Consider the following 115,343-nt stretch of genomic DNA (forward strand, 5'->3'; position numbering starts at 1 on the left):
ATAAGTTTTAAAAGGTCTAAAGTAAGTTCCAATACGAATAAATTTAAACCTCAAAACTAAAACTATCCTAATTCACACACAACTTTTGTGATTGAGCCATTTAAGTATTGTAAACTAAAAAGCCTCATTAAGTATATACTTAATGAGGCTTTTTTATAGATTATAACGTTTTTCTTATTTTAAGAAAGCAGCTAATTTTTCTCTTTCTTCTTCTGCTAAAGCAGCATCTACTAAAATACGACCAGAATATTCATCAATAGTAATTTTCTTACGACTAGCAATTTCAATTTGAACCTGTGGTGGAATGGTAAAGTAAGAACCTCCAGAAGCACCTCTTTCAATAGCAACAACAGCTAAACCGTTTTTAACGCTATTTCTAATTCTTCTGTATGCTACTAATAAGTGATTGTCGATTTTCTCAGCCATCTTATCAGATAATTCCTTTAACTCATTTTGCTCATTTTCAGTTTCCTTTAAAATAGCATCTAATTCAGATTTTTTATGATCTAAATGGCTTTGTTGAGAGTTTAATTTTTCAGTAGTTTTAGCAACTATTTCCTTTTTTTGCTCAATTCTAGCGTACGCTTCTTTAATTCTTTTTTCAGAAAGTTCAATTTCTAATTCTTGAAATTCAGCTTCTTTAGTTAAAGAATCAAATTCACGGTTGTTACGAACAGATTTTTGTTGTTCTGTATATTTTTTAACTAACTCTTTAGATTCGTCAATACTAATTTTTCTATTAGCAACTTCAGTTTGAAAGTTAGTAACATCTTGGTTTAACTTTTCAATACGAGCTGTTAACCCACTAATTTCACTTTCTAAATCTTCTATTTCTAAAGGTAACTCTCCTTGAACGCTTTTGATTTCGTCAATTCTAGAGTCAATTAATTGTAAATTATATAAAGCTCTTAACTTGTCTTCTACAGATACTTCTTGTTTAACTGCCATAATAACTATGAGTAATATATTGGGTTTGTACTTTTATTCGATAAAATGATTGCAAAATTACGAAATTTTTCCTTAAGATAATCAACTAATAAGTTTTTTGTAAATTGTTCACTTTCATAATGTCCAATATCCGTAATTAATAGTTTACCCTCTGCTTTGTAAAACTCATGATACTTAAAATCTGCCGTAATATAAGCATCTGCTCCCTTAGCTATGGCTGCATTAATACCAAAACTACCAGAACCTCCTAACACAGCTACCTTTTGTATATTTTTCTGTAACGGTTTTGAATGTCTAATACATTCTGTATTCATATTTAGTTTTACGTAACTTAAAAAATCGAAGGTATTCAGGGGAGTTTCTAATTCTCCAATCATTCCAATTCCTATATGTTGATTCACATTTTCTAAAGTTGTTATTTCGTATGCAACTTCTTCGTACGGATGTGTTTTGATCAATGCGGAAAGAATTTCACTTTCTAAGTGTTTAGAAAATGTAATCCCTATCTGCGTTTCTTGTTCTTCTTGTAAAACTCCTTTTGTTCCAACAACAGGATTAGAATCATCATTTCCTTTAAAAGTTCCAATACCTTCTGTATTAAAACTACAGTTGCTATAGTTTCCTATACTTCCTGCTCCAGCATTATAAAGTGCTTCTCTAATTTTAGAAGCCTTATCAGTAGGAACAAAAGTAATCAGTTTTTTAATAGTTCCTTTTTGCGGAATTAAGACCTCTTTATTTTTTAGATGTAATACTTCACACATTTTAGCACTAACTCCGTTAAAAGAGTTGTCAAGAGCTGTGTGGGTTGCATAAATAGCAATATCGTTCTTAATGGCTTTCATTACCACTCGTTCTACATAATTAGAACCGTTAAATTTTTTTAATCCAGCAAAAACAATAGGATGAAAACTAACAATTAAATTGCAATTTTCTTTAATAGCTTGGTCTACGGTTTCTTCTAATGTATCTAGGGTTACTAAAACTCCAGTAACCTCTGTAGCATAGTTTCCTACCAAAAGCCCAACGTTGTCAAAATCCTCTGCATAAGCCAAAGGAGCTAATTTTTCTATATAGCTAGTAATATCTTTAATTTTCATACTCAAAAATACAGATTTTGTTCTATTTGTTGTTTGTAGAACGGAATTGTTTTAGTTTTGAATGCACTATTCATTCCTAAATAAGACCATGCGTTTCATTACAATACTAAGAGTTCTTTTATTTCCTTTTTCGGTGCTCTATGGAGTTATTGTATCTGTTAGGAATTTACTGTATGATTTTGGATGGTTGACTGCTACCAAATTTGATCTTCCTTTAATTACAGTAGGTAACCTAAGTGTGGGGGGGACAGGTAAAACTCCTCAAATAGAATATTTAATTCGTTTATTACAAAATAATTATTCGGTAGCCGTTTTAAGTAGAGGTTATAAAAGAAAAAGTAAAGGTTTTGTATTAGGAAATTCTGAATCTACAGTGTTAGATTTAGGTGATGAACCTTTTCAATACCATCAAAAATTTCATAAAATACATGTAGCAGTTGATGGAAATAGGGTGGAAGGAGTTAAACAACTAAAAGTGTTACAACCCAATACCGATGTGGTTTTGTTGGATGATGCTTACCAACACAGAAAAATTAAAGCAGGCTATCAAATTTTATTAAGTTCTTACGATAGCTTATTTTACAATGATTTTATGATGCCTACAGGGAATTTACGTGAATTATGGTGGGGTAAAAATAGAGCAAACAGCATTGTAATAACTAAGTGTCCTGAGCATTTATCAGAAAAAGAGCAAACCAAAATTATAAAAAGGGTTCGTCCGGCTAAGCATCAGCAAGTTTATTTTACCAAAATTGGTTATGGAGCTAATGTTTTAGGTTTTAAAGAAATAGCTTTGAATCAATTTATTGAAAATAAGCTAGTTTTAATTACAGGAATAGCAAAGCCCAAACCTTTAGTAGCTTATTTAGAAAGTTTGGGAGCTACATTTGAGCATTTAGATTTTCCAGATCATCATCATTTTACAGAAGAAGAGTTAACTACTATTAAAGAAAAAGCAAAGCACAGTAAAATAATAACAACAGAAAAGGACTATGTCCGTTTAGAAAACGAAATTTCTGAATTGTATTACTTGCCTATTGAAACTTGTTTTCTAAATCATAAATCAAGTTTTGATCAGCAGATTTTAAATTTTGTGAAAGGGTTATGATCTTTCTTTTGCTGTTAAATTGATAAAACAAGGAGTGATTGTTTTTTTGTCTTCATCTACTTGTAAAAAAGCGGTTCCTAAATCTCCACTTTCCCATTTAACATATTCACTAGAAGTACCAGTTATGTAACATTTTAAATAATGATTTTCTAATTCATCTTGAATGTTCTTAATACTAAGATTTTTAGTCTTTTTTATGAATTTAGAAACTTTAAAAGAGCTTTCTTCTGTAATTGCATTTAGTATCGCTAGTGCATAATTATCTCCATTTTGATGGGTAAAAATAGAACCGTTTTCGTAATGTGTTCTGTATTCTAAAATTTCAACTTGCTCAAAAGCAACATTAGGTTCATCTAATATGGCAATTTTACTAAGGGTATTGTTGATGTAGTTTTCTATTTCTGGTTTCATAATAAAGTAATTTCATAAAAAAAGCTATCTATAAATTTATAGATAGCTTTTTAAGATTGTATAAGTTTTTTAGTAGTTAAAAACTCCAAATTCACTAGAAATCTCTAAAGATTTAGTTCCTTCTGTTTTAGGAGCTTCTACACGACCAATAATTTTAGCATCTACATTAAAAGATTTTGAAATGGCAATAATGTCTTCTGCAATTTCAGCAGGAACGTATACTTCCATTCTGTGCCCCATGTTAAATACTTGATACATTTCTTTCCAGTCTGTACCAGAATTTTCTTGAATCAATTTAAACAATGGTGGTACATCAAACATATTGTCTTTTACAATGTGTAGGTTTTCTACAAAATGTAAAATTTTTGTTTGAGCCCCTCCAGAACAGTGTACCATACCGTGTACTTCTTGTGGTGTATATTTAGCTAAAATAGCTTTAATAATAGGAGCGTAAGTTCTTGTTGGCGATAATACTAATTGACCTGCATCAATAGGAGAACCTTCTACAGGATCTGTTAATTTAGTATTTCCAGAATAGACCAATTCTTCTGGTACAGCTGCATCATAACTTTCAGGATATTTTTCAGCTAAATATTTATGAAACACATCATGTCTAGCAGAAGTTAATCCGTTAGATCCCATTCCTCCATTATAACCTTTTTCGTAAGTAGCTTGACCAAAAGATTCTAGTCCAACAATTACATCACCAGGTTTAATATTGGCATTGTTTACTACATCACTACGTTTCATTCTAGCTGTAACGGTAGAATCTACAATAATAGTTCTTACCAAGTCTCCAACATCGGCAGTTTCACCACCTGTAGAATGAATAGTAACACCAAACTCTTTTAATTCGGTTAGTAACTCTTCTGTTCCATTAATAATTTGAGAAAGAACTTCTCCTGGAATTAAATTCTTATTACGTCCAATAGTTGATGATAACATAATATTATCTGTAGCACCTACACATAATAAATCATCAATATTCATAATTAACGCATCTTGAGCAATTCCTTTCCAAACAGAAATATCTCCTGTTTCTTTCCAATACATATAAGCTAAAGCAGATTTAGTTCCAGCTCCATCGGCATGCATAATCAAACAATAATCATCATCATTTGTTAAGTAATCAGGAACAATTTTACAGAATGCCTTAGGAAATAAACCTTTATCAACATTTTTAATTGCGTTGTGTACATCTTCTTTAGAAGCGGATACTCCACGTTGGCTATATCTTTTACTTACTTCAGAACTCATATATATAGATTAAATATTTTTAATAGATTTTGCAAATTTAGGTATTTGATTTTAGTTAGAAGTGTAAAAACTAAATAACATTAAAACTGCGAAAAATCATAAAGAAAACTGTGTTAAATCTTTGGTGTTGAAAAATTGTTGTTACTACGTAAAAATACGTAGAATTATAATTGTTCAATAGAATAAATATTATATATTTGTGTCCTTTAAGAGATAAAATAAAATTTATTAACATCATATTTAAATTATGGCTAAAATTAAATTAGAGTATATCTGGTTAGACGGATATTTTCCAACTCAAAACTTAAGAAGTAAGACAAAAGTTGAAGAACACGATAACTTTCAAGGAACATTAGAAGAATTAGGAAACTGGTCTTTCGATGGTTCATCTACAAAACAAGCTTCTGGTGGAGCTTCTGATTGTATTTTAAAACCAGTTGCAATTTATCCAGATCCAGCACGTATCAACGGTTATTTAGTTATGACTGAAGTATTAAATGCTGATGGTACTCCACATGAATCTAACGGACGTGCTACAATTGAAGATGATGATAATGATTTCTGGTTCGGATTTGAGCAAGAATACTTTATTATGGATAGCGATACTGATTTACCATTAGGATTCCCAAGAGGTGGTTACCCAGCTCCACAAGGAATGTATTACTGTTCAGTAGGTGGTAGATATACTCACGGTCGTGATTTAGTTGAAGAGCATGCTGATTTATGTATTGAAGCTGGATTAAACTTTGAAGGAATCAACCAAGAGGTTGCATCTGGACAATGGGAATTCCAATTGTTTGCAAAAGGAGCTAAGAAAGCAGGAGATGAAATCTGGATTGCTAGATATTTATTAGATCGTTTAACTGAAGGTCGTGGAATGTACATTGAGTACCACCCAAAACCATTAGGAGATACTGATTGGAATGGATCTGGAATGCACGCTAACTTCTCTAACTCTATTTTAAGAACTTGTGGTTCTAAAGAAAAGTATGCTGAAATTTGTGAAGCTTTCCGTCCAGTAGTAAAAGAGCACATCGATGTTTATGGTGAGCACAACGAACAACGTTTAACTGGTAAGCACGAAACTGCTGCAATCACTGACTTCTCTTGGGGAGTTTCTGATAGAGGAGCATCTATCCGTATTCCAATTATCGCTGTAGAAAAAGGATACAAAGGATGGTTAGAAGACCGTCGTCCATCTTCAAACGGAGATCCATACAAAATTGCTGCACGTATTATTAAAACGGTAAAACCGATTAAATAATTAGAAGCATTCTAATATTTTAAAAGCCCTGCAATTTTTTGCAGGGCTTTTTTTATCGAAATTAATGATTAGTTTTAGCGCATGATTTTATTTTTAGTAGTTGCATTTATTTTGGTATTGGGTATGTATAGCTATAGAAGTTCTACTTCTAAGAAAAGCAAAAGAATTCCTAAAGACTTGCATAATTTGTTGTTAGCAAATGTCTTATTTTATGAAAAGTTAAAAACAGAATCGCAAAGAAAGTTGTTTAGAGAAAGAGTTTACACCTTTTTAAAAGAGACTTATATAGAAGCTGTAGGTTTTAACTTAGAGGATATAGACATTGTTTTAGTAGCTGCAAGTGCTGTAATTCCTGTGTTTTATTTTAAAGATTGGACATATTCAAACTTAGCTACGGTTCTTTTGTATCCAGATTATTTTAACAAAGAGTTAAATTATACAGAAGGAGCTAGAAATATTGGAGGTTTAGTGGGTACAGGAAGATTTAATGATCAAGTGATATTATCTAGAAAAGCCTTACACCACGGTTTTAGTAATAAAACAGATAAGAGTAACACGGGTATTCACGAATTTGTTCATTTGATAGATATGCTTGATGGTGATACAGATGGAATCCCAAGTGTATTATTGTCAAATACCTATCTAATTCCTTGGTTAGATTTAATTCACAAAGGGATGGAAGCTATTAATAATGATCAATCGGATATTAGAGCCTATGGAGGAACAAATCAACAGGAGTTTTTTGCAGTAGCTGCTGAATATTTTTTTGAACGACCAGAACTTTTAAAAGTAAAACATCCTGATTTGTATAAAATGATGGAATTGTGTTTTTTAGGAAAGAAATAAAACGGAATTTTTTTTTTAGTTGTTAACTATAAGGTAATATAATGTTGAATATATCTTTAATCAATTAGTATTTAATTTGTTGGTATGCATAATACCTTAAAAAATATTGATAAAATTGATTTGATAAAAAGAGTCAAAACTTCTGATCAACGGGCTTTTCAAATCTTATACAATTACTATTTTTCAAAAATTTATGCTTTTTTAAATTCGTTAAACTTATCCACATATGCTGATGATGTGGTTCAAGAAACTTTTGTCATTCTTTGGAACAAAAGAGAAGATTTAGATGTAGAAAAATCGTTTGAATCTTATTTGTTTACCATTGCTAAAAACCTAGCATTAAAGTCTTTAAGAAAACAAATTGTTTATCAGTTAGAAGAAAGTACAGAGGCTTTAGAATACAAAAGTTCTTTGGTTGAAAATGATGCTTTTTCAGAGGATTTAGAAAAAACGTACACAACAATATTATCTAAATTACCAGAAAGAGTTAAGAATGTTTTTGAATTAAAACGCATGTATGGTTGGTCTACAGATCAAATAGCAGAACATTTACATATAGCTCCTAAAACTGTAGAAAACCACATGAATCGTGCTTTAACCATTCTAAAGAAAGAAATGAACAGCATGTCTTTGCTAACAATATTGCTTTTTTTTAAACAATTCTAATAACATAGATTTTCTCTTTACTTAACTATTTGTTAACCATTCTCTATTGGGTGTTTTTGTCCATTTCAAGCTATTACTAGTGTAACATAACAGCAGATAGTTTAGATGAAATTGATAGAAGATTATAAAAAGAAAATTGAAAATGGAACTGCTTCTGAAAAAGAATTACAAGCTTTTTGGGAGTTGTTAAATGATTCAAAAAATGAGGAATTAAAAGAATGGTTTCAACAAAAGTGGAGCACCGCAATGGAATCAAATATTATGGAATTGCCTAAACAACAATTGGTTTGGGATAAAATTACCAAAGAATTAGGCTTTGCTTCTGAAAAGAAAAAATTGAAATCCAAAACAAGAAAATTAATTCCGTACAAATATATTGCTGTTGCTTCTATTTTATTGGTTTTGGGAATTACTTACTTATTTCAAAACAATGCTTCAGCATTTGTAACCTTAACAGTTGCTAAAGGAGAGGTTGCTAAAATGTTTGTATTACCAGATAGTACTAAAATTTGGTTGAATAGTGCTTCTACGTTGTCTTATCAAAAAAACTTTACCAATCATAGAAATCTAATATTACAAGGAGAGGCTTATTTTGAAGTTTATAAAAATAAAACAGCTCCTTTTAAGGTGAATTTCTGTGACAATTTATTAAAAGTTACAGGAACTAAATTCAACATCTCTTCTTATAATAATAATGATTTTACGAGTGTACATGTAAAAGAAGGAAGTGTAGAGGTCTACAACAAAAGAGTAGATACTACTTTTTTGACACAAAATAACTTGTTGTTGATTGATAAGTTAAAGAATACTCAAATAAAAAATTCAGTTGATTTTAATGATAGTTTATTATGGAATCAAGAAAAGCTGGTGTTTAAAAAATCAAAATTAGCACAAGTTTTAAAAGTTTTAGAACGTAGATACAATGTAGTTTTTGAGTACAATTCTAAAAAGATTAACACAAGTAGTTTGCTAACCGTTCAGTATAATAATACGATGACCTTAGAAGAAATATTAAAAGGATTACAAATTTTAACCCCAATACGATATGACAAAATAGACGAAAAAACAATCAAGATTTATCAAAACTAAAAAAGAGGAGAGTAATCAGCTTGCCGGCATAGATTTAAACACTCCTCTAAACTTTAATTCAAACACAAATTTATGAAAAATTTTATTTGCCGTAACCAACTATGTTTCTTTATCTCATTTTTATTGAGTTGGACATTTTCGGCACAACAAACGAATCAAAATGATTCAAATACTATTAATGTTAACACAGGAACTTTAGTCTCTATTTTTAAAGACATAGAAAAACAAACTTCTTTTTCTTTTGCCTATAACAATCAAGAAATAGATGAGAATCAGAAAATTCAAATAACTACATCTAAGCAAAAAATAAGTTCATTTTTTAATTTTTTGCAAACTAGTTATCAAATTTCTACCAATATTATTGGAAATGTGGTTTATGTTACAAAACATAAAATCAATCAAAAATCAGTTCCAAATAAAATTACAGGAGTTGTTAAAAACACGGCTGGAGAGCTTTTGTTTGGGGTTACTGTTTTAAACAAAAACACAAATAATGGAGTGATAACAGATTTAGATGGGACTTTTTCTATGATAGGTGTTGATGAAAAATCAGTCTTAGGTTTTTCTCTTATAGGCTATAAATCAGAAGAAATAAATACAGTTTTAGGTAATTTTTATACGGTTGTTTTAGAAGAGGAAAGCAACATATTAAACGAAGTGGTTATTACTGCTTTGGGAATAAAAAGAGAAGAAAAAGCTTTAGGATATGCTGTTCAAAAAGTAGAAGGAACTACTCTAGAAACGGTAAAAGGAGTAGATGTAGCGACTTCGCTTACAGGAAAAGTTTCGGGATTATTGGTGAAAAACAGCACCGAATTTTCAGCAGAACCAGAAATTTCACTTAGGGGAGAAACTCCGTTGTTGGTGATTGATGGAATCCCTTTTGGTAATATGAGTTTAAGAGATGTATCGTCTGATGATATTGAAGAAATTAGCGTGTTAAAAGGGTCTACAGCCGCTGCTTTGTATGGATACAGAGGAGAAAATGGTGCCATTATGGTTACCACCAAAAAAGGAAGTAAAAATCAAGGGATTTCAGTATCGTTAAATTCAGGAGCTATGTTGAGCAGTGGTTTTTTAGCCATTCCAAAAATGCAATCTACCTTTGGACGATTGGTGAACAGTGGTACTAATATATATAATCCTAAGGGACAAGGTTCTTGGGGACCAGAAATGGCTGGACAAAATGTGATTCAGTGGGATCCATTGACAAAATCTTATCAAGAAAAACCTTATTTACCTACAGGAAAAAATAATTTCCAGAATTTTTTAGAACAAGGCTATGTTACTAACAATAGTTTAAGTGTTATCAATCAAGGAGAATTAGGAAGTTTAAGATCATCTGTTACCTGGGTTCAAAACAAAGGACAATATCCAAATTCTATGTTTGATAAAATTACATATAGTTTAGGAGGAGAAATGGAGTTGAATAAATTTAAATTATCAACAAATATGTCTTACAATCATCAAAACTCACCAAACGTTGGTTTTAGTGGGTATACAGGGTACGATCCTATGTACAATTTATTGGTGTGGTCTTCTCCAGATTATGATATTAGGGACTACAAAGATTATTGGTTGGTAGAAAATGAATCTCAAAATAATAGTTATACTTCTACCAACAACAACCCTTATTTTGATAGATATGAAAGAACACATAGCATTAATAGAAATATTTTTAATGCTTCGTTGTTTTTAGAATATGAATTAGCACCTTGGTTAAAAGCATCGCTTAGAACAGGTTTAGATACATACAACAATCAAGAAGAAATTCAGATATCTGTAGGTTCATTACAAGGAGCTGGAGTTTCTACCGTTGTAAAAGGAGGAAGCCAAGTTTGGGGAGAATCTAAAAAAGGTTCTTACAATGTTGGATTGAGCAAAGGAAGCAGTGTTACTAGTGACTTTATTTTATCAGCAAACAAAAAAATAAAAGAGGTGGTTCTTGATGGATTTGTAGGAGGATCTATTTTTTACATGCAAGATGAAGGTATTGAGGCTATGACCAAAGGAGGTTTAAGCATTCCAGGATATTATTCTTTAAACGCATCCGTAAATCCTGCAAGTGTTAAATCTATTTTAAACAAAAGGCAAGTAAATAGTGTGTATGGACGTTTGGCTGCTTCTTGGAGAAATACGTTGTTTGTAGAAGGAACTATAAGAAACGATTGGAGTTCTACTTTACCCTCTTCAAGTCGTTCTTACATGTACCCGTCGGTTTCTACAAGTTTGGTCTTGTCGGAATTGTTACCAAAAACAGATTGGTTGTCTTTTTGGAAAGTTCGTGGTTCTTGGTCAACATCAAAAACACCTCCTGGAATTTATAGTATCAACTCAGTATATAGTGTAACCAATAGTGCATGGGGTGGTTTAAACTCAGCATCATACCCAGCTATTATTCGTGGAACGGATGTGAAACCACAAGGCTCTACAACACATGAAATAGGAACTGTTATAAATTTTTACAAGAGTAGATTTGAGATTGATGCAACTTATTATGAAAAAAGAAGCTACGACTTTTTAAAACAAGCAAATATTAGTTCAGCTTCTGGATTTACGTCTAACTATGTAAATACAGATGAAGAAATTACAAGAAAAGGAGTAGAATTAACTGCTAGTGTAATTCCTGTAAGAACTAAAAATTGGAGATGGGAAATGGCTTTAAACTGGTCTAAATATGCTAGATATTACACCAAGTTAGATGCCGTTTATTCAGTAGATCAACCTTGGGTAAAAAAGGGAGAAAGAGTGGATCATTTTGTGTTGAATGATTTTGAAAAGGATGCTCAAGGAAATGTAGTTTATAGTAACGGATTGCCGGTGTATTCTAAATACAAGTCACTGTATGGATATTCAGACCCGGATGCTATTTGGGGAATGAATACTTCTTTAAAATACAAAAACTTTAGATTAAGTGTTTCTGTTGATGGTCGTATGGGTGGAATTATAGCTTCTACTACCGAGGCTTATATGTGGAGATCTGGGAATCATCCAGAATCTGTGGTGTCAGAGAGGTTTTTAGATGCTAACAATCCAGGAACAAGTAATTACGTTGGAGATGGAGTGATGGTTACTTCAGGAAATGCGACTTATGATAACTACGGAAATATTGTCACAGATGATAGAGTTTTTGCTCCTAATGATGTGGCAGTAACCTACAAAGAATATATCAACAGAGTACATAAAAATTCAGCTTGGGGTGGAAGTCCTTCTACTTTAGATGCCAAAGATGCTACGTTTTTTAAAATTCGAGAATTGTCTCTTACCTATGATTTACCTACAAAAACATCGTCCGTTATTGGAGCTAAAAAAGCATCGGTGTCTTTTATAGGACAGAATTTATTATTGTGGTCAAAAGAATTTAAGTTCTCGGATCCTGATGGAGGAGTTGAAAACTTTTCAGATCCTTCAGTTCGTTATGTAGGACTAAACGTAAAAGCAACATTTTAATTTATTAATGACTAAAAATGTTAAAAATGAACATTCAAAATAAAATATATAGTAGTGTAGTAGCAGTTTTTGTATTGTTACTTACAAGTTGTACAAAGTTTGAAGATATTAACACAAATCCTAATACAACCACAGTGGTAAGTGCTTCTATGTTATGTACAGATGTGGTTTTGCAAGTAGCAGAATTTAACGGAAAAGATGCAAAATCTTACATTTCGGACAATGCCTTGGCAAAATATGTAGGATATGCCAATGAAGGGCAAATGGGAACTCAATACAATAATTTAAGCAATGGGAGTTTTGGTTTAATGACGGTGTTACCAACTGTAGAAAAACTATTAGAATATGCAGAAGGTAGTCCTATGGAAAGTTCTTACAAAGGTGTAGCAAAGTTTGCTAGAGCTTACTTATTTTTCAAATTAACTATGGAAATGGGAGATATTCCTTATAGTGAAACGGGAAATGGAGAGTCTGGAGTTTATAAACCTGCTTATGATGAACAAGAGTTTGTGTTTGAACAAATTTTAGAAGAATTAAAAGAAGCCGATCAGTATTTTGAAAATGGTGTAACTTTTAATGGAGATCCAACTCCATACAACGGAAATCCTGAAAAATGGAGAAAAGCAACCAACGCTTTTGCTTTAAAAGTATTGATGACTTTAAGTAAAAAAGTAGGGAATAGTGTTGTTGATGTAAAAGATAGATTTGCCTCAATTGTATCCGAAGGAAATTTATTAACTGTTACAACAGGTTATTTTGGGTTGGAATATTCAACCTTAAACCCTCATCCTTTATCGGGAACAAAAGATTTATTTACAAGCAAAACCATTTTAAGTGCTTTGTTAGTTGATGAATTAAAGAAATTAAAAGACAGACGTTTGTTTTATTTTGGAGAACCTGCAGGTGCAGAAATAACAGCAGAAATAACAGCAGGAAAAACAGCAGATGATTTTGATGCTTACGTAGGAGTAGATACTTCTGTAGAATATGCGGTAATGAATGCCAATCACAATGCCAATGTGTATTCTTTATTAAATGAAAGATATTTAAAAGAAAATGCTTCGGAACCAAGAATGTTAATCACCTATGCAGAGCAACAATTTATTTTAGCAGAAGGAATTATTAAAGGATGGATTGCTACAGGAGCTGCCCAAGCGTATTATCAACAAGGGGTAAAAAGTATTTTAGAATCATTTATAGGACGTAGTGTGGGAGCAAGCCATGGTGTGGTGATAGATCAAACCTATGTTGATGGGTATTTTACAGGTGATGCTGCTTTTAAAAGTGATGTAGATTCGCAATTAAAACAAATTTGGATGCAACGCTATTTGTTAAATTTTATGCAAGATTCAGAGTCTAGTTATTTTGAATATAGAAGAAATCAATATCCAATATTTCCAATCAATGTCAATACAAGTTTAAATGATAATAATAAGTCTGCTGTTCCTGTAAGATGGTTGTATCCTACTACAGAAACAAGTTACAATCAAGAAAACTTAATAAAAGCCTTAGATCGTCAGTTTGGTGGTTTTGATGAAATTAACCAAGTAATGTGGTTGTTAAAATAAAATTAAATTCAAGTCTGTTTGCCTTACCGCAAACAGACTTGCTCTAAAATTATAATCATGGAGAATAGAAGAAAATTCATTAAAAAATTAGGAATTATCACAGGTTCTTTGCCTTTTGTTGGAGGAATTTCTACGGCTTATGGAGCTGAACTACTTCCTGAAAAAGAAGTATATGTTTCTTTAAGTATTAAAGGAAAGGTAGTAAGCAAAGGGAAAGGGATTAAAAACGTTGTGGTAACCGATGGTCGTACTTTGGTGAAGACAGACAAGCAAGGAAGCTTTACTATTGAAAGTGGGAATGATGTTGAATTTGTTTACATCAGCTTACCTGCGGGCTATGAAATTACTCAATTAGATAATGGATCTGCAAATTATTTTAAAAGAATTGACAAAGTTAAAAAAGAGCAATTTTTTACGTTTGATTTACAGCCTCTTAAAGAATCAGATAAAGAACACCATTTTTTACTGTTGGCAGACCCTCAAATTCAGGATGAATATGAAGCTGAGCAATTGGTTAATACAGCCACTCCAGATTTTATAGCAACTATACAAGAATTGAAACAAAAAAACAGCAATGTATTTGGTATTGGTTGTGGAGATTTGGTTTTTGATCATTTAGAACTGTTTGAGAGTTACAATACATCTGTAAAAAAAATGGAAATTCCATTTTTTCAAGTGATAGGAAATCACGATATGGATTTAGGCAACAGAAGTGATGCTACGACTGCTTTTACGTTTAAAAATCAGTATGGGCCAACATATTATTCTTTTAATAGAGGAGAAGTGCATTATGTGGTTTTAGACGATGTGTTTTTTATTGGAGTAGATAAGCAATATATAGGATATGTAAATGAACAACAATTGGCTTGGTTAGAAAAAGATTTAAGTTTTGTGACACCAGGAACTACTGTAATTGTTTCGTTGCATATTCCAACTTATACAGGAGATGTAGCTCGTTATCCTAAAAACAATCACATGGGTGGAACGGTAAATAACAGGGTACATTTGTATCAATTATTAGCTCCTTATAAAGCTCATATAATGTCGGGTCATACTCATTTTAATGACAATATGATGTTAAACGAAAACTTATACGAACATTGTCATGGTACTGTTTGTGGTGCGTGGTGGAGTGGTCCTATTTGTTTTGATGGTACACCTAGCGGGTATGGAGTGTATTCGGTAAAAGGATCAGAAGTGTCTTGGTATTACAAATCATTAGGGCAAGACAAAACACATCAATTTAGAGTGTATACTGAAGGAGAAAATAAAGAATATTCAGATGCTTGGTCTGTAAATGTTTGGAACTGGGATGTAAATTGGCAAGTAAGATGGTATGAAGATGGAGAGTTAAAAGGAGATATGATTCGTGTTACTACTTTAGATCCTTTAAGTATTCAATTGCATAAAGGTGCAAAATTACCGGAAAGGAGAACTTGGGTAGAACCACATTTAACCGATCACATGTTTGTTTTTAGACCAAACAAACAAACTCAAAATATTTTGGTAGAAGTAGTGGATAGATTTGGTAATAAATACACACAAAAGTTTAAAAAATAAGAAAGAAATATTTAAAACTTAGCTTAAGAACCTCCCTGTAAATTTTTTTTCAATTTTTATCTAGGGAGGTTTGTTTTTATAAAATACCATTTAGTCTTTTTATGTTACTTTTGTTACTGTATACTTTTCTTTAGGTGATTAGATTTGCTATAAGAAAATTATAGAAAATGAAATTAGATATTATTGTAATAGGAGGATTGTCTGCAGGACCATCTGCAGCAGCAAAAGCAAGAAGACAAAACGAGAATGCCAACATAAAAATGTTTGAAAAGTGTAGAAACATTAGCTATGCTACTTGTGGGATTCCTTATGCATTGTCTGGAGTTATTAAAACCAGAGAAAAATTATTAGTGGTAGAGGCTGACTTGCTTAGAGATAGATTTAATATTGATGTACATTTAGAAGAGGAAGTGATTGATATTTTACCTGATGAGCATAAAATAGTGACTACAAAAGCTACTTATAGCTACGATAAGTTAATTTTTACTACCGGAGCTAAAACCATAGTTCCTAAAATTACCAATTTAGAAAGAACTCTCAATTGGTCTCCTTGTAGAACTTTAGAAGATTTTGATAAAATCATGAAAAAAGGAGCAATTGATGAAGCTGAACATATAACCATTATGGGGGCAGGATTGATAGGTGTTGAAGTAGTAGAAAATTTGATTGAGCTAGGTAAAAAAGTAACTTTGATAGAAGGTGGTGATGGTGTGTTGCCTATGTGGAGTTCTAAATATAGAAAGTTTGCTCAAAAAACTTTAGAAGCACATGGAGTAGAGGTAATTACCAATACGTTTGTTAAGGAAGTAGTGGTGGAAGAGGGAAAAATAATAGAAGTGGTAATTCCATCAAAAAATGTTGTAACAGACTTCTTAATTATGAGTGTGGGGATCAAGCCCAATACAGATTTATTGATTGATAAAGGAGCAGATCATATTAGAAATGGGGCTTTAAAGGTAAATGAGAAAATGGAAACTTCTTTACCAGATATTTATGCAGCTGGAGATTGTGCAAGTATTAAAAATACATTAACCAATGAGCATGACTATTTGCCTTTGGGAACACATTCTAACAAAGGAGGAAGAGCTGCAGGAGCCAATGCTGCTGGAGGAAATCAAACTTTTAAAGGAGGATACAAGACAGCTATTATTCAGGTTTTTGAAAACGTATTAGGAAGAACAGGTTTGTCGTCAGAATATTTAGTACAACAGAATATAGATTTTAAGACGAATTTAATTATTACAGGAGCTACACCAGGATATTTTCCAAATCAAAAAGATTTAATAATAGAAACTTATTACGATTCAAATACAGGAAAAATATTTGGATGTGAAGCCTATGGTGAACATGGGGTAGATAAAAGAATAGATGTGATGAGTACGGCTATTTACGGAGGATTAACCATAGATGATTTGACCAATTTAGATTTGGCTTACGCACCACCATTCTCTCCTGCAAAAGATCCAATAGTTGTTGCAGGTTTTGTAAGTTCTAACGCTTTAAATGATGATTATGAAGAAATTTCAGTAGAAGAATTACAGCAAAAAATAAAACAAGAACCTAAAGAAAATTATCAATTAATAGATGTAAGAGCATTGTTAGAAGTTTCTAAAAATGGCAAAATAGACAATAGTACAAATATTCCTTTGGATGAAATTAGAGCTCTTTATTCTACCAACTTAGATAAGTACAAAGAAACAATAGTGTATTGTGCAAAAGGAATGAGAGGTTACTTAGCTTTTTTACAATTAAAATCTAAAGGCTTTAAAAATATTAAAAACCTATCTGGAGGGTATATGGTTTGGGATTTGTTAAATAACAAATCAGTAGTATAAAAAATGAATGATTTATAAAACAAAAAAACCACAACAATTAAGTTGTGGTTTTTGTTGTGGTGCCTCCAGGAATCGAACCAGGGACACAAGGATTTTCAGTCCTTTGCTCTACCAACTGAGCTAAGGCACCATGCTTAACTTAGCGGTTGCAAATCTAAGCTTTTTTATAGATAAACAATGCTTTTTTATATGGAAAATTTCACCTTTTTTTAACTGTTTGTTTATCTTTTTCATAATGAGGTTCTTAGCTGTAAATTATTTTTAATAAGAATAATATTTTTGTCTAAGCCGTAAGTTAACGGTACTTTTGCGTACATATATAGAAACTATTTAATATGCGTATAGGAGTTGTTTGTTATCCTACTTTTGGAGGAAGCGGAGTGGTAGCTACAGAAATAGGTATGGCTTTGGCTAATAAAGGGTATGAAGTTCATTTTATTACCTATAATCTTCCTGTAAGGCTAGATTTAATTTCTAGTGGAATTCATTTTCATCAGGTACAAATAGAGGAATATTCTTTATTTCATTACCAACCTTATGAATTGGCTTTGTCTAGTAAAATGGTACAAGTTGCAGAAAAATACAACTTAGAGTTGTTGCATGTACATTATGCAATTCCTCATGCCTATGCAGCCTATATGGCAAAGCAAATGTTACGAGAAAAAGGAATTGATATTAGAGTTGTGACTACTTTGCATGGTACAGATATTACTTTGGTAGGAAGTCATCCTAATTATAAAACAGCTGTAGAATTTAGTATCAATCATTCTGATGTGGTAACAACCGTTTCTAAAAGTTTAAGAGATGATACTTATCGTTTGTTTGATATTAATAGAGAAATAGAAGTGGTGTATAATTTTATCGAAATAGATAAATATGCAAAACACCCTATGGGAGGTGAAGAATGCCAAAGAGGAAGTATTGCAACGGAGGATGAATTTATTTTAACTCATATAAGTAATTACAGACCTGTTAAGCGTGCTAAAGATGTAGTAAAGATATTTGCTAAGGTTTTAGAAAAAAAGCCTGCTAAATTAATGCTAGTAGGACAAGGACCAGAAATGGTAGAAGTAAAGCGTTTGGCTAGAGAGTTAGGAGTTTTTGATAAAATATTATTTTTAGGAAATAGTTTAGAAGTTAATAAAATTCTTTGTTATTCTGATGTATTTATTTTGCCATCAAAATCCGAAAGTTTTGGATTGGCTGCTTTAGAAGCAATGGCGGCTAAAACACCGGTTATATCTACCAATACAGGAGGTTTACCAGAAGTTAACATCCACGGAATTACTGGTTTTTTAAGTGATGTAAAAGATGTTGATGATATGGCTAAGAATACCTTAAAATTAATAGAAAGCAAAGAAATTCTAGAAGGTTATAAGCAAAATGCCTTTGAAAGAGCAAAAACGTTTAGTATAGATCAAGTATTGCCACAATATGAGGCTATTTATAAAAGCTTGGTAGTTACAACGGCTTAAGCGTTTTGTAAGTAAAAAAAATAAGCATAAAAAAAGGTCTTCATAAAAATTATGAAGACCTTTTTAAGTTGTAATAAGAATACTTAAATCTTTTTTAATTGATCTTTCATCAATTTAATTTGATCTGCTAGCATTCCGTGTTTGTCTAATTTTTTAGCTTCGTTTAAAAGAGTTGTAGCTTCTCTTTTTCTACGTCTGCTCATTGCAATTCCAGCCAAGTTTAATTTAGCCATTGCAACATCGTGTCCCATGCGCAAACCTAAACTTAAAGCTTTCTTTAATAATTTTTCACCTTGGCTCATGTTCTTTTGAACTACCATTAAACCTTGTAGGTAATAATAATAGGCTTGCTGAGAACCAATTAAAGCCATTTCTGGTTTTTTAATTTTATTTAACCATTTTTCAGTTCCTTCTAAGTTTTGTTTTCTCATTTGTAAAAATGCCAATAATAAAATTTCATTTTTAAAATAAAAGAATACAAAGATTCCTGCTAATAATAGTAATAGAATACCGTTACCGATATTTTCATCAATAAATTGTAATACAGCTAATATTGTTACTCCAGCTGCTAAAACTAATTTTAAATACTTGTGAAACATGTTGATTGTTTGTAGTTATAAGAATTGCAAATTTACATTTTTAATAACGGATTTAACAATCCTTATTATTTTTTGTAGTATTTTTTAAATTTTAAGTAAGCAAATATTGCAATAACAGCTACAATAGCTATAGAATAGTATACAAAACTAGGAGTTACTACTTGGTCTCCACTAGCATAAGAGTGCAACCCAGATAAGTAAAAGTTTACTCCAAAATAAGTCATCATAATACTGGCAAAAGCGTAAACAGATACAATGTTAAAGGCAAATTTACTTCTTAAACCTGGAACCAAGCGCATGTGTAATACAAAAGCATATACCATAATACTAATTAAAGCCCAGGTTTCCTTAGGATCCCATCCCCAGTAACGACCCCAACTTTCGTTAGCCCACATACCTCCTAAAAAGTTACCAATCGTTAACATAATAACTCCAACAGTCATACTCATTTCGTTAATGATGGTTAACTCATCAATTTTATGTTTTAAAGATTTTTTATTTTTCTCAGTTGTTAAGATCATTAAGATTAAAGCGACTAAGCCTAAAATCATACTTAAAGTAAAAGGTCCATAACTAGCTACAATAATAGCTACGTGAATCATTAACCAATAAGAGTTTAATACAGGCTGTAGGTTTGCAATTTGAGGATCCATCCAGTTCCAATGTGCAATCATTAAAATCATGGCTGTAACAAAAGTTGTTGCGGCAATAGTTAATGATGATTTTCGTCCAAAAATTAACCCAAATAACATGGTTGCCCAAGCTACATATATAATAGATTCATAAGCATCAGACCATGGAGCATGTCCACTAATAAACCATCTAACTCCTAAACCGGCTGTTTGTAGTACAAATAAGAAAATAACAATAGCAGTAGAACCTTTAATAAGACCTCTAATTACTTTTCCGTCTTTAAAAATTTGAACAATAATGAATAAGAATAAGAACGTACTCATGTACATATAATATGAGAAAAGCTTCTTAAAAATATCGTATTTGTTGTAAGTAATTTCAAAGTCAATTTTCTTTTGACTAGGGTACACTTCTGCTCCGTATTTTTTCTGGAAGTTTTTAATTCCGTCTAAAATCTCGTTAGCTTCACTATAATTTCCAGAAGTTTTTGCTTGCCATAAAGTTTGTCTGTAAGCAGGTAAAATTTGTTTTACAAAAACAGAATCAATACCCGTAAAACCAGCGGTACTTAGTTCTAATTGAGAAACCCATTTGTTATTGGTATCGTTCATCATTGGAAAAATACGCATAATGCTTCCGCTTATAGCTGTGTATAGCAATCCTACTCTCTTATCAATGTTGATGACATCTTTTTCAAAAGCACTTTTCTTTTGATTTTTTTCAGCATCAGCAACATAAGTAGTTAATTTATAATTTCCAGAAGGATCAATAAAGTTAGATAAAGAAGCATATTTGGTGTCTTTGTCTATTCCTAAAATAGTTCTAATTTTAGTATCCTTTTTTTCTAAATAAATAACAGGTGCCTCGTACCACATTCTAGGGTTTTCTACCATAGATAAAAATACTTGGTTGGCATCTAAATCGTTATAAGTATCTTTTTTACTAACTTTTCTTAGTAATTCACTAGCAAAAGTATTGATAGGTTTCATTCTACCACCAGCATCTTGAATAACAAGTTTACTAAACTCTAAAGCGTGTTCTGGTTTTGCTGCATATTTTAGAATGGCAGCCTTTACCTCTTCAGGAGACATCACTTTTTGCTTACTTTCTACATGAGGATCATTGCTATCTGCATCATGGTTGTGTTCTTCGTGATTGTGACCTTCGTGGTTATGCTCATCATGATTGTGTTCTTGCGCAAAACTAAAAGCACTAGTTAAACCAATTAATAAAGCTACAACTGTTGTTTTATTTTTTAATTTATTCAAACGCTTACTTAATTGTCCAAAACGAGTTTCTTTCATAAATAAGGTTAATAACAATCCTGCATACAAAGCAAAGTAACCTATATAAGTAATTGTAGTACCAACAGCATCGTGGTTAACAGAAAGTCTAGTTTCTTCTTTAGGTCCAGATAAATCGTAACTAGATTGGAAAAATTTATAGCCTTTGTAATTTAAAATATGATTCATAAAAATTCTAAAATCAAATGTATTATTATCCACTTCATCAATTAAGGTAATTTCACTAGCGTAAGATGCTGCAGATTCTGAACCGGGATATTTTTCCAATTGAAAATCGTTTAGTTTAATGTAAAAAGGAAGCTTTAACATTCTAGATCCGTAAGAAATATTAAAATTTAAGCCTGCTAATGTAAAAGGAACAGGTTTGTTAGAAGTGTATTGTCCTCCTTTTACTTGTACCAAAGTCATTTTATCATTAGAAGTTACCTTTAAAGTTATCATAGCTTCTGGAAAAGCTTTTTTGTCTTTGGCAGAAATTACTTTCATTTCACCAGTAATTGGTTTTTCTGGAACCACAAAACTTAATCCTGCAATTTGGTGTAAGCTTAAGTAGTTAAATTTTTCAGCTTTCCCTTTTGTAATTTCTCCATTAAATCTATCGGCCATTCTCATATATGTACCGTTGTGTTTAGATTCTAAATAAAGTTCACCATCAATTTCTGTAAAGTTTACAGAAGCATCTTCACCATTTTCGTATCCTACTAAAATTCCGTGAATGTTTTCTATATCTCCTTTTTTAACATAATGATCGTGTCTACTACCAGAACTAGATTCTACAAAATGAATGTATTGATCTCCTGATTCTGATTTGGTAAACTCCGTTTTTGCATTAGGAATATAATCAGTTAGCTCTATATCTATTTTTTGACCTCTAAAATCTGTAGAAACATGGTACGATGCTTTTCCTTTTGCTGATAACAAAATAGGAGCATGTACATTTTTTTCTTCTTTAAAGTTGTGAAAGTTTAAATTTAAGTATGTTTTTTCTGAAAAGAATACATTTGATTTTTCTCCTTCAATAATTGGCATTACTCCCTCGTAACTAACATATCTAGTAACTGCAGCTCCAATAATAATTAATAAAAACGAAAGGTGAAATAACAGTACAGACCACTTTGCTTTTTTATAGAGTCTATATTTAAAAATGTTTCCTATAAAATTAATAACAAATAGAGCCATAATAGCTTCAAACCACCAAGTGTTGTATACTAGTGCTTTAGAGGTTTCGGTACCATAATCGTTTTCTATAAAAGTAGCTATTCCCATTGCGGCTCCAAACACAACAAATAGCACAGCCATTAAACGAGTACTGTATAGAATATTCCAGATTTTTTTCATCGGATGCTTAAGTTTTTTAAAGTTGCTAAATTACGTAATATTGAACGAAATACTCAGCAATAATAGAGCCAATACGCTTATATATTTTACATTTTTTTTATTTAGAATGGTATTAAGTTTTTACCGGTTTCTTTTTTGAAATAATAATTTATATTAGCTGAAAAAAAACACTATATGCGCAAATTTGACGTAGCTGTTGTAGGAAGTGGACCCTCTGGTGCTTCTGCAGCATTTCATTTAGCTAAAGCTGGACTTAAAACGGTAATTTTAGAAAAAGAAACTTTACCTAGATATAAAGTCTGTGGAGGTGGTTTTGTATACAGAGGTAGAAAAAATATGCCTTTTGATATTTCTGAAGTAGTAGATATTGAGTTTAATAAGATTGATATCTACATGGGAAAAAAGTTACATTTTGTTACAGAACGTAAAGAGCCAATTGTTTCTTTAGTTATGCGTGATATTTTTGATAATTTAATTGTTAAAAAAGGACAAGAGTTAGGGGTAGAGCTTATAGAAGGGTGTAAGGTTACTAAAATTGAAAAGAAAGATGATGTTGTAGAGTTAGAAACTACTCAAGGTCTTGTTTCTGCAAAATACGTAATTGCTGCCGATGGTGTTTACAGTCAAGTAGCTAAAATGGCTGGATGGGAAAAAGATACTCGAAATTTAATTCCCGCTTTAGAGTATGAAATAGAAGTAAATGATGCTGATTTTGAACGTTTGTCTAAAGAAATTCGTTTTGATATTGATGCAATTCCTGCAGGGTATGGATGGTGTTTTCCTAAAGAGAAACATTTGTCTATTGGGGTAGGAGCTATTTTAAAAGAGGATAGAAAAATAAAAGAATACTGTGCTGACTATATTAAGTTTTTAGGAATAGAAGAAATTATTAGTATAGAGAAACATGGTTATCAAATTCCTGTAACACCTAGGTTAGATGGTTTTGTTAAAAACAATGTATTTTTAATTGGAGATGCTGCTGGTTTTGCAGATCCGTTAACCGCAGAAGGAATATCTAATGCTATATATAGTGGTAAGTTAGTTGCAGAGGCTATTGCAGAGGCTGGAGATGATAGTGAAAAAGCTGCTAAAACTTATACAGATATTATTGAAAGTACTATTATGCCAGAGTTGTTAACTTCTATGAAATTGGCAAAATTGTTTTACAGCAGTAAATTGATAAGAAAAACCCTGATGAAAAATTATGGTCAGCGTTTTAGTGAAGCGATGACTGATATTTTTATGGGAGAAAAATTATATCCTAAAGATGTAATGGGAAAAATAAAAGAGAAGTTAAAAGAAAAGATGGTTTTTTAAGAAATATAAGAATATAAAAAAACGCTTAGCAAATTGCTAAGCGTTTTTTTTGTTTTATGCTTTTGATTTTTTTCCTTGGAATAAGTAAATCACACATATTAAAATAACAACTAATAAAATAGAAACTCCATACTTGTGTAGCCAAGCTACAATAGTTTCAAAATGCTTACTAGTTAGCCAGAAATATAAAATACCTGCAATAACTCCAATAACTCCACTAATTCCATATTTTTTACTGCTAGCTAGGGTTTTAATATTTTGTAATAAAGCCGAAAAAGAAAAGGCTACAACTACAACTACAACCAAAGTACTTACAAAACTAATGCTGTTTGAGTTTATGTTTAAAGAAGTTAACATTAAAATTAACAACTCACTAACAATAATGGTGGCTAAGGCTCCTACTTTCATATAATTAATTTTATTTTTTGCTAAAGATATTATTTTAAAAGTAAAAAGCCTCGCTAATTTAGCGAGGCTTTTTTATTATCGTTTGTTAGAATTAAGCAATTCCGTCAATAATTGTGTTTAAAGTAGCACTTGCTCTCATTACATCAAAAGCTAATGTTTGATCTAATAAGTAGTAACCACCAATATTAGCAGGTTTTCCTTGTACAGAAATTAATTCTTCAACAATTTTAGCTTCATTAGCTGTTAAAGCTTCTGCTACAGGAGTAAAGATAGCCTTTAATTCAGCATCTTTATCTTGAGCAGCTAACTCTTGAGCCCAATATAATCCTAAATAGAAGTGAGAACCTCTGTTGTCTATACCACCAATTTTACGTGTTGGAGATTTGTCAGTATCTAAGAATTTACCAGTTGCAGCATCTAAAGTATCTGCTAATACTTGTGCTTGTGGGTTATTGTATCTACCACTTAAGTGTTCTAAAGAAACCGCTAATGCTAAAAATTCTCCTAAAGAATCCCAACGTAAGTAGTTTTCTTCAACCAATTGCTGAACGTGTTTTGGAGCAGATCCTCCAGCACCAGTTTCAAACAATCCTCCACCGTTCATTAAAGGAACAATAGATAACATTTTAGCAGAAGTACCTAATTCTAAAATTGGGAATAAATCTGTTAAGTAATCACGTAATACGTTTCCTGTTACAGAAATAGTTTCTAATCCTGCTTTTACTCTTTCTAAAGTATATAAAGTAGCTTCAATAGGAGACTTGATTAAAATTTCTAATCCAGTAGTATCGTGATCTTTTAAATAAGTGTTTACTTTTTTGATGATTTCAGCATCGTGAGCTCTGTTATCGTCTAACCAAAATACAGCAGGAGAACCTGTTGCTTTTGCTCTGTTAACGGCTAACTTAACCCAGTCTTGAATAGGAGCATCTTTTACTTGACACATTCTAAAAATGTCTCCAGCTTCTACAGTTTGTTCTAATAATACGTTTCCTTCTTTATCAACAACTTGTACAGTTCCTGCTTCGTCTAATTGGAAAGTTTTATCGTGAGATCCATATTCTTCTGCTTTTTGAGCCATTAACCCTACGTTAGGAGTTGTTCCCATAGTAGTTGGATCAAAAGCACCATTTTCTTTACAGAAATCAATAGTTGCTTGGAAAACTCCAGCATAACATCTATCTGGAATTAACGCTTTAGTGTCTTGTTGTTTTCCTTCTGCATTCCACATTTGACCAGAAGTACGAATCATTGCTGGCATAGAAGCATCAACAATTACGTCAGACGGTACGTGTAAGTTGGTAATTCCTTTGTCAGAATTTACCATAGCTACAGCAGGAGCATCTGCATACACTGCATCAATAGCGGCTTTTACTTCAGCTTCTTTAGGGTGTCCAGCTATTTTAGCATACACATCACCTAAACCGTTTGTAGCAGTTACACCTAATTCAGTAAATAAATCAGCGTATTTTTCAAAAACGTCTTTATAGAAAACTTCTACAATCGCTCCAAAAATAATAGGATCAGAAACTTTCATCATGGTTGCTTTCATATGTAATGATAACAACACTCCATTTTCTTTTGCATCTGTAATTTCTTTAGCAGCATATTCTTTTAAAGAATTAATGCTCATTACAGAAGAGTCAATAATTTCTCCAGCTTTTAAAGGAGCAAATCCTTTTAAGTCGGTACCGTTAAATGTAATTTTAAATTCAGTAGCGTTTGCTATTGTTGTAGATTTTTCAGAACCGTAAAAATCATTAGCTTCCATAGAGGCTACGTGAGTTTTAGAGTCTTTTTCCCATTTACCCATACGGTGTGGGTTTTTTTTAGCGTAGTTTTTAACTGCTTTTGGAGCTCTACGGTCAGAATTTCCTTCTCTTAATACAGGGTTTACTGCAGATCCTAAAACCTTAGCGTAATTTGCTTTGATTTGCTTTTCTTCTTCTGTTGCAGGGTTAGCAGGGTAATTAGGAATGTTAAAACCTTTAGATTGTAACTCTTTAATAGCTGCTTGTAACTGAGGAATAGATGCAGAAACGTTAGGTAATTTTATAATATTAGCCTCTGGAGTTTTAGCTAATTCTCCTAATTCAGCCAAAGCATCAGAAATTTTTTGATCATCTGTTAAAAAATCAGGAAAGTTAGCTAATATTCTTCCTGCTAAAGAGATGTCTCTTGTTTCAACTTCAATACCTGCCTTGCTTGTGAAAGCTTTGATAATTGGTAATAATGAATACGTGGCTAAAGCGGGTGCTTCGTCCGTAAGCGTATAGATGATTTTTGAATTTTCTGTTGCCATTTTAATTCTTTAAATATTTATTTTTGATAGTTCTACTTTACAAACGCAAGGTTCATAAGTTTTGCAAATGTACTAATATATTTAGCTTATTTGGTATCCTGTTAAAATCATAACGATTTTGTGAAAAACTGTGCTATTTTAAATTTATAAAAAAAGCTCAATACAATGTATTGAGCTTTTAAAACTGTGGAATAAAAAGAAATTATTTTCTTCTAACTTCTTTAATTCTTGCTTTTTTACCAGTAAGTTCTTTAAAGTAGTAAATTCTAGCTCTACGAACTTTACCTTGTTTGTTCAATTCGATTTTTTGAATAGCTGGTAAGTTGATTGGGAAGATACGCTCTACACCAATTGTTCCAGACATTTTACGAATTGTAAATGTTTCTGAAGATCCAGTTCCTCTTCTTTGGATTACTACACCCTTAAAAAACTGAGTTCTTGTTTTAGCCCCTTCTTTAATTTCGTAGTATACAGTAATTGTATCTCCTGATTTAAAAGATGGTACTTCTTTTTTTGCTACAAATTCTTCTTGTACGAATTTTACTAAATCTGCCATTGTATTTTATTTAATGGTTTTTATCTGAAACAACATTCACGAGTATCGTCAGAGGTTAATTCAGGACTGCAAAAATAATAACAATAATTTAAATAACTATAAAAATGTTGTTATTTTTTATAGGAATATTTTTGTTGTTAATGTGTTGATATACTGTTGCTAATCTTCTAAAAGATCGGGTCTTACTCTTTCTGTAATTTCTAAGGCTTTGTCAGATCTCCATTCTTCTATTTTAGGAAAATTTCCACTGGTTAAAACTTCGGGAACTTTGGTTCCTTTGTAATCGGCAGGTCTTGTGTATACTGGAGGTGATAACAAATCGTCTTGAAAAGAATCTGTTAAAGCAGAAGTTTCATCACCTAAAACCCCTGGAATCAATCTAAGAATGGTGTCGCACAAAACAGCAGCACCCAATTCACCACCACTTAATACATAATCACCAATAGAAATTTCTTTGGTAATAAATAAATCTCTTACTCGCTGATCTACTCCTTTGTAATGACCGCATAAAATAATCATATTTTCTTTCATAGAAAGATGATTGGCGGTGCGTTGGTTTAGGGTAGGAGCATCGGGAGTCATGTAAATAACTTCGTCGTAGTCTCTTTCTGCTTTTAGTTTGCTAATACAAGCATCTATAGGTTCTATCATTAAAACCATTCCAGCACCTCCACCAAATTGCATATCATCAATTTTACCGTAATCATTAATGGCATAATCTCTTAAATTATGAAAGTGAACTTCTGCCAAGCCTTTGTCTTGAGCTCTTTTCATAATAGAGTGCTCAAACGGACTTTTGATTAATTCTGGTGAAACGGTAATAATATCTATACGCATGAGAAAGTTTTTTGCAAAAGTAAGTGTTTAGTATCAAGTATCAAGTATCAAGTACAAAGTATTCAGTACAAAGCTATCCGATTACTACTAGATACCATATACCCGATACTTTGTACTATACAGAAGCTTTAATCATTCTGTGGTTTCCAAATACATCTTTTTTTAGTTCAATATTTTTAAATCCAATGTTTTGTAACAATTCAACAGTTTCTTTTCCTAAATATTGATTGATTTCGTAATACAATGCTCCGTTGGGTTTTAAAGATATAAGAGCTAATTCTGCTATTTTCTTATAAAAAATTAAAGGATCATCATCTGCAACAAATAAGGCCAAATGAGGTTCATAGTCCAATACATTTTTTTCAATTTCTACTTTTTCTAGATTTCTAACATAGGGTGGATTGCTTACAATTACATCGTAAGTTGCTGTAAGTTTTTCAGTAGCTAAAATATCTTGATGTAAAAATTGAACATCTGCTTTGTTGTAAGTTGCGTTTCTTTTGGCAGTTTCAATAGCTTTGTTAGAAACATCAATAGTACTAACCTTGGCATTTTCTAATTTTTTGGAAAGCGCAATAGGAATACATCCAGATCCGGTTCCGATGTCTAAAATATTGGGGGATATGGTTTTGGAAAAATCGTTTAAAATCCAAAGAATTAGCTCTTCTGTTTCGGGTCTTGGAATTAATACATGTTGATTTACTTCCAGTTTTAAATCCATAAACTCTGTAAAACCAATTAAATGCTGAATGGGTTGATGTTGGCTTAATCCGTTTAAAATTTTATTAATCTTTGAAATAGAGTCTCCTGAAACTTCCATATTTGGATTTAAAGCAAAGTCAATTTTAGATAATTCTAATATATCTTCTAAAATCAATTTAAAAAAAGAATCCAATTCAGTTTTAGGGTAATGACTCTCTAAAGTGGTATAAAGTTTTTGTTTAAATGCTAGTAAAGTCATTAATTGGCTTATTTATTGATATTTTTGTTGCGAGTACAAATATACACATATGAAGTTCGTAAAAATAAGTTTCCTTTTTATAGCTACAATTTTTGTAGTGTCTTGTTCAAATTTAAAAGCTCCGGAGTATAGAGGAGTGGGAGATGTAAAAGTTTCCAAAATAATAAATGATTCTATTACCATTAAAGCGGGTTTAAAGTTTAACAACCCCAATAGAGTGGGCGGAAAAATGACTTTAAAAGATTTACATGCGGTGGTCAATAATATTGATTTAGGGAATCTAAAAAATCAGGAAGTAAAAGTACCTTCTAGAAAAGATTTCTCGGTTCCTTTAGAGATTAAATTATCTTACGGTCAATTGTTCGATTCTAAAAAAGGATTGTTAGGTTCTATTTTGAGTAGTATTTTAACCAATCAGATAGATGTAAAGTTAGATGGAAAGGCAACTTTTATAAAGTTTTTGGTAACCAAAGAATACCCTATTCATTTTTCTGAAAAAGTTAAAATATTAAAATAATGGATGCGATGCATTTAACATATATGCAACGTGCTGTTGATTTGGCACAAAAAGGAACTAGATTAGCCTATCCTAATCCGTCTGTAGGGGCTGTAGTTGTATGTGATGGTAACATTATAGGAGAAGGATATACAAATGCTTACGGAGGTGCGCATGCAGAAGTAAATGCGATTAATGCTGTAAAAGATGAAAGTTTACTAAGTAGATCTACTTTATATGTAACCTTAGAACCTTGTGCACACTATGGAAAAACTCCTCCCTGTGCTAATTTAATAGAAGCAAAAAAAATTCCTAAAATCTATATAGGTTGTATGGATACTTTTTCTAAAGTATCGGGTAAGGGAATAGAAATTTTGTTAAAAGCAGGACGAGAAGTACACGTAGGAGTTTTAGAAGAAAAATGTTTGGAGTTACACAAACGATTCTTAACGTTTCATAACAAGAAAAGACCTTATGTAGTTTTAAAATGGGCAGAGACCCAAGATGGTTTTATAGATAAAGATAGAACTGTTGATGTTTTAGAAGAGGCAAAACCCACATGGATTTCTAACGAATTGTCTAGGCAAAAAGTACATCAAATAAGAGCCGTAGAACACGCAATTATGGTGGGGACTAAAACGGCATTAAAAGACAATCCAACCTTAACGACTCGTACTTTTTCAGGAGTGTCTCCTGTAAGAATATTGGTAGATAGAACCTTAAAAGTTCCTGACAATTATAACTTATACGATGGAAAAGTTAAAACCATTGTTTTTACAGAAAGAGAAGTTGCAAGTAACAATGTTTTAGGAAAAAAAATAGATTTTTCAGTAAATATTCTTCCTCAAATTCTAGAGGGATTGTATCAAGAAAACATACAATCAGTATTGGTAGAAGGAGGAAAGCAATTGTTAACATCTTTTATAGAAAACAATCTGTGGGATGAGGCTACTGTTTTTGTAGGAACATCTGTGTTTGGTAATGGAGTAAAAGCTCCTGACTTAAAAATACAACCACAAAAACAATCTGTTGTTAAGGGAGATTTGTGGCAACATTATAGCAATATTTAATGGTTTATCTTTTACTAAGTATTTTTTTTACAACTGCTGTTTTTTTAACAATTAAAGAATTTAATCGTTTTAAAATAGACAATCTGATAGGGATTGTAGTAAGTTATTTTACAGCCTTATTGATTGGTAACTTTTATAGTGGCACTCAGATTTCTTATAGTTATTTACTAGACAAAACTTGGGTTTGGGGTGCTATTTGTATTTCTATATTCTTTATTATCGTATTTAATTTAATGGCGGTTACGGCACAAAAAGGAGGTTTGTCTGTAATGTCTGTGGCAAATAAAATGAGTGTAGTCATTCCCATTAGTATGGGAGTTGTTTTGTATAACGAAGCGTTAGGTGTTACAAAAGCACTAGGAATTGTAATGGCTTTGTTAGGAGTCTGGTTTACCTCCAAGAAAACGGGAGTAGATCAATTTGATAAACGATATTGGTATTTGCCTTTTTTTATTTTTATAGGAAGTGGTATTGCAGATTCTATACTAAATCATATGCAAACTTTATATGTGCCTCAAAAAGAATTAGCAGTGTTTTCAACATCGTTGTTTTTGTTTTGCGGATTAATAGGAGTTGTGGTTTGCTTAATAAAGTACTTGTTAGGAAGTTTACAATTTTCTTTAAAAAGTGTAATAGGTGGTTTGGTGTTGGGTGTTCCTAATTATTTTTCTATTTATTTCTTTTTAAAAGCCTTATCACAAGGTACCTATGCAACTTCTTTAGTGTTTTCTTTAAATAATTTATTAGTGGTTTTGCTATCCGTTTTTTTAGGAGTTGTTTTGTATAAAGAAAAACTAAGTCAACAAAACTATTTAGGAATAGGAATGTCTGTTGTGGCCATTGTGCTTTTATATTTTGCCTTATGAGTAAAGAGTTAACTACATACAAAACTATTGATAATCCTGTAGAGCAAGTGTTGTACAAGGATAAAGGGAGTAAGTTTATAGGTTATTTATTTCCTGTAACTTCAGAAGAAGAAGTAAAACAATATTTAGAAGAAATTAAAAAAAAATATCACGATGCTAGACACTGGTGTTATGCTTATCGTTTGGGGTTTGATGGGTTAACCTATAGGGTAAATGATGATGGAGAACCTAGTAATACAGCAGGGCAGCCTATTTACGGACAATTATTAGCCAATGATGTAACAAACGTGTTTCTAATTGTAGTTCGTTATTTTGGAGGTGTTAAACTTGGAGTAGGAGGTTTAATTAAGGCTTATAGAACTTGTGCAGAAGAAACATTAGCAGAAGCTGTAATAGAGGAGAAAACCATAAAAAGCACATTCCAGATTCATAGTACTTACGAACATGTTGATAAAGTAATGCGAATTATAAAAACGTATGATTTAGAAATTGAACAACAAGAAATGTATTTAGATTGTAATTTTACACTACTTAGTCCGGTTGCAATATTTAACAACGTAATTCTTGCTTTTGAAGAATTACGTTGCGTAAAAATTCGTATTCCAAAAGAGAAATAATTTAGGGATTCAAAATTGCTTTTAAAATATTTTCAGGACATCTAATAGGTCTGTTTTTTTTCATGTCTACAAACACCAATGTTGATTCTCCGGTTGTTAACAATTCATCGTCTTGATTGTACACTTCATAGGTGAAAATTATCTTAACATCGGGAACCTGTTTAATCGCAGTTTTTATAGTTAATAAATCGTCATATTTAGCAGGTTTTTTAAAATTTGTATTTAAGTTTACAACAGGCAACATTACACCTTGGTCTTCCATATCTTTGTAAGATATGTTTGCGTGTCTAAGCCACTCAATTCTAGCGGTTTCAAAGTATTTGGCATAGTTACTGTGATGCACATATTGCATCTTATCTGTTTCGTAATATTTAACTCTAAAACTATAGTTTTTACTTATCATAGGTTTATCTTAATTTTATTCTTAGTGTATGTAAAAAAAACATGAAATACAATAGGCAATAGGTTTTTTTATAATGTATTTTATTCACACTTTTGTAGTCCCCAAGAGGTACCTTCTTTTATTAATTTAGGTTAACTAAACTAGGTGCGAAAATAAACGAATAAAACGAAATTAATAAGTGCTAACTAATACTATGATAAAAACAGCCGAAGATGTGTGGGCTTCCTGCTTAAGATTTATTAAGGACAATATTACCCCTGTTGGATACAAAACATGGTTTGAACCCATTGTACCTGTTAAATTAGAAGGCGGAGCTTTGACTATTCAGGTTCCAAGTAAATTCTTTTTCGAATTTTTGGAAGAGAACTATGTTAAAATCATGAGAAGTGCTTTAGTAAGAGAGTTGGGGAAAGATGCTAGGTTATTGTATGATGTAAGATTAGAAAACTCTTACAGTAGTAAAGTACCACAAACGGTAAAAATACCTAGTTCTAACAGAGCTCCTATGAAGGCTCAGAATGTAACATATCCTGCTAAAAATATTAGTAGAGAAGTAAAGAATCCATTTATTATACCAGGTTTACAAAAGGTAAAGGTGGAGTCTAACCTAAATCCAAATTATTGTTTTGAAAACTTTATGGAAGGAGAGTCTAATAGGTTGGGTAGATCGGCAGGTATGGCTGTTGCTAACAAACCAGGAGGAACTTCTTTTAATCCGTTAATGATTTACGGAGGAGTAGGGTTAGGTAAAACACATTTAGCACATGCTATTGGAGTTCAGGTAAAAGATAAATATCCAGATAAAACAGTATTGTACGTATCTACAGAAAAGTTTATTCAACAATATGGAGATGCGGTTTTAAAAAACAATAACAGAAATGATTTTTTACATTTTTATCAAATGATAGATGTGTTAATTGTAGATGATATTCAGTTTTTATCAGGAAAAACAAAAACTCAAGATGCATTTTTCCAAATATTTAACGAATTGCATCAAAATGGAAAGCAAGTCATTTTAACATCAGACAAAGCTCCTGTAGATATGCAGGATATAGAACAACGTTTGTTATCTCGTTTTAAATGGGGATTGTCTGCAGAATTACAAGCACCAGATTACGAAACTAGAATTCATATTTTAAAAAACCGCTTGTATAGAGACGGTGTTGAAGTACCGGAGGAAGTTATTGAGTTTATTGCTAAGCACATAAAAACAAATGTTAGAGAGTTAGAGGGAGTTGTTACTTCTTTAATAGCACAATCTGCATTTAATAAAAAAGAATTTAGCTTAACATTGGCTAAAGGAATTGTAGATAAATTTGTTAAGAATACTAAAAAAGAGGTTTCTGTAGATTACATTCAGAAAGTGGTTTCTAAATATTTTGAAATAGATTTAGCAACTTTACAATCTAAAACAAGAAAACGTCACATTGTACAAGCTAGACAATTGGCTATGTATTTCTCTAAGAAATTAACAAAATCTTCTTTAGCAAGTATTGGTGCACAAATAGGAAAAAGAGATCATGCTACGGTATTACATGCTTGTAAAACGGTAGATAATTTAGCGGCTACAGACAAGAATTTTAAAACGTATGTAGAAGAGATTTCTAAAAAATTATCTTTCTAAACATGAAGCCCACTAAGGTTTTAATGGTTTGTTTGGGGAATATTTGTAGATCTCCATTAGCAGAAGGGATTTTAAAATCCAAAGTAGATTCAAATACTATTATAGTTGATTCTGCGGGTACTGGTGCTTACCATGTAGGTAATTTACCCGATTTAAGATCTATTCAAGTTGCTGAAAAACATGGGTTAGATATTACAGATCAACGAGCAAGAAAAATTCAAACATCAGATTTAGATACTTTTGATTATATCTATGCAATGGATGCTTCTAATTATAGAAACATACTAAGCTTAGCAAAAATAGAGGCTCAAAAAGCTAAAGTTTTTATGATTATGAATGAACTACAGCCTGGTGAAGATATTTCTGTACCAGATCCTTATTACGGAGGAGGTGATGGTTTTGAAAACGTGTATCAAATGTTAGATAAGGCATGTGATGTTGTTGTTAAAAAAATAAGTGAGTAAACATGAGAGGAAATTTATATTTAATACCCACTACTTTAGGAGATAATGAACCCTTAGAGGTAATGCCAATATCGGTAAAGTCTGTGGTAGAAAGTTTGAATCATTTTATTGTTGAAAACGAAAAATCTGCTAGAAGGTTTATTAAAAAAATAACTCCTTCAAAATCCCAACCTAGTTTAGAATTAAAATTGATTGATAAGTATGTAGATGCTGTAGAAGTAAATTCATATTTAGATGTTTGCATGGAAGGGCAATCTATTGGTTTACTTTCCGAAGCGGGAGTTCCTGCAGTAGCAGATCCAGGTTCTGATGTAGTAGCTTTAGCTCATAAAAAAGGAATTAGAGTAATACCATTGGTAGGACCTTCTTCTATTTTAATGGCTATGATGGCTAGTGGAATGAACGGGCAAAGTTTTGCTTTTAATGGGTATTTACCTATTGATAAAGCAGATAGAAAAAGAGAAATTAAACGTTTGGAGCGTTTGTCTAAAGAACATAAGCAATCTCAAATTTTTATTGAGACACCTTATCGTAATCACAAAATGCTAGATGACTTAAAGGCTACTTTATCATCAAGTACTAATTTGTGTATTGCAGCAGATATTACCATGCCTAATGAGTATATTAAAACCTATACCGTGGCAGAGTGGAAAAATCAAAAGCCGGAACTACATAAAATTCCAGCTATTTTTATAATACATGCTCAAAGCTAATTTTTTAATCAAATATTAAAAAGCTAAATCTGAATAAGATTTGGCTTTTTGGATGTTAAGAAACAGATTTTCTTAATCTATTCTTATTTTGTTAATGGTAAAATCTAGATTTTTAATACCATCTTTTACTTCGTTAATTCTAGAATTGGTATAATACAGTTCGTTATTATAAATACTAAAAGTATCAGCCCATCTAACTTTTTCTCCTTCGACAAAAACTTCTATTTGATTTGTTGAAGTTTTTAATCTCATTATTTTGTTATTTTCTAAGTCTGCCAAATACAAATTTCCAGATTTGTCTAAAATCATGCCATCTGGTGCGGGAGTTTTTTTAATAAATTGCACACTGTTCTGAATTTCTTGTTCTGTACCGTTGATTAAGATATCTGTAGGGATTGCATAGAGACTATATCCCGTTAAAGAATGATAGTACAGTAAATCTTTGTTGCTATCTAAAGCAATACCATCAGAATGGACTGTATTTGTCCATGTACCGTTGTTAAATGTTAAGGATTTTTTTTCTGCAAGTGTAGAATTATGATTATCTAAAACTCTTTTAAAGTCTCCTGATTCCAAGTCTAAAATTAAAAGCCCAGCGTGACCAGAATCTGTAAAATAAGCCTTGTTGTTTTTAGAATCTATACGTAAATCATTGATGTAGGAATCTTTGTGAAAGCTGTTTTCTGAAAGTATATATGTTCTAGTTAATTGATGCGTATTTAAATTAAACACAAATACTCTAGGATTGCTTTCTACTCCTTTAAATAATGGGTTTCTAGTGTCTAAAACATATAGTTTGTTGTTGTGTGCTACTACGGATTGTACGGCAACAAAAATAGAATCGTTTGTTGGGGTGTTTAGGTTCCAAGAATTCCATTTTTGGTTAGGATAAGGAGTGGCCATTCCTTTGTTATCAATTTGTACTACGGAATTTTTAACACCTTGTCTCCATCTAGGAAAATTTGCAAATACTTGTCCTTTATTACTAACTGTTACACCGGTAACTTGTTGTCCTTTAAAAGAAGCAACCTGGATAATCGTTTTAGGTTTAGAACTGCAGCTAATTAAGAATAATGTACAAATAGATAATAAAAAGTGATTCATGTAAAGGTTGTTTTTTTATAAAATGAATTTATCTATGTACTCTTTGGTTGTTTAACCAACGCTGATAGGCAAAAGCATTTCTGTTGTGTTGACTTAATGTTTTTGCAAAGTTATGCGTACCAAAATTTTCTGGACTAGCACAAAAGTAATAGTAAGAATGTCTTTCTGCATTAAGAACCGCATCAATGGCATCAATATCTGGCATAGCAATAGCCGATGGGGGAATACCTCTGTTTAAATAAGTATTGTATGGTGAATTGTGTTTTAAGTCTTTTTTTAAAACTCGTTTAATCACTGTGTCACGTCCGTATTTTTCTTTTAAAGCATAAATAATCGTTGGATCGGCTTGTAAAGGCATGCCAATTCTAACTCTGTTTAAATACACTCCTGCAACTCTTTTTCTTTCGGGTTTGTGTTGTGTTTCTTTGTGTACAATAGCAGCAATGGTAATTACTTCGTTTTTAGATAAATTTAAACTCTTGGCTTTGTTAATTCTATCCTCATTCCAAAAACGATGGTATGCATTTAGTAATTTGTTTCTTAATGCATTTGGGGAAATATTCCAATAACAATCATAGGTGTAGGGCATACAAATATTTAAAACTGTTTTGTGTGTAAAACCTTCTTGTTTTAAAAAAGCAGTATCTGTTAAACTGTTTAAAATACTGATAGAATCTGCTTCTATTTGTTGGGCTAATCGTCCTGCTAAATCTTCTATATAATTCTGATTGTTAAAGGTAACTTTTACTGGAGTTTGTTTTCCACTGCGTAATAAATTAATCAATTCATTAGCGTTTAATCCTTCTTTTAACACATACATTCCTGGTTTTACATGATTGTATTTTTTTAAAGAAATCACTTTTTTTACATCATCAATATCTGTACATACAGAGCTAAGAGTATGAATAACATCTTCAACAGTATCTGTAGATTTTAGATATACTTTTGTAGGTTGATTGATTTGGCTACTGTAAATAATAGAGTAATAATACAATCCGATAGAGAGAATTAGCAAAGTAAAAATTCCTAGGCTATAATATATTTTTTTCATGAATGATTAAGGGTGAATCAATTGATAAAAGGCAACATCTTTAAATTTTCCATCGCTAAAAATCCAATCTTTACGAACACCCACGTTTTGATATCCTAATTTTTCAAAAAGCTGGATGCTGTTTTTATTGTCGGTTGCTATGTTAGCGTATAGTTGTCTTAGATTTAAAGAAGAAAAAGCATAGTTATTTAGTAGTTTAATGGCTTCTGTTGCATATCCTTTTTGTTGGTGTGTTTGGTCTATTAAAACACCAATACCTGCACGTAAATGTTGTGGGCTAAAATCAAATAAATCAATCATGCCCACAATGTTATGTTGTTTGTTTTCTATAGCAAATCTAAGTTGTTTTGCTTCGTAAATGTCTAAATGACTATTTTCTAAATATTGTTTTAAAAGATAACGAGAGTAAGGAGTTTGCGTACTACTAACTTCCCAATAAGCTTCGTTATTCTCTATATGGTATAGAAATTCCAAATCTTCGGGTTCTAGGGCACGTAATTTTATTAAATTTCCCGTTAGTTTACTCATTGTAACTTAAGTTTCCTTTAAATACAAAAGTAGCAGGTCCTTTTAAAAATACATCTTTATATCCGTTTTCTGTAGGAGTAAAAGATACTTCTAATTCACCACCTTCTACTTGTAAAGGTACTTTAGTGTTGGTGGTTTGTTTTTGTTCATACATGGCAATGGCAACAGCAGTTACACCTGTTCCACAAGCAAGAGTTTCATCTTCTACACCTCTTTCGTACGTTCTTACTCTAAATTTTCCATTGCTAAGCGATTCTACAAAATTCACATTGGTTCCTTCTTGAAAATACGGAGCACCATAACGAATTTCAGATCCGTCGTTTTTTACATCGTAGTTTTCAATATTTTCTACCAATTGAACGTGGTGAGGAGATCCTGTGTTTAAAAAACAGTGATTGTTGTAAACTTCAATAGTATCAACATCAATCATTTGCAAATTGGTAATTCCATCTTGGTAAGAAGCATAATGCAATCCATCCACCGCATCAAAAGTTGTTTCTGTTTCAAAAATCCCTAATTTATGAGCAAAAGCAACTAGACATCTACCTCCGTTTCCACACATAGTACTTTCAGTACCGTCAGAATTGTAATAGACCATTGTAAAGTCATAAGTGTCAGATGGATTTAACAACATCAACCCATCAGCTCCTACACCAAATCTTCTGTCGCATAAGAAGTTGACTAGTTTTGTGTTTTCTCTAGGAAAGCTTAAATCACGATTGTCTATCACTACAAAATCGTTTCCTGTACCTTGATATTTATAAAAAGTAATTTCCATTTTAATTTGTATTGAGCCTACAAAAATACAAAGAAAAATGTGCTTGCAACGTACGTGCTATATTTTGAACAGATTTTTGTGTGTAGTTAAATAGAATTGTAACTTTAAAAAAAAACATGAATTATATTGTTCAATTATTAGTGAATGCCTTAGCGGTAATTATTATTGCTAATTTTTTACCTGGGGTAGAGGTAGATAGTATGTCTACTGCTGTTTGGGTAGCTTTGGTATTGAGTATTTTAAACTTATTTGTAAAACCTGTGTTAGTGTTACTAACTTTGCCAATAACGGTATTTACTTTAGGAATTTTTCTGTTAGTTATTAATGCTATTATTATAAACATGGCAGCTTATTTAACATCAGGGTTTTCTGTAAGTAGTTTGTGGGTTGCTTTGTTGTTTAGTTTGTTACTATCCATCTTAGAATCTATTTTGTCTTCTGTTTTTGGCTTAGAAAAAAAATAAGCTTAAAAGTAATGTACCTTTAAGCTTATTTAAAATAATGTAATTGGTTGGGTTACAGTTTTGGTTCCCAACCTTTTTCGTAATCTCTTTTCCAATGTTTTAGAGCTTCTCTATCTTTTATAACTCTACCTGTTTTGGTGTTGATATTTAATGTTCTTCCCAATTGTTGAGAAATATTCCCTAAATGACAAGTCATAGTTGTAATACTAGCATCAGTAATTGGAGAGTTTTGTTGTTCTCCTAAACGGATAGCGTTAAAAAAGTTAGCAATATGTCTAACATCTAATCCACCAGCACCTGCTGTGTTTAATGTTGCACTCTTTTCTTTTTCATCTACTTTTTTAATTAAATTACCTCCTAAATCAAATAATTGATAATTATTTCTGCTTAATAAAATAGAACCTTTGCTTCCGTAAATGGTAGCTCCACGTCCTGGTTGGCTAGGCATTATTTTTCCACGACTGTGTCCTGTCCAAGTAATAAATTTATTATCATCATATGTAAAAGTAGCCTGTTGATTGTCTGCAAATTCCCAATCATCTTTGTAGGTGTATTTACCTCCAAAAGAGGTTACTGTTTTAGGAATGTCTACTCCTAAAGCCCATCTACAAATATCAATTTCGTGGGTACCGTTGTTGTGAATTTCTCCTGTACCCCATGTTTTAAACCAGTGCCAATTGTAGGGGTGAATATTATCTCTATAAGCTTCTCTAGGGGCTGGTCCTTGCCATAAGTCCCAATCCAAATTACTAGGAACAGCAATCTTTTTACCTGTACCAATAGAACCTCTATTGTTAGAGTAGTAGGCTTCTCCTTTATAGACATCTCCAATAATTCCTTCTTTAATTTCTTTTACTGCAAGTTTACTAGTTTCAGCGGAACGTTGCTGATTTCCCATTTGTACAACTTTTCCGTATTTCTTTTGAGCAGCAACTAATAACTCATTTTCGTGTAAGTTATGACTACAAGGTTTTTCTACATATACGTGTTTTCCTGCTTGTAAAGCCATAATTGCCATAGGAGCATGCCAGTGCTCTGGAGTAGCAATAAATACGGCATCTACACTTTTATCTTCTAATACTTTTCTAAAATCTTTTTCTACTTGTGGAACGTATCCTAGAGTTTCTTGACAGAAAACATTGTTTTTTTCAATAATTTTATCATCAACATCACAGGTGTAGATAACTTTTGCTTCAGAATATCTAGCTATTGCAGATGTTAAAGATCTAGCTCTACTACGTACACCAATTACGGCTACATTTACTCTTTCATTAGCTCCTAGAATATTAGAGTATCCAAAGTTGGGTAACAAAGATGCTCCTAAAATTAATCCGGCACTACCTGTTGCTGTTTTTTTTATAAATTCTCTTCTTGTATCCATTTCTGTTAGTGTTTTTTGATTTTTATATTTCTAAATGAAACTAAATCTCCGTGATCTTGTAATAAAATTCTTCCATCGTTAAGCATACCAAAACCTTTCCATTTTTTGTATTTACTTTCCGAAACTAATTTTTTAAAATCATCACTTTTTCTTTCGTATTCTAAAACTTTTACACCGTTTAACCAGTGCTCTACATGGTTGTTTACAGATTTAATATACGCTGTATTCCATTCTCCAATAGCTTTAATAGGTTTGTTTGTATCTGCCTGAATTAAATCGTATAAAGAAGCTACTGTTCTACTTCCTTCGTGATTTCCTTTTTTAGCATCAGGGTGTAAAGCATCATCTAAAATTTGATATTCTAATCCAATAGAAGATCCAGGACCTTTGTTAATGTTTGTGTCTACATAATATTTAATACCGCTATTTGCACCTGGAGTTAATTTAAAATCTACTTTTAACTCAAAGTCGCTAAAAGATTCTTTAGTAACAATATCTCCACCAGCTGCAGATTCTGCTCCGCCAGAAGATAAAACAGATAAAATTCCGTTTCTAATTTTCCAACCTTGTTTTGGAAATTCATCAGATCTAGCACCTTTCCAACCATTTTTGGTTTTACCATCCCATAGTAATTCCCAACCTTGTGCTTTTTCTTCTGCACTAATGGTATTACGTTTAGCTACTGGAGGTACGGGGGTTTTGGTACTATACTTTTTGGCATCTTTAGAAATAATTCTTATATTTTTCCATTTAATTTGTGTACCTGTTTTTCCTCTGTGTACTTGTAGACCAATAAAACCAGATGCAGTTTCGCTATCTATTAGGTGTGCAGCAGGAACTCCGTTAATCCATGTTTTGATGGTATCACCAATAGCTTCAATTCTGTATTTATTCCAATCATTTTGTTTAAATACTTTTTTAGCGGCTGTATTGTCTTCTAAATCATTTAACCAACCTCTTTTACCTTCTTCAAAAATTCCACCACTCCACGCTCTTTCAGATGGGTCAATTTCTACTTGATAACCATGTACTCTTCCGTTATTATATTCGGGAAAACTATTACTTCTAATTTGTATTCCTGAGTTTGCATTAGGATCTACTAAATATTCAAGTTCTAAAATAAAATCTCCATAATACTCATTAGTCGTTAAAAACGTGTTAGGAGTGTTTTTACCGGTAGTTCCTGTAATAACTCCATCTTTTACTTCATAAGTAGATGCTCCTCCCTTAATATTCCATCCTTCTAGGGTGTTGTCAATTATTAAGTTTTTCCAAGGAGATTTGTTTTCTTTTTGACCACATGATGTGAAAAGTGTTAGCAATGACACTGCTGTGATAAGTAATTGTTTCATTTTATATTTTTTAAATATGAATATTAGTGTGTTCGTACACGGTTGTGAAATTATTAATTTTTTCTACATAAAACTAATTATTTTTAGGAACTAGTAGGATTTATTACGAATAAGCACTCTATATAGGGTTTGGTTGAATTATATGTATTGGCATAGTTTTTGAAAATTGGGTAATAGTGATTAAAAAAATATAAAAACATGAAACAGAATATTAAATTATTTGCAGTAGCGTTATTGGGAGGTTTTGTGTCACTTACCCTGTATCATCAATTTATAACACCTGAGGTTAATTCTCAAGCAATAAATACAACTGAAAAGGTAGCACATTTTCCAGTCTATACATCTAATACAAAATTAGTGGCAGCTGAAAATTTGACAGATTTTACAACTGCAGCAGAAGCAACTGTTAATTCCGTAGTTCACGTAAAAAACACATCTGTAGGAATACAACAAGATCCGTTTGCAGAATTGTTTTTTGGACAAGGACACGGAGGTAGAAAGTACGAAAGAGTTGGAACAGGTAGTGGAGTTATTATTTCGCCTGATGGATACATTATTACCAATAACCACGTAATAGAAAATGCATCAGATATAGAAATTGTGTTAAATAACAAAAAGAAGTACACTGCTAAATTAATTGGAACAGATAAGTCTACAGATATTGCTTTGGTAAAAATAGAAGCAACAGATTTACCTTTTGTGACTTTTGGAGATTCTGATATTTCTAAAATTGGAGAATGGGTGTTAGCTGTAGGAAATCCATATAATTTAACATCTACTGTAACAGCAGGAATTATTAGTGCAAAAGGAAGAGATTTAGAAGGAAATAATAATATAGAATCTTTTATTCAGACAGATGCAGCTGTAAACCCAGGAAATAGTGGGGGAGCTTTGGTAAACACTAGAGGGGAGTTAATCGGAATTAATACTGCCATTTCATCACAAACAGGATCTTTTGTTGGGTATTCATTTGCAGTACCTTCAAACATAGCAAAAAGGGTAGTAGAAGATTTAATGGAAAGTGGTTCTGTAAAAAGAGCTGTTTTAGGAGTAACAACACAACCTAAATCTGATGTAGATGGAGTTTATATTTCAGATGTGTCTAAAGGAACTGGGGCCGATAAAGGAGGAATTGAATCTGGAGATGTAATTAAAAAAATTAATGCGGTTAAAATTCACAAATTTTCTGATTTAGTAGGACAGTTGGTTGCTAAAAGACCCGGTGATGAAGTTTTAGTGACTATTGATAGAGATGGTGTAGAAAAAGTTTTAAAAGTAAAATTATCAGAAATTAGTGAGTTGGTTACTGAGGCTTTTGGAATTCAGTTTCACGAATTAAAAGAAAACGAAAGAAAAGATTTAGGAACTTCTAAAGGAGTTAGAGTTGCTAAAATTAACAACAAAGATTTACAAAAATTAGGAATTAGACCTGGGTATGTAATTGTGTCTATCAATAATTATGGGTTAAATAGTTTAGATGATGTGGAGAAAGTAAAAGGCATGGTAAAAAATGCAGAAGATATTAATAAACTAGTAATTATAAATCTGAAAGGAGAACGAGAAACTTTTTCTAGAGGTTGGTAGTCTACGTATAAATACTGCTAAAAAATCAACTCCTTTTAAGTTTATGTTAAAATATCACAGCTTATTTGGTATGGAGCGTATATTTAGTAGATATTCTATAAATAAAATACTAAATTTGCAGGCTAGCACAATTATTAAAGAGCATAAGTAAAAGATGAGTAGTTTTTTGGGAACAGGAGTTGCATTGATAACCCCTTTTGATAATGATGGAAATGTAGATGTTCAGACTTTAGAGAAGTTAGTTGAATTTCAGATAGATAATGCTGTTGAGTATTTGGTAGTACTTGGTACTACTGCAGAGGCAGTTACTTTAACTAATGCTGAAAGAGAACTAGTGAAAGCTACAATCATTAATACAAATGCAGGTAGATTACCTATAGTATTAGGTATTGGTGGAAACAACACAAATGCGGTTATAGAAGAAATAAAGAGAACTGATTTTACGGCTATTGATGCCATTTTATCAGTTTCTCCTTTTTATAATAAACCTTCACAAGAAGGAATTTATCAACATTACAAAGCAATAGCAGAGGTTTGTCCGGTAGATATTATATTATATAATGTACCAGGTAGAACAGGTTCTAATGTGTTGCCTAAGACCATTGCAAGATTGGCAGAAATTCCAAATATTATTGGGGTAAAAGAAGCTAAAGGAGATATGGATCAGGCTTTAAAGTTAATTAAAGCTGTTCCTAGTGACTTTTTAGTGATTTCTGGTGATGATATGTTGGCATTGCCAATTACCTTAGCAGGAGGAGCAGGAGTTATTTCTGTAGTAGGTCAAGCGTTTCCTGGAGAATTTTCTCACATGATTCGTTTAGGATTGTTAGATAAAGGAAGAAAAGCATTTGCTACTCAATATAAAATACAAAAAAGTATAGGGCTAATTTTTAACGAGGGGAACCCTGTTGGAGTGAAAGCTTTATTAGAAATATTAGGAATGTCTACAGGTAAAGTAAGATTACCTTTGCTAGAGGCTACTCCAAAATTAAAAGCAGACTTAAGACAATTTGTAGAATCGTTTTACGTTGCTTCATAAAAAAAAATATATGCGTAAAGTTTTTAAATATAGTTTAGTTGTTCTTTTAGCAGCTGTTACATTATCATCTTGTGGAAAATATAACAAGGTGTTAAACAAAGGTACCGGTTCTGAACGTTACAACATGGCAAATACCTTGTACAAAGAAGGTTCTTTTGAAAAAGCAATTCGTTTGTATGAGTTAATTATGCCAGAATATGCTACCAAACCTCAAGCAGAAGTTATTACTTTTCGTTTGGCAGATGCAAACTATAATGTGGAAGATTATACAACAGCTGTTTATTATTACGAAAAGTTTATAAGAAGTTACCCTAAGAGTACGGAAATAGAAAATGCACAATATAGAATTGCAGAAAGTTATTTTCAATTATCTCCAAAATACAGTGTAACGCAAACAGATACAAAACGAGCTCTGGAAGCTTTTCAAAATTTTATTGATAAAAATCCAGATTCAGATAAAATTGCAGAAGCAAACAAAAGAGTTGATGAGTTAAATTTAAAACTTGAAAAAAAAGCGTTTGAAATAGCAAAACAATACTTTAAAATAGGAAATTACAAATCGGCAATAGTTGCTTTTGATAATGTAATTTTAGATTATTTAGGTACTTCTTACAAAGAAGAAGCAATGTTTTATAAATTTAAATCGGCTTTTGAATTAGGAATTAATAGTGTATCTCATAAAAAAGAAGACAGAATAAAAGAAGCTTTAAAAGCTTACACTAGATATAAAAAAGCATTCCCATCATCGGAATACTTAAAAGAAGCAAACGGGTTGTACGAAAAGCTTATAAAAGAAAATCAACCAAAACAAGAACAAAACAGTTAAGATAATTATATAAATATATCATGGATTACAAGAAAACAGAAGCTCCGTTATCTACTATTACTTATGACAAGTCTAAAGTAGAAGCAGAAACGCAAAATATTTACGAAGCGATTTCTATTATTTCTCAAAGAGCTACTCAAATTGGTAGTGATTTAAAGAAAGAATTGGTAGATAAATTAGAAGAGTTTGCTACTTACAATGATAGTTTAGAAGAAGTATTTGAAAACAAAGAACAAATAGAAGTTTCTAAATTTTACGAAAAATTACCTAAAGCTCATGCTATTGCAGTAGAAGAGTGGTTAGAAGGAAAAATATACCACAGAAAACCAGAACAAGACTAGTTTTCTATGAGCATATTAAATGGGAAAAAAGTTTTATTAGGAGTTAGTGCAGGTATTGCAGCATATAAAACGGCTCATTTAGTAAGACAATTTATAAAAGCAGGTGCTCAAGTACAAGTTGTACAGACACCTGCTTCTAAGGAATTTGTGACACCGTTAACTCTTTCTACGTTGTCAAAAAATCCCGTTCATTCTACTTTTTACAATGAAGAGGATGAGAACGCTGTATGGAACAATCATGTAGATTTAGGTCTTTGGGCCGATTTAATGTTAATTGCACCGGCTACGGCAAACACGTTGGCTAAAATGACCAATGGAGTTTGTGATAATCTTTTATTAGCAACTTATCTATCAGCCAAATGTCCAGTGTATTTTGCACCAGCTATGGATTTAGATATGTATCAACATCCATCTACCAAGGATAGCATTGCTAAATTAACTTCTTTTGGAAATATTTGCATTCCCGCAACTAGTGGAGAATTAGCAAGTGGATTGATAGGAGAAGGAAGATTAGCAGAACCTGAAGATATTGTGGCTTTTATAGAAAAAAACGTACAATCAAAACTACCTTTAAAAGGAAAAAAAGTATTGATTACTGCTGGTCCTACCTATGAAGCTATTGATCCTGTTCGTTTTATTGGAAATCATTCATCTGGAAAAATGGGCTTTGAAATTGCTAAAACAGCAGCTAATTTAGGTGCCGAAGTTATTTTAGTATCAGGACCATCCAGTCAACAAATAAACCATTCTTTTGTAAAACGTATTAATGTGGTTTGTGCAGAAGATATGTACAATGCCTGTCACGAATATTATAAAAATGTTGATGTTGCCATTTGTTCTGCAGCTGTTGCGGATTACAAACCGGCAGTAGTAGTAGCTCAAAAAATTAAAAAGAAAGATGCTAGTTTACAAATTGAATTAGCACCTACTAAAGATATTTTGGCTTCTTTAGGTCAAACTAAAGAACATCAATTATTGGTTGGTTTTGCTTTAGAAACCGATAATGAAGAAGAGAATGCCAAAGGCAAAATACAGCGTAAAAATTTAGACTTTATAGTGTTAAATTCTTTAAGAGATAAAGGAGCTGGCTTTGCAAAAGATACCAATAAAATCACTATTATTGATAAAGATTTCCAAGCCCAAAAGTTTGAAACAAAATCTAAAACCGAAGTAGCTGGAGATATTTTAACCTTTATTATTAAAAAACTAAATGTATAGACAGTTTGTTTTATGGATTTTTCTACTTGTTTTTACAGGAGTAAAAGCACAGGAGTTAAACTGTAGTGTAACTGTAAATGCAGATCAGATTTCTGTTTCTAACAATCAGGTATTTAAAACATTAGAAACTTCTATTACAGAATTAATTAACCAAACCAAATGGACTAATGTTGATTTTAAAGAACACGAACGAATTAAATGTGCTTTTACCATTTTGTTAACTGAGCAAACAGGAACAAATTCTTACAAAGGAACTATACAAGTACAAGCTTCTAGACCTGTTTTTAATTCGGTGTATTATAGCCCACTTATCAATCATCAAGACAATAGTTTTACTTTTAGATATACAGAATTTCAACCGTTAAACTTTAATGCCAATGTGTATGAGTCTAATTTAATTTCTGTAATTTCTTATTATTCCTATTTAATTTTAGGTGTGTATGCAGATACGTTTAGCAATCAAGGAGGAGAAGGTTATTTAAATACAGCTTTAACTATTGCCAACCAAGCTCAGCAATCAGGGTCTATAGGTTGGGATAATAAAAGAAGTACGGTTACCCGTTTTACTTTGGTAGATCAATTATTAGCGCAGAGTAATGAGACGTTTAGAAAAATATACTATTCGTATCACTATGATTGTTTAGATTCTTTTGAAAAAAATCAAAAAACAGCAGCTAAAAAGTTACTAGATGTAACGTTAACCTTAAAAGAATTATACGATTCTAACCCGAATAACATCTTAGTCAGAATGATGATGGATGCTAAGTCTGATGAAATTGTAAACATCTTTAGAAAAAATAGAGGAGTAGATACCACTCCACTAATTTCAGTCTTAAAAAAAGTAGCTCCCAACAATTCTAAAAAGTGGAAGCAAATTTATTCTAATTAAAACCTAATTATATATGTTAGTTTCTTTAACTGTTCAAAACTATGCTTTGATCAAGAGATTACGAGTGGATTTTACCAAAGGATATTCTGTAATTACAGGAGAAACCGGTGCAGGTAAATCTATCTTATTGGGTGCCTTAGGTTTGGTTTTGGGAAACAGAGCAGATTTATCGAACTTAAAAGACAAGGATAAAAAATGTGTGATAGAAGCCGAATTTGAAATTGGTGCTTATGATTTATCTAAGATTTTTGAAAACTTGGAATTAGATTACGAATCGTCTACCATTGTTAGAAGAGAACTATTGCCTAACGGTAAAACAAGAGCTTTTGTAAACGATACTCCTGTAAATTTAAAAGCTTTACAAGGGTTAAAAGAGTATTTGTTAGACATCCATTCACAGCACAATACCATGGCTTTGTCAGACAAAACCTATCAATATTATGTGGTAGATGCTTTGGCAGGAAATACCACTTTATTAAGTGATTATAAAGTAGCTTTAAAAGACTACAAAAAAGCAGTTAAAGAATTAGCTGTTTTAAAAGCCAATCAACAAGAAGCACAACAACAATACGAATACAATTTGCATTTGTACAAAGAATTACAAACAGCAAAATTAAAAGAAGTTGATGAAATTGAGACGCTAGAAGCTGATATTGAAAAACTATCGCATGCAGAGGATATTAAAATTGGTTTGTTTGATAGCCTACAAGTATCTACAGAAGAACAAATTGGATTACAAACACTGTTAAATCAATTGCAAACCTCTTTGTCTAAAATTGCTCCTTTTGATGCAGAATACAAACTAATACACGAAAGAGCTAAAAGTTTAAAAATTGAATTGGATGATTTGGTTTTTGAATTGGAAAAACATGCAGAAGGTGTAGAAGCAAACCCAGAAGAGTTAGAGCTGTTAAACAACAGATTGTCTTTATTGTTTGATTTACAAAAGAAACACTTTGTAACTTCTTTAGAAGAGTTAATAGCTGTTAGAGATCAGCTAGCTATTAAAGTGGGACAAGTAGAAGATGCTGCAGATTTGTTAAAAGATGCAGAACAAAATGTTAAAAATAAAGAAAAAGCAACCTTTGCCATTGCGACTAAAATATCAACCAATAGAAAAAAGATAGTAGCTAATTTTAAAAAAGAATTAGAATCTATTTTAAGCAAATTGGGAATGGAAAATGCTCAGTTTAACGTAGCAATTCAAACAACAAAAGAATTATCAGAATACGGTATTGATGATGTTGCGTTTATGTTGGCATCTAACAAAGGATCAGATTTTGGTTTGTTAAAAAAAGTAGCTTCTGGTGGAGAGCTGTCTAGAGTTATGTTGGGGATTAAAATGATTTTATCAAAATTTGTGAGTTTACCTACGATCTTATTTGATGAAATTGATACTGGAGTATCTGGAGAAGTGGCCACAAAAATTGCAGATTTAATGAAGGCAATGGGTGAGAATATGCAGGTAATTACCATTACGCACTTGCCACAAGTTGCTTCTAAAGGACAACAACATTACAAAGTTTACAAGCAGGTAGAAGGACAAGAAACCATAACTTATTTAACGCAATTAGATGCAAAAGAACGAGTTAATGAGATTGCCGAAATGCTAGGTGGTAAAGAAAAATCTCAATCTGCTATAGAACATGCAGAACAATTACTAAGTATTTAGTAGGAAAAACTTATATTTGCCAAAATCTATTTAAATTATAGAATACACTATTTTAAAATATACATATGTACAATTTATTAAAAGGTAAAAGAGGAATCATTTTTGGAGCTTTAGACTCTAATTCAATTGCTTGGAAAGTAGCAGAATCTGCACATGCAGAAGGAGCAACTTTTGTGTTAACAAATGCACCTATCGCAATGCGTATGGGAGAAATTAAAGAATTAGCAGAAAAAACTGGTTCTGAAATTATTCCTGCAGATGTTACTAAGTTAGAGGATATTGAAAACTTAATTGAAAAATCAGTTGAGATTTTAGGTGGAAAAATTGATTTCGTTTTACACTCAATCGGTATGTCTGTTAACGTACGTAAGAAAATTCACTATACAGATAATAACTACGACTTTACTCACAAAGGTTTTGATATTTCTGCATTGTCTTTCCATAAAGTAATGCAAGTTTTATATAAGAAAGATGCTATGGCAGAGTGGGGATCTATTGTTGCCTTAACTTATATGGCAGCGCAAAGAGTATTTCCTGATTATAATGATATGGCTGATAACAAAGCTTATTTAGAGTCTATTGCTCGTTCATTTGGATATTTCTTTGGTAGAGATCATAAAGTACGTGTAAACACTATTTCTCAATCGCCAACAGCTACTACAGCAGGTAATGGAGTTAAAGGATTCTCTGGATTTATTAACTATGCAGAAAAAATGTCTCCATTAGGAAACGCTACAGCTCAAGAATGTGCTGATTATACAATTACATTGTTCTCTGACTTAACTAAAAAAGTTACTTTACAAAACTTATTCCATGACGGTGGATTCTCTAATATGGGAGTTTCTAACGAAATTATGGAAGCTTTTGAAGACTAAGAATAGTTCTTGTAAAACACTATAAATAAAAAGCCTTCACAATTTGTGAAGGCTTTTTTGTGTTGCAAAAGTATTGCTATTTAATGTTGTATTTTTTCATAATCTTCTCCTTTATATAATGATCTAGTTTTTTAGGAGGATCAAATCTATAGCCCACATAAACATTTAAACGTATGGTTTGTTCTATAAGAGTAGCTGTACTTCTTTTTTGAAAGTGTTTGTTAATAGTTCTAGAAATATTACAACCACTGTAAAAACGATTGTTGTCATAACCCAATGTAAAGTCAGTTTCTAATTGTATAGAATTACTGTGATTTTTACTTCGGACTTCATCTTTATCTAATCGAGTTAATAATTTAGTGTATTTGTAACCAGCACCTCCAGAAAGACCACCAGATATAAAAAAGTTTTTAGTAAGTATATGATTATACATATAACCAACCTGTAGTATAAATTCTAAATTGTTAGATTTTTGAGTACTATTATCACTAGTAATATTTTCTTGATTGTCTATAATATAGTACTTGTAGGATATAGAAGGAATAAAACTCCCCACGCTTATCATTTGTTTTTCACTTTGATTGGTTAGCGATTTTAAAGAGAAATTTGGATTTAAAGCAAAAGTAGAAATTCCTGAATATTCTTTGTAAACCAAATCTGAAAATTGAATATAATCATCTTTTTGATCATTCCAATTTGTTATAAAATCTTCTGTGTTTTTTAAATAATATCCTTTTGTTTTTTGATATAAAAAATAATGATGCCAATGAGGCATAAATATATTTAAACCAATATCTGTTGTTTTTGTAGTTCCTTTTCTGCTATCAAAATCATTAATATAATTTATAATAGGTAGTGTTACTTGCACTGATATAAATTGATAGTTTAATCCAATTTTAGGAATTTGCTTGGATTGTGGAGACAAAGTATAAGAGGTCTGTGGAGATGTAATAGTAAAACTCTTGGCACTATTACTAGTACTTAATTTTAAAGCAAAATATTCTTTAAAGGTTTTAATGTAAGCATTGTTTTTAGTTTCCTCTTGTGCAAATACAAAGGAACTAATACTTAAAAAAAGGATGAATAATTTTTTTTGCTGTTTCAATTAAAAAAAGTTTGCACACAAAAATACAAATTGTGTTTTATTCAGCGTAGGTTGTGTAACCATGTTTCAATAGTATTTCTTTAGCTTGTTGGGATAGCATAAATTCTAAAAATTGCCATGATTTTTGAAGTTCTTTATCAGATTGCTTTAAAATTACAATACCTTGTTCAATAGGAGTGTAGTCATTTTTAGAAACGGCGGTCCATGCATTAATTTGAGTAGCATTTAATTGATAGATTACAGATTTGTTGGTAAAACCTATTTGAGAGGTTTTAGAACTCACAAACTGATTGACTTGTGAAATACTCTCGCCAAAGACCAGTTTGTCCTTTAATACCGTGTATAGCTTGTGTTTTTTTAATACTTCTACAGCTGCTTTTCCATAGGGAGCTGTTTTAGGATTTGCAATGGCTATATGTTTAATTTGATCATTTAATAAGGTATGTAAACTGGGGTTTATACTATCTGTAGTGCTCCAAAGTATTAAACTACCCAAGGCATAAATATTAGGAGTGTTAACTGTTAAACCATCGGTATATAGAGTTTTAGGATATTTCATGTCTGCAGACATAAAAACATGATAAGGAGCTCCTTGTGTTATTTGTGCAGTTAGTTTTCCTGAAGAGCCCAAAATAATATTTATTGCTATTCCTGTTTGTTCTGTAAATGTTAGCGCAAGTTCTTCTATAGCAAATTGCATATTGGCTGCTACAGCTATATTTAACTTGTTAGCATTGTTTTTTTGACAAGCAGTAAGCGTAATGAACAAGACGAAAACAAAGAATAGAGTTCTCATTCTATTTACGAATGTTTAAAAGGTTGGGAGTCCAATTAATAACCAAATAGGTAAATTGAGCAATTTTATTGGTATCACCATCTTTACCTATGTCAATGGCAGAAATACTATCTGCTGGTAATAAGAATAAGTGAGCTAGTTCAATTTTTGTATAGTTGTTAGGTTTGTAAAAGAATCTAAAATCGTTTTCCCAAGCATAAAATTTGTTAAGCTTTTTAGTAGTACTATTAACTGTTTCTGTTAATTGCGTTTGAGAACCTAATAAGTGACTCTGCCAGTTTAAACTAAATTTAGAATTAAAAGTGAAATCTTGGGTAATGTACGGATTTACAATTCCCTCATGTTCATTAGTTCTTACTGTTTTTTGGGTGTAATCCATTCCACCATTATGTCTGTGAAAAGCTCCATATTGCGCTAAAAAAGATGTAGAAACATTGTCGTTTTTATTGGTATCTCCACTAAAAATTTGAGCACCTAGTTTAATACTGTAGGTAGGGCTGCTAACCCATTTAATTTCGGGCTCTAGGTAATAAGCATTGTGTTTTTTTCCACTTTCTATTTTCCCCCATTGATAATAACTAGCCATCGTAAAGCTTAGGTCGTTTGTTTGATAAGTTAATCTACCTCCGTTGGTAAATTTCCAATATCCTTTAACGTTATTGGTACTAGGGTCTGTATATTCATCAGCAATATTAATAGCTGTTAATGTAAAATGGTTGTTTAGTTTGTACTTTATAAAATTGGCAGCCATAGCTCTGTAAATATCCCAATCTATGTTAAAAGAATTTCCAAATTCTGCTGCTTCGTTTTGATTGTAGGCACCAATTACATCAATATCTAAATTTTCTTTTTTATACATAAATCGAACAGCATCGTGTTGACCACCTGCTTGTCTCCAGTTGTTTTCGGCAAACAATCTTTGATTATCATACAAAATACGTTGTCTACCTATACGTACAGATAAATTTTTATTGATTTTTGGTTGAACATAAAATTCGTAAAACTGAGCTTTTCCGCTACTTGCTCTAGGATCTGTATCTCCCCAAATTCTAATATCTTGTAACGTGGTGTGAAATAAGAATTTTTCTGTGTGATAGTCTACATTAATTCTAGCTCTGTGTGATATAAAAAAAGAAGCATCAGAATCTTGTTCTGGTAAACTTCTATATCCTTGTCTATATTCTGCTCTAGGTCTATATTCTAAACTCATGTTAAATTCTGAGTTTTGAGTGTTAAATATTGAATTTTCTGTTTGTGAAAATACACAATAAGTAACTATAAAAAATAGTTTGCAAAGAATGTGTTTGTTAGCTAGCATTACTAATAAATGATATAATTAATAAGTTGCAAACCTAAGTAAAATCTTAGGGAATAAAAAAGCCTATAACAAGTATAGGCTTTAAGTGATTAAATAGAAATTACATCCATTTTTTAATTTTTTCTAGCAATTCTGCTCTAATAATAGGTTTGGTAACATAATCTACAGCTCCTAATTTTAAGGCTCTGTCTTTTTCTTCTGCTCTAACAAAAGCAGATTGTACTATAATTTTAGCATCAGGATGGTCGCTTAAAATTTCTTGCATAGCATCAAAACCATTCATAATAGGCATTCTAATATCCATTAAGACTACATTAATAATATCTTTTTGTTTATTGTAGGTTTCAACAGCTTCAGCACCATTTTCTGCAAAAATGATATTAATATCTATGTTTTTAAATACTTGTTGAAAAAATATTCGAATCAGCTTTTCATCTTCAGCAATTAAAATTGTTTTTCCTTTTAATAACTCATCAGTGCTAAGATTAGTATTTTCATTTTGAACAGGTTTGTGCTCCCCTTTAGAAACTCTGGTAGATCTTTTTAAAGGTATGGTTACTAAAAAGTCTGTTCCTACACCTAAACTAGATTCAAAAGAAATATCTCCTCCTAATAAATCTATAATACCTCTACAAATAGTAAGTCCTAAGCCGGTACCTCCGTACTTTGCACTTTCGTGATAGTTTACTTGTTTAAAACGTTCAAAAATTTCTTTTGTTTTGTGCTTTGGAATTCCAATACCTTGGTCTTTTACAAAAATTGAAATAATATCACCTACAACATCAAAACCAAATGTAATGGTTCCTTCTTCTGAAAATTTAAGAGAGTTGTTTAATAAATTGGTTACAACTTGTCTAACTCTTAACTTATCTGTAATTATTTCTAAATCTTTATATTCTTCTGGAATAATTAATTTAAAGTTGATGTTGCTTTTGTCTTTGCTTTGTTTTATTTGGTTAAACGTTTGATAAAGTTCTGTTAAGATGGTTGGTAAATGACAAACACCTTCAATTATTTTTAATTCACCAGATTCAATTTTAGCAATATCAATAATATCATCAACTAAATTTAAAAGTTGTTTAGAGTTGTTGTCTATTATTTTTAAAAAGTTTGTTTTGTCTTTTTCGCTTAAATCTTTTTCTTTTAATAATTCTGAAAAACCAATAACAGCATTCATAGGAGTTCTTATTTCGTGACTCATATTTGCTACAAAATGATTTTTTTGTGAATTGGCATTTTCTGCTACTTTTTTAGCACTTGTTAATTCCTCTTCAATATTTTTTCTGTCTGTAACATCTTGTGCAGCTCCTCTAAGTCTTACAATTTTACCGTTCTCATCTTTTATAGCTTCACCCAATACCCACATCCAACCATTAGTACCATCTCCTTTAATAGTACGCAACTCTAGTTCATAAGGAATTCCTGTTTCTATGGTTTTGTTTAAAGAGGTAGAAAGTATTTCCCAACTTTCTTTGGTAAATAGTTTTTGGTGTTCTGGGTAAGGTGGTACAGGTTTGTCTGGGTCAAAACCATACATTTTGTATAGTTCTGTACTCCATAACACCTCATTTGTTTTTAAATCTAAAGACCAACTACCTACACGAGTAATTTCTTGAACTTTTTGTAGTTCTTCTTTACTTCGTTTTAAGGCATCTTCTTTGTGTTTAATTTCGGTGATATCAGCAAAAGTTGCTGCAAATTCTCCTTTTTTAGGAGAGAATACGTGTACATAATAATATCTGTTTAAGTCCATAGAGTAGTTCTCTATAAATTGTTCTTCTCCAGTTATGGCAGTATGTCCGTATACTTCAATCCAATTTGCAGGGTCTTCTTTAATACCAGGTAGTATTTCAGTAATTTTTTTCCCTACTACATCTTCTGTTTTTAGTCTTGTTTGTTTTTCAAAAGCAGGGTTTACTTCTAAGTAAATCCAATCTATAGGTTTTCCGTTGTTGTCTAAAACAATTTTAGCGTGTGCAAATCCTTCGTTTAAGTTTTGAAACAAGCTTTTGTATCTACCTTCTATAGCGTTTAACTGTTCTTCTGTTTTTCTTAGCTGATTGATATCTACAAAAGTAATTACAACACCTTCTATTTTTTTATCGATGGTAATAAATGGCAGAATACGTTTTAAAAATACGTTTCCATCATTGTCTGTTATTTCTTTTTCAAAAACAATTAATTTTTCTAAAACTTCTCTAGAGTTTTTTATGATAGACTCTTTTGTTTCGTAATCAAAATTAGAAGCAAAACTTGCTATAGGTCTTCCTATATCTGAATCTTGTAAGTTAAAGTGATTTTTAAGTGCCGGTGTAAACTTTCTTATAAGCAGATTGGTATCTAAAAACAACGTACCTATATTGGTGCTGTTCATAAAATTGTTTACATCATTATTAAGAAGCTTTAATTCTTTGTTTTTTTCTTGAAATTCAGAATTTACGGTGTATAATTCTTCGTTAACAGATTGTAGCTCTTCATTAGTACTTTGCAGTTCTTCGTTAGAAGACATTAGCTCTTCATTAGAAGATTGTAACTCTTCGTTACTAGTTTCTAATTCTTCAACTACATTTTGAAGCTCTGTTTGTGTTGCTTTTAATTCGTTTTCTAACTCTTCGTAATGTTGTTTAGGAAGGTCTTCATAAGAAAAGTTATTTATAACAGTAGTATCTTCTTCAGGTATAGTTTCTTTACTAAACTCTAAAACGTAAACATCATTAAGTGTTGGTTGGTTTTTAGGTTTGTGTATAGTTAAATCAAAAGTATAAATGTGATCATCTTTTTTATTAACTATGTTTGTAATGGTAATGTCTTTACCTTCTTTTTCAACTTTTAAAACATTAGTTCTAATAATGGCAGCAAGGTCTATTTTTACAATTTTCAATAAATTGTTATGAAAGACTCCTTCGTTGTGAATAAGTCTTTGTCCTGCATTTCCTGTAATAAATAATATATTAAAGCCTTTGTCTATAAAAATAGCATCAGGACTATATCTTTTGCTTAAAAACCTAAGGTATACTAACTCTGGGGTTTCTCTTGTTGAATAGGTATTTGTTAAATTCACTCTTCTAAGTGGGTTACTTGTGTAGGATACTGAATTGGAATCATCAATAGGTCTAGACATAGAAGGTTTAAATTTACCTTCTATAATATTTTGAAATATTTTCCATTTTACATCTATAACTTTATAACAATCAGATATTTTCCCTAAGGATTCGCTGCTTCCTAAAAATAAATAACCGTTTTTATTTAAAGCGAACTGAAAATCGTTCATGATTTTTTCTTGCGCTTTGTTATCTATGTAAATTAATAAGTTTCTACAAGTTATTAGGTCTGTTTTAATAAATGGAGGATCGCTAAGAATGTTATGATTAGAAAAAACAATTCTATCTCTAATATTTTTTACAATAGCTATTCTGTCTCCTGTTTTAACAAAATATTTATCAAAATAAACTTTGTCAATTTCGTGAACAGTATTAATACTGTATTCTCCTGCACTTGCAATAGAAATGGATTTATTGTCTATGTCTGTTGCAAAAATTTTAAAACTTAATTCAAGTTTATGTTTTGTAATATATTCATCAAATAAAATAGCAATAGAATAAACTTCTTCACCTGTAGAGCAACCAGCGGTCCATATTTTTATAGTTTCGGATGTTTTTTTAGCATTACAAATAGCAGGTATTATGTTAGATTTCATAATATCAAAAGCTTCTGTATCTCTAAAAAAACGAGTGACTCCAATTAAGAAACTTTGTTTCAAAGCTGTTTTTTCATCGTCATTTTTTCTTAAGAATTTTAAATACTCAAAAATTTCATTAATGTTATTAATGTGCATTCTTTTTTCAATCCTTCTAACAATGGTTGAGTTTTTATATTTTTTAAAATCCACGTTAGAGTGTTTGTAAACTTCATCTAAAATGGCTAATAGGAGGCTTTTGTTAGTTTTTGAAAACAATTTTTCTTCTATAGAATTTAAAGGATCGTTAGTAGGAATGGTGCTTATAAGTTCTGCTATTCCTGCAGGATCTAATATAAAATCAACCAACTTAGTGTCTATGGCAGATTTAGGCATTCCGTTAAATTGACAAGAGTTTGGTTCTTGCGCAATAACCAAACCGCTCTGTTCACTAATAACTTTAATACCTCTAGAGCCATCGGAACCTGTTCCTGATAAAACGATTCCAATAGATTTAGATTTGTATGCTTGTCCTAGGCTTTCGAAAAAAAGATCTACAGGTAAGTTAAGAATTGGAGTTTTATCTACTAAATGTAGTTCCCCATCTTTAACTTGCAAATTACAGCTTCGTTGATTTAAGTAAATACAATTGGGTTGTATTTTTTGATTTTCATCGGAAGTGTAAATGGGCATTTTAGTGTGTTTGGCTAAAAGCTCCGGCATTAAACTTACAAAGTTGGGAGAAAGGTGTTGAATAATTATAAAGGCCATCCCTGTATCATCGGGAATTTTATCAAATAATTGTTGAATAGCATCAAGCCCACCAGCAGATGCACCTATACCAACCACATAAAAATCTTTAGTATTCTTTTCCATATTAGCGCAAATATTTTTTTGTAAACAACTAAGTCTATAGCTTTACTAATATAGGATTTTTATATTTTTTTTTAAAGAAATAAAAAGCCTTTTACAATAGTAAAAGGTTTTTTATTATTTCTAGAGTAAAGCAATTCCCATTCCTAATAAAATGGCTATAAATTTGGGATAGCTAAACTTATGATTCTCTGAGCTTTCAAACAAAATAACAGTAGAAATATGTAAGAAGATACCAATAATAATGGCGGTAATATAGTTTTGATAATGTTGGAAAAAATGAATTTGTGAAGCCAAAAGGCTTCCTAAAGGACTCATTAAGGCAAAAGCGGTCATAAAAAAAGCGACTTTGCGTAAGTCATATTCATGTTTAATAAAAAAAGAGGTTAGTACAATTCCTACAGGTATCTTATGTATAACAATAGCCCATAAAAAAGACTGGTTATTATCGTAACCTAAAGGGATTCCTTCGGAAAATGCGTGTAAACATAAACTAGCAAATAATAACCAAGGAAATTGTTTTTTACTATCGTGTATATGTACGTGTCCGTGTTCTGCACCTTTGGAAAAAGATTCTAAGACTAATTGAATTAAAATTCCTAACAGAATAAAAGCTCCAATTAGTTTTGAATTTACGGTTTCGGAAGCACCATGTTGATGTTCTGAATCTAACATTCCAAACGTTTCGGGTAACAAATGACTAATAGTCATAGATAGTAAATAGGCTCCACTAAAAGAAAGTAGTAGTTGAATAAACTTTTTTTTAGGTTGACTAATGCTTACAAAAAGTACACTTATTAAAACGGAACTTATTAAGTATATATAGATCATTTGCTTAAAATCAGGATAAGTCTGTCAGAAGTTTCACTATCAAACTCCGATAAATTATAGTCGCCAAATATATGGTTAATTTTTAAATTTGCGTGGGTACAATAGCTTTTGAATTTTTCTAAATCGATGGCTTTTACTCTTTCCTGAAAATGATATTCTTTACCCTGATCTGATAAGTCAATATCTTTTGTAATAAAGCCATTGGTTACATGTCTTTTAATTTTAAAATCTAAATTGTCTCTAGTTACAGTTTCGCTTTTAACAAGGTTTTTAATCACTTTGTTTACATTCATATAATCAATAACAGCTACTCCGTTTGTAGCAATCATATTTTCAATGTTTTTTAAAACTTTAATATCATCATTGTCATCATCAAAATAACCAAAACTGGTAAACATATTAAAAATAGCATCTACCTTAATGTTAAAAGGTTTACGCATGTCTTGAACCATAAATTTTAAGTTGCTGTTTCCAAACTGATTTGCATATTCTATACTGTTTTCAGATAAATCGGCACCAATAACTGTGTATCCTAAAGAATTTAAAAAAATAGAATGTCTTCCTTTTCCACAAGCCAAATCTAGAATTGTGTTTTCTATAGGAAGTTTTAAAAAGGTAACTAAGTTTTTAATAAATTTTTGAGCCTCCGCATTGTCTCTGTTTTTGTATAAAGTGTGGTAATACGTAGTGTTAAACCATTCACTAAACCAAGTTTTTGTGTCTTCCATGTGCTTTTGTTTCTAGGTTGCCAAATTTAGTTAATTTATTCTTTAGTAGTTTTATTCAAAAGACATTACAAAGAATTACTTTTGTAGAAAATTAAAAAGTTTATGAGTAGTAATTTTAAAATGGTAGCCACCACCTTACAAGGTTTAGAAGAAGTGTTGTCTAACGAATTAAAAGAGTTAGGAGCACAAGATGTTAAAGTAGGTGTTAGAATGGTGGAGTTTGTTGGAGACGAGGGGTTTATGTATAAAGCAAATTTATATCTTAGAACTGCTATTAGAATTTTAAAGCCTATTATTAAATTTAAAATTAGAAACGAAGACGAACTTTATAAGAATTTATTAAAGATTCGTTGGGAAAAATATTTGTCAGTTTCTGGGACTTTTGCTACTAAAGGAACTAATCAATTTAGCGGATTAACAAACAATACACATTATTTAGCGCTAAAAACCAAAGATGCAATTGCAGATTATTTTATGGCTAGATACGAATCTAGACCTAATGTAGATATAAAACATCCAGATTTAAAAGTAAATGTACACGTAGACAGAAATGGTGTTGCTACTGTTTCTTTAGATAGTTCTGGAGATTCTTTACACAAAAGAGGATATAGATTAAATACAAATTTAGCACCTATAAACGAAGTTTTAGCAGCTGGGTTGGTGTTGTTGTCTGGATACAAAGGAGATCAAAATTTTATAGATCCTATGTGTGGTTCTGCAACTATTTTAATAGAAGCAGCTATGATTGCTTGTAACATTCCTGCAAACATTAACAGAAAAGAATTTGCTTTTGAAAAATGGAAAGATTTTAACGAAGAACTTTTCTTTGTGATTCAGGATTCATTAGTGAAAAAAATTAGAGATCCTCAGTTTAAAATTATGGGCTTTGATAAAGCTCCATCTGCGGTTAGAAAAGCAAATGAAAATATTGCCAATGCAAATTTAGAGGAATTTATAGGAGTACATCACGTAAACTTTTTTAACTCAAGCAAAGAAGTACACGGACCTACCACTATTTTGTTTAACCCACCTTATGGTGAAAGGTTACAGTTAGATGATATTGAAGGGTTTTACAAGAGTATTGGAGATACCTTAAAGCATCATTATCACAACTCATCTGCTTGGTTTATTACTTCTGATTTTGAAGCTTTAAAACACGTGGGATTAAAGACGAGCAGAAGAATAGCTATTAAGAACAGTGATTTAGATTGTAAATTTGTAAAATATGAAATTTACGAAGGGAGTAAAAAAGCCAAAAAGAATGATTATTAAATAAAATTATTTCCTCATAAAAAAAAGAGCTTTCAATTTTATTGAAAGCTCTTTTTTTTAATCTATAGTATCGTATTCTATAAGATAAAGGTGTTCGTCTTTTTTCTTATAATGATATTTTTCTCTAGCGTAATTATTTAAATTTTCTTGAACAGAAAGTTCATCCATAATACTTCTGTTTTTCTGAATTTCTTGCTGATAAAATTCAATAGTATTTTCTAGTTTTTTAATTTCTGTATTATATTCTAATTGATATAAGTAGGAGTTGGCATCAAAAAAGAGCATCCATATAACAAACACTAGAATAACAATAGGTGTTAGTATCTTTTTGTTTTTAAGAAGGTTTAACTTCATTGTTAAATAGGTTTTTTCTTGGTAAAAATATTTTTAATATGTTGTCTTAAGGTTATTTTATCATCGGAATGATAACCGTAAGAACCGTATCCATAACCATATCCGTAACCATAACCATATCTGTAACCGTATTTAGAAGATTGTGCAAAATCATTTAATACAAAAGCTATGTTTACTACTTCGTAATTAGTGTATTTCTGATCAATCATTTTCATCATTCCTTTTTTTGTGTATCCTTGTCGGGTTACATAAATATTGGCATCAGAAAATTGCATTAAATCTAAAGCATCAGAAACCAATCCAATAGGAGGAGTATCAATAATAACATAATCATATAACATTTTAAGATCTGCAAACAATTCTTTAGTAGCATCACTTAAAATTAATTCTGATGGATTTGGAGGAATAGTACCTGTTAAAATAATATCCAAACCAGGAACTCCTGTAGGTTGAATTACTTTTTCTAAACTAAGATTTCCAATAATGTAATCTACCAATCCAATATCGTTATTCTCTAAATTAAAGTCTTTGTGAATTTTAGGTTTTCTTAAATCAAAACCTAATAAAATAGTTTTTTTACCACTTAAGGCATAAGAACTAGCAATGTTCATAGAGGTAACCGTTTTACCTTCTCCACCAATAGAAGAGGTACATAAAATGGTTTTATTGTCTTTACGTACGTTTTCTTTGTGAAATAAATAAGGAATGTTAGATCTAATAGCTCTATAAGATTCTGCAACAGATGAGTTTGGAGCATCTAATAAAACTAAGTTTGATTTACTTTTGTTTTTACCAATAACACCCAAAACAGGAATTCTATATAGTTTTTCTAACTGTTCTACAGTATAAACGCTATCATCTAAAGCTTCTATAATTGTTATAAAAATAAGAGGTAAAATAACCGCTAATAACACCGCTACAACATAGTTAAAAGAAGATTTGTTAGCCAAAGGACCTTGTCCAATATCTTTGGCATTGTCTATTACTTTTATGCTTGATGAATTGGCAGCAATTGCTGCACCAGCATCGTAACTTTTTTGTTTTAATATGTTATAATTTCCTTCGGATAAAGCATAATCTTTTTCCAATTGAAGTAATTGATGTTCTTTAAGAGGTAAATCTTTAATAGAGTATTTAATTTCTGTAATATGTCTTTCTATTTTTTTAGACTTTTCTGTATTAAAAACAATTAAAGAGTTAATTCTACTTTTTATATTTCCTTTAGATAGTTGAATTTTATTATTTAATTCTATAAAATCAGGGTGTGAAGGGTAAATGTGGTTGCTTAACAACTTCTCTTTTAACATTAATTGATTGATCAATTCTGTTAATTCTGTTTGTAAACCTACATTTTGAATTTCCGCAAGAGGAATGTTTTTAATATCTAAATCATTACTAAGCGTATTGTTTTTAAAACGCAATAACAATTCTGTATTGTCTTTAATTTCTTTTAGTTGATTTTCGTAATCTAAAATTTCATCGTAGGCTCTTGTTCCTTCGCTTGAAAGTTTTACGGAGTTGTCTGTTTTAAATTTAATTAATTGCTCTTCAATATCGTTTAGTTTATTTGTTTCTATCACAAATAAAGAGTCAATAAAGTTTTTAGTATTAACAGCGTAGGTAATTTTTTCTTTCTTTTCTTCTTCCCCTAAAACTTCAACAGTTTTGTTAATATAATCAATCAATCGTTTTTTGTTTCCACCTTGCATACTTAGGTTTAAAAGCGATGTACCTGTTACAGCTGTACTAATATTTATAGATCTGTAACGGCCAACAGTACCATTAAAAGAACTAAAACTAACGTAGTAAGTTTTGTTTAGAACGGGATTGTTTACTAAGTGTAAGTCAAACTCACAAAAAGGAGTTTTAATACTTTTTGTAATGTCAAACGTTTTTTGATAGCGATTGCTTTTAAGATTTACTCCTGCAGCCGTATGTGTAAAATAATTATAAGTAGAAATAGCAGTTCTTTCTTCTCCTAAGTCTAAGGTTAATTGAATGGTGTTAGGTGTGGTAAAAACAATTTCAATTTTATCATTTTGAATTTGATAACTCTCTTTGTTGTTTAGGTTAATAACAAAAGGGGTGTATCCGTAAACATCTTTAAATCTTTTTTTAAACAGTATTTCTTCTTTTTCTAAATAGTTAATGTAGAACTGAAGTTTTTCCACAACCTTTTCATTGTGAGTTCTAGATTTAAATTCAGCCTTTACAGATTCAACCATATCACTTGCACCTCCCCAGTTAAAAGAAATGTTTGTGTTAGAAGAAAACATAGGATTAGACTTCTCGTTAATGGTAATTTGAGTACCAATACTGTAGTTATTGGTATTCATCATATTTTTGTACTTGGCAAATGCTAAAGAAATAACAATTGATAAAACAAAAAGTTTCCAATAACTAACTACTTTAAGTAGGTATCCTTTTAAGTCTATAGAACCAAATTCTGAAGTAATGCTTTTTAGGTTTTTAGAATCCATGTATTACTATAAAGAGTTAATAAATAAAATGGTGGTAATAGCAACGGTAAAGGTTGATAATACGGTGTTAAACACACTTAAACCGGTAGTTCCAATTCCCACAGGTTTTTGACGAATGGGCTTTATATTAATAATATCGTTGTTTTTTAATAAGAATACATCAGAGTTTAAGCTTTCAATATTAGTCAAATCAATAATATGTTTTTTAACTCCATTTTCTTCTTGTCTAATCACCTCTATGTTTGTTCTATTTCCATATTCTGTAATGTCACCAGAACTAGCAATGGCATCAATAATAGTCGCTTCGTAAGACTGTAGAGTATTGGTTCCTGGTGCTCCAATTTCTCCAACAATGGTATATTTAATTCCGGCATTTTTTACTGTTACAAAATATGTATCTGTATTCTGAAGGTATTTTGCTAATTCATTCTCAATTTTAGTTCTAATTTCGTTTAACGTAAACCCAAGAACATTCATTTCTCCAATATAAGGTAATCTAATGTTTCCGTGTATGTCTATTCTATAACCACTAAAATAAGGATTTATGTTGGATGCGTTTCCTTGGCTAGAATTACTACTTCCTAATGAATTAAAAAAATCGGTTAACTCCTTATCTTTAGAACTAACGGTAATTAAAAGAATGTCGTTAATTTGAGTTTTAAAAGTTTTATGAGGAAAATCGTATTTTTTTTCTAACAAACTACCCTGTAGGTAAGTTGTTCGTTTATTACTAACGCAAGAAGTGAATAAAATCAATGTAATAAAGGCGATAACAATATTTTTCATAGAGTAAGAAATGTCTTTAATAACAAATATAAAATTATAAATTAGAGATTCTAACTTTAATTTGCTTTACTTTTACAGTCGTTTTTAGGAAATACTATGGTAAACGATTACATTAAATTTATAATAAATTCTTCAAATGAGCACGGTGTTCACTCACCCTTTGTGTATAAGTTAGTTACAGAATGTTTTTATAAAAAATCTCCTAGTACTATACAAGCAAAAATACGTAGCTATAAAGAAAAATTAAAGGCAAATAAAAATTTTATAAATGTTACAGATTTAGGTTCGGGCTCCAGAGTCTTTAAAAGTAATCGTAGAAAAATAAGTGCTATTGCTAAAAACGCAAGTATTTCTACAAAACACGCTTTGTTATTAAATAGGATAGTTGCTTATTTAAAATGTGAAGAAATTTTAGAGTTAGGTACTTCTTTAGGAACGGGAACTTTTTCTTTAGTAATAAACAATCCAAAGGCAAAAATAACTTCTATAGAAGGTTGTCCAGAAACCTTAAAAATTGCCCAAAATGCACTAAAAGAATATCAATCGCAATTAAATTTAATTCAAGGAGATTTTAAAAAGGTGTTACCCGATGTTTTAAAAACAAAATACGATTTAATTTATTTTGATGGAAATCATCAGAAAGAAGCAACACTAACCTATTTTAAAAAGTGTTTACAAGCCAAACACAACGATACTGTTTTTATTTTTGATGATATTTATTGGTCACAAGGAATGAAAGAAGCTTGGCAAGAAATTAAAGAACATCCAGAAGTAAAAGTTACGGTAGATATTTTTCAGTGGGGATTGGTATTTTTTAGAAGAGAGCAAGTAAAAGAACATTTTAAAATTAGATACTAAATATGAAGATTTATACAAAAACAGGAGACAAAGGAGAAACTTCTTTGTTTGGAGGAAAAAGAGTTTCTAAATCTCATATTAGAATTGATGCTTATGGAACTGTAGATGAGCTAAATTCTTACTTAGGTTTAATTAGAGATCAAGACATCAATCAACAACACAAAGATTTTATTATTAAAATTCAGAACGAATTATTTGTAATAGGAGCTTTTTTAGCAACACCCCAAGAAAGTGAAACGCTAAAAAACGGAAAAAGTAGGTTGGGATTCGCAGCTTTTGGCGATCAAGAAATACAAGAATTGGAAAAACAGATAGATTTATTAGATAATACGTTGCCACAAATGACACATTTTGTGTTACCAGGCGGACATATCTCGGTGTCACATTGTCACGTGGCAAGAACTATTTGTAGAAGAGCAGAAAGAATTAGTGTCTTGTTAAATGAGCATGAGCCTGTCAATACAGCGGTTATTTCTTATTTAAATAGACTTTCTGATTACTTATTTGTGTTGGCACGAATGTTGTCAAATCAATTACAAGCGGATGAAATTAAGTGGATTCCGAACAAATAAAAATAAGTTCTTTAAAAGACTAAAAAAAACTTGACTTTTTTAATAAAAAAATTATTTTTGCAATAATTATAATTTGAAAAAAAATGTATTGGACTTTAGAATTAGCTAATTATTTAGCAGATGCACCTTGGCCAGCTTCAAAAGATGAATTAATTGATTTTGCAATTAGAACTGGAGCACCACTAGAAGTTGTAGAGAATTTGCAAAGTTTAGAAGATGAAGGAGAAATCTACGATGATATCGTAGAAATTTGGCCTGATTATCCGACTGAAGAGGATTATCTTTGGAACGAAGAAGAATATTAAATTACAGCAGAATTAAATAAAGAAAAGTCTCATTAGAGGCTTTTTTTTTATTTAAATTTGAGACATAAACAATAAAATAAAATGGGGATATTAGACTCAGTAATGAAAGTTTTTGTTGGAGATAAACAACAAAAAGATTTAAAATTACTACAACCTATAGTAGCCGAAGTAAGAGCTTACGAAGCGGCTTTACAAAAATTATCAATAGACGAATTAAGAGCAAAAACTGTAGAGTTTAAAAGCTTAATTAATACAGCAACAAAATCTATTGAAGATGAAATTACAGCTTTAGAAACCAAAGCAAAAGAAGCTAATGTTGATGATAAAGAGGCTATTTACAATCAAATAGATGCTTTACAAGATCAAGCTTATGAAGCTTCGGAAAAAGTATTAAAAGACATTCAAGCAGAAGCTTTTGCTGTAATTAAAGAAACCGCTAAAAGGTTTACCGAAAATACACAAATAGAAGTAACTGCAACTACTTATGATAGAGAACTATCTGCTAATAAAGAATACGTTCAGTTAGTTGGAGAAGACAAAGCTGTTTGGCAAAACTCTTGGGATGCATCGGGTACACAAGTAACTTGGAACATGATTCATTATGATGTTCAGTTAATTGGTGGTTCTGTATTACATCAAGGTAAAATTGCAGAAATGATGACTGGGGAAGGAAAAACCTTAGTAGCAACCTTACCAATTTACTTAAATGCATTAGCAGGAAAAGGAGTACACGTAGTTACCGTAAACGATTACTTAGCAAAACGTGATAGTGCTTGGATGGCACCAATTTTTCAATTCCACGGATTAACAATTGATTGTATAGATAATTACCAAGCAAACTCACCAGAAAGAAGAGCGGCTTACAATGCAGATATTACGTATGGAACTAACAATGAGTTTGGTTTTGATTATTTACGTGATAACATGGCTAGTACACAAGAAGACTTGGTACAACGCAAACCAAACTACGCTATTGTAGATGAGGTGGATTCTGTGTTAATTGATGATGCTCGTACCCCTTTAATTATTTCAGGACAAGTTCAGGATGGAGATAGACATGAATTTAACGAACTAAAACCTAAGGTTTCTGATATTGTTAAATTACAAAGTCAATATTTGGTAAGTGTTTTGGCCAATGCTAAAAAATTAATCAAAGAAGGAGACACCAAAGAAGGAGCATTCCAATTGTTAAGAGTATACAGAGGTTTGCCTAAAAACAAAGCTTTAATTAAGTTTTTATCGCAAGAAGGGATTAAGCAGTTATTACAAAAAACTGAAAATCACTACATGCAAGATAATAACAAAGAAATGTACAAGGTTGACGAAGAATTGTACTTTGTTATTGAAGAGAAAAATAACTCTATTGAGTTAACAGAAAAAGGAATTGCAGCCTTATCTGGAGAACAACAAGAAGACTTTTTTGTGTTGCCAGATATTGGGGTTAAAATTGGTCAAATAGAAGCTTCTGAAATTTCTGACGAAGAAAAAATTGAACAAAAAGAAGAATTATACAGAGACTTTAGTATTAAGAGTGAAAGAATTCACACATTAAACCAATTGCTAAAAGCCTACACTTTGTTTGAAAAAGATGTAGAGTATGTAGTAATGGATAACAAAGTAAAAATTGTTGATGAACAAACGGGACGTATCATGGATGGTCGTCGTTATTCTGATGGTTTACATCAAGCAATTGAAGCTAAAGAAGATGTGAAAATTGAAGCAGCTTCTCAAACTTATGCAACGGTAACTTTACAAAACTATTTTAGAATGTATCGTAAACTATCTGGTATGACAGGTACAGCGATTACAGAAGCAGGAGAGTTTTGGCAAATTTACGAATTGGATGTAGTAGTAGTTCCTACAAACAAACCAATTGCTAGAGAAGATAAAGAAGACTTAATCTATAAAACAGCTAGAGAAAAGTACAATGCTGTTATTGATGATGTGGTAAAATTAGTAGAAGCAGGAAGACCTGTTTTGGTAGGTACCACATCGGTAGAAATTTCTGAATTATTAGGTAGAATGTTATCTATCAGAAAAATTAAGCACAACGTATTAAACGCAAAATTGCATAAAAAAGAAGCAGATGTTGTTGCAGAAGCTGGTAAACCAGGAATTGTAACTATTGCAACAAACATGGCAGGTCGTGGTACCGATATTAAATTGTCTGATGAAGTAAAAGCAGCAGGTGGTTTAGCAATTATTGGTACAGAACGTCACGATTCTCGTCGTGTAGACCGTCAGTTACGTGGTCGTGCTGGTCGTCAGGGAGATGTGGGGTCTTCTCAATTCTACGTGTCTTTAGAAGATAACTTAATGCGTTTGTTTGGTTCTGATAGAATTGCCAAAATGATGGATAGAATGGGATTAGAAGAAGGTGAAGTGATTCAGCATTCTATGATTACAAAATCTATTGAAAGAGCTCAGAAAAAAGTAGAAGAAAACAACTTTGGTATTCGTAAGCGTTTGTTAGAGTATGATGATATTATGAATTCTCAACGTGAGGTAGTTTACAAACGTAGACGTCATGCTTTAGATGGAAAGCGTTTACAGGTAGATATTTCTAACATGATTTATGATGCATGTGCATCTATTGTTGATAATAACAAAGCCATTAACGATTATAAAAACTTTGAGTTTGAATTAATTGTTAGTACATCTATGAGTTCTCCTTTTACCGAAGAAGAATTTAATAGCACATTGCCTCAAGAATTATCTGATAAATTATACGAGGTAGTGATGAAGCACTATCAAGATAAAATGGCTAGAAATGCAGGATCTGCTTTCCCAATTATCAAAAATGTATATGAAACAGAAGGAGATAAATACGAACGTATTGTAGTTCCTTTTAGTGATGGAGTAAAATCATTAAGAGTAGTTACCGATTTAAAAAAATCATACGAAACGCAAGGAGCAGAGTTAATTTCTGATTTTGAAAAAAACATCACCTTAGCAATTATTGATGAAGAGTGGAAAGATCATTTACGTAAAATGGATGATTTAAAGCAATCGGTACAAAATGCCTCTTACGAGCAAAAAGATCCTTTATTAATTTATAAGTTTGAAGCTTATGAGTTGTTTAAAAAGATGTTGGAGAAAGTAAATAAAGAAGTATTGTCTTTCTTGTTTAAAGGAGAGTTACCAGAAAGTAATCAAGAAATTTCTGAAGCAAAAGAGCAAAAAGCACAACAAAATGTTCAGACATCTAAACAAGAGGTGTTAAATTCATCAGAAGCAGCAAACAGACAAGCTGTTCAGAATTCACAAACACAACAGCCTGTACAAGAAACTATTGTTAGAGAGCAACCAAAAATTGGTAGAAACGACAAAGTGGTTATTCAGAATATACAAACAGGAGAAAAAAAAGAAACCAAGTTTAAGCAAGCTATTCCGTTGTTAGAAACAGGAAAGTGGGTGTTAACTGGATTGGCTTAAGAGATAGCTAACATATTTTACATAAAAAAAACCGTCAATATTGACGGTTTTTTTTATGTATTAAGGTAATATAAGGAATTACCAAATAGTAATTTTATTTACGTTTTTTCCTTGGTAATTCTCTATATCATCTGAATTAAAACGAAAAGTAACGTCTGCTTTGTTAAAAGCATGGTGATCTCTATATTGATAATATCTAATAGAGCTGGTTTCATTATTGTAGGAGCTTTTTGTTGTGGGAGTTCCAAAAATTTCAATCACTTTATCCATTGTAATGCTATTGTTGCTACTTAGCTGCCCTAAGTTGTCTAAATAAGAATATGGATCCATTGGGTATATAGTACCATTAAGATTAAAATTAGTAGGTTCTATATAAATATATACTTCATGTATCCAACCATTTAAGGTTGTGTTTCCCCCTTTAGTTCCTGCAAGTAAAGAAAAGACAAATCCTTTGTCAAAATAAAACCAATCTTCATATAAATAAGTTGTTGTGATACCATTTACAGTCTCTTTAGTTTCATAACTATAAACAAGTCCTGGTTCTCCATGTAGTTGTTTTATTCTGCCCGAAGTGTCATCATCTAACGTAATTCCTTCAAACGTAAGAAAGTCTTCTGTACCGTGTTTGTTGAATTTAATAGATAAAACTTCGTTAATTGTTTCTGCTTTGTTTTTAAGTGTAATAGTAATGGGAGCAGACAGAACTTCATTAGAAGAAATTTGATAAGATGTGGATGAAATTTTTACAATAGATAATGCAGAAGCAGTACTTTTTACTTCGATAACATCTACATTGTTAGTATTAATGTCTAAAGTAGCTACATCTTTAACAAATAGTTCGTTTTTGTTTAGAAGTATAGTGTTAACTTTAATTTCTTCAGTTGTTACCAATAGAGTTTCCTCAGGGTTTTCTTCAATTTGAGTATCCTCAGAGCATGAGAATACAACACACAGCAATGCTGTTGCGAATAAATAAGCAATTTTTTTCATAGATTTTTTTTTAGTAGCTCAAATGTAAATTTTTTCACATAATGCTTGTTGTCTCTATGATTCATTAGATAGGTCAAATTCAATAACTTTGGTTAAGGTTGTTGTTGTAAGGGTAACTAATGGCTAGTTTTAGACTTGTTTTAACGATTAAATTAATCATTTGTTCTAATCATGTATCTTATAAAAACAGAATAGTGTTTTAATAATGTGAACTCTAAAGGTTTTTAAAGCAGCTAGATTGCATTGTTGTTTGTGTTGATTTTTTATAGGAACAACGAGTTGCTTTTTATAGTTAGATGTTGATTTTCTACTTAACCATTTTTTTTGCTTAAGAAGAAATATATACGAATTAAATAATTGTCTATAGAAATGTTTAGTTTTGTTCTTCTAAAAAAAAACTTTTGATAAAAAACACTTTTTTAAATGTAGTATTGGTGTATCCTCAAATACCAAACAATACTGGGAATATTGGTCGTTTGTGTGTAGGATGTAATGCTAAATTACATTTGGTAAAACCTTTAGGTTTTGAAATTACGGATACCAAAGTAAAAAGAGCAGGTTTAGATTATTGGAAAGATTTAGATCTAACCATTCATGAATCTTTTGAAGATTTGTTAAAAATAATTCCTAATAAAGACCGTATGTTTTTATTATCAGCTAGAGCATCAATATCCATTTATCAAACTAGTTTTAAACAAGGTGATTGGTTAATTTTTGGAAAAGAGGCAGAAGGGCTGTCTTCTGAAATTCAAGAGCAATTTAAAACAGGATTAAGAACCATTCCTTTTCCTGGACCTATCCGAAGTTTTAATTTAGGAAATGCCGTAGCAATGGTTTTAGGAGAATCTATTAGACAATTAGAATCTTAGTTTATTGAAGTAAAACAAATACTAAAGCTAGAATAGCAGGTACTGCCTGAGTTATAAATATTTTTTTACTGACGGTAAGTCCTCCATAAATTCCGGCAATAACTACACAACTCAAAAAGAAAACACTAATATTAATAGACCATTCTTGACTAGGTATTAGCAAAGACCAAATTAAACCAGCAGCTAAAAAGCCATTGTACAAACCTTGGTTTGCTGCCATTGCTTTGGTAGGAGTAAATAAGTTTTTGGGTAATGTTGTAAAAGTTTTTTTTCCGATAGTTTCCCATGCAAACATTTCAAAATATAAAATATATAAATGCTCTATAGCAATAAAGGCTATTAAGATGTTTGAAATGATGCTCATAATTCTTTTTTAGGAATTATTAAAAGTACATAAAATTTAGACTTAAGAATAATTCTTTAAAATTTTATCTATAATCATTTCAGTTTCATCAGAGTAATCAACAGGAATATATTGTTCTTCTACAATCCATTCATGCACTATTTGTATGTATTTGGTTTTTAATTTTTTAATAATAGGAACTCCAAAGGTTTTTAAAGCAGCTGCATTGCATTGTTGTTCGTATTGATTTTTCATAGGAACAACCAGTAATTTTTTTCGTAAGTACAAAGCTTCTGCAGGAGTTTCAAAACCAGCACCACAAATAATACCTTTACAAGTCTCAAAACTATTAATAAAAGCTTGGTTGTTAACAGGTTCTATAAACATGTTTTTGTGATAATATGATTTTTGAGTGTGTTTAGAAAAAATATGCCAAACAGTATCTTTAAAATTACTAAAAAACTCAATCAATTTCTCATCTCCATAAGCAGGTAAATAAACCGTATAATGATTTCCATTAATTGGTTTTAAGTCTCTTATTTCTTTGCGGATTACAGGAGTAAAAATTTGTGAATTGTATTTTTCAAAATGAAATCCAAAATAAGTATCGGTAGGAGCATAGCGTTTTAGTATACGCTCTCCAATTACATCTCTTTTTTTAGATTTAGGGCTTTCTTTTGCGTTTACAGCAGCCTGATGACTCATAGAAACACAAGGAATCTTGTTTAGTTTGGCTGCCCAAGCAGAAAGAGGTTCAAAATCATTAATTACCAAATCATATTGAGTAATATTAATTTTGTTCATTTCTTTTCTAAAGAGTTTAAGGTCGGAGTTTTTTATAGTTTTCCATAAGTCTACACCACCTCTTTTTCCAAAAATAAAACTAAGTCCTTGGAGTTGATATTTGATAGGAAAAGGAAGTTTAACATCTGCCTGAACTCCACTAACTAAAATATCAAGATTTACTTTTTGTTGTAGCAAAGGTACAATGTCTCTTGCCCTACTTAAATGTCCGTTACCCGTTCCTTGAATTGCATATAAAACTTTCATTAATTCTTAAGAGTTTTAGCACTAATAACATTCATTTCTTTAATCAGTTCTTGAAATAAATCTTTGTTTTTTAAATCGGCTTTTCCTAAATCATTTTCTAAATCATGATCAGTCGGCTTTAGTTTTTGAGCAATTTGATCTTCTTGATAATGATAAATAGACCACTCTTTGTTGTTGTATTCTAAAGCGGTTAAGTTTTCAATCCAATCTCCAGAATTTAAATACTCAATAGATTGGTTGTTTTTAGTAATAACTCTGTGTTGAGGTTGATGAATATGTCCACAAATCACATAGTCATATTCATTTAAAAAAGCAATATCAGCAGCCGTGTCTTCAAAATTATTGATGTGTTTTACGGCAGATTTTACGCTGTTTTTAATTTTTTTAGAAAAAGAAATACGACCTCTGCCTAGTATTTTTTCGCTTACCCAATTGGTAAGGGTGTTAATCATAATAAGCAAGTCGTAACCCACTCCACCAAGTTTAGCTAACCACTTAGAGTGTTGCATGGTTACATCAAAAACATCTCCATGAAAAAACCAAGCTTTTTTACCATCTAATTCAAGTACTAATTTGTTAACTAACTGAAAATTTCCTATTTCAAAACCTACAAATTTACGAAGCATTTCATCGTGATTTCCTGTAATGTAATACACCTCCGTTCCTTTTGTAACCAAAGAGGTAATGTATTTTATTACTTTCATATGTGGTTTTGGAAAATACCTTTTTTTAAACTGCCAGATATCTATAATATCTCCGTTAAGAATTAACTTTTTTGGCTCAATAGTTTTTAAATAGTTTAACAACTCTTTAGCTCTAGATCCATAGGTACCTAGGTGTATGTCAGAAACAACTACGACATCTACTTTTCTTTTTTGTTTCTTTTTTGATGTAGGCATAAAATATAATGATTTTAATCCTACAAACGTATGCTAAGATTGTTAAAGCCAATTTAACTAAAGGTTATTATATACTACATTTTGTATAGGTTATGTGTTAAGAGCATGTAAAGTAGAACGTTGGTTTAACTGTTAAAAAACGTATTGTAATTATGAAGTGAAATAAAATGAATCCCTATTATATTTCATATATTTGGAATACTAAGAAAGCAAAATTTGGGAAAACATAGACTTATAAGTTCAGAGGAGATTAAATTGTTGCAATCTCAAGGTTGTAATTCAGAAAATTGGAATCAACTATATATAAAAGATACTACTGATTTATCAAGAATTAGTAATGTAGAGTTTTCGGGAAATATATATATATCTGATATTAATGGTGATAGAGAGTTTTATGGAGGTATTGTAAAGAAAAACGCTATAAAAGATGTACACCTGCATAACTGTAAAATTGGAGATAATCCTTTTATAAATAATGTAAAAAGTTACATAGCTAACTATGAAATAGGGAACAATGTATTAATAGATAATGTTGATATTATTGCTGTTAATGGAGAGTCTAGCTTTGGAAACGGAGTTAGTGTAGATGTAATTAATGAAGGTGGTGGTAGAGATATTCCTATTTTTAATCAGTTATCTGCTCAAGTAGCTTATTTGTTAGCACTGTACAGACACAAAACAGTTTTAATTGATGAGTTAAAAAGAATGATAGAGAAGTATACAAGCTCTATTACAGCAACCGTAGGTAAAATAGGTGATGATGTTAAAATATTAAATACAAATACAATTAAAGATGTTTGTATTGGAGATGGAGCTTCTATTAAATCTGTATCAAAATTAATCAACGGATCTATTAATTCTACCAATACATCTAAAGTATATATTGGTACTGGGGTAATGGCTACCAATTTTATTATATCTAGCGATTCTAGTGTAGATAATTCTTCAATATTATCTAATTGTTTTATTGGTCAAGGTTGTCAAATAGATAAGCATTACTCTATAGAACATTCAATATTTTTTGCCAATTGTCAAGGTTTTAACGGAGAGGCTTGTTCTGTATTTGCAGGACCTTATACGGTTACACATCATAAATCTACATTGTTAATTGCTAGTTTATTTTCGTTTATGAATGCAGGTAGTGGTTCTAACCAAAGTAATCATATGTATAAATTAGGACCAATTCATCAAGGAATTATGGAGCGTGGTGCTAAAACAACAAGTGATTCTTATGTGCTATGGCCGTCTAAAATAGGACCTTTTACCTTGGTTATGGGGAGGCATTATCAACATGTAGATTCTTCAGAATTTCCGTTTTCTTACCTAATAGAAGATAAAAACAAATCATATTTAGTTCCGGGAGCTAATTTAAAAAGCGTAGGTACAGTCCGTGATGCTCAGAAATGGCCAAAACGAGATAATAGAGCAACGGATAATAGAATGGATATTATCAACTTTAACTTATTAAGTCCTTATACCATTCATAAAGCAACAAAAGGGTTAAAGCATTTGTATGATATTTTAGAAATTTCTGGAGATAAACTAGAGGAGTATAATTACCGTGATATGGTGATTAAAAAATCAAGTTTACACAGCGGAATTAGAATGTACAATACGGTAATAAACAAGTTTTTAGGAAATTCAATTATTAGTAGGGTAGAAAATGAAAAGATTGACACTATTGATGATTTACGAAATATATTAAAACCCAAATCTACAATTGGGCAAGGTAAATGGATAGATGTTAGCGGTTTGTTATGCCCTATTTCAGCTTTAAATCTTTTTGTGGATAAAGTAGAAAGATTAGAGGTAAATACAATTAATGATGTTATAGAAGAACTAAATGTAATTAATGATAATTATTATGATTACGAATGGAACTGGGCTGTTGATTTGTTAGAAACGTATTATAGAATTAAAATAAGTACAATAACTAAAGATGAATTTGTTTGTATTGTAGAAAAATGGAAAAAATCGGTTGTAGAGCTAGACAAAATGCTTTATAAAGATGCTAGTAAAGAATTTGCATTACATACACATGTAAGTTTTGGAGCAGATGGAAATGAAGAAGAAAGATTAGCAGATTTTAAGAGTGTAAGAGGTGTTTTTGAAAATAATTCTACTGTTGTAGAAATTTTAAATCACATAGAGAGAAAAGAAAAGTTAGGTGATAAAATAATAGCACAAATTAAAGAGATTAAATAAAAGCTTATGTGTGGAATTGTAGGGTATATAGGAGCTAAAAAGGCAGCTACTGTTTTAGTTGAGGGATTAAAAAAATTGGAATACCGTGGGTATGACAGTGCAGGAATTGCTGTTTTAGATAAAGATATTTTAGTTTATAAACAACCAGGTAAAGTTGTAAACCTAGAAGAAAGTATTGATGAAAAGGTAGAAGGACTTACTATGGGAATTGCGCATACTCGTTGGGCAACTCATGGAGAACCTACCCAAGAAAACGCACATCCTCATAAATCTAATAACGATGAAATTGTTATTGTGCACAATGGGATTATTGAAAACTACAAGTTTTTAAAAGATGAGTTGTTAGATCATGGATTTTCTTTTTTAGGACAAACAGATACAGAAGTTTTAGTTAACTACATTCAGTTTGTACAAGACAAAGAAAAATTAAATATAGAAGATGCAGTTAAAAAAGCATTGCAAAATGTAAACGGAGCTTATGCTTTGGCTGTGATAGATAAAAAAGAGCCAAGTAAAATGGTGGTTACCAGAAAAGGTAGTCCATTAGCTATAGGTTTAACAGAAACAAATGATGAGTTTTATGTAGCTTCTGATGCAATTCCTATTATTGAGTACACACAATCTTTAGTGTACTTAAATGATGATGAAATTGTTGTTTTAGAAAGAGGTAAAAAAATGAAAGTTACCGATATCTATGGTGTAGAAAAATCATATAAAGTAAAAAACTTAGATTTAAACCTAGATAAGGTCAGTAAGGGGGATTATGAGCATTACATGTTAAAAGAAATTTTTGAACAACCCTCAACAATAAAAAACACTTTATTTAGTCACTTAAACACAGAGAACGCTAATATTCATTTTGAAAATTTAGATGAATTAAAAGATAAATTGGTAAAAGCAAGCAGAATTATTATTGTGTCTTGTGGTACTTCTTGGCATGCTGGAATTGTAGGGGAATATATTATTGAAGAATTGGCAAGAATACCTGTAGAGGTAGAGTATGCATCAGAATTTAGATATAGAAATCCAATTATTACTAAAGATGATATTGTTATGGCTATTTCTCAATCCGGAGAAACAGCAGATACTTTAGCAGCTTTACGTTACTCTAAAGCACAAGGAGCAACTACGTTCTGTATTTGTAACGTATTTAATTCTTCTATGGCTAGAGAGTGTGATTTTACAGCTTATACATATGCGGGTGCAGAAATAGGAGTTGCATCAACAAAAGCGTTTACAGCACAAGTGGCGGTAGTTTCTTTATTGGCAATCCAGTTAGGTTTAGAAAGAAATGAAATTTCTCAAGAAAAAGCGAATGCTTTGGTAAAAGAAATTAAAACAATACCTTCTGTTGTCAATCAAATATTTGCTACAGATGATCATATTAAAACAGTAGCTAAAAATTATACAGAGACTACAAGTTTCTTGTTTTTAGGTAGAGGGATTAATTTTCCAATAGCTTTAGAAGGAGCTTTAAAATTAAAAGAAATTTCTTACATACATGCAGAAGGGTATCCAGCAGCAGAAATGAAGCACGGTCCTATTGCTATGATTGAGGAGTCTTTACCAACAGTAATTATTGCTACAAATAATGAGTACTACGATAAATTAGTTTCGAATGCTCAAGAAGTAAAAGCTAGAAAAGGACCAATTATTGCCGTTGTAAACGATGATGATAATGAAATGATTGATACTGCGGATTATGTATTTAAAGTACCAAGAGTTTCTGATATGTTACAACCAATAGTGGCTGTAATTCCGTTACAATTGTTTTCTTACCACGTAGCTGTTTTAAAAGGATGTAATGTAGATCAACCAAGAAATTTAGCAAAATCTGTTACGGTAGAATAGTAACAAAAATAAAATCAATACAAAAGGCTGTCTATATAGATAGCCTTTTGTATTATAGAGAGTTTTACTGATCTACAAGGTATAGGTGTTTATCATCTTTATCTTTCAAATACTCACCAGGACTAACATCTGGATAAATTTGACTATAGGTTAAAACTTCATTCATTTCAACTCTTCTGCTAATGTGTTCACGTTTTAATTCACTAGGTTCTGTAAGCCCAGAAGCGGCCAACAATTCTAAGAAACTTTTAATGGTTTCTTTGTGATAATTAGCCACTCTTTGTGATTTATCTTTTACGACTAATCCTTTCATTAAATCTTTATTCTGTGTAGCAACACCAACCGGACAAGTGTTTCTGTTACATTGTAAGGCCTGAATACAACCTGTAGCCATCATCATGGCACGTGCACTGTTAATCATATCTGCACCTACAGCAATTAATCTAGCCATATGGAAACTAGTAAACACTTTACCAGATGCAATAACTTTAATATCTTTTTTTAAATCGTAACCAATTAGTGTATCAATGGCAAAAGTTAATCCATCTCTTAAGGGCATTCCTACAGAATTAGAGAATTCTACCGGAGCAGCACCTGTACCACCTTCACCACCATCTATGGTAATAAAATCGGGTTTAATTCCTGTTTGAATCATGGCTTTACAGATGTCTATAAATTCTGATTTTTTTCCGATACATATTTTAAAACCAATAGGCTTTCCTCCAGAAAGATCTCTAAGTTTTTTAATAAAAGACATCAATTCAACAGGGTTGCTAAAAGCAGTATGTCCGGGAGGAGACATCACATCTGTATGAGGTTTTATATGTCGTATAGCGGCAATTTCTACAGTGTTTTTTGATGCGGGTAAAATTCCTCCATGTCCGGGTTTGGCACCTTGAGAAATTTTAATTTCAATCATTTTTACATTTTCAAGAGTAGCATTTTCTTTGAACCTTTCAGGATTAAAATTTCCATCTTGGGTTCTACAACCAAAATATCCTGTTCCTATTTGCCATATCAAATCTCCTCCAGGTCCTTTGTGATAAGGGCTAATTCCTCCTTCACCTGTATTATGAGCAAATCCACCCATTTTAGCTCCTGTATTCATGGCTAAAACAGCATTTTTACTTAAAGAACCAAAGCTCATGGCAGAAATATTTAAGATACTAGCAGAGTAGGGTTGCAAACAATCTTTTCCCCCCACTAAAACTCTAGGTTCACAATCTAAACAATGATGATTTTTTGCATAAATAGAATGTTCTATCCACTCATAACCTGCACTATAAACATCTAACTGTGTACCAAAAGGAGTGGTGTCGTTTGTTTTTTTAGAGCGTTCGTAGATTAAATTACGATGTAGTCTGTCAATAGGTCTTCCTTCTGTATCTGTTTCTACAAAATACTGCATAATTTCAGGACGAATCTTTTCTAATAGATATCTAATATTCCCAATAACAGGAAAGTTTCTTCGTATGGTGTGTTTGGTTTGAAATAGATCAAACAAGCCTAAAGAAACAATAGGTAGAATAAAAATAAATGTCCACAAGACAGCAGGTGTTTTTATGGAAATTAAAGTAACTCCAAGAACTGTAGCTGTAGAAAGTACAGTAAATATTTTTCTAGCTTTCATACGATAAAATTATAAAACAGAATGTCCTGTTTAATGTTAACATGATAAAGCTAAATCTATACCAAAATAGAGTTTATAGAGTCCTATTTTTCTAATTTAGAGTCAATATTCTTGATAATTTCAGAAACATCTGTTAAGTAATCAAACCAAAGAGTTTTTTCATCTCTTTTAAACCAAGTCATTTGTCTTTTTGCAAAACGTCTAGAGTTTTTCTTGATTTCTTGTACAGCAAAATCAAAGTCAGTTTTTTCATCAAAAAAATCAAAAAGTTCTCTGTATCCAACGGTTTGTAACGCATTTAATTCTTTTAAAGGATACAATTCTTTAGCTTCTTTTAACAAGCCTCTATCTAGCATAATATCAACCCTACGATTAATTCTATCGTATATAATTTCCCTATCGGCAGTCAATCCAATTTTAATAGGATTAAAGTTTCTAGGAGTTTTAGGTTTGTTTTTAAAAGAACTATACGTTTGTCCACTACCGATACAAACTTCTAAAGCTCTAATAATTCTATGAGGATTGTCTAAGGCAATTTGTTTATAGGTTTCTAAATCTAACTCCTTTAATTGATTTTGTAAACTCTCTAGACCTTTGGTTTCTAGTTTTTTATTTAAAGTTTCTCTAATAGTAGGATCAATAGTAGGAAAGTAGTCCAAGCCGTTAAGAACAGCATCTACATACAAACCACTACCACCTACCATAATGACTATTTTGTGTTTGGCAAATAAGTCATCTAACTTTTCTAAGGCTTCACGTTCAAAGTGTCCAACGCTATATTCTTGATGAATACTTTTATTTTGTATAAAATGATGAAGTGCTGCTGCTTGTTCTTCGGGTTCTGGAACGGCAGTACCAATGGTCATTTCTTTAAAGAACTGTCTAGAGTCACAAGAAATAATTTCTGTATTAAAATGCTGAGCTAATTTTATGCTCAATGCAGTTTTTCCAATAGCTGTTGGTCCTACAATGGTAATTAAGTACTTCATTAAATTTATAAGTGTTCTCCACAATTGTGGCAAAAGTTAGCTTTGTATTGATGACGTGTTTCGTTACAATTATTGCAAACTTGTGTGTTTATAGGTTCTTTTTTAACACTGGTGTATTCCGATGAAACAATACCGGTAGGAACAGCAATAATTCCATAACCCATAATCATTACTAAAGAAGCAAAAAATTGTCCTAATGCGGTTACCGGTGCAATATCTCCATATCCTACGGTAGTCATGGTTACAATAATCCAATAAATACTTCTAGGAATGCTTGTAAAACCACTATCGGCATTTCCTTCTATAATGTACATAATGGTACCTAGTACCATCGATAAAATAAGAACAGCAAAAATAAAAACTCCTATTTTGGCTTTGCTGGCTTTTATGGCTTTAATTAAGTCGTTAGAAGCTCCAACATATCTGGCTAGTTTTAAAATGGTAAATACACGTAACAATCTAAGCGATCTTAACACTAATAAAGCTTCGGTTCTGGTTACAAACAAGCCAATGTATTTAGGAAGTGTAGCTATTAAATCTATAATACCGTACCAACTAAAAATGTATTTTAAGGGTGATTTTACGGTAACAACTCTAAGGATGTATTCTATGGTAAATAAAATGGTAATTCCCCATTCTATAATGCTAAAATAAGAACCATAAACGCTTTGCAGTGTCTCTACGCTCTCTAGCATAACCACCAAAACACTTATTAAAATTAAAATAAGCAAAACAACATCAAACAATTTACCAGCAGGAGTATCTGCCTCGTAAATAATTTCATGGAGTCTTTTTTTCCAATTTTGGTTACTCTGCTTCAATTCTGATTATTTTTTTGAATTTACCACTGTCCATAAATTTTTTAATTTCATGACGATTGTAGAGATTGTTATCAATAGGTGATAAGATGTTTTCTACAATACTAACGTGGTTTATTTGATGTGCCAACTCTATGTAAGCAAAACCTTTTACTTGTCCGTTTTGTAATAAAAAAACCGATTTTTCGGCAGTATTTCTACCCAAATCTATTAACAAGGCATTTTCTGTGTTAAAAACAGTTGTAGGAATATGAATTCTTTTAGGAGCGTTAAAGTAGGGTTTGTTTACAGCAACTTCTTCATTACTTTTAATATTGGCAATTAAAAGACTTCCTGTTTCTTCAAAACTAATATCATCAATTTGTTTGTGTAGTGTTTTGGCTCTTTTAGAAGTTCTTAATAATAATTGATTAACACCATTTCTAATGTTTCTGTTTTTACCAATATAAATAATATCTCCTTTTTGATTGTGTAAATAAAATACTCCCGTTTTTCTAGGAGATTTTTCTAATATTTTAACAAACTTATCGCTAATACCATTAGTTGGAGTATTGATAGCTTTAACTTTTCCTTCGGACTTAATATTTGCTTTGATGATAAATTTCTCAACATCTTTATTCAAAAGCATTTTAAAAAGTTTTACGGTAGCAACCGCATCACCATTTGCTCTATGACGATCGCTCATAGGAATTCCTAAGCTTCTACACAATTTTCCTAAACTATAAGATTCTTGTTCCGGAATTAACTTTCTACTTAGTTCCACGGTACAAAGCGTATCTCTAGTGTATTTGTAACCCAATCGTCTAAACTCGTTTCTTAAAATTCTATAATCAAAATTGGCATTGTGTGCTACAATAATACAACCTTCAGTAATCTGAATAATTTGCTTGGCTATTTCGTGAAACTTAGGTGCTTTTACCAACATTTTATCGTTAATACCTGTGAGTTGTACAACAAAAGGCTGAATAGGAATTTCGGGGTTTACTAGAGTGATGAATTTATCAACTACCTTTTTACCATCAAATTTATGAATGGCAATTTCCGTCATACCTTCTTCGTTAAATTTCCCTCCTGTGGTTTCAATATCTACAATAGCGTACATCCAAATAATTAATGTTAGCAATAAAGTTTTAAGCTAAGCGTTTCCTACAAATATAACATATCCAAATTGATTGGTGTATATGTAGGCTGGTAAGTTTATATAGATGGTAAATTGTGAATTTTGTTTATAAAAAGGAATTTGTTTTGATTTTTATTTCTTTAAATAATCAGGAATTAACTTCTTTGTTTTGTTTTAGAGCGTTTACATTTGTACTTCATATTTTCAAGATAATCAATGAGAAGTTTAAAAGTTAATAAATCCCATTACAAATCTATAGCACTACTAATGGCAATGCTAATAGCTTTGTCTCCATTTGCCATTGATTCTTTTTTATCTGCCATGCCATTAATGGCAACGTTTTATGGAGTAACCATTAATGTAATAGAGTTAACAATTACAGTTTATTTTTTAGGTTTTGCCATTGGTAATTTTTTTGGAGGACCTTTATCTGATACTTTTGGTAGAAAAACAATTGCTTTAATAGGGATAGGACTGTACGGTGTTTCGGCTTTAACCATTCCGTTTTGTACGCAAATAGAATTAGTATTGTTGTTGAGGTTTGTACAGGCTTTTGGTGGTGGTTTTGCCACAGTAACCTCTAACTTATTTATTCGCGATTTGTACAGTGGTAAGCAGGTAGCAAAATTAATTACGGTTACTGCCATGATTATGATGTTAGCTCCTTTATTTGCTCCTATTATAGGTTCTTACATTACTTTTTATCAAGGATGGCAAGGAGTGTTTTGTTTTTTGTTTCTCTTTGCAGTCCTATTATTTGTGGTGTTTGTAGTTTTTATTCCAGAGTCTAGAGAAAAAAAACACTTAACCAAAACCATTACAGCCAAACAACTTGTTCAGAAATACAAAGTGTTTTTTGATGATAAAAAATCAGTAGTCTTTTTGTTTTCTATCTGTTTTCCAATAGCAGGTTTGTATGTGTTTATAACCAGCTCATCATTTATATATTTGGATTATTTTGGAGTAGAAGTGGAAAGATTTCCTTTTATTTTTGGAGCCAATATTTTACTAAATATTGTACTTTCTTTGTTGAATGCAATTTTATTAAAATACTACAAACCTATTAAATTATTACAAGTAGGTTTGTTATTGCAATTAACAACAGCATTGCTGTTGTTAGCAACCATTCTTTTAAATTACGATACGTTTTGGAATGTATTTGTATTGATTGTATTCTTTATAGGTAGTTTGGGATTGATTTTTGGAAACGGATCGGCAATTATTTTAGACATCAATCCAGAAGCAAGCGGATCTGCCAATGCTACCTTAGGAATTTTTAGATTTGTATTAGGTTTTTTAGCAGGAACACTAATAGCTGTTTTTCATTCAGATAATTTAGTACCTATTGGTGTAGCCATGTTTACTTGCTCTTTAATAGGAAACACATTTTTCTATTTTTATAAAAAACTAGCCAATTAATTAGCGTAGTTTCTATTCCCAAAAATAGCACTTCCTACACGTATCATGGTGCTTCCTTGTTCAATAGCCAATGGATAATCTCCACTCATTCCCATAGAAATGGTGTTAAACTGAGTTTGACTTGGCTTTAATTCATCGTAAAATGCTTTAAGCGATGAAAATTCTTGTTTAATTTGATTTTTATCGTCAACAAAACTAGCCATTCCCATTAAGCCAACTACTTGTATGTTTTCCATGTTTTTGTAGTCGTAACTATTTAAAATGTTGTTAATTTCTTCCTTAGACAATCCAAACTTAGAATCTTCTTGAGCTATTTTAAGTTGTAACAAACAATGGATTACTCGGTTGTGTTTTTTGGCTTGTTTGTTAATTTCAATTAACGTTGTAAAACTATCTACTCCGTGAATTAAATCTACAAAATGAGCCATGTACTTTACCTTGTTTTTTTGTAAATGACCAATCATGTGCCAAGAAATATCCTTAGGTAGCTCATCATATTTAGCAACCATTTCTTGAATTTTATTCTCACCAAAAATTCTTTGTCCAGCATTATATGCTTCTTGAATGTCAGAAACAGGCTTGGTTTTAGAAACTGCAACCAAAGTAACTTTCGGGTTAATTTGTGCTTTGATACGATTTAGATTTTCAGAAATAGCCATAATTTTTTAATCTTTTTTGCAAATATACAGTTATCTGTTTTAGTTTATAAGTATACAACCTTGTAATTTAAGGGTAAATTAGTGTAATTTATAGATAAAGTAATCTAAATTTTAGAAACATATTTTGTTGAGTTTTACAAGAAGTGTAAGGTAAAGGTTGTTAGAAAATCTAAACTTATAAGTATTTAACAAACTAGTATAAATAATGAACAAATTAAAAGCATCAGTGCTACTGTGTGGACTTGTGGTAACAACAAGTTTTTCGCAAACAAAACCCAAAGAACAATTTACAAACGTTATAGATTTTTCAAATGCTCCAAAAAGAGAGACTGCTCACTTTCCATTGTCTGATCAAGGAAATAAGAATAAATGGGTATTGTCTGAATTGTTAAGTGATGAGTTTGAAGGAAAACGTTTAGATACTAAAAGATGGTATCCAAACAATCCCGGGTGGAAAGGAAGACAGCCTACATATTTTCATGGATCTAATGTAAGCTTAAGTGATGGAGAATTGGTGTTTAAAATCAATCAACACAATAAAAAAGAAAGTTTGCCAGAAGGTTATACGCATACAGCAGGGTTTATTAAAAGCAAGCAGAAAGTTTTATATGGTTATTTTGAAGCTGAAATGAAATTAATGAACGATACTTGGGTATCTGGATTTTGGGCCAGCTTAGGAACTAGAGATTGGTGGACGGAAATTGATTTTTGTGAAAATTCTCCGGCTACTAAAAATCAACAAAACGATTTAAATTCTAACATTCACGTATTTAGATCTCCAGAAATGTATGGAGGTATTCAAAAGCATTTTAGTAGAAACAAAAAATACAAAGTTCCTTTTAATTTACAAGATGATTATCATGTATGGGGAATAGAGTGGGATGAGGACTTTATTCGTTTTTATATAGATGGAGTGTTGTTTAGAGAAGCAGAAAACACACATTGGTACCAACCTTTGCAAATTAACTTTAACAATGAATCTAATAAATGGTTTGGAGCTTTACCCTCAGATGAAAGTAAGTTAGATCAAGAGTTTAAGGTAAAATACTTCCGTTATTGGAGTAAAGGAACACCATTAAAAAGACAAAGTAAAAAATATGCAGAAGCGTATTATGGAGTAAGTAAATAAAATTTTATAAAATAAAAAGCCCTTATTAAAATTAATAAGGGCTTTTTTGATTTATAAGAATCTTGATTATTTCAAAATAGAAATAATTTGATCTGCTAATTCAGTACCAATACGGTCTTGTGCTTCTAAAGTAGCAGCACCAATATGTGGAGTTAATGAAATGTTAGGATTCATTAATACTTTCATAGATGGTTTAGGTTCGCTTTCAAAAACATCTAATGCTGCTTTTGAAATTTCTCCTGCCTCTAAAGCTTCAATCAAAGCAACTTCGTCAATAACACCACCACGAGCAGCGTTGATAATAATTGAAGTATTTTTCATGATTTTAAATTCAGGTGCTCCAATTACATAACCATCTTGTGCTGGTACGTGTAAAGTAACAAAGTCTGCATTCTTTAATACATCTTCTTTAGAAGTTGTATTAATTGTAAAGCTTACTTTTTGACCATCAAAAAAATCTAAGTCTAAATCCACTTTTTCAAAGAAAGGGTCAAAAGCAATTACTTTCATACCTAATCCTAAAGCAATTTTAGCAGTAGCTTGACCAATACGACCAAAACCAATAACCCCTAAAGTTTGTCCTTTTAATTCAACTCCCTTAGCGTAAGATTTCTTTAAAGCACCAAACTTAGAATCACCCTCTAAAGGCATGTTTCTGTTTGAGTCTTGTAAGAAACGTACCAAACCAAATAAGTGAGCAAATACTAATTCTCCAACAGAGTGAGAAGAAGCAGCAGGAGTATTGATTACGTGTAATCCTTTGTCCTTAGCATATTGTACATCAATGTTATCCATTCCAACACCACCACGACCGATGATCTTTAAAGATGGACATGCATCAATTAATTCTTGTCTTACAGTAGTTGCAGATCTTACTAAGATTACATCAACGTTGTTTTCGTTAATGTAGTTTTCTAATTGATCTTGAGCAACTGTGTTTAAAATTACTTCAAATCCTGCTTTTTCTAAGGCATCAACACCAGATTGTGCTAAACCGTCGTTTGCTAAAACTTTCATTTAATTATTGTTTTTTGCTTAAAAATAAGCGTTAAAATTTCTTCATTACATCTACTAAAGCTTGTACGCTTTCAATAGGCATTGCATTGTAAATAGAAGCTCTAAAACCTCCTACAGAACGGTGTCCTTTTACGTTGCTAATTCCTGCTTCAGTACATGCTGCTAAAAATTCAGCATCTTTAGAATCATCATTTAATAAGAAAACAACGTTCATTAAAGAACGATCTTCTTTAGCTACATTATTTACAAAAGAAGGATTGTTATCAATCTCGTTGTAAAGTAAAGCTGCTTTTTCTTCGTTTTTCTTAGCAATAGCTTCTAATCCACCTTGAGCTTTCATGTATTCTAAGTTTAACATAGAAACGTAAATAGCAAATACAGGAGGAGTATTAAACATACTTTCTCCTTTAATATGGATTTGGTAATCTAACATAGAAGGAATAGTTCTTCCTGTATTACCTAAAATATCTTTTTTAATAATTACTAAAGTTGCTCCAGCTGGACCTAAGTTCTTTTGAGCACCTGCGTAAATAATTCCAAATTTAGAAACATCTACGGGTTTAGAGAAAATATCAGAAGACATATCAGCAACTAATACTGCATCTGTTTCTGGAGTTTCTTTAAACTGAGTTCCAAAAATTGTGTTGTTAGATGTGTAGTGTACATAATCTACATCGCTAGGAATGTTAAATCCTTTAGGAATGTAATTATGGTTAGTATCTGCAGAAGAAGCAACTTCTACAACCTCTCCAAAGTTTTTAGCTTCTTTTAATGCCTTATTACTCCATGCACCAGTATTGATGTATGCAGATTTTCCTCCATCAACTTTCATTAAGTTAATAGCAGTCATTAAGAATTGTGTAGATGCTCCACCTTGTAAAAATAATACTTCGTGAGTAGCGGGTACATTTAAAATTTCTTTTACCAATGCAACTGCTTTGTCATATACAGCAACAAACTCTTTACTACGGTGTGATATTTCAATTAATGATAAACCTGTATTGTCAAAATCTAAGATAGCTTGACTAGCTTTCTGAAATACTTCTTGAGGAAGAATTGAAGGACCTGCGCTAAAATTATGTTTTTTCATTATATATTTAATTTTTGGAAAGCACAAATTTATAAAATCTAGTCGCTTTACCTTTACGTTTAACTATTTATTTTTAACGTTTTTTTACAATGTTATTAAAAATTTAACAGTATCAACGTTATCCGCATAATTCCATAATTTTGGAGCCTGTGTTTGGCCTAATTTTACAGAGTTTTCAATATTTAAGTTGGTTGCTACACATTGAATCTTATCAGAATCGGTTAAAATCTTGTCTTTTAAGCTTTCTAAATCATCATAGGTTTCATAAAATAGAGTGGCAATAGGAGAAGCATAACTAGGATCTTCTTTCATCATTAAAAATCCATTTTCTTTCATATCAAACAAACTCATTAAATAAACAGCTTTGTTATAGTCGTAGTTATTTGCGTATTTGGTATAGTTAATAATGTCTCTATGCTTGTAAACAGCCTTAAAAAGATTGTCTAACTCATAATCTTTAGGAACAAACAATTTAGAAATACTTCTGCACCCTAATCCGTAGTATCTAAAAATATCATCACTTAAAGCTTCTAACTCTTCGTGAGTTTCTGTTCCGTCTAAAACAGCTACAGAATTTCTGCTTTTTCTGATGATATGTGGATGTTTTCCAAAGTAATAATCAAAATAACGAGCGGTATTATTGCTTCCTGTAGCAATTACAGCATCGTAATTTTGTAGTTTTTCTTCGGTAAATTCAAACTGTCCCTTAAAACTAGGCTCTACATGTTCTAAATATTTTGCCACTAAGGGAATAAAATATTTATCGTTAGAAGATAATTTGGCTAAGACTTTGTTTCCTGTAATAGCAACCGATAAAAAGTCGTGAAATCCTACCAAAGGAATGTTACCTGCCATAATTACGGCTATTGTTTTATCGCTATTATTAGGAATGTCATAAGCTTCTAACCACTGATTGATACTTTCTTTAGACAAAGCATTGGTCCAACTTTCAAAAGAAAATAGTACGTTATCTTGTGTAAACCAACTGTTGTATTCTTCGGCCCTTTTTATTTGGGTAGTAAATACATCAAAAAATAAATCATTAAAAGGCACATCTTCTTTTTTTACAATTTCTGTTGTTGTAAATTGCGACAGGAAATGTCCTAAGGTAATAAATGCTTGTTTTCTCTTATCTAAACTCATTATAAGTTAGTTTGTGGGTTTTGAATGAATACAAAATGTATTATTTTTGTGGCACAAATTTAAAGAAAAAAGAACGATGGCAATTATAATAACAGACGAATGTATTAACTGTGGGGCATGTGAACCAGAATGTCCTAACAATGCTATATATGAAGGTGCTGAAGAATGGAAGTATTCTGAAGGAACTTCTTTAGAAGGTGATTTTGTATTACCTAATGGAAATGCAGGTAATGCAGATGAAGAGCAAGAGCCTATTAGTGATGAAGTTTACTACATTGTACCAGATAAGTGTACAGAGTGTAAAGGTTTTCACGATGAGCCTCAATGTGCTGCTGTTTGTCCTGTAGACTGTTGTGTTCCTGATGAAGATATAGAAGAAACAGAAGATGAATTATTAGCAAAACAAGCTTTTTTACATAAAGAATAGTTTTAAAAAGTTTTTAAAACACAAAACTCCAAACATTTAGTTGTTTGGAGTTTTTTATGGAATAGTATTACGTTTATAACTGGTTAAATGAGAGTAATTTTCGATTAAGTTTTTTTTTAAAATTGCTTGTAAATTTTAGAATAAACCAAAGTTAGCTAAAAGTTATGGTAACCATAAGGGTGTTTTTTTAGTTAAAAACACTCTAAAATGAAACAATTAAGCCCTATAGAAATACAAAATTCCCCTTTTGTATAGTCTTCAAGATTTAGTTTTATGAAAAAAACTAAATAGAATGAAAACAAATTTTTTAAAATTAAAACTATTAATGTTCGTACTTTTTTGTGCAAATACTATTGAAGCTCAAAGAGCAAATGTAGATTTTCCACGCAATAGAAGGTACGATGAAGTAAGTTGGTTAATTTCTCACAATGCCAATAACAACAGAAAAGATGGACCTGGTGGTTTTTGTTTAGGAGGTGCCAATCAAGAATTAAGTATGGAGGAGCAGTTTAATTACGGAGTCCGTAAATTTATGGTAGATATTCACTTGGTAAACGGACAAATTAAATTAAAGCACGGAAGTCCAAATAGCTGTATGATGGATGGAAAGACTTTTAATAATTTGTTGGAAAAACTTTTAAAAAATAATAGCAACGATATAATTACACTACATATACAGAATGGACCAAATTTAGGGATTCAATATTTCGATATTTTGTTCCAGAGTAGTAGCAATGGATTTAAAAATTTGAGTTCTTATATCTATAATGAAAACAATACCATAGACAATACGTATGCTTATGGAGTTATGGGAAATGTACATACAAAAAAACGTTATCCGTTTATTGGAGAAATGCAAGAAAAAAATAAAAGGCTAATGATTTTTGTAGAACAGAGCATTCCTGGTTATAGTGGAGAGCATCCTAAATATAGAAAAGAATTTAATTATACGGTACAAAATAATTATAGTGCTACACAAGTATCACATCTTTGGGAGGGTAATAAATTTACCAAACACAGAGGACAAGATGATATGGGAATTTTAACGGTAAATCATTTTGCTATTGACAATCCTTTTGGAGTAGGAGATAAAAACAAATCTAAAGAAGCAAATACTAGAGTTTACGAAAAAGCCATGCAGTCTTGGCTAAAATTTGGAAAACGACCTTCTGTAGCGGTTGATTTTTCTAATTTGGTAGATTCAGGACAATCTAATGCAATGACTCAAATACGTAGTGTAAATACCCACAATGAAATTAGAGGAAACTTTACATACAACGGACAGTCTATAGGTAATGTTAAAGGATCTTTGTGCGATCAAGTTTCTACAGGTTGTACTCACAAAATTGGAGCAAGAGGTTCGGGGGCTTATAGTAGTTTGTTTGTAGAAAGTAATTGGAATGGAATGTGGTCTTTTCCAGTTCCTCAAAGCAGTAGTGTTTATTATTCTGGAAAAAGATTTTTAAGAATTTCTCATAGTACTTATCACATAGCACCTAAGTATATAGATTTACATAGCTATAGAGGAAATAGCAAAACAACGTATCCTATTGCATTTACATTACAACCCCATAGTTCTTTAAACAAAATACAAGGCTTAAACACCTTAGATAAAGACTCTAAAGACGAATCTTTAAAAGAGGCTATAAAAGTGCTATCTAATCCTATTACAAATCAAAAATTGGAAATTGCTGTTTCTTCAGAGTTTGATAAGGTTTCTGTAATGATAAAAGATACTACAGGAAAAGTAGTGTTAGTTGTTAACAAATTAAAAGGAGGAGCAACTCATACCATAGATGTTTCATTATTAAATAAAGGAATATATATACTATCTATAGAAGGTTTTGATTGGTTTGATACAAACAAGAAAATTATTATTCAGTAGTAAGTTCATTTCACAAACTAGAATTTTAACAAAACAAAACTCCAAACATTTAGTTGTTTGGAGTTTTATTTTGAGTAGACTTAAATGTTTATATAGAATCTAAATAAGGTTTTTAGTACTGTTAACATAGCTAAAGACTTGCTAAACATTGGCTTTGTTGCTTTATAGTAAAAGAGCTTTAAGGTTTAGTTAACAAACTTTACATACAGCTAACAAAAAGAGTAGGATTTGTTAAGGGTTCCCTTACATGGTTTGTTTTGGTTACAAGCTAAGTTTGGGGCATCAAAACAAAACAAACTTTTTTAAAATGAAAAAATTATTAAAATTATCATCATTAGCTTTAGTTGCTGGTTTAGCAATTTCTTGTGGAGAAGATGGTTTAGATGGAATTAACGGTACCAATGGAACAAATGGTACTAACGGTGCAGATGGTTCTAATGGAACTAACGGTTCAGATGCATCTGTATTTTTAGCAACTTCAAAAACACCAACTCTTTTAAAGGTAACAAGTGATTTTGTAGATTTAAAAATTACTCCAATCTTAACATCAGAAGATGTAATTCCAAACAGTCCTGATTTTGTTTACGGGTCTATGGCAGACGGTGCAGGATTAATTAATAATGGAGATGAAACTTTTACATTAATTAACAATATAGAAGCAGATTATTCTATTGCTCGTATTCAATTAAACAAAAACTTAAGACCTATTAGCGGAGAGTACATTTTAAATGCTTCTGCAACTGCAGAAACAGCTCAATGTTCGGGTTCTTTAATTACACAAGCAGAACATGGTTTTGGTCCTTTATACCTTTCAGGAGGTGAATGGGGAGGAGCTTCTAAGGGAGTTTTTGTTACAGATCCTAGTAAAAACGTTACTGAGGCTGGTACAGGAGAAATGTTAAGTGCATTTGGACAATGGTCTACAGAAAATGCTGTTGTAATTGGTAAAGATGCTTATGCTGATAAAACAGTAGCTTTTATTGGAGATGATCATTCTGATAACAGTGTTCCTTCAGGTCAATTAGGAATGTATGTTGGAGATAGAGGAGATTTATACAATGGAAAATTATACGGTTTAAAAGTAACTTCTGATGGAATTACTTACGAAGCAGATATGGTTGAAGGTACAGAGTATACAGCTGAATTTGTTGAGTTAACTGAAACTGAAATTTCTGCTTTAGATACAGAATGTAAAACTAAAGGAGTAATGGGATTCTCTAGATTAGAGGATATTGACTGGAGAAGAGGTTCTGCTGCTAACCAAAGAGAAATTTATTTTTGTGTTACTGGTAGAAGTAAACCAGACTTAGTTGGTAAAGGTTCTTTGTTAGGGAGAGTATATAAAGTAAACTTAAATGAAACTGATCCAACAGGAGTTTGTAAAATTACTTGTGTATTAGATGCAGATGTTGATGGAGGTAAAGCAGATGGTTTCCACTCTCCAGATAATATTTTAGTGACAGAAAACTACGCTTACATTCAAGAAGATCCAAACGGTTATGCTTCTTTAAATGCTGATATTTCTGGATATGCTAAATTATACCAGTACAATTTAAATACAAAAGAAGTTAAAACTGTATTAGAGTGTGATCAAGAAAGAGCAGCAAGTTTAGGATACGGTGTTACTTCTAGAAACTGGGAAATTACAGGTATGATTGATGTTACTGATGTTGTAGACAATGGTACAAATACATTCTTATTAATTACTCAAAATCACGGATGGGAACCAGCTGACGGAACTTCTTTTACAGATCCTAATGCAAACACAAACTTATCAAACGCAAAAGAGGGGTCTGCTTTGTATGTAGTTAAAGGTTTAGATAGATAAATTTATGAGAAAATATTTGAATTTTATATTCAAAGCTAAGACATACACGTTAAGTGTATGTCTTTTGCTTTTAAGTGTTTCTTGCCAACAAAAACCAGAAACAACCAAGTTACCAGCAATTAATAGGTTAGAAAAATTATATAGTAATCACCTAGAATTGGCATATCAGTATTTAGACAGTATTGATTTAGCAGCTGAAAACATCAACAACAAAAAATATTATATACAATCAAGAGCGCATTTTAAAAAAAGTGAACCTATATTGTCTTATACAGAAAAAGAAAATTTTAAGTCTTTAAATGCTCCTAACTTATTAAAAATTCAAGAAGAAGACCCAACAGATATTAAAATTCATCAACCTATAGGATATCAAGTAATCGAAGAAACTTTATTTACAGAACCTATAGATTCTTTAGTCTTAACCAGAGCTATAAAAGTAACAAGTGGTCGATTAAAATTGATAAAAAATAACAACCACTTAAAGCTTAAAAACTACCATGTTTTATGGTTGATTAGAGATGAATTGGTAAGAATTGCAACCACTGGACTTTCTAATTTTGATTCCCCAGTATTAGGACAATCTTTAAAAGAATCGGCATACGCTTTTCAGACTTTAAAAGAGATTTTAAGTATTTATAAAGAAAATTTTAAAGATTTAAAACTGTATGAAAATTGGCAGAAAGAATTGGAGTTAACAATTACTACTTTGGATGCTGATTTTGATAGTTTTGACAGATTTGGTTTTATAAAAAATCGCACAAAAAATCAAATAGCATTGTGGAATCATACAGTAACTGACTGGCAGGTAGAATTTCCTTTTGAAATAGCTTTATCTAATCATTTTGACTTGTTGTTTAGTGAAGATATGTTTAATCTATCTTATTTTGCAGATTATAAAAGTGATACAACGCATTTAAAACAAAAAGTTAAACTAGGAAAGGAGCTTTTTAATGACAAAACATTATCACTTAGCAATCAAATGTCTTGTGCTACTTGTCATGATAAAAAACTAGCTTTTACCGATAAAAAAAAAGTATTTAATAAACATCAAAAAAGAAATACACCAACACTTACTTATGCAGGTTTGCAGCAAGCTTTTTTTCACGATAGTAGAGCAGGTAGTTTAGAAGGGCAGATTGTTGGAGTGGTTACCAATCATAATGAATTTGATTCTGATTTGGATATTTTGGTAGAAAAAGTCAAACAAAACAAAGCATACGTAAAAGCATTTGATTCTTTGTATTTAAAAAAAGTTACAGATGCCAATATTAGACACGCTATTGCTTCTTATGTTAGAACGTTAAATAAATTCAATTCTAAATTTGATAACAATGTGAATGATTTAGAAAACACATTATCACCTTCAGAAAAAAAAGGATTTAATTTGTTTATGGGGAAAGCTGCTTGTGCTACTTGTCATTTTCCTCCACTTTTTAATGGAACTGTACCTCCTAATTTTTCAGAATCTGAAATGGAAATTATAGGTGTTCCTAAAACTAATAAAAATCTAGATTTAGATGATGATTTAGGCAGGTATGAGTTGTTTAAAACAGAACAGAGAAAAGGAATGTTTAAAACTCCCACCGTTAGAAACATTGCTTTAACGGCTCCATACATGCACAATGGTGTGTACAATAATTTAGAACAAGTACTAGATTTTTACAACCAAGGAGGGGGAGCAGGTTTAGGGTTTGATGTCCCTCACCAAACCTTACCTTTTGATGAGTTGAATTTATCGGAACAAGAAATAAAGGACATTATAGCCTTTATGAAAACCTTAACTGATGTGCCAGAAGAAAATAAAAATTATTAGAAATAAATTAATATTCTAAAAAAAGAACCGTTGGAAACAACGGTTCTTTTTTTTTTAGATAAATATCGAATCAAATTATATAATTTTTCTGTGTAAAGAAAAAAACTTCTTAATGTTAAGTAAATATTAATGTATATATAGTGTTTGTTTTAATCAAAATAGAGTTGTTGAAAGGAACAAAACTCCACTTTTAAATACAATTTCACCCTTTTTAAAATGAATTGAAAACTAGTTTTGCCGTCAAACTTTAAAACAAACAAAAATGAAAATGTTAAAATTACCACTATTGCTAGCGTGTATGTCACTAGCAATAGCAACCACTAGTTGTTCAGAAGATGGATTAGATGGTTTAAACGGAAAAGACGGAGTAAATGGTCAAGACGGAAAAGATGGAGAAGATTTAACTCCTACTTTAGAAGACAATGATATGTTCTTTGACAAATCTATTATTGAACCATTGGTAAATATCAATCCAAGTTTTAGTGGTGTAAAAGCATATTCTTTGCTTACGTCTGTAGACGTTGTTGGAGATAACTTTCAAATTGCAAGTACTGTAGATGGTGCGGGTTTAATTAAAGACGGAGAAAACGGTTTTATTTATGTTGTAAATTGCGAAGATGCAAAAGCTATTGCTCGTTTAAGATTAGACAAAAACTTAAATCCTATTTCTGGAGATTATTTGTTAAACTCTGGAGTTGCAGATTATTCTAGACAATGTTCTGGAACCATGTGGGAAAAAGAAATTCATGGTGGAGATAAAGATGTATTCTTATCAGCATCAGAAGAATCTGTAAGTAATGTTGTAAAAGAAATAGACCCTAGAATAGAAGTTCCAAACCCTACAGGAGATTATGGAAACAAAGCATTAGGACAGTTTTTATGGGAAAATGCAGTACCATTGCCTAAAAATACGTATCCAGGTAAAACAGTTATTTTAGGAGGAAATGATCTTGATGGAGGTCAGCCAATATTATATATGTCAGAAAATGGAGATGTAGACAGAATCAACGGAAAGGTGTATGTATTGCGTACCAAACAAATTTCTGATGGTGTAGGTGGAATTATTGATGCTCCTGCAGGAGAAAGACATGACGAAAGTGATTTTGACTTAAAAACTACGTATGATGTAGAGTTTTTGGAAATTCCCAATGCTAAAAACTTAAGTACAAACGAAACTTCTAATTATTACAAAAACACATTGTTTGCAACTCATTTTGTAAGAATGGAAGATTTAGACTATCAAAAAGGAAGTGCTGAAAATGCACGTAATATTTACTTTGCAGTAACTGGAAAAGGAGCTGGAAAAGGAACCGTAAACGATCAAGGAAATGTATACAAATTAATTTTAGATGCAGATTCTCCATTAAAAGGTAAATTAACTAAAATTATTAGTGGTAACGATAGCGATAAAGGTAAAGATGGTTATTTAAGACCTTTGCAAAGCCCAGACAATGTTTGTGTAACAGAAAATTATGTGTATTTTCAAGAAGATCCAAATGGTGGTACTTGGAATAGAGGACACGCGGCTTCTATTTATCAAGCAGATTTACAAGGGAATAATGTGAAAAATGTATTAGATCTTAAAGTAAAATCTTTAGGAAACAATAGTTTAAGTATTGTAGAAAGTGGAGAGTTTGGAGCTTTAACAGATGTGTCTGATAAAGTAGGAGTACCAGGTACTTTTTTATTAAACATACAAGTTAAATATTGGCAAGACAATGCTTTTAAAGCTTTAGACGGACATGATGGTCCTGGTGAGGCAGACAGAGCTTCTCAAATTGTAATTTTAAGAGGCTTAGATCAATAAACTAATCAAAATTAATATTTTAAGTCTGTTCCCAAAAGGCATATTTGCCTTTTGGGAACAACTTTTAAACGCCCCTAAGAATGGTAACTATGAATTTAAGAAACCTATTCATTTTAACTTTATTTTTTCTTACACTATTCTCTTGTGATACAAAAAAAGAGGAAACAACAATTGTAGATTGGTCTGTTGTACATGACTTTTATGTAGATAATTTAGACACAACTATTACTTTGTTAAATGATTTGGATACATTACATATTCAATCTGCTAATAACCAAAAAGTATTTAAAAAAATAAGAACAACATTTAAACAATGCGAACCTTATGTTTCTTATTTAAACCCCAAATCAGGTCATAAAGTAAATGGTCCAGCACTACCTATATTTAGAGAAAATAGTGGAAAATTGTTAGACCCTATAGGATTGCAAAAGTTAGAAGAATCTATATTTCTAGGAGACACGGAAATAAAAGATTTTGCTGCCAATATAAACGTTACAAAGGGAATTTTAAGTACGGTAAAAAAAGAAGTGGTGTATTATAAAGTAAATGCCAAACGTTTTTTTATTGCTACACATCAACAATTATTAAGAATTATTAGTTTTTCTATGGCTGGGTTTGATACACCTGTAAGTGAATGGGGAATTAGCGAGGCTAAAATATCGTTGGAAAGTTTATTGTTTGTGTATCAAAATAGTATTCAAAAAATTATTATTGACAAAAATCCGATATTGGATAAGGAATTAATACAGAATCTAAAAAGCGCTATTAATTTTATAAAACCCAATGTAAACTTTAAACAATTTGATCGGTTTTCATATATAAGAGATTATATAAATCCGATAACAAGAGCTTGGGTTAAAGTTAAAAAAGAAAGCAATTTGTGGGAAGCTAGCGGAGTATATCCTTTTAATTTAGAGGCTCCTACTTTTTTTGAAAATGATAGCTGGAATGTCAATCATTTTGCTTCTCCTAAAAATCAAAACTCAACAAAGGCACAAATTCAGTTAGGGCAAAAGTTGTTTAACGATGTCAACATCTCAAAAGGAGGAAAATTGTCTTGTGTAAGTTGTCACAATCCTAAAAAAGCATATGCAGATGGTTTGCAATTTTCAAAAGACAATACAGGAAAACTATTGTCAAGAAACTCTCCAACATTGGTAAATTCTATTTTTCAAAAAGCATTTTTTTGGGATGGAAAATCAGGAAATTTAAACGAGCAAATAAGCAATGTATTTGCAAATGATAAAGAGTTTAACGTAACCGTACATCAATTTTCTGATGAAATTTTAGTAGACACCACTTACGTTAATCTTTTTAAAAAAGCTTACGGAAAAGTTCCCAAAAGCAATCATGATATTGTTAGAGCTATTGCATCTTATGTAGGCACGTTAAATGGTTTTAATTCTAAATTTGATAAAAATATTAGAGGAGAAGAAAACACATATACAGCATCCGAAAAAAATGGATTTAATTTATTTATGGGAAAAGCCTTGTGTGCTACTTGCCATTTTATGCCTTTAACCAATGGTACGGTTCCTCCATTTTTTACGGATACCGAAAAGGAAGCTATTGGAGTGGCAAAGACTTTTAAAAACAAAGAAATAGATAACGATTTAGGATACTATAATGCTTACAATCAAGAATATCATAAAAGAATGTTTAAAACCCCTACCATTAGAAACATTGCTTTAACGGCCCCGTACATGCACAATGGAGCTTATAATACGCTAGAACAAGTACTTGATTTTTACAATAAAGGAGGGGGAGCTGGTTTAGGTTTTGATGCACCGAATCAGACCTTACCTTTTGATGCGTTGAATTTATCGGAACAAGAAATAAAGGACATTATAGCCTTTATGAAAACGTTAACCGATGTACCCGAAGATAAGGTATATTAATAAGGAGTCTGTTTTAAAAATATATTCATATTGAAGCATTAATTTGATGAATTCGTTTTGGAAAACAATAAAATAAAGAATATTAAAAAGGAATAGAGTTTTGGCTTTATTCCTTTTTTTGATGATGAAATTATTAAAGTATTGAAAAAAATGTCCTATTGGGCTATTAATTTGTCTTATTGGGCTAATTAAATTATGTGGGGGTCTCTATTTTTGTAGAGTCAACTAATAATTAAAAAAAATGAAATTAAAATTACTTTTAACATGTTTATTGACCTTTGCATTTGCTAAGGCTGAATACTTTGAGTCCAACGGAATCCGTTACAATACTACTGATACGAACACTGTAGAAGTGGTTGCACTATCTTCTGGTAAATACACTGGAGCTATTACAATTCCTGATACAGTAACTCATAATTCTGTAAGCTACACAGTTACAGGAATTGGGAATGCTGCTTTTTATCAAAATGAAGAGTTAACAAGTATCATTTTTCCTACAGGACTTTTATATATAGGTCAAAATGGTTTTTTAAGTTGTAAAAAACTAACTAATTTCACATTGCCTGCAGGTTTTACAGGACTTGGTTCTACTGCTTTTTATGGATGTTCAGCACTAACAAACGTAGTGATTCCAGATGGAGTTACTGAAATCAAAGATCAAACTTTTGAAGGTTGTAGTAACTTAGTAAGTGTTACTATACCTAGTGGGGTGACAAGTATTGAAAGAGAAGCTTTTAATGGTTGTAGTTCTTTAGCAAGTATTACTTTACCTGCTGGACTTACAGAAATTATTAAAAAGACATTTAGTGGATGTAGTAGCTTAACAACAATTACATTACCAAATAGTATTACAACTATTGGACAAAATGCTTTTAGTGATTGTGAGAGTTTAACAACAATTACTTTACCAAACAGTATTACCTCTATTGAAGATAGTGCTTTTGAGGGATGTTCAGATTTAGAAAAAGTGCAAGTTGAAAATGCAACACCATATACTATTGGAGACGATGTTTTTTATGATATTTCAAGCTCAGCCTATTTATTAGTTCCAAGCGGGAGTGTAAGTGCTTACGAAGGTGCTGATGGATGGAGTGATTTTTCTATTATAACTTCTACAGAACCTAAGTATTTTGTAGCAAATGGAATTCGTTATGTAAGTTTTGATGGTACTACAGTAAGCATTGTTCCTTTAGAATCGGGAAATAAATATGAAGGAGACATTACTATTCCAAGCTCTGTGGTTAATGAATCTGTAACATATAGTGTTACAAAAATTGCTAAAAATACTTTTTATGAAAATGAAGTGATAACAAGTCTTACACTACCAAATGGTATTGCAACTATTGAAGATAGTGCTTTTGAAGATTGTACAAACTTATCAAGTATTACTTTACCAGGAGGACTTACTGGAATTGGTGAGAATTTGTTTAGTGGGTGTGAAAGTTTAACATCAATTACATTACCAAGTAGTATAACAACTATTGGTCCACAAGCGTTTTTTGAAACAGGTTTAACGGCTATCTCTTTACCAAGTGGGGTAACAAGTTTAGGTTTTGCAGCTTTTGCTAATTGTACTGAAATTGAGAGCATAACATTACCAAGTGGATTGACAAGTATTTTAGATTATTGTTTTTATGGTTGTTCTAGTTTGTCTGAAGTTATAGTAGAAAATCCTACACCTGTAGTTTTTGGTTCAGGTGCTGGTGTTTTTACTGATATTGATTCGAATGCTATTTTAACAGTACCTCATGGTGCCAAAACCGATTATCAGGGAGCTATTCTTTGGCAAGATTTTACGACTATTAATGAAATGACAACTTTAGGTGTAGAAGAAAGAGTTTTTGATGAGAACCTTACTATTGAAATGAATCAAAACACTTTGGTTGTAAATGCCAAGGATAGTATTGTTCTTAATAGAATAAATTTATTTAGGATCAATGGGACTGTTGTAGAAACAACCAATCAATCAACAATTGATATTTCAGTACTTTCAAAAGGAATTTATATTTTAAATATAAGTTCTAATAAAGGGGTGTTTACCAAAAAAGTAATCAAGCAATAAGCTTCTAAATATAAATCAAGAAATGCTTCATTATAAATTAATGAAGCGTTTTTGGTTTTATTGAATTAGAAATTCTTTTTTTATAAAAAAAGGTTTTAGTATTTATTCAGAACATGAAAATCATTATTTGGGATAGATTAAAAATGGAATAACATTCCAAGAAATAGATAATAATTATACCCTAATCAAACCTAGGTAAAACCAACATTCTTTTAATAGAATTCCTTAACTTTAGAGTAGGAGTACCGTACCTATTATTTAGGTTGTATTTCATTTCTAAAAACGTTATCAATTCTTAAAAGAAGACACGTTATGGGGCTAAGAATCGGAATTATATATGCTACTACAGACGGACAAACCTTAAAAATTTGCCACCAATTACAGACGATTTTTACGAGTAAAGGCATTCCTACGGAAATGTGTACAATAGAAAGTTTTAAAGGAAATTTGTCTGATTTTACTTTGTTAATTATTGGAGCGAGTATTCGCTACGGAAAACATCATAAAAAGGTATATGAGTTTATAGAAACAAACAGAGCTCAATTAGATACTATAAAAACAGCATTCTTTTCTGTTAATTTGGTAGCTAGAAAAGAAGATAAAAATTCAGCAAACACCAATCCTTATTTAATTAAGTTTTTAAAAGAAATTAACTGGAAAGCTACATATTTAGAAGTCTTTGCAGGTAAGCTAGATTATAAATCTTATTCTTTTTGGGACAGAGTCATGATCAAGTTGATTATGAAACTAACAGATGGCCCTACCAAAACCGTAGAACCTATAGAATTTACAAAATGGGATAGCGTAGACAGTTTTGGTTTAAGAATAAGCAATGATTTAAAAAAATCAATAGCCTAGACTTCTTAAATCTTATTGTTTTTTCTGTACTTTGCCTATCATACCAATCAGTATTTTTATGGCAAAAGCATCCAATACCCGACAAACTATTCTTAAAAAATCTTTTGAATTAATTTACCAAAAAGGCTATCAAGCTACCAGTATTGATGAAATTATAGCAACTACCCAGGTAACCAAAGGAGCTTTTTATTATCATTTTAAAACTAAGGATGCTATGGGAATTGCAATTATTAACGAAATTGTAAAACCTATAATGGAGCGTACGTACATTACTCCTTTACAAACCACTCTAGATCCTCTTGCAGAAATTTATACCATGACTCAATCTTTATTGTTAGAAAATAGCTTTTTAAAATTAGAATATGGTTGCCCTGCAGGTAATTTAGCTCAAGAAATGACTCCTTGGAATGTTGAGTTTTCCAAAGCGTTACATCAACTCATTACTAGTTGGCAAACAGCCATAGAAGAGAGTCTTTTAAAAGCTTTAGAAAACGGACAGATACGCAAGTCGGTAAATGCAAAACAGGTGGCTTATTTTGTAATTTCTAGCTATTGGGGGATTCGTAATTTTGGAAAGGTGTACAACAGTACCCATTGTTATGACGATTATTTGTTAGAATTAAAGAGCTATTTAGACACTTTAAAATAAGTAAAACAATCAACATACTAGTTAGTATGTTTTGGTTATCTTTGTAGGATAATTGAATCATACAACAATGTATCAAACCCTTATTTCTTTTCATTCCTTAGTACGTTGGTTAGTGCTAATAAGTCTTATATGGGCAATTTACACAGCTTATAAAGGTGTTTTTCTAAAGTTAAAGTTTTCTAAACAACACAATCTTATTAGGCATTGGACAGCCACCATTGCTCATATTCAGTTAATGCTGGGGATTCTATTGTATAGTAAAAGTCCCATTATTAATTATTTTTGGAAAAATACATCTGTAGCCACTAAAAGTTTAGATACAACATTTTTTGGAATCATACATTTAATACTAATGCTAGTGGCCATTGTAGTGATTACTATAGGTTCTGCGTTGTCTAAAAGAAAAGCAACAGATCTAGAAAAGTTTAAAACCATGCTGCTTTGGTTTTCTATAGCCTTATTCATTATTTTAATAGCCATTCCTTGGCCGTTTTCACCCTTAGCAAACAGACCTTATTTTAGAAGCTTATGATACATTTATGCTACACCAACATTGGCCGATTACGCATCCTTGCCTTTTTAGAAGGTATTTCTCTTTTGGTACTGGTTTTTATAGCCGTACCTTTAAAATACTATTTTGGAAATCCTAGTTTAAGTAGTTCTTTAGGGCCTATACACGGAGCTTTGTTTTTATTATTTCTATTTAACACCCTAAGTGTAGGAGTAGAGCAAAACTGGAAATTTAAAACCACAACCTGGAAAATTATTCTGGCTTGTTTTATTCCTTTCGGTACTTTTTATATAGATAAAACAATACTAAAAAAACTCTCTTAATCTGTTTTTGATAGTGTCATATGATAGCATCAAGAATGGGTGTATAAAAAAACTCCATCAGTAATTGATGGAGTTTTTTTATTAGGAATCAGGTAATTTTTGTTTGATTTTAAAAGCGAGTAACAATCCTAGCATACCCGCAAAAAGGGAACTACTTAAATTGACAAGTAAAAGAATGTAATTTACTTGTTGATTGGTGATGATATAATTGGGAGAAAAACCAAGTCTCCCAAAAGATTTGATCATAAAAATACTAGCAAAAACTCCCACAATAATATTACCCGTAAGTCCAAAGGACCATTTAGGTTTTAGCAGGCCAATAAGAACAGCTCCTATAATACCTGTAAGAATACTTACCAAAGAAATAATAGTTTCTGTCATATTATTAGTGTCCGTATTCTCTATCGTCAATCTTTCCTTTATTCAGTTTTTTCTGAATAATAAAATAGGTGATGATTAAAATAATTCCCAAAATCATCCAAGGCACAGCTACAGACATTCCGTATTCGCTAGTAGCAGTGTTGTATATGGTTAAAGGTGGATTTAAATCGTTTGTAGATGGTAACAATACCGGAAACATAGTAGCTAAAGTAGAGGTAACTCCACCCGTAATAATTAAGCTAGAAAGTATAAATCCGTAAATTTCTTTTTTTAGTTTTTTGATAAAGAACATTCCTATCAATCCCACAAAATAAACCATCGGAAAAATTAAAAATACAGGATATTTTAAATAGTTAGCTAAAGGATGAGGTTCTACCAAATGCCAAATACTTAAAGAAAAAACAGTTAAAACAGCTAGGGCAATGTTGAATCTAAAAATAACGGTTTTTAAGTGTTCGTTAATACTGGCATTGGTTTTTACAAGAATCCAATTGGCACCGTGAATGGCTAAGGTTACAATGGCTATAATTCCAATCACAATCGTAAACCAATCAATAACTCCAGGGTGTGTGGTAGAGGGACTAAAACTGCTATCCCATAAGGGTAAAAAGAAATAATGAGCTTCGTAAGCAGAAACTCCGTTTTCTACACCTCCTAAATTTACACCTCTGGCAATGTTTCCTAGTGCAATCCCAAAAAATAAAGCCAATAACAAGCTAGAAACTCCAAAGGCTTTGTCCCAAATAGTTTTCCAAATAGGATGATTAATTTGAGACCTTAATTCCAATCCTAAAGCTCTAAAAATAATCAACCACAATACAATAATTAAGGGCAAATAAAACCCACTAAATACCGATGCGTAAAAGGTAGGGAAAGCCATAAATAACAATCCACCCGCAGCAACTAACCAAACTTCGTTAGAATCCCAAAAAAGTCCAGCGGCTTTAGAAATTACTTCTTTGTCTTTATCTTTTTTAGCAAAAAATAAATGAATAATTCCTGTACCAAAATCATAACCATCTAAAATAAAAAAGACCGTTGTTATAACTGCAATAATAATGTACCAAAATATTTCCATGAGTTAGTGTTTTTGAGGTTTTGGTCCTTGGTAAATAGTTTTACCAACAAGAAGTAAGAATAATAAGCCTAGCAACATATATAAGGCTACAAAACCTAATAAAGTAAATAAAGTGTTTCCAGAAGATACGGTAGGAGAAATTCCTTCGCTAGTTCTAAGCAAACCATAAACCAAATAAGGTTGTCTACCTAGTTCTGCCACATACCAACCTGTAATGTTGGCTATAAATGGAAAAGGAACTAAAAATAACAAAGTCCATAACAAAGGTTTAAAGGTGTATAGTTTTTTAAGGTATAAAAACAAGGTAGCTAAAAACATAATTCCAATAAAAATGGTTCCCAAACCAACCATAATATGATAAGAATAATACAAAGCAGGAATGTTGTCTGGCAATTCACTTTCATCAAAATGATCCATTCCAACAATTTGTTTGTTCCAATCCTGATAGGTTAAAAAACTTAAAATATTAGGAACGGCAATTTTATTGTCTAGCTTTTTTTCAACCATATTGGGCTGTCCAATTAAGACTATTTCGGCCCCTGCTTCTTCGGTTTCAAAAATTCCCTCCATAGCGGCAAAAGCAGCAGGCTGATATTTAGCTACGTTTTTAGCATTTAAATCTCCCGTAGGAACGGCAACTAATAAACTAGCAACTACACCAAATAAAACTCCTGTTTTTACAAATAGTTTTCCGTGTTCTTGGTGTTTTTTAATCAATAAATAGAAAGCACCAATACTAGCAACAACAAAGGCTGAAGTTACTAAAGAAGCCATTTGATTGTGCAAAAATGCCGGCAACAACCAAGGATTGGTAAACAATTCTGAAAAATGCGTTAATACAAATTTTCCGTTTTCTAAAACTTCATAACCTACTGGGTGTTGCATCCAAGCATTGGTTGCTAAAATAAAATACCCACTAGCCCAAGATCCTAAAAAGACCAAAAACCCTGTTAATAAATGGAGTTTTTGCCCCATAATTTTTTCACCAAATATAAAGAGTGCTAAAAAAGACGATTCTAAAAAGAAAGAAAAAGTTCCTTCCATCGCTAAGGTTTGTCCAATAATACCTCCTGTGAGTTCAGAAAATTTAGCCCAATTGGTTCCAAACTGAAATTCCATTGGAATTCCGGTAATGACCCCCATGGTAAAATTGATAGCAAAAATTTTCATAAAAAATTTAGCAGCATCGTTGTAAATTTCTTTGTCAGACTTTAAATAATAAGCTTTAAAGAATACAATAATTAAAGAAAGTCCCATGGTTAACTGTGGGAAAATGTAGTGGAACGTAATCGTAAAAGCAAACTGCAATCGATCGTAAAAAATCATGTCTTCCATAGGGGAATAGATTGAATCTTTTAGTTAAAAATTTAGATGTATATTTTTATTAGAAATCCTTTAAAAATAAGGAAAAGTACAGAAAAAAATATGACATTAAATTTACATCTTTTACTTTGTTTAACAGCTACTTTTGATACATAAAATGGATTGTTTTTAGGGAATTAAAACAGTAGAATTACGAACAATTAAATTGGTTTTTATTGCTACAGTTTTATAATCCATAAAATTTACGTTAGGATGGTCTATTTCATCAATTAAATAATTAATAGCAGTTTGTCCCACTTTAATTCCAGGCTGATTGATGGTGGTAATTTGAGGTTCTACTACTTGAGAAATTAAAGAGTTACTAAAACCTACAATAGCAATATCTTGTGGTACTTTAAGGTGGTGTTTCTTAAAAGTTTGCATAGCACCTACAGCACAACTATCTGTAATGCAAAAAACAGCATCGGGTCTATTGGGGTTTTGTAAGAGTGTTTCGGCTAATATTCTTCCTTGTTCCATAGGAATATTTTTAGAACTTAGAATAATAGATTCATCAACGGGAAGGTTATAGGTTTTTAAGGCTCTTAAATAACCTTCATATCGTCTCATAGAATTAAAAGAATCCTCGGTTTCTTTAAAAATGGCTATTCTTTTTTTTCCAATCTCTATCAAATGCTTTACGGCATTAAACCCGGCTTGTTCTTCATCAATAATAACTTGGGTACATGGTACTTTTCTAGAAACCTTATCAAACAAAATTAAAGGAACTTGCTCTATGTATTTTATAATTTGATTTATGTTTTGTGTATCTCTAGTTAACGATAATAAAATTCCATCCACTCCTAAATGGATCATGGTATCTAACAATTCTATTTGCTTTTTATAACTGTCTTTAGATCCCATAATAATAACATGATAACCCTTCTTTTCGGCTTCATCTAAAATTCCTTCTAAAAGAGTAGAGGTATAGTAATGGGTAATGTTAGGAACCACAACCCCAATCATATGAGTTCTTTTATTTCTAAAACCCTGTGCAAATATATTGGGAAAATAATTTAGCTCTTTAGCTTTAGCTTTTACCAAGTTAATAGTTTCTTGACTAATGTCTTTGTGGTTTTTTAAAGACCTAGATACGGTAGATACAGATAGGTTTAAAGCTTCTGCTATATGTTTTAAAGTAACAGTTTGTCTTTTCTTCATACTTGTAAAATTAGTGTAATTAAATCTTTTTCCGCAAACGTTTGCGGGTTGAATTTTGTAAATTATGTAATAATAACTTGCGTTTGTTGATAATTTTGTGGTAGAACAATTTAATAACTATAAATACTGAAATCATGAAGAAAATTATTTTTACAGTTTTGTGTACACTGTTTTATTTAAATAGCAATGCACAAACTAAGATTACGGGTACAGTTAAAGATGCAACAGGATTTCCTATTCCTTTAGCAAACGTAAAAATTAAAGGAACTACATCTGGAACTACTTCGGATTTAGACGGTAACTTTTTAATTATTTCAAAAGCTACTGGAGAACAAACTATTGAAATTTCTAATATTGGAAATGAAACTTTTACCAAACTAATTACCTTAAATGGAAAGGCATTGGTTATAAATGCTACGTTAAAAGGAGGAGTTAGTAATTTAGAAGAAGTGGTACTAACAGCTTCTACTACGTTTAGGTCTCAAAAAGAAGCTCCCATGTCTATTAGTTCTGTAAAAGCAGCAGAAATTACTAAACTTTCGGCAAATAGTCAGGCAGATATTTTGCGTAGTGTACCTGGTATTACCGCAGAAGGTGGTGGTGGAGAGGTAGCTGCCAATGTATTTGTTAGAGGTTTGCCATCCGGAGGTCAATATGTATTTAATCCTTTACAATACGATGGAATGCCATTAATTAGTGCTTTTGGTTTAAACTCATCTGCGCATGATGTTTATGCGAGAACAGATATTGGTTTTAAAGGAGTAGAATTTGTACGTGGTGGATCTGCTATTTTATATGGTGCGGGTTCTGTAGCAGGTATTATTAATTACACAAGTAAAACGGGTGACACAGATCCAGGGAACATTGTTAATGTTGAATGGGCAAATGGAGGTAGAGTAAAAACCGATTTTTATAGCGGTGGTAAATTAGGAGGAAAAGATTCTGATACCTACTATGCTTTAACAGGATTTGTAAGATATGATGAAGGTCCTATTAATGTTGGATTGCCAACAAAAGGAGTACAATTAAGAGGAAATATTAAAAAGAAGTTTGACAAAGGTTCTTTTACCATGCACGGTCAGTTTATAGATGATAATGTTCAGTTTTATACAGGAATTCCTTTAGATGGAGATTCTAGAGAAAGATTAATTGGTAACGATGGAAAAGAAGTAGAGCAATTAATGTCTAGTCAATTAGCTAACACATCATTCTTAACCCCTAATGGAAATTACACAAGTCCAATAGGAAACGGAGTTGCTACTAAAGGTGGTTATTTCTTAGGAGATTTTGATTACAGATTTGATAATGATTTAAAATTTAAAGCCAAAGCTAGATATGCAAAATACCAACACAGTTTTGCTTTATTAGGGGGAGCAGGTGATCCAATGACATTAAGTGATTTAGTAAATGATATTGATGCAAATAATACAGGATTTACTGCACAATATCAAGGAGGTGGAAATACATTAATAGATGGAAATACTAGAGTAGTTAGTAACAATTACACAGATAGAATTAGACCGATGACAGATTATTCTGGAGAAGCTTCTTTAACCAAAAAAATAGAGTTATCTACTACAGAACATAACATTACAGTAGGTACGTTTTTATCTAGAACAGAAGCAGAAGATGTAAACTATCAATATTCTTATTTGTCAGAATTTAACAACGACCCAAGATTGGTAAATTTAAGTTATACAGATGCTGTAGGGAACAATGTTATTTATTCTCAAGGAGGAATTTACAACAGAGCTGGGCAAACAGCTAACAAATATTTAGCACAAAACAGATCTGCATTTTATATAAGTGATGAAATTGTAATGGACAAATGGAGATTTGATGTTGGATTTAGAATAGAAAGTACCAATGGTGAATTTATGAATGGAAATATTGTAGAGTCTACGGTATATTCAGATCCAGAATTAACGAGCGAATTGGCAAATGTAAAAGGAGCAGATGGAACTTTTACCAAAGGAGTAATTAGCGCAACAGACTGGGCAGCTTCTTTTGCAGCGTTGTATAAATTAAACGATACATTTAATTTATATGCAAACCTTTCTAAGGGATATTTCTTTCCACAATTAAGAAATTTTGCTCCTGTAGCAGGTATTCCAGAAACTAAATACGATTCTGAAAAAATATATCAGTTTGAGGTAGGTACAAAAATTAGTACAAGTAAATTTAGTGGAGCCATAGCTGCATATGCTGTTTTATTAGATGATAGAGTAAAATTAATTCAGGAAATTGATGGAACAGGATTGTTAATAGACAAGTCTAGAGAAACACAAAGTACTCAAACTTTTGGAGTAGAATTAAATGGAGATTTAGAGCTTATAGAAAATTTACATTTAAGAGGAACTGCTACTTTTCAAGAACATGAGTTAACAGAAAATTTAAGTGAAGATTTAGTAAATAACACAACAACTAGAACAAACGAAGGAAACGAATTGGCAAGACAACCTAACTTTATAGGTAGTTTAGGATTGCACTATGACAATAGTAAATTTGATTCTAGTTTTACGGTAAACTACACAGGAAGTAAGTTTAACCAAGATGCTAATGAAGTGGAATTAGATGCGATTACCATTGCCCGTATCAATGCAGGATATACATTTGATATGGAAAATGCTAAAACGTTAAGATTAGGAGCTTCAATATTCAACTTATTTGATAGTGATGGAGTGACAGAAGGAAACCCAAGAGGAAATTCTGTTTCAGGAAATTTCTTTAAAGGAAGACCAATTTTACCAAGAAGATTCTTCTTAACAGCATCATTCAATTTTTAAAAAGACCTATAGTTAAGTTTATTTAAGTTATGCTCATCACCTTATCTTATGTAAGGTTGGTGGTGAGCTTTTAACAATACAATTATGAAAAAATTAGAAAACGAAGCCAAAAGAGTATTACTAAAAAACTGGAAAGACGGTTTTAGTGTGCCTTGTGCAAATTTATATCCTTTTCAATGGAAATGGGATTCAGGATTTATCGCTATCGGTTTTGCTCATTTTGATATGGACAAAGCAGAAAAAGAAATAGCTACTTTATTAGCCGCTCAATGGGATAACGGATTTATTCCTCACATTGTATTCCATACAGAAAGTGATACCTATTTTCCTGGACCAGATTTTCATCAATCGGAATTGCATCCACAATCTTCTAAAACTTATAAATCTACAGGAATGACACAGCCTCCTGTTACAGGTTTTGTCTTAGAAGAAATGTACAACATAAGCACCAACAAAACAGCTACGCTAGCGTATATCAATTCTATGATAGATAAGGTATACCACAATCACACTTATTTTTATGAGAACAGAGATCCTAATAACGAGGGGTTAGTGTACATCTATCATAACTGGGAATCGGGAACAGATAATTCTCCTATTTGGGATGATATTTTTGCGACAATGAATCCGCCACATTATGAGTTTAAAAGAAGAGATACCACGCATGTAGATGCATCGGAACGTCCTACCAATAGAGAATACGATCATTATTTACACATTATCAATATTGCCAAAGAGCATAATTATAGTGATGAAAAAATAGCAGAGCTTTCTCCATTTTTAGTACAAGATCCTTTGTTTAACACTATGCTAATCAAATCTAACGAAGCATTAATCAACCTATATAAATTAATAGGAGGAAATGTCGATAAAATAGCACAGCTTACCCAATGGAACACCAAAGCTGTACATAGCATGAATACAAAGTTGTACGATAAAGATTTAAAAGTATATGTCCATTATGATTTAAGAAATGAGAAGCCAATTCCTTTTATTACTTCTTCTTCTTTTTCTCCAATATTTGCCAATATTGCTACTACCCCAGAACAAGTAAAAGGTCTTGTTGATGTAATGTTAGACAAATTTGGAGGAGAAGATATGTACTTATGTGCTTCTTTTGATCCTACCAACGAACTTTTTAATCCTAAGAAATATTGGAGAGGTCCTGTTTGGGTAAACCTAAACTGGATGTTGTATAGAGGTTTAAGAAAATATGGCTATAACGAGGTAGCCGATAGAGTTAAAAACGATACGCTAGAAATAGTTGAAAAAAGTGGATTTTATGAGTATTTTGATGCTAGAAAATCGGTACACCTAACGGACAAAGCCGGATACGGTGGTGGAGATTTTTCTTGGACTGCAGCATTGCTAATAGACTTGTTACAGAATAAAATTTAAGTTTTTAAAAACAAACTAATAATCACATAAACACAATATTATGAACTGGTTAGACTACATAATAGTAATTACATACATTCTTTTCTTTTTAGGAATGGGCTTCTTTTTTAAGGAAAACAAAAACTCTAAAGACTATTTTTTAGGAGGTAAAAGTTTAGGGTGGTTTCCTTTGAGTTTGTCTACAATGGCTACGCAATTATCGGCCATAAGTTTTATTTCTGCACCTGCTTTTGTAGGGTTAAAATTAGGGGGAGGTATGAAATGGTTAACGTTTGAATTTGCCGTGCCATTGGCCATGATTTTTATAATGATTGTGATTGTACCACCGCTGTTTAGATCGGGAGTTGTAAGTATTTACGAGGTGGTAGAAAAACGTTTTAGTGCATCTACCCGATTAATTTTAAGCATTGTTTTTCAAATTAGCAGGGCTTTAGGTACGGGAGTAATGGTGTATACCATTGCTATTATTTTACAAGCTGTTTTAGATATAGATTTTGTGTATACTATTTTAATAGTAAGTGTAATTACCATTATTTACTCTTGGCAAGGGGGGATGAAAGCTGTGGTTTGGGGAGATGCTATTCAAATGATTATTTTGGTTTTAGGATTGATTATTTGTTTAACCATAGGATGGAATTTATTACAAGACAATGGTGGTTTGCCAAATGGTTTTGATGCGCAAAGATTAGAAGTGATAGATTGGAATATGGGAATTGGAGAAGGAAACGATTATGGTTTTTTACCCATGCTTATAGGAGGTTTCTTTTTATATGTTTCATACTACGGATGTGATCAAACACAAGCACAAAGATTGTTGTCTAGTAAAGATGAAGGAACCATTAGAAAATTATTGTTAGCCAACGGATTGTTAAGATTTCCAGTTGTATTAGTGTATTGTATTATGGGATTGGTAATTGGTGGTTTGGTAAGTGTAGCTCCAGGATTCTTAGAAGATATTGCAGCAACTACCCAAAAACATTTCCCCATAGCTTTTGAAAAAACAGGAATCAAACCAGATTTAATGTTACCTGTATTTATTATGAGGTATTTACCCAATGGATTGATAGGAATTTTAATGGTAGGGATTCTTTCAGCAGCCATGTCTTCTTTAAGTTCCACCATTAATTCTTTATCGGCTGTAACGGTAGAAGATTTTTTTAACAGAGGAAAATCTAAAGATACGCTAAGTAGTAAAAAGTACATGATGATTTCTAAATTGGCCGTTGTTTTTTGGGGAGTGGTATGTATTAGTTGTGCCTTTTTGTTTGGAGGCAGTAAAAGTGCGGTTATAGAAATTATCAATGCTATTGGTTCTGTTTTTTACGGACCTGTATTAGTAACTTTTGTATTGGCTTTCTTTTCTAAAAAAGTAAATCACATTGGTATGAATGTAGGTATTATATCAGCAGTATTAATCAACCTTGTGTTTTCTAAAACCATGCAAGAATTGTTTCATATAGATTTAGGAATTCACATTTTTTGGATTTGGTTAAACTTTACCGGAGTAATTATTGCCTTAATAGTTGCTTACGGAGTAAGTGCACTTACCAAAAATGTAAAAATAAATCAGTTAATGGAAGTGAACTTTACGCTTAAAAAGAAAGACTTTTTAATTAAAGAAGTGTATATATTATTAGCCTTTTTTGTAATTATTATTGCGTTCAGTTTTTTTATTCCCACTTTATTAAGCTAGTCCTATGAAATTTGTAATAGCCCCCGATAAATATAAAGGTTCCTTAACAGGAAGTGAGTTTTGCAAAGCTGTGGAAACAGGAATTAACAAAGCATTACCTAATGCAGAATTTGTGCACATTCCTTTAGCAGATGGAGGAGACGGAACCATGGATGCCTTATTGCACAGTTTACAAGGAGAAAAAGTAAAGGTTACTGTACAGAACCCTTTGTTTAAAAAAGTAACTGCCAATTATGTATGGGTAAAAGAAAAGCAATTGGCAGTTATAGAAATGGCAGAAGCTTCGGGTTTAAGCTTACTCAGTTCAGCTGATAGAAATTGTATGTATACTTCTAGTATAGGTACAGGAGAACTAATTGTAGATGCTTTGGAAAAAGGAGCAAAAACCATTGTGTTAGGAATAGGAGGAAGCGCTACTAACGATGGTGGAATGGGAATGGCTACAGCCTTAGGTTATCAGTTTTTAGATCAAAATAATCAAGTTTTACAACCAATAGGAGCAAACTTAAACAAGGTAGCTAGTGTAGATGATACGATTGTACATCCATTGTTAAAAGCAGCAAATATTAAGGTAGCTTGTGATGTTAAAAATCCTTTGTATGGTAAAAATGGAGCTGCATTTATTTATGCTGCTCAAAAAGGAGCATCTCCATCAGAAATAGAAACTTTAGATCAAGGATTGCAGTGTTTTTCAAAAGTATTGTTAAATCAATACAAGATAGATTGTCAACAAATAGAAGGTGCGGGAGCTGCTGGTGGAATGGGAGCAGGAGCTGTGGTGTTTTTAAATGGAACGCTAACTTCTGGAATTGCATTGGTGAAAGAAATTACCAATTTTGAGGTACTTATAAAAGATGCTGACTGGATTATTACAGGTGAAGGAATGTTAGACAATCAGACCTTTTCTGGAAAAACAATAGCGGGAGTTTTAAGCACAGCAAATCAACAAAAAATTCCGGTTGCTGCCTTTTGTGGAAGTGTAGCTATTACGGAAGCTGAACAAGAACAATTAGGAATAACCTATGTAACAGCTGTATTAAAAAATGTTGTGGATATGAATACAGCTATGCTTACAGCTTATGAGAATTTAGTGTTTAGCACATATAATTTTGCAAAGCTGATTAAAAGAAATTAAGACTTTAGTTTTCTTAAGAAACTTACAAGTCTGTTTCGTAAAAAGAGCCAATCGTATATACGATTGGCTCTTTTGTTGGCTGTGGTTTATAAATGTTTAAAACAATCCTAGTTTTACACTTGGAGTATTTACACGTATACTTGTATGAGTGCTTCTAGTTCTAGGGTATCTTTCGTAGTAATAATCATTGTATCTGTAGTAGTAAAAAGAAGCATGACTATAATAATGATCACTATGATGACAATGGTGGTTACACTCGTTATAATGTTCTGCATAAGCATCTTTTTTTCCTTGCACATAGGCTTGGTATGCTTCTTTATCTTTCTTTTTTAGATTTTTTTCATACGCTTTTTGATCTTTCCAAAATTGTTTTTCCTCCTTTTTGGTTTTGGCACTAAATTGCTGTTCGTATTTAGCATCTTCTTTAGCTCTTTTTTGATAATAGGATTCTTTATCTAGCGTAGAGCTATGTTCGTTTTCAGTAGTTTGAGCTTGCGTAATTGATGACAAACTTAAAGCGAGTATAAAAAGGGGTGTTTTTAAAAGTTTCATAATAATGTGTTTTTAAGTGAATACTATGTTTCTACACTTAAGACACCTCAATTATTTTTTACCCTATGATTTTTTTTAATATTATTTTCCTCCGTTGGCTTGCAAGTCAGCAATGCACTGTGCATCTAAAGTAGGAGCTGAATTGCTTCCAAATAAATTAGCCAATCCCTCTCCTGTTTCTGCAGACCAATACATCAAACAACTTTCTACATTACAGTGTTTAGCATGCTCAGTATCTTCATGTTCACTTTGTAAAGTAGCTCCTAAATTGGTGAGCCCTAAAATGTGACCAAATTCATGAGTAATAACAGTAGTTTCTAATACATCTCTACTTGGTTCAAAAGCACTATTGCTTAAATTTTGAATACTTTTTTCAAAAATCACAAAAGAAGTATTTCTATAAGCCGTTCCCAATACTGTTCCTGTATCGGTGTTTTTGTCTGATGCTCCATCTACAAAAAATGCCCAGACGGCAATTGTATCTTCTGTATTATATTGGGTTCTTTGATCTTCTTCAATAGCAATAAGATCGTTAATTGTATAACGTGTTTTACCTGGACTTGTAATCATTCTTTCATTAACTACAATTCCATGAGGTTTGTATGTACGTGCTTCTAGAAAAGATACAAAATTGTTGATAGCGTTTTGTGTGGGTTTAAATCCATCTACATAAACCACTTCTATCATCATATTCTTGTATTTTTGATCAGAAAGTAAATCATGAGAAGAACTTCCTGTTGATTTTTGGTTAGGAGTATGATTGATGCCATTACTAGCTTGGGATATGCTGTCTTTGGTACAAGAACACAGCAGTGAAATCAAGAATAAAGAAATTAAATAGAACGTTTTCATAAGAGTTAATTTTATGGATTATAAAAACAGCCGCTTAAATAAGCAGCTGTTTTATATATACGTAACCTTTTTAATTAGGTTTTA

The 115,343-nt window shown here is 31.4% G+C and carries 98 protein-coding genes and 1 tRNA gene (1 of these 99 running past the window's edge); 52 read left to right on the forward strand and 47 right to left on the reverse strand.

The features are described from left to right. Positions 1 to 174: 174 nt before the first annotated feature. Positions 175 to 948, reverse strand: coding sequence for a zinc ribbon domain-containing protein (locus GGR97_RS10255; RefSeq protein WP_167898429.1), 774 nt, complete (start codon positions 946 to 948; stop codon positions 175 to 177). A gap of 5 nt (positions 949 to 953) precedes the next feature. Further along, a complete protein-coding gene (locus GGR97_RS10260) occupies positions 954 to 2,048 on the reverse strand; it encodes a Nif3-like dinuclear metal center hexameric protein (protein WP_167898430.1) in 1,095 nt (364 codons plus the stop codon). Positions 2,049 to 2,136: 88 nt separating this feature from the next. On the opposite strand from GGR97_RS10260, the gene lpxK reads away from it, so the two are divergent. After that, entirely contained in the window at positions 2,137 to 3,156 is a 1,020-nt protein-coding gene (gene lpxK, locus GGR97_RS10265) for a tetraacyldisaccharide 4'-kinase (RefSeq protein ID WP_209272359.1), read from the forward strand. Here lpxK and GGR97_RS10270 read toward each other — a convergent pair. Together GGR97_RS10270 and GGR97_RS10275 are read right to left on the reverse strand one after the other, a co-directional pair. Continuing rightward, the gene (locus GGR97_RS10270) at positions 3,151 to 3,567 is read right to left on the reverse strand and encodes a hypothetical protein (RefSeq protein ID WP_167898431.1); all 417 of its coding nucleotides are present in this window, start codon (positions 3,565 to 3,567) and stop codon (positions 3,151 to 3,153) included. The genes lpxK and GGR97_RS10270 overlap by 6 nt on opposite strands. A gap of 69 nt (positions 3,568 to 3,636) precedes the next feature. Beyond that, complete coding sequence (locus GGR97_RS10275; protein ID WP_167898432.1) at positions 3,637 to 4,824, reverse strand: AIR synthase related protein; 1,188 nt, start codon at positions 4,822 to 4,824, stop codon at positions 3,637 to 3,639. A 247-nt stretch (positions 4,825 to 5,071) separates the two neighbouring features. Here GGR97_RS10275 and GGR97_RS10280 point away from each other — a divergent pair, with 247 nt between their 5' ends. The 8 genes from GGR97_RS10280 to GGR97_RS10315 all read left to right on the forward strand — a co-directional run bounded on the left by GGR97_RS10280 (position 5,072) and on the right by GGR97_RS10315 (position 17,102). Then, the gene (locus GGR97_RS10280; RefSeq protein ID WP_167898433.1) at positions 5,072 to 6,088 is read left to right on the forward strand and encodes a glutamine synthetase beta-grasp domain-containing protein; all 1,017 of its coding nucleotides are present in this window, start codon (positions 5,072 to 5,074) and stop codon (positions 6,086 to 6,088) included. 81 nt (positions 6,089 to 6,169) lie between these two features. Continuing rightward, a complete protein-coding gene (locus tag GGR97_RS10285; RefSeq protein ID WP_167898434.1) occupies positions 6,170 to 6,934 on the forward strand; it encodes a M90 family metallopeptidase in 765 nt (254 codons plus the stop codon). A gap of 84 nt (positions 6,935 to 7,018) precedes the next feature. Next, positions 7,019 to 7,600, forward strand: coding sequence for an RNA polymerase sigma factor (locus tag GGR97_RS10290; RefSeq protein WP_167898435.1), 582 nt, complete (start codon positions 7,019 to 7,021; stop codon positions 7,598 to 7,600). Between the two features lie 105 nt (positions 7,601 to 7,705). Continuing rightward, on the forward strand, positions 7,706 to 8,689 hold the full coding sequence (locus GGR97_RS10295; RefSeq protein WP_167898436.1) for a FecR family protein: 984 nt from the start codon (positions 7,706 to 7,708) through the stop codon (positions 8,687 to 8,689). Positions 8,690 to 8,761: 72 nt separating this feature from the next. Continuing rightward, positions 8,762 to 12,139 carry a SusC/RagA family TonB-linked outer membrane protein gene (locus GGR97_RS10300; RefSeq protein ID WP_167898437.1) on the forward strand — a complete coding sequence of 1,126 codons (3,378 nt, stop codon included), beginning with the start codon at positions 8,762 to 8,764 and terminating at the stop codon, positions 12,137 to 12,139. A 26-nt stretch (positions 12,140 to 12,165) separates the two neighbouring features. Beyond that, a complete protein-coding gene (locus GGR97_RS10305) occupies positions 12,166 to 13,707 on the forward strand; it encodes a SusD/RagB family nutrient-binding outer membrane lipoprotein (RefSeq protein WP_167898438.1) in 1,542 nt (513 codons plus the stop codon). A 57-nt stretch (positions 13,708 to 13,764) separates the two neighbouring features. Beyond that, a complete protein-coding gene (locus GGR97_RS10310) occupies positions 13,765 to 15,267 on the forward strand; it encodes a calcineurin-like phosphoesterase C-terminal domain-containing protein (protein WP_167898439.1) in 1,503 nt (500 codons plus the stop codon). 167 nt (positions 15,268 to 15,434) lie between these two features. Next, positions 15,435 to 17,102, forward strand: coding sequence for an FAD-dependent oxidoreductase (locus GGR97_RS10315; RefSeq protein WP_167898440.1), 1,668 nt, complete (start codon positions 15,435 to 15,437; stop codon positions 17,100 to 17,102). A gap of 57 nt (positions 17,103 to 17,159) precedes the next feature. On the opposite strand, the gene GGR97_RS10320 is transcribed toward GGR97_RS10315, so the two are convergent. Continuing rightward, positions 17,160 to 17,232: transfer RNA gene (locus GGR97_RS10320), tRNA-Phe, on the reverse strand. 205 nt (positions 17,233 to 17,437) lie between these two features. Here GGR97_RS10320 and bshA point away from each other — a divergent pair. Next, complete coding sequence (bshA, locus tag GGR97_RS10325; RefSeq protein WP_167898441.1) at positions 17,438 to 18,577, forward strand: N-acetyl-alpha-D-glucosaminyl L-malate synthase BshA; 1,140 nt, start codon at positions 17,438 to 17,440, stop codon at positions 18,575 to 18,577. 83 nt (positions 18,578 to 18,660) lie between these two features. Here the strand turns inward: bshA and GGR97_RS10330 are convergent, their stop codons facing one another. Both GGR97_RS10330 and ccsA read right to left on the reverse strand, forming a co-directional pair. Next, positions 18,661 to 19,176 (reverse strand): DUF2892 domain-containing protein, encoded by a 516-nt coding sequence (locus GGR97_RS10330; protein ID WP_167898442.1) that lies wholly within the window; start codon positions 19,174 to 19,176, stop codon positions 18,661 to 18,663. Between the two features lie 65 nt (positions 19,177 to 19,241). Next, positions 19,242 to 22,451 (reverse strand): cytochrome c biogenesis protein CcsA, encoded by a 3,210-nt coding sequence (ccsA, locus tag GGR97_RS10335; protein WP_167898443.1) that lies wholly within the window; start codon positions 22,449 to 22,451, stop codon positions 19,242 to 19,244. Between the two features lie 174 nt (positions 22,452 to 22,625). On the opposite strand from ccsA, the gene GGR97_RS10340 reads away from it, so the two are divergent. Continuing rightward, on the forward strand, positions 22,626 to 23,768 hold the full coding sequence (locus tag GGR97_RS10340; RefSeq protein ID WP_167898444.1) for an NAD(P)/FAD-dependent oxidoreductase: 1,143 nt from the start codon (positions 22,626 to 22,628) through the stop codon (positions 23,766 to 23,768). Positions 23,769 to 23,822: 54 nt separating this feature from the next. Here GGR97_RS10340 and GGR97_RS10345 read toward each other — a convergent pair whose 3' ends face one another. The 5 genes from GGR97_RS10345 to prmC all read right to left on the reverse strand — a co-directional run bounded on the left by GGR97_RS10345 (position 23,823) and on the right by prmC (position 28,832). After that, a complete protein-coding gene (locus tag GGR97_RS10345) occupies positions 23,823 to 24,176 on the reverse strand; it encodes a hypothetical protein (RefSeq protein WP_167898445.1) in 354 nt (117 codons plus the stop codon). Between the two features lie 91 nt (positions 24,177 to 24,267). Next, positions 24,268 to 26,478 (reverse strand): NADP-dependent isocitrate dehydrogenase, encoded by a 2,211-nt coding sequence (locus GGR97_RS10350; RefSeq protein WP_167898446.1) that lies wholly within the window; start codon positions 26,476 to 26,478, stop codon positions 24,268 to 24,270. Positions 26,479 to 26,680: 202 nt separating this feature from the next. Then, positions 26,681 to 27,034 (reverse strand): 50S ribosomal protein L19, encoded by a 354-nt coding sequence (gene rplS, locus GGR97_RS10355; protein WP_167898447.1) that lies wholly within the window; start codon positions 27,032 to 27,034, stop codon positions 26,681 to 26,683. 159 nt (positions 27,035 to 27,193) lie between these two features. Continuing rightward, complete coding sequence (trmD, locus tag GGR97_RS10360) at positions 27,194 to 27,871, reverse strand: tRNA (guanosine(37)-N1)-methyltransferase TrmD (protein ID WP_167898448.1); 678 nt, start codon at positions 27,869 to 27,871, stop codon at positions 27,194 to 27,196. 115 nt (positions 27,872 to 27,986) lie between these two features. Further along, complete coding sequence (gene prmC / locus GGR97_RS10365; protein ID WP_167898449.1) at positions 27,987 to 28,832, reverse strand: peptide chain release factor N(5)-glutamine methyltransferase; 846 nt, start codon at positions 28,830 to 28,832, stop codon at positions 27,987 to 27,989. Positions 28,833 to 28,881: 49 nt separating this feature from the next. Between prmC and GGR97_RS10370 the strand changes: the two genes are divergently transcribed. Genes GGR97_RS10370 through GGR97_RS10385 form a run of 4 tightly spaced genes read left to right on the forward strand, consistent with a single transcriptional unit; the run spans position 28,882 to position 31,881 of the window. Beyond that, positions 28,882 to 29,349: a hypothetical protein gene (locus GGR97_RS10370; protein WP_167898450.1), complete on the forward strand. Its 468-nt coding sequence runs from the start codon at positions 28,882 to 28,884 to the stop codon at positions 29,347 to 29,349. 8 nt (positions 29,350 to 29,357) lie between these two features. Beyond that, positions 29,358 to 30,398: a bifunctional diaminohydroxyphosphoribosylaminopyrimidine deaminase/5-amino-6-(5-phosphoribosylamino)uracil reductase RibD gene (gene ribD / locus GGR97_RS10375; protein WP_245229490.1), complete on the forward strand. Its 1,041-nt coding sequence runs from the start codon at positions 29,358 to 29,360 to the stop codon at positions 30,396 to 30,398. Then, positions 30,398 to 31,264: an EamA/RhaT family transporter gene (locus tag GGR97_RS10380; protein WP_167898452.1), complete on the forward strand. Its 867-nt coding sequence runs from the start codon at positions 30,398 to 30,400 to the stop codon at positions 31,262 to 31,264. Before ribD ends, GGR97_RS10380 begins: the two co-directional genes overlap by 1 nt. Beyond that, the gene (locus tag GGR97_RS10385; RefSeq protein WP_167898453.1) at positions 31,261 to 31,881 is read left to right on the forward strand and encodes an IMPACT family protein; all 621 of its coding nucleotides are present in this window, start codon (positions 31,261 to 31,263) and stop codon (positions 31,879 to 31,881) included. The genes GGR97_RS10380 and GGR97_RS10385 overlap by 4 nt, the downstream gene beginning before the upstream one ends. Before the next feature lies 1 nt (position 31,882). Here GGR97_RS10385 and GGR97_RS10390 read toward each other — a convergent pair whose 3' ends face one another. Continuing rightward, positions 31,883 to 32,284, reverse strand: coding sequence for an acyl-CoA thioesterase (locus tag GGR97_RS10390; protein WP_167898454.1), 402 nt, complete (start codon positions 32,282 to 32,284; stop codon positions 31,883 to 31,885). Positions 32,285 to 32,477: 193 nt separating this feature from the next. Between GGR97_RS10390 and dnaA the strand changes: the two genes are divergently transcribed. The 3 genes from dnaA to GGR97_RS10405 are packed head-to-tail and all read left to right on the forward strand — an operon-like array spanning position 32,478 to position 35,085. After that, the gene (gene dnaA, locus GGR97_RS10395; RefSeq protein WP_167898455.1) at positions 32,478 to 33,908 is read left to right on the forward strand and encodes a chromosomal replication initiator protein DnaA; all 1,431 of its coding nucleotides are present in this window, start codon (positions 32,478 to 32,480) and stop codon (positions 33,906 to 33,908) included. Positions 33,909 to 33,910: 2 nt separating this feature from the next. Continuing rightward, positions 33,911 to 34,372: a low molecular weight protein-tyrosine-phosphatase gene (locus GGR97_RS10400; protein WP_167898456.1), complete on the forward strand. Its 462-nt coding sequence runs from the start codon at positions 33,911 to 33,913 to the stop codon at positions 34,370 to 34,372. A gap of 2 nt (positions 34,373 to 34,374) precedes the next feature. Beyond that, complete coding sequence (locus tag GGR97_RS10405; RefSeq protein ID WP_167898457.1) at positions 34,375 to 35,085, forward strand: SAM-dependent methyltransferase; 711 nt, start codon at positions 34,375 to 34,377, stop codon at positions 35,083 to 35,085. Positions 35,086 to 35,157: 72 nt separating this feature from the next. Here GGR97_RS10405 and GGR97_RS10410 read toward each other — a convergent pair whose 3' ends face one another. Genes GGR97_RS10410 through dapF form a run of 4 tightly spaced genes read right to left on the reverse strand, consistent with a single transcriptional unit; the run spans position 35,158 to position 38,546 of the window. Further along, on the reverse strand, positions 35,158 to 36,189 hold the full coding sequence (locus tag GGR97_RS10410) for an L-dopachrome tautomerase-related protein (RefSeq protein ID WP_167898458.1): 1,032 nt from the start codon (positions 36,187 to 36,189) through the stop codon (positions 35,158 to 35,160). Between the two features lie 28 nt (positions 36,190 to 36,217). Continuing rightward, positions 36,218 to 37,240: an endolytic transglycosylase MltG gene (gene mltG, locus GGR97_RS10415; protein ID WP_167898459.1), complete on the reverse strand. Its 1,023-nt coding sequence runs from the start codon at positions 37,238 to 37,240 to the stop codon at positions 36,218 to 36,220. A gap of 6 nt (positions 37,241 to 37,246) precedes the next feature. After that, entirely contained in the window at positions 37,247 to 37,768 is a 522-nt protein-coding gene (locus GGR97_RS10420) for a GNAT family N-acetyltransferase (protein ID WP_167898460.1), read from the reverse strand. Then, positions 37,761 to 38,546 carry a diaminopimelate epimerase gene (gene dapF, locus GGR97_RS10425; RefSeq protein ID WP_167898461.1) on the reverse strand — a complete coding sequence of 262 codons (786 nt, stop codon included), beginning with the start codon at positions 38,544 to 38,546 and terminating at the stop codon, positions 37,761 to 37,763. Before dapF ends, GGR97_RS10420 begins: the two co-directional genes overlap by 8 nt. 116 nt (positions 38,547 to 38,662) lie before the next feature. Here dapF and GGR97_RS10430 point away from each other — a divergent pair, with 116 nt between their 5' ends. Further along, a complete protein-coding gene (locus GGR97_RS10430) occupies positions 38,663 to 39,010 on the forward strand; it encodes a phage holin family protein (RefSeq protein ID WP_167898462.1) in 348 nt (115 codons plus the stop codon). A 52-nt stretch (positions 39,011 to 39,062) separates the two neighbouring features. Here GGR97_RS10430 and GGR97_RS10435 read toward each other — a convergent pair whose 3' ends face one another. Continuing rightward, the gene (locus tag GGR97_RS10435; RefSeq protein WP_167898463.1) at positions 39,063 to 40,391 is read right to left on the reverse strand and encodes a Gfo/Idh/MocA family protein; all 1,329 of its coding nucleotides are present in this window, start codon (positions 40,389 to 40,391) and stop codon (positions 39,063 to 39,065) included. A gap of 5 nt (positions 40,392 to 40,396) precedes the next feature. Then, positions 40,397 to 41,743, reverse strand: coding sequence for a 3-keto-disaccharide hydrolase (locus GGR97_RS10440; protein ID WP_167898464.1), 1,347 nt, complete (start codon positions 41,741 to 41,743; stop codon positions 40,397 to 40,399). Between the two features lie 198 nt (positions 41,744 to 41,941). Here GGR97_RS10440 and GGR97_RS10445 point away from each other — a divergent pair, with 198 nt between their 5' ends. The 8 genes from GGR97_RS10445 (at position 41,942) to GGR97_RS10480 (ending at position 50,187) form a co-directional block, all read left to right on the forward strand. Further along, positions 41,942 to 43,327, forward strand: coding sequence for a trypsin-like peptidase domain-containing protein (locus GGR97_RS10445; RefSeq protein ID WP_167898465.1), 1,386 nt, complete (start codon positions 41,942 to 41,944; stop codon positions 43,325 to 43,327). A gap of 154 nt (positions 43,328 to 43,481) precedes the next feature. Next, complete coding sequence (gene dapA, locus GGR97_RS10450) at positions 43,482 to 44,366, forward strand: 4-hydroxy-tetrahydrodipicolinate synthase (protein ID WP_167898466.1); 885 nt, start codon at positions 43,482 to 43,484, stop codon at positions 44,364 to 44,366. A gap of 10 nt (positions 44,367 to 44,376) precedes the next feature. Beyond that, complete coding sequence (locus tag GGR97_RS10455; protein ID WP_167898467.1) at positions 44,377 to 45,192, forward strand: outer membrane protein assembly factor BamD; 816 nt, start codon at positions 44,377 to 44,379, stop codon at positions 45,190 to 45,192. A 20-nt stretch (positions 45,193 to 45,212) separates the two neighbouring features. Then, complete coding sequence (locus GGR97_RS10460; RefSeq protein WP_167898468.1) at positions 45,213 to 45,533, forward strand: DNA-directed RNA polymerase subunit omega; 321 nt, start codon at positions 45,213 to 45,215, stop codon at positions 45,531 to 45,533. A gap of 6 nt (positions 45,534 to 45,539) precedes the next feature. Then, positions 45,540 to 46,751: a bifunctional phosphopantothenoylcysteine decarboxylase/phosphopantothenate--cysteine ligase CoaBC gene (coaBC, locus tag GGR97_RS10465; RefSeq protein WP_167898469.1), complete on the forward strand. Its 1,212-nt coding sequence runs from the start codon at positions 45,540 to 45,542 to the stop codon at positions 46,749 to 46,751. Beyond that, a complete protein-coding gene (gene porD / locus GGR97_RS10470) occupies positions 46,744 to 47,640 on the forward strand; it encodes a type IX secretion system protein PorD (RefSeq protein ID WP_167898470.1) in 897 nt (298 codons plus the stop codon). The genes coaBC and porD overlap by 8 nt, the downstream gene beginning before the upstream one ends. A 13-nt stretch (positions 47,641 to 47,653) precedes the next feature. Next, entirely contained in the window at positions 47,654 to 49,312 is a 1,659-nt protein-coding gene (gene recN / locus GGR97_RS10475) for a DNA repair protein RecN (RefSeq protein WP_167898471.1), read from the forward strand. Positions 49,313 to 49,377: 65 nt separating this feature from the next. Then, on the forward strand, positions 49,378 to 50,187 hold the full coding sequence (locus GGR97_RS10480) for an enoyl-ACP reductase FabI (RefSeq protein ID WP_167898472.1): 810 nt from the start codon (positions 49,378 to 49,380) through the stop codon (positions 50,185 to 50,187). A 76-nt stretch (positions 50,188 to 50,263) separates the two neighbouring features. On the opposite strand, the gene GGR97_RS10485 is transcribed toward GGR97_RS10480, so the two are convergent. The 6 genes from GGR97_RS10485 to GGR97_RS10510 form a co-directional block, all read right to left on the reverse strand. Further along, positions 50,264 to 51,292: a DUF4421 family protein gene (locus GGR97_RS10485; RefSeq protein WP_167898473.1), complete on the reverse strand. Its 1,029-nt coding sequence runs from the start codon at positions 51,290 to 51,292 to the stop codon at positions 50,264 to 50,266. A 37-nt stretch (positions 51,293 to 51,329) separates the two neighbouring features. Then, entirely contained in the window at positions 51,330 to 52,088 is a 759-nt protein-coding gene (gene modA / locus GGR97_RS10490) for a molybdate ABC transporter substrate-binding protein (protein ID WP_167898474.1), read from the reverse strand. 1 nt (position 52,089) lies between these two features. Next, positions 52,090 to 53,298: an alginate export family protein gene (locus GGR97_RS10495; RefSeq protein WP_167898475.1), complete on the reverse strand. Its 1,209-nt coding sequence runs from the start codon at positions 53,296 to 53,298 to the stop codon at positions 52,090 to 52,092. A gap of 208 nt (positions 53,299 to 53,506) precedes the next feature. Then, positions 53,507 to 57,958, reverse strand: a complete 4,452-nt coding sequence (locus GGR97_RS10500) for a CheR family methyltransferase (RefSeq protein WP_167898476.1) — start codon at positions 57,956 to 57,958, stop codon at positions 53,507 to 53,509. Between the two features lie 120 nt (positions 57,959 to 58,078). Further along, complete coding sequence (locus GGR97_RS10505; protein ID WP_167898477.1) at positions 58,079 to 58,786, reverse strand: ZIP family metal transporter; 708 nt, start codon at positions 58,784 to 58,786, stop codon at positions 58,079 to 58,081. Beyond that, entirely contained in the window at positions 58,783 to 59,514 is a 732-nt protein-coding gene (locus GGR97_RS10510; RefSeq protein ID WP_167898478.1) for a class I SAM-dependent methyltransferase, read from the reverse strand. Before GGR97_RS10510 ends, GGR97_RS10505 begins: the two co-directional genes overlap by 4 nt. A gap of 102 nt (positions 59,515 to 59,616) precedes the next feature. On the opposite strand from GGR97_RS10510, the gene GGR97_RS10515 reads away from it, so the two are divergent. Next, positions 59,617 to 60,786 carry a THUMP domain-containing class I SAM-dependent RNA methyltransferase gene (locus GGR97_RS10515; protein ID WP_167898479.1) on the forward strand — a complete coding sequence of 390 codons (1,170 nt, stop codon included), beginning with the start codon at positions 59,617 to 59,619 and terminating at the stop codon, positions 60,784 to 60,786. Between the two features lie 57 nt (positions 60,787 to 60,843). Here GGR97_RS10515 and GGR97_RS10520 read toward each other — a convergent pair whose 3' ends face one another. From GGR97_RS10520 to GGR97_RS10530, 3 genes are read right to left on the reverse strand one after another with little or no spacing between them, the layout of a single operon-like run. Next, complete coding sequence (locus tag GGR97_RS10520; RefSeq protein ID WP_167898480.1) at positions 60,844 to 61,140, reverse strand: FtsB family cell division protein; 297 nt, start codon at positions 61,138 to 61,140, stop codon at positions 60,844 to 60,846. Positions 61,141 to 61,142: 2 nt separating this feature from the next. Next, positions 61,143 to 63,620, reverse strand: coding sequence for an exopolysaccharide transport family protein (locus GGR97_RS10525; RefSeq protein ID WP_167898481.1), 2,478 nt, complete (start codon positions 63,618 to 63,620; stop codon positions 61,143 to 61,145). A 6-nt stretch (positions 63,621 to 63,626) separates the two neighbouring features. After that, complete coding sequence (locus GGR97_RS10530; RefSeq protein WP_167898482.1) at positions 63,627 to 64,406, reverse strand: polysaccharide biosynthesis/export family protein; 780 nt, start codon at positions 64,404 to 64,406, stop codon at positions 63,627 to 63,629. Positions 64,407 to 64,502: 96 nt separating this feature from the next. Between GGR97_RS10530 and GGR97_RS10535 the strand changes: the two genes are divergently transcribed. The 4 genes from GGR97_RS10535 to secA all read left to right on the forward strand — a co-directional run bounded on the left by GGR97_RS10535 (position 64,503) and on the right by secA (position 69,576). Next, positions 64,503 to 65,264 carry an O-methyltransferase gene (locus GGR97_RS10535; protein WP_167898483.1) on the forward strand — a complete coding sequence of 254 codons (762 nt, stop codon included), beginning with the start codon at positions 64,503 to 64,505 and terminating at the stop codon, positions 65,262 to 65,264. 2 nt (positions 65,265 to 65,266) lie between these two features. Beyond that, positions 65,267 to 65,836 carry a cob(I)yrinic acid a,c-diamide adenosyltransferase gene (locus tag GGR97_RS10540; RefSeq protein ID WP_167898484.1) on the forward strand — a complete coding sequence of 190 codons (570 nt, stop codon included), beginning with the start codon at positions 65,267 to 65,269 and terminating at the stop codon, positions 65,834 to 65,836. Between the two features lie 83 nt (positions 65,837 to 65,919). Next, positions 65,920 to 66,141 carry a DUF2795 domain-containing protein gene (locus GGR97_RS10545; protein WP_068825177.1) on the forward strand — a complete coding sequence of 74 codons (222 nt, stop codon included), beginning with the start codon at positions 65,920 to 65,922 and terminating at the stop codon, positions 66,139 to 66,141. An 81-nt stretch (positions 66,142 to 66,222) separates the two neighbouring features. Beyond that, the gene (gene secA, locus GGR97_RS10550) at positions 66,223 to 69,576 is read left to right on the forward strand and encodes a preprotein translocase subunit SecA (RefSeq protein WP_167898485.1); all 3,354 of its coding nucleotides are present in this window, start codon (positions 66,223 to 66,225) and stop codon (positions 69,574 to 69,576) included. A gap of 78 nt (positions 69,577 to 69,654) precedes the next feature. On the opposite strand, the gene GGR97_RS10555 is transcribed toward secA, so the two are convergent. Beyond that, positions 69,655 to 70,569 (reverse strand): Maf family protein, encoded by a 915-nt coding sequence (locus GGR97_RS10555; protein ID WP_167898486.1) that lies wholly within the window; start codon positions 70,567 to 70,569, stop codon positions 69,655 to 69,657. Between the two features lie 401 nt (positions 70,570 to 70,970). Between GGR97_RS10555 and GGR97_RS10560 the strand changes: the two genes are divergently transcribed. After that, the gene (locus tag GGR97_RS10560; protein WP_209272360.1) at positions 70,971 to 71,438 is read left to right on the forward strand and encodes a tRNA (cytidine(34)-2'-O)-methyltransferase; all 468 of its coding nucleotides are present in this window, start codon (positions 70,971 to 70,973) and stop codon (positions 71,436 to 71,438) included. 1 nt (position 71,439) lies between these two features. Here the strand turns inward: GGR97_RS10560 and GGR97_RS10565 are convergent, their stop codons facing one another. The 3 genes from GGR97_RS10565 to GGR97_RS10575 are packed head-to-tail and all read right to left on the reverse strand — an operon-like array spanning position 71,440 to position 73,730. Beyond that, positions 71,440 to 71,802 carry a DUF1304 domain-containing protein gene (locus GGR97_RS10565; protein WP_167898487.1) on the reverse strand — a complete coding sequence of 121 codons (363 nt, stop codon included), beginning with the start codon at positions 71,800 to 71,802 and terminating at the stop codon, positions 71,440 to 71,442. A gap of 42 nt (positions 71,803 to 71,844) precedes the next feature. Then, a complete protein-coding gene (locus tag GGR97_RS10570; RefSeq protein ID WP_167898488.1) occupies positions 71,845 to 72,831 on the reverse strand; it encodes a glycosyltransferase family protein in 987 nt (328 codons plus the stop codon). Then, complete coding sequence (locus GGR97_RS10575; RefSeq protein WP_167898489.1) at positions 72,831 to 73,730, reverse strand: UDP-2,3-diacylglucosamine diphosphatase; 900 nt, start codon at positions 73,728 to 73,730, stop codon at positions 72,831 to 72,833. Before GGR97_RS10575 ends, GGR97_RS10570 begins: the two co-directional genes overlap by 1 nt. Before the next feature lie 216 nt (positions 73,731 to 73,946). Here GGR97_RS10575 and GGR97_RS10580 point away from each other — a divergent pair, with 216 nt between their 5' ends. Continuing rightward, complete coding sequence (locus GGR97_RS10580; protein WP_167898490.1) at positions 73,947 to 75,935, forward strand: DUF4954 family protein; 1,989 nt, start codon at positions 73,947 to 73,949, stop codon at positions 75,933 to 75,935. Positions 75,936 to 75,941: 6 nt separating this feature from the next. Beyond that, complete coding sequence (gene glmS / locus GGR97_RS10585) at positions 75,942 to 77,786, forward strand: glutamine--fructose-6-phosphate transaminase (isomerizing) (protein WP_167898491.1); 1,845 nt, start codon at positions 75,942 to 75,944, stop codon at positions 77,784 to 77,786. A 64-nt stretch (positions 77,787 to 77,850) separates the two neighbouring features. On the opposite strand, the gene GGR97_RS10590 is transcribed toward glmS, so the two are convergent. The 4 genes from GGR97_RS10590 to GGR97_RS10605 all read right to left on the reverse strand — a co-directional run bounded on the left by GGR97_RS10590 (position 77,851) and on the right by GGR97_RS10605 (position 82,325). Beyond that, a complete protein-coding gene (locus GGR97_RS10590; RefSeq protein ID WP_167898492.1) occupies positions 77,851 to 79,416 on the reverse strand; it encodes an FMN-binding glutamate synthase family protein in 1,566 nt (521 codons plus the stop codon). Between the two features lie 83 nt (positions 79,417 to 79,499). Beyond that, positions 79,500 to 80,405, reverse strand: a complete 906-nt coding sequence (gene miaA / locus GGR97_RS10595; protein ID WP_209272361.1) for a tRNA (adenosine(37)-N6)-dimethylallyltransferase MiaA — start codon at positions 80,403 to 80,405, stop codon at positions 79,500 to 79,502. A gap of 5 nt (positions 80,406 to 80,410) precedes the next feature. Next, complete coding sequence (locus GGR97_RS10600) at positions 80,411 to 81,226, reverse strand: ion transporter (protein WP_167898493.1); 816 nt, start codon at positions 81,224 to 81,226, stop codon at positions 80,411 to 80,413. Continuing rightward, entirely contained in the window at positions 81,213 to 82,325 is a 1,113-nt protein-coding gene (locus tag GGR97_RS10605; protein ID WP_167898559.1) for an exonuclease domain-containing protein, read from the reverse strand. The genes GGR97_RS10600 and GGR97_RS10605 overlap by 14 nt, the downstream gene beginning before the upstream one ends. A 234-nt stretch (positions 82,326 to 82,559) precedes the next feature. On the opposite strand from GGR97_RS10605, the gene GGR97_RS10610 reads away from it, so the two are divergent. Next, positions 82,560 to 83,762 (forward strand): multidrug effflux MFS transporter, encoded by a 1,203-nt coding sequence (locus GGR97_RS10610; RefSeq protein ID WP_167898494.1) that lies wholly within the window; start codon positions 82,560 to 82,562, stop codon positions 83,760 to 83,762. Here GGR97_RS10610 and GGR97_RS10615 read toward each other — a convergent pair. After that, a complete protein-coding gene (locus GGR97_RS10615; protein WP_167898495.1) occupies positions 83,759 to 84,421 on the reverse strand; it encodes a YggS family pyridoxal phosphate-dependent enzyme in 663 nt (220 codons plus the stop codon). The genes GGR97_RS10610 and GGR97_RS10615 overlap by 4 nt on opposite strands. Before the next feature lie 205 nt (positions 84,422 to 84,626). Here GGR97_RS10615 and GGR97_RS10620 point away from each other — a divergent pair, with 205 nt between their 5' ends. Then, positions 84,627 to 85,550, forward strand: a complete 924-nt coding sequence (locus GGR97_RS10620; RefSeq protein WP_167898496.1) for a family 16 glycosylhydrolase — start codon at positions 84,627 to 84,629, stop codon at positions 85,548 to 85,550. A gap of 66 nt (positions 85,551 to 85,616) precedes the next feature. Here the strand turns inward: GGR97_RS10620 and GGR97_RS10625 are convergent, their stop codons facing one another. From GGR97_RS10625 to GGR97_RS10635, 3 genes are all read right to left on the reverse strand, one after another. Further along, a complete protein-coding gene (locus GGR97_RS10625) occupies positions 85,617 to 86,567 on the reverse strand; it encodes a D-2-hydroxyacid dehydrogenase (protein WP_167898497.1) in 951 nt (316 codons plus the stop codon). 31 nt (positions 86,568 to 86,598) lie between these two features. After that, positions 86,599 to 87,657: a 3-phosphoserine/phosphohydroxythreonine transaminase gene (gene serC, locus GGR97_RS10630; RefSeq protein ID WP_167898498.1), complete on the reverse strand. Its 1,059-nt coding sequence runs from the start codon at positions 87,655 to 87,657 to the stop codon at positions 86,599 to 86,601. An 84-nt stretch (positions 87,658 to 87,741) separates the two neighbouring features. Beyond that, positions 87,742 to 88,800 carry an acyl-CoA reductase gene (locus tag GGR97_RS10635; protein ID WP_167898499.1) on the reverse strand — a complete coding sequence of 353 codons (1,059 nt, stop codon included), beginning with the start codon at positions 88,798 to 88,800 and terminating at the stop codon, positions 87,742 to 87,744. 76 nt (positions 88,801 to 88,876) lie between these two features. On the opposite strand from GGR97_RS10635, the gene GGR97_RS10640 reads away from it, so the two are divergent. The 11 genes from GGR97_RS10640 to GGR97_RS10690 all read left to right on the forward strand — a co-directional run bounded on the left by GGR97_RS10640 (position 88,877) and on the right by GGR97_RS10690 (position 102,861). Further along, a complete protein-coding gene (locus GGR97_RS10640; protein ID WP_167898500.1) occupies positions 88,877 to 89,227 on the forward strand; it encodes a 4Fe-4S dicluster domain-containing protein in 351 nt (116 codons plus the stop codon). A 292-nt stretch (positions 89,228 to 89,519) separates the two neighbouring features. Next, positions 89,520 to 91,112 (forward strand): T9SS type A sorting domain-containing protein, encoded by a 1,593-nt coding sequence (locus GGR97_RS10645; protein WP_167898501.1) that lies wholly within the window; start codon positions 89,520 to 89,522, stop codon positions 91,110 to 91,112. Between the two features lie 307 nt (positions 91,113 to 91,419). Then, the gene (locus GGR97_RS10650) at positions 91,420 to 92,940 is read left to right on the forward strand and encodes a PhoX family protein (protein ID WP_167898502.1); all 1,521 of its coding nucleotides are present in this window, start codon (positions 91,420 to 91,422) and stop codon (positions 92,938 to 92,940) included. 64 nt (positions 92,941 to 93,004) lie between these two features. Then, complete coding sequence (locus GGR97_RS10655) at positions 93,005 to 94,753, forward strand: cytochrome-c peroxidase (RefSeq protein ID WP_245229491.1); 1,749 nt, start codon at positions 93,005 to 93,007, stop codon at positions 94,751 to 94,753. 298 nt (positions 94,754 to 95,051) lie between these two features. After that, positions 95,052 to 96,560: a hypothetical protein gene (locus GGR97_RS10660; RefSeq protein ID WP_245229492.1), complete on the forward strand. Its 1,509-nt coding sequence runs from the start codon at positions 95,052 to 95,054 to the stop codon at positions 96,558 to 96,560. 89 nt (positions 96,561 to 96,649) lie between these two features. Next, positions 96,650 to 98,458: a cytochrome-c peroxidase gene (locus GGR97_RS10665; protein ID WP_167898505.1), complete on the forward strand. Its 1,809-nt coding sequence runs from the start codon at positions 96,650 to 96,652 to the stop codon at positions 98,456 to 98,458. A gap of 241 nt (positions 98,459 to 98,699) precedes the next feature. Beyond that, positions 98,700 to 100,520, forward strand: a complete 1,821-nt coding sequence (locus GGR97_RS10670; protein ID WP_167898506.1) for a leucine-rich repeat protein — start codon at positions 98,700 to 98,702, stop codon at positions 100,518 to 100,520. A gap of 312 nt (positions 100,521 to 100,832) precedes the next feature. Then, on the forward strand, positions 100,833 to 101,378 hold the full coding sequence (hemG, locus tag GGR97_RS10675) for a menaquinone-dependent protoporphyrinogen IX dehydrogenase (protein WP_167898507.1): 546 nt from the start codon (positions 100,833 to 100,835) through the stop codon (positions 101,376 to 101,378). 58 nt (positions 101,379 to 101,436) lie between these two features. Continuing rightward, entirely contained in the window at positions 101,437 to 102,027 is a 591-nt protein-coding gene (locus GGR97_RS10680) for a TetR/AcrR family transcriptional regulator (RefSeq protein WP_167898508.1), read from the forward strand. A gap of 67 nt (positions 102,028 to 102,094) precedes the next feature. After that, a complete protein-coding gene (locus tag GGR97_RS10685) occupies positions 102,095 to 102,559 on the forward strand; it encodes a hypothetical protein (RefSeq protein WP_167898509.1) in 465 nt (154 codons plus the stop codon). Then, complete coding sequence (locus tag GGR97_RS10690; RefSeq protein ID WP_167898510.1) at positions 102,556 to 102,861, forward strand: DUF3817 domain-containing protein; 306 nt, start codon at positions 102,556 to 102,558, stop codon at positions 102,859 to 102,861. Before GGR97_RS10685 ends, GGR97_RS10690 begins: the two co-directional genes overlap by 4 nt. 81 nt (positions 102,862 to 102,942) lie before the next feature. On the opposite strand, the gene GGR97_RS10695 is transcribed toward GGR97_RS10690, so the two are convergent. The 4 genes from GGR97_RS10695 to GGR97_RS10710 all read right to left on the reverse strand — a co-directional run bounded on the left by GGR97_RS10695 (position 102,943) and on the right by GGR97_RS10710 (position 106,843). Beyond that, complete coding sequence (locus GGR97_RS10695; protein WP_167898511.1) at positions 102,943 to 103,242, reverse strand: hypothetical protein; 300 nt, start codon at positions 103,240 to 103,242, stop codon at positions 102,943 to 102,945. Positions 103,243 to 103,246: 4 nt separating this feature from the next. After that, positions 103,247 to 104,320: a cytochrome d ubiquinol oxidase subunit II gene (gene cydB, locus GGR97_RS10700; RefSeq protein WP_167898512.1), complete on the reverse strand. Its 1,074-nt coding sequence runs from the start codon at positions 104,318 to 104,320 to the stop codon at positions 103,247 to 103,249. Between the two features lie 3 nt (positions 104,321 to 104,323). After that, positions 104,324 to 105,655: a cytochrome ubiquinol oxidase subunit I gene (locus tag GGR97_RS10705; RefSeq protein ID WP_167898513.1), complete on the reverse strand. Its 1,332-nt coding sequence runs from the start codon at positions 105,653 to 105,655 to the stop codon at positions 104,324 to 104,326. 156 nt (positions 105,656 to 105,811) lie between these two features. Beyond that, complete coding sequence (locus GGR97_RS10710) at positions 105,812 to 106,843, reverse strand: LacI family DNA-binding transcriptional regulator (protein ID WP_167898514.1); 1,032 nt, start codon at positions 106,841 to 106,843, stop codon at positions 105,812 to 105,814. 134 nt (positions 106,844 to 106,977) lie between these two features. Here GGR97_RS10710 and GGR97_RS10715 point away from each other — a divergent pair, with 134 nt between their 5' ends. The 4 genes from GGR97_RS10715 (at position 106,978) to GGR97_RS10730 (ending at position 113,855) form a co-directional block, all read left to right on the forward strand. Further along, a complete protein-coding gene (locus GGR97_RS10715) occupies positions 106,978 to 109,629 on the forward strand; it encodes a TonB-dependent receptor (RefSeq protein WP_167898515.1) in 2,652 nt (883 codons plus the stop codon). Between the two features lie 84 nt (positions 109,630 to 109,713). After that, on the forward strand, positions 109,714 to 111,027 hold the full coding sequence (locus tag GGR97_RS10720; protein WP_167898516.1) for an MGH1-like glycoside hydrolase domain-containing protein: 1,314 nt from the start codon (positions 109,714 to 109,716) through the stop codon (positions 111,025 to 111,027). Positions 111,028 to 111,067: 40 nt separating this feature from the next. Beyond that, the gene (locus GGR97_RS10725) at positions 111,068 to 112,720 is read left to right on the forward strand and encodes a sodium:solute symporter family transporter (RefSeq protein ID WP_167898517.1); all 1,653 of its coding nucleotides are present in this window, start codon (positions 111,068 to 111,070) and stop codon (positions 112,718 to 112,720) included. A gap of 4 nt (positions 112,721 to 112,724) precedes the next feature. Then, positions 112,725 to 113,855 (forward strand): glycerate kinase, encoded by a 1,131-nt coding sequence (locus tag GGR97_RS10730; RefSeq protein WP_167898518.1) that lies wholly within the window; start codon positions 112,725 to 112,727, stop codon positions 113,853 to 113,855. Positions 113,856 to 113,951: 96 nt separating this feature from the next. Here GGR97_RS10730 and GGR97_RS10735 read toward each other — a convergent pair whose 3' ends face one another. The 3 genes from GGR97_RS10735 to GGR97_RS10745 all read right to left on the reverse strand — a co-directional run. Then, a complete protein-coding gene (locus GGR97_RS10735; RefSeq protein ID WP_167898519.1) occupies positions 113,952 to 114,407 on the reverse strand; it encodes a hypothetical protein in 456 nt (151 codons plus the stop codon). A gap of 81 nt (positions 114,408 to 114,488) precedes the next feature. After that, the gene (locus GGR97_RS10740) at positions 114,489 to 115,259 is read right to left on the reverse strand and encodes a zinc metalloprotease (protein WP_167898520.1); all 771 of its coding nucleotides are present in this window, start codon (positions 115,257 to 115,259) and stop codon (positions 114,489 to 114,491) included. 81 nt (positions 115,260 to 115,340) lie between these two features. Further along, positions 115,341 to 115,343, reverse strand: partial view of a hypothetical protein gene (locus tag GGR97_RS10745; protein ID WP_167898521.1) — the 3' end only. The gene runs 1,050 nt beyond the window's last position; 3 of the gene's 1,053 nt are visible here — the last part of the coding sequence; its start codon lies beyond the right edge, outside the window; its stop codon occupies positions 115,341 to 115,343.

Source organism: Wenyingzhuangia aestuarii (assembly GCF_011927765.1).
Lineage (GTDB): Bacteria > Bacteroidota > Bacteroidia > Flavobacteriales > Flavobacteriaceae > Wenyingzhuangia > Wenyingzhuangia aestuarii.

Bases quoted from the DNA above. Each gene is read 5' to 3' on its own strand.
- GGR97_RS10520 (WP_167898480.1), bottom strand. From the start codon at position 61,140: ATGAAGTTAAACCTTCTTAAAAACAAAAAGATACTAACACCTATTGTT.
- trmD (WP_167898448.1), bottom strand. From the start codon at position 27,871: ATGCGTATAGATATTATTACCGTTTCACCAGAATTAATCAAAAGTCCG.
- GGR97_RS10315 (WP_167898440.1), top strand. From the start codon at position 15,435: ATGAAATTAGATATTATTGTAATAGGAGGATTGTCTGCAGGACCATCT.
- hemG (WP_167898507.1), top strand. From the start codon at position 100,833: ATGGGGCTAAGAATCGGAATTATATATGCTACTACAGACGGACAAACC.
- GGR97_RS10300 (WP_167898437.1), top strand. From the start codon at position 8,762: ATGAAAAATTTTATTTGCCGTAACCAACTATGTTTCTTTATCTCATTT.
- GGR97_RS10660 (WP_245229492.1), top strand. From the start codon at position 95,052: ATGTCACTAGCAATAGCAACCACTAGTTGTTCAGAAGATGGATTAGAT.
- GGR97_RS10420 (WP_167898460.1), bottom strand. From the start codon at position 37,768: ATGAGTAAACTAACGGGAAATTTAATAAAATTACGTGCCCTAGAACCC.
- GGR97_RS10715 (WP_167898515.1), top strand. From the start codon at position 106,978: ATGAAGAAAATTATTTTTACAGTTTTGTGTACACTGTTTTATTTAAAT.
- dapA (WP_167898466.1), top strand. From the start codon at position 43,482: ATGAGTAGTTTTTTGGGAACAGGAGTTGCATTGATAACCCCTTTTGAT.
- GGR97_RS10685 (WP_167898509.1), top strand. From the start codon at position 102,095: ATGTATCAAACCCTTATTTCTTTTCATTCCTTAGTACGTTGGTTAGTG.
- GGR97_RS10540 (WP_167898484.1), top strand. From the start codon at position 65,267: ATGAAGATTTATACAAAAACAGGAGACAAAGGAGAAACTTCTTTGTTT.
- GGR97_RS10730 (WP_167898518.1), top strand. From the start codon at position 112,725: ATGAAATTTGTAATAGCCCCCGATAAATATAAAGGTTCCTTAACAGGA.
- GGR97_RS10380 (WP_167898452.1), top strand. From the start codon at position 30,398: ATGGTTTATCTTTTACTAAGTATTTTTTTTACAACTGCTGTTTTTTTA.
- GGR97_RS10525 (WP_167898481.1), bottom strand. From the start codon at position 63,620: ATGGATTCTAAAAACCTAAAAAGCATTACTTCAGAATTTGGTTCTATA.
- GGR97_RS10535 (WP_167898483.1), top strand. From the start codon at position 64,503: ATGGTAAACGATTACATTAAATTTATAATAAATTCTTCAAATGAGCAC.
- GGR97_RS10340 (WP_167898444.1), top strand. From the start codon at position 22,626: ATGCGCAAATTTGACGTAGCTGTTGTAGGAAGTGGACCCTCTGGTGCT.
- ribD (WP_245229490.1), top strand. From the start codon at position 29,358: ATGCATTTAACATATATGCAACGTGCTGTTGATTTGGCACAAAAAGGA.
- GGR97_RS10625 (WP_167898497.1), bottom strand. From the start codon at position 86,567: ATGAAAGTTTTAGCAAACGACGGTTTAGCACAATCTGGTGTTGATGCC.
- GGR97_RS10590 (WP_167898492.1), bottom strand. From the start codon at position 79,416: ATGAAAGCTAGAAAAATATTTACTGTACTTTCTACAGCTACAGTTCTT.
- GGR97_RS10480 (WP_167898472.1), top strand. From the start codon at position 49,378: ATGTACAATTTATTAAAAGGTAAAAGAGGAATCATTTTTGGAGCTTTA.
- GGR97_RS10405 (WP_167898457.1), top strand. From the start codon at position 34,375: ATGAGAGGAAATTTATATTTAATACCCACTACTTTAGGAGATAATGAA.
- ccsA (WP_167898443.1), bottom strand. From the start codon at position 22,451: ATGAAAAAAATCTGGAATATTCTATACAGTACTCGTTTAATGGCTGTG.
- GGR97_RS10330 (WP_167898442.1), bottom strand. From the start codon at position 19,176: ATGTTTCACAAGTATTTAAAATTAGTTTTAGCAGCTGGAGTAACAATA.
- prmC (WP_167898449.1), bottom strand. From the start codon at position 28,832: ATGACTTTACTAGCATTTAAACAAAAACTTTATACCACTTTAGAGAGT.
- lpxK (WP_209272359.1), top strand. From the start codon at position 2,137: ATGCGTTTCATTACAATACTAAGAGTTCTTTTATTTCCTTTTTCGGTG.
- serC (WP_167898498.1), bottom strand. From the start codon at position 87,657: ATGAAAAAACATAATTTTAGCGCAGGTCCTTCAATTCTTCCTCAAGAA.
- GGR97_RS10260 (WP_167898430.1), bottom strand. From the start codon at position 2,048: ATGAAAATTAAAGATATTACTAGCTATATAGAAAAATTAGCTCCTTTG.
- cydB (WP_167898512.1), bottom strand. From the start codon at position 104,320: ATGGAAATATTTTGGTACATTATTATTGCAGTTATAACAACGGTCTTT.
- GGR97_RS10290 (WP_167898435.1), top strand. From the start codon at position 7,019: ATGCATAATACCTTAAAAAATATTGATAAAATTGATTTGATAAAAAGA.
- GGR97_RS10530 (WP_167898482.1), bottom strand. From the start codon at position 64,406: ATGAAAAATATTGTTATCGCCTTTATTACATTGATTTTATTCACTTCT.
- GGR97_RS10410 (WP_167898458.1), bottom strand. From the start codon at position 36,189: ATGAATCACTTTTTATTATCTATTTGTACATTATTCTTAATTAGCTGC.
- GGR97_RS10725 (WP_167898517.1), top strand. From the start codon at position 111,068: ATGAACTGGTTAGACTACATAATAGTAATTACATACATTCTTTTCTTT.
- GGR97_RS10615 (WP_167898495.1), bottom strand. From the start codon at position 84,421: ATGGCTATTTCTGAAAATCTAAATCGTATCAAAGCACAAATTAACCCG.
- GGR97_RS10385 (WP_167898453.1), top strand. From the start codon at position 31,261: ATGAGTAAAGAGTTAACTACATACAAAACTATTGATAATCCTGTAGAG.
- GGR97_RS10275 (WP_167898432.1), bottom strand. From the start codon at position 4,824: ATGAGTTCTGAAGTAAGTAAAAGATATAGCCAACGTGGAGTATCCGCT.
- GGR97_RS10670 (WP_167898506.1), top strand. From the start codon at position 98,700: ATGAAATTAAAATTACTTTTAACATGTTTATTGACCTTTGCATTTGCT.
- GGR97_RS10705 (WP_167898513.1), bottom strand. From the start codon at position 105,655: ATGGAAGACATGATTTTTTACGATCGATTGCAGTTTGCTTTTACGATT.
- GGR97_RS10710 (WP_167898514.1), bottom strand. From the start codon at position 106,843: ATGAAGAAAAGACAAACTGTTACTTTAAAACATATAGCAGAAGCTTTA.
- GGR97_RS10665 (WP_167898505.1), top strand. From the start codon at position 96,650: ATGAATTTAAGAAACCTATTCATTTTAACTTTATTTTTTCTTACACTA.
- dapF (WP_167898461.1), bottom strand. From the start codon at position 38,546: ATGGAAATTACTTTTTATAAATATCAAGGTACAGGAAACGATTTTGTA.
- GGR97_RS10255 (WP_167898429.1), bottom strand. From the start codon at position 948: ATGGCAGTTAAACAAGAAGTATCTGTAGAAGACAAGTTAAGAGCTTTA.
- GGR97_RS10620 (WP_167898496.1), top strand. From the start codon at position 84,627: ATGAACAAATTAAAAGCATCAGTGCTACTGTGTGGACTTGTGGTAACA.
- GGR97_RS10295 (WP_167898436.1), top strand. From the start codon at position 7,706: ATGAAATTGATAGAAGATTATAAAAAGAAAATTGAAAATGGAACTGCT.
- bshA (WP_167898441.1), top strand. From the start codon at position 17,438: ATGCGTATAGGAGTTGTTTGTTATCCTACTTTTGGAGGAAGCGGAGTG.
- GGR97_RS10565 (WP_167898487.1), bottom strand. From the start codon at position 71,802: ATGAGCATCATTTCAAACATCTTAATAGCCTTTATTGCTATAGAGCAT.
- GGR97_RS10460 (WP_167898468.1), top strand. From the start codon at position 45,213: ATGGATTACAAGAAAACAGAAGCTCCGTTATCTACTATTACTTATGAC.
- GGR97_RS10510 (WP_167898478.1), bottom strand. From the start codon at position 59,514: ATGGAAGACACAAAAACTTGGTTTAGTGAATGGTTTAACACTACGTAT.
- GGR97_RS10270 (WP_167898431.1), bottom strand. From the start codon at position 3,567: ATGAAACCAGAAATAGAAAACTACATCAACAATACCCTTAGTAAAATT.
- GGR97_RS10740 (WP_167898520.1), bottom strand. From the start codon at position 115,259: ATGAAAACGTTCTATTTAATTTCTTTATTCTTGATTTCACTGCTGTGT.
- GGR97_RS10445 (WP_167898465.1), top strand. From the start codon at position 41,942: ATGAAACAGAATATTAAATTATTTGCAGTAGCGTTATTGGGAGGTTTT.
- GGR97_RS10690 (WP_167898510.1), top strand. From the start codon at position 102,556: ATGATACATTTATGCTACACCAACATTGGCCGATTACGCATCCTTGCC.
- GGR97_RS10635 (WP_167898499.1), bottom strand. From the start codon at position 88,800: ATGAGTTTAGATAAGAGAAAACAAGCATTTATTACCTTAGGACATTTC.
- GGR97_RS10400 (WP_167898456.1), top strand. From the start codon at position 33,911: ATGAAGCCCACTAAGGTTTTAATGGTTTGTTTGGGGAATATTTGTAGA.
- GGR97_RS10285 (WP_167898434.1), top strand. From the start codon at position 6,170: ATGATTTTATTTTTAGTAGTTGCATTTATTTTGGTATTGGGTATGTAT.
- modA (WP_167898474.1), bottom strand. From the start codon at position 52,088: ATGAGAACTCTATTCTTTGTTTTCGTCTTGTTCATTACGCTTACTGCT.
- GGR97_RS10455 (WP_167898467.1), top strand. From the start codon at position 44,377: ATGCGTAAAGTTTTTAAATATAGTTTAGTTGTTCTTTTAGCAGCTGTT.
- secA (WP_167898485.1), top strand. From the start codon at position 66,223: ATGGGGATATTAGACTCAGTAATGAAAGTTTTTGTTGGAGATAAACAA.
- porD (WP_167898470.1), top strand. From the start codon at position 46,744: ATGTATAGACAGTTTGTTTTATGGATTTTTCTACTTGTTTTTACAGGA.
- GGR97_RS10350 (WP_167898446.1), bottom strand. From the start codon at position 26,478: ATGGCAACAGAAAATTCAAAAATCATCTATACGCTTACGGACGAAGCA.
- GGR97_RS10650 (WP_167898502.1), top strand. From the start codon at position 91,420: ATGAAAAAATTATTAAAATTATCATCATTAGCTTTAGTTGCTGGTTTA.
- glmS (WP_167898491.1), top strand. From the start codon at position 75,942: ATGTGTGGAATTGTAGGGTATATAGGAGCTAAAAAGGCAGCTACTGTT.
- GGR97_RS10280 (WP_167898433.1), top strand. From the start codon at position 5,072: ATGGCTAAAATTAAATTAGAGTATATCTGGTTAGACGGATATTTTCCA.
- GGR97_RS10680 (WP_167898508.1), top strand. From the start codon at position 101,437: ATGGCAAAAGCATCCAATACCCGACAAACTATTCTTAAAAAATCTTTT.
- GGR97_RS10575 (WP_167898489.1), bottom strand. From the start codon at position 73,730: ATGCCTACATCAAAAAAGAAACAAAAAAGAAAAGTAGATGTCGTAGTT.
- GGR97_RS10735 (WP_167898519.1), bottom strand. From the start codon at position 114,407: ATGAAACTTTTAAAAACACCCCTTTTTATACTCGCTTTAAGTTTGTCA.
- GGR97_RS10640 (WP_167898500.1), top strand. From the start codon at position 88,877: ATGGCAATTATAATAACAGACGAATGTATTAACTGTGGGGCATGTGAA.
- GGR97_RS10515 (WP_167898479.1), top strand. From the start codon at position 59,617: ATGAGTAGTAATTTTAAAATGGTAGCCACCACCTTACAAGGTTTAGAA.
- GGR97_RS10345 (WP_167898445.1), bottom strand. From the start codon at position 24,176: ATGAAAGTAGGAGCCTTAGCCACCATTATTGTTAGTGAGTTGTTAATT.
- GGR97_RS10500 (WP_167898476.1), bottom strand. From the start codon at position 57,958: ATGGAAAAGAATACTAAAGATTTTTATGTGGTTGGTATAGGTGCATCT.
- coaBC (WP_167898469.1), top strand. From the start codon at position 45,540: ATGAGCATATTAAATGGGAAAAAAGTTTTATTAGGAGTTAGTGCAGGT.
- GGR97_RS10370 (WP_167898450.1), top strand. From the start codon at position 28,882: ATGAAGTTCGTAAAAATAAGTTTCCTTTTTATAGCTACAATTTTTGTA.
- recN (WP_167898471.1), top strand. From the start codon at position 47,654: ATGTTAGTTTCTTTAACTGTTCAAAACTATGCTTTGATCAAGAGATTA.
- GGR97_RS10695 (WP_167898511.1), bottom strand. From the start codon at position 103,242: ATGACAGAAACTATTATTTCTTTGGTAAGTATTCTTACAGGTATTATA.
- GGR97_RS10545 (WP_068825177.1), top strand. From the start codon at position 65,920: ATGTATTGGACTTTAGAATTAGCTAATTATTTAGCAGATGCACCTTGG.
- GGR97_RS10605 (WP_167898559.1), bottom strand. From the start codon at position 82,325: ATGTACGCTATTGTAGATATTGAAACCACAGGAGGGAAATTTAACGAA.
- mltG (WP_167898459.1), bottom strand. From the start codon at position 37,240: ATGAAAAAAATATATTATAGCCTAGGAATTTTTACTTTGCTAATTCTC.
- GGR97_RS10435 (WP_167898463.1), bottom strand. From the start codon at position 40,391: ATGGATACAAGAAGAGAATTTATAAAAAAAACAGCAACAGGTAGTGCC.
- GGR97_RS10430 (WP_167898462.1), top strand. From the start codon at position 38,663: ATGAATTATATTGTTCAATTATTAGTGAATGCCTTAGCGGTAATTATT.
- miaA (WP_209272361.1), bottom strand. From the start codon at position 80,405: ATGAAGTACTTAATTACCATTGTAGGACCAACAGCTATTGGAAAAACT.
- GGR97_RS10555 (WP_167898486.1), bottom strand. From the start codon at position 70,569: ATGAAAAAAATTGCTTATTTATTCGCAACAGCATTGCTGTGTGTTGTA.
- rplS (WP_167898447.1), bottom strand. From the start codon at position 27,034: ATGGCAGATTTAGTAAAATTCGTACAAGAAGAATTTGTAGCAAAAAAA.
- GGR97_RS10495 (WP_167898475.1), bottom strand. From the start codon at position 53,298: ATGAGTTTAGAATATAGACCTAGAGCAGAATATAGACAAGGATATAGA.
- GGR97_RS10720 (WP_167898516.1), top strand. From the start codon at position 109,714: ATGAAAAAATTAGAAAACGAAGCCAAAAGAGTATTACTAAAAAACTGG.
- GGR97_RS10440 (WP_167898464.1), bottom strand. From the start codon at position 41,743: ATGAAACAATTACTTATCACAGCAGTGTCATTGCTAACACTTTTCACA.
- GGR97_RS10305 (WP_167898438.1), top strand. From the start codon at position 12,166: ATGAACATTCAAAATAAAATATATAGTAGTGTAGTAGCAGTTTTTGTA.
- GGR97_RS10505 (WP_167898477.1), bottom strand. From the start codon at position 58,786: ATGATCTATATATACTTAATAAGTTCCGTTTTAATAAGTGTACTTTTT.
- GGR97_RS10390 (WP_167898454.1), bottom strand. From the start codon at position 32,284: ATGATAAGTAAAAACTATAGTTTTAGAGTTAAATATTACGAAACAGAT.
- GGR97_RS10310 (WP_167898439.1), top strand. From the start codon at position 13,765: ATGGAGAATAGAAGAAAATTCATTAAAAAATTAGGAATTATCACAGGT.
- GGR97_RS10610 (WP_167898494.1), top strand. From the start codon at position 82,560: ATGAGAAGTTTAAAAGTTAATAAATCCCATTACAAATCTATAGCACTA.
- GGR97_RS10645 (WP_167898501.1), top strand. From the start codon at position 89,520: ATGAAAACAAATTTTTTAAAATTAAAACTATTAATGTTCGTACTTTTT.
- GGR97_RS10570 (WP_167898488.1), bottom strand. From the start codon at position 72,831: ATGAAAGTTTTATATGCAATTCAAGGAACGGGTAACGGACATTTAAGT.
- dnaA (WP_167898455.1), top strand. From the start codon at position 32,478: ATGATAAAAACAGCCGAAGATGTGTGGGCTTCCTGCTTAAGATTTATT.